Raw genomic sequence first — 115343 nt, 5'->3', positions numbered from 1 at the left:
GCCACGCACCAGACCATTGGCCACCTGCGCCAGCAGCACGCCGGCCAGCAGCACCAGGGCCGCGCCGAACACTTTGGGCAAGTACAGGGCGAGCATGTCGAGGGTTGCCGAAACCCGCTCCAGGCCCAGCGATTCGGCGGCCGAGACCAGGAAGATGAGCAGCACGAACCAATAGACGATCTTGCCGATCAGGGTCGAGATTGGCACCTGGATGCCGCCCCGACCGAGCATTTTGGTGAGGCCGGTACCGGCCATCAGGCGGTCCAGGCCAAATTTGGCCAACAGCTTGGACAGCAGCGTGTCGAGCAGCTTGGCCACCACGAAACCGAGCAGCACCACGACCAGCGCGCCGAACAGGTTGGGGATGAAGTTCGCTACCTTGGTCCAAAGGGCTGTCATCGCGGTGACCAGGCTCTGGGTCCAGAGATCGAGTTCCATATTCAATCGGCCTTATCTGCTTTGCTGCCGGGGGCAGCGTTGCGGGAAGAGTGTCGACGCACCGGCGCAACATGCGCCGAGCCATTGTTCACGGCAATCAGCAGCGCCTGGCTCCAACGGCCAAGCAGGCTGAACAGATCACCCGCGCCAACCTGGCGGTTGGCGGTTTTCAGCACGCGACCCAGGCATGCGGCGTCGTCCCGGTCGTCCCGGTCATTGCCGGAGGGTGACGCCTTGAGCAGGTCGCGCAGGGATTCTTCAAACGGATCGTGCATGGGCACCTCGCGCAGTGTCAGCAAGAGACGAGACGGCCGGGCGACGGGTCACACATCCTGTTGGCACGACGGTTTCAAATTGCACCGCTATACCCATCGCAACCGCCGGAACAGCCACCACTGCCCCACGGCCAACCCCAGCACGACGATGCAGGCGAACAGGAAGCCCAAAGGGTTTTCCGCCCCGGGGATGCCGCCGACATTGATGCCCAGCAGCCCGGTGACAAAGCTCATGGGCAGGAAGATGCAGGTGATGATGCCAAAGCGGTACATGGTGCGGTTCATCCGCTCGCTGCGCCGCCGGTCCTCGCTTTCCAGCACCAGCGCAGCGCGTTCGCGGGCCAGTTCCAGCTCTTCGAGGTAGCGGATCAGGCTGTTGTTGAGTTCATTCCAGTAATCGGCGTCGGCATTGGCGAACCAGCTCCATTTGCTGCGCGACAACTGCGCGTAGATTTCCCGTTGCGGGGCGAGAAAGCGGCGCAAGCCAGCGGCACGGCGGCGAATCTGCTGCAGGCTGCCCTGCTCCGGGGCATACCGCTCGTCGGATTCGACCTTTTCTTCCTCCAGGTCGACGAGCTCGGCCAGATCGCTGACCAGGCCCTGGACCTTTTCGGTGAGCAACTCACCCATCAACAACAACAGTTCCGAGGCCGATTTCGGCCCCCTGCCCTGTTCCAGCAACTGGAGAATTTCATCGCTGGCGCGCAACGGCCGCAGGCGCAGCGAGATAACCCGCTGCGCCTCGGCGAAGATGCGCACCGAAACCATGTCTTCGGGCTCGGCACCCGGGTTGAGGTTGACCCCCCGCAGGAACAGCAACAGCTGTTCGTCCGCCATGGGCAGCAGGCGCGGCCGGGTGTTTTCTTCCAGCAGCAGCTCGCAGGCGAACTCGCTCAGGCCGCTGTCGTGCAGCAGCCAGGAGCGGGTTTGCGGATGGCTGCGATCCCAGTGGAGCCACAGGCTCTGCTCCGGTTGCAACTGCAGGTCGTCCAGTTCGGTACGGGCAATAGAACGCGCGCCGCCTTTGCCATCGAGCACCAGGGCATGCACCAGCCCCCACTGCGCGTTGTCTTCCTCGAACATCAAAGCTCCATCAGCGCGTGCTGCGCATTACTCCGGCATTTTCAGCGGGCTCGGCGAGACCAGCACGCCATTGTTGTCGGCATACACATATTCGCCCGGGCGGAAGGTGACCCCGGCGAAGGTCACCACCACGTTGAGATCGCCGATACCGCGCTTGTCAGTCTTCATTGGGTGGCTGGCCAGGGCCTGCACGCCAACGTCGGTCTGGATCAGCACGTCGACATCACGCACACAGCCGTAGATCACCAAGCCTTCCCAACCGTTTTTTGCGGCTTTTTCGGCGAGCATGTCGCCCAGCAGCGCACGGCGCAGCGACCCCCCGCCATCGACCACCAGCACTTTGCCCTTGCCGTCGAGTTCGACCTGCTCCTTGACCAGCGAATTGTCCTCGAAACACTTGATGGTAACGATCTGGCCACCGAACGAATCGCGGCCACCGAAATTGCTGAACATCGGTTCCAGCACTTGTACCAGGTCCGGGTAGGCGTCACACAGGTCGGGCGTTACGTAATGCTGCATGGGAAGCTCCTGTCAGTCACAACGAAAGCGGGTATCGGCCAAGGCTACACCTTGGAGGCTGTCGCAGTCATCCGGGACCGGGCAGTCATTTGTATTCATCCTGCACCGGGCCTTCCACGCGTGACCCGTTCCTGCGCAGGAACGCGCCGTTATCCAGGTGTAGGAGCGGGTTTACCCGCGAAGAGACCATGACAGGTACAGCAAACTCAGCTGGCAGGCACAGGTTCCGCAACGACAGTGGACGCATGCACCGGCAGCAGCGGGTTGCGCAGCCAGCGCTCCACCAGCGGCCACACCTGCACCTGCGCGGCCTTGCTCACCAGCATGTCGACATGCCCAAAGGCCTCGAAACCTTCTTCACGACCCAGCCGCAGGAACTGCTTGCGCTCGCCGCCCAACTGCTCGAACAGCTTGCGACAGGCCCACACCGGGTCCTGGAAGTCCCCTGCACCGGCCACCGCCAGCAGCGGTACATCCACTTCAGCCAGCCCTGCCCACCAATCGTTCTGCTTGTCGCCAAAGCGCCCGAACAGGCCGTGCCAGCGCATGCTCTCCAAGGCGAGGCCTATCGGCTCGTCTTCAGGCCCACGCTTGAAACGTGGCCCGGATATCTGCCCCCAACGCTTGAGCACCAGCTTCGCGCCCCAAGCCAGCGGCGGCACTTTCAATGGCCAATAGACACGGCTGATCTGGGTACCGAACAACGCCACACTGGCGACTTGCCCAGGTTCCAGGAAGCCGCCACCCAGTGCTGCCGCCAATGTCGTCCCCCCCAGCGAATGGCCCACCCAGTGCGGCGCCTGGCCCGATTGCTCGCGCACGAAGGCGTTGATCAGCGGCAGGTCATCACGGGCGTAGGCAGCAACACTGTTGTGCTTCCAGGCAAGGTTGCGCGGCGACAAGCCATGGCCTCGCATTTCCGGGATCCAGACATCGAAACCGGCGCGCGCAAGGTAGGCGCCCAGGCCAACCCCTTTGGGCGAATACCAGAAGCGCCGATTGGAAAAACTGCCGTGCAGGAGAATGACCGGCACGCCTTGGGCCTGAACCTGGTCGGCCAGCCCCAGACGGGTGATGGCGAGCTCGACGCTGGGGTCCGGGCCGTTACCGGCCTTGATCCGATACACGTCTTCGCTGAGATCGCCGCGGCGCTCGGCACTGAGCAGGGCCACGGGGAATAGAGTGCTGCTGCTTTGCATAAGGTTGCTTGGTGCACAAAAAAGGGCGGGGTCCATTGCTGGAGCTCGCCCTGGAAAAAACCAGGCAGGAGGACGCCAGACGTCCCCCCGCGTTTTACTGCATCAGGCCGCGCCTTGGCCTTCGGCCAGGAAGAACCAGGTTTCGAGTACCGAGTCCGGGTTCAGCGACACGCTTTCGATGCCCTGTTCCATCAGCCACTTGGCCAGGTCCGGGTGATCCGATGGGCCTTGGCCGCAGATGCCGATGTACTTGCCAGCCTTGTTGCACGCGGCAATGGCGTTGGCCAGCAGCTTCTTCACCGCAGGGTTACGCTCGTCGAACAGGTGAGCAATGATGCCCGAGTCACGGTCCAGGCCCAGGGTCAACTGGGTCAGGTCGTTGGAGCCGATCGAGAAGCCGTCGAAGTATTCCAGGAACTCTTCGGCGAGGATGGCGTTGGACGGCAGTTCGCACATCATGATCACGCGCAGGCCGTTGTCGCCACGGGCCAGGCCGTTTTCGGCGAGCAGGTCGACGACCTGGCTGGCTTCGCCCAAGGTGCGCACGAACGGCACCATGATCTCGACGTTGGTCAGGCCCATCTCGTTGCGCACGCGCTTCAGCGCACGGCATTCCAGCTCGAAGCAGTCACGGAACGACTCGCTGATGTAGCGCGAGGCACCGCGGAAGCCCAGCATCGGGTTTTCTTCTTCCGGCTCGTACAGCTTGCCGCCGATCAGGTTGGCGTACTCGTTGGACTTGAAGTCCGACAGGCGCACGATGACCTTTTTCGGGTAGAAGGCCGCCGCCAGGGTGCTGATACCCTCGACCAGCTTCTCGACATAGAAGCCGACCGGGTCGTTGTAGCCGGCAATGCGCTTGTCGACGCTGTCTTTCAGGTCGGCAGGCAGGCCCGCATAGTTCAGCAGTGCCTTGGGGTGCACGCCGATCATGCGGTTGATGATGAACTCCAGGCGTGCCAGACCGACACCGGCGTTGGGCAGCTGGGCGAAGTCGAAGGCGCGGTCCGGGTTGCCGACGTTCATCATGATCTTGAACGGCAGTTCCGGCATGGCATCGACCGAGTTCTGCTTGATGTCGAAGCCCAGTTCACCTTCGAAGATGAAGCCGGTGTCGCCTTCGGCACAGGAAACGGTCACGCCCTGGCCGTCTTTCAGCACCTGGGTAGCGTTGCCGCAACCGACAACCGCCGGGATACCCAGCTCACGGGCGATGATCGCCGCGTGGCAGGTACGGCCACCGCGGTTGGTGACGATGGCGCTGGCGCGCTTCATCACCGGTTCCCAGTCAGGGTCGGTCATGTCGGAGACCAGCACGTCACCCGGCTGGACCTTGTCCATTTCCGAGACGTCGTTGATGACGCGAACCTTGCCGGCACCGATACGCTGGCCAATGGCACGGCCTTCGACCAGCACGGTGCCTTTCTCTTTGAGCAGGTAGCGTTCCATGACGTTGGCGCTGGAACGGCTCTTCACCGTTTCCGGGCGGGCCTGGACGATGTACAGCTTGCCGTCGTCACCGTCCTTGGCCCACTCGATGTCCATCGGGCGCTGGTAGTGCTGCTCGATGATCATGGCCTGCTTGGCCAGCTCGCTGACCTCGGCATCGGTCAGGCAGAAGCGTGCGCGCTCGGCGCGGTCGACTTCGACGGTCTTGACCGAACGACCGGCCTTAGCCTCGTCGCCGTAGATCATCTTGATCGCCTTGCTGCCCAGGTTACGGCGCAGGATGGCCGGGCGGCCGGCCTGCAGGGTGTTCTTGTGCACGTAGAATTCGTCAGGGTTGACTGCACCCTGCACCACGGTTTCGCCCAGGCCGTAGGCGCCGGTGATGAACACCACGTCGCGGAAGCCCGACTCGGTGTCGAGGGTGAACATCACCCCGGCAGTGCCGGTTTCCGAGCGGACCATGCGCTGCACGCCGGCAGACAGGGCCACCAGCTTGTGGTCGAAGCCCTGGTGCACGCGGTAGGCGATGGCGCGGTCGTTGAACAGCGAAGCGAACACTTCCTTGGCCGCGCGGATCACGTTATCGACGCCACGGATGTTGAGGAAGGTTTCCTGCTGGCCGGCGAACGAGGCGTCCGGCAGGTCTTCAGCGGTAGCCGAGGAACGCACGGCAACGGCCATGTTGTCGTTGCCGGCGGCCATTTCGGCGAAGGCCGTACGGATTTCCGAATCCAGACGCGCAGGGAATTCGGCTTCCATGACCCACTGGCGAATCTGCGCGCCGGTCTTGGTCAGGGCATTGATGTCGTCAACGTCCAGCGCGTCGAGCGCGGCGTGAATGCGGTCGTTCAGCCCACTCTGCTCGAGAAAGTCACGGTACGCCTGAGCCGTAGTGGCAAAGCCGCCCGGCACCGACACGCCGGCACCGGCGAGGTTACTGATCATCTCGCCCAGGGATGCGTTCTTGCCCCCCACATGCTCCACATCATGGACGCCGAGCTTATCGAGGGAAACTACGTACTCTACCAAGGTGATCTCTCCACTAACTGTGTTGGAAAAGCTCAAAAGGCGCCCGCCTGTCTTCTATGACTTGGCCGGGCGTTTGTGGCCTGTACCTGGAAAATAGGCGCTGCAAATGTGGCAGAATGTCGACAGCCGCATTCGGCAAACCGAACTTATCATATCCAAGAATCGTCATCAGCTTAAGGCCCAGATCGCAAATGAAACGAACCGCGTTCTTCATCTCCGACGGCACCGGTATCACTGCCGAAACCCTGGGCCAGAGTTTGCTCGCGCAATTTGAGAGCATTCCCTTCAACAAATTCACCCGTCCTTACATCGATTCGCCGGACAAAGCGCGGGCCATGGTCCAGCAAATAAACGCTGCGGCCGAGCGGGATGGGGTCCGCCCGATCATCTTCGACACCATTGTCAACCAGGACATCCGCGAGATCCTGGCGACGTCGAATGGCTTCATGATCGACATCTTTTCTTCGTTTTTATCCCCACTTGAGCAGGAATTGATCGCCCATTCGTCGTATTCCGTGGGCAAATCCCACTCGATTGGTGGCAATTCAAACTACATGGAACGCATCGAGGCGGTGAATTTCGCCCTGGATAACGACGATGGTGCACGCACCCACTACTACGACAAAGCCGACCTGATTCTGGTTGGCGTGTCGCGTTGCGGCAAAACCCCAACCTGCCTGTACATGGCCATGCAGTTCGGTATCCGTGCCGCCAATTACCCGCTGACCGAGGACGACATGGAGCGCCTGCAGCTGCCGGCGGTGCTGAAAAAGCACCACAGCAAGCTGTTCGGCCTGACCATCGACCCCGACCGCCTCACCGCCATCCGCCACGAACGCAAGCCCAACAGCCGTTATTCCAGCTTTGCCCAGTGCGAATTCGAAGTGCGTGAAGTGGAAAGCCTGTTCCGCAGGGAGAACATTCCCAATATCAATTCCACGCATTTTTCGGTGGAAGAGATTTCCGCCAAGATCCTGGTCGAAAAAGGCGTGGAGAGACGGTTCAAGTAACAGCCCCGCCCCCCTGTAGGAGCGGGTTTACCCGCGAATACGGTAGCGGCGGCAACGGTGAACGGCCGGTGGAAATTGGCCAGCAGGGCCGGCCTCTTCGCGGGTGAACCCGCTCCTACACGACGGGCTGTGTCCAACCCCCGATGTGTGTCCACCACCCATCTGTGTAGGAGCGGGTTCACCCGCGAAAGGGCCAGCCCAGGCATACAAAAAAAGCCCCGGCATCACTGCCGGGGCTTTGTTTTACCTCACCAGAAGGCTCAGGACGGCACCACCGTTGCCTGCCCGCTCATGGCCAGGTCGACCAGCTCGCGGTTGGCCACCGCGTACATCGCATAGTCAGTGCCCGTGGCATTGCGCAGGTCGTCGAGCATGGCGCGCCAGCGCTCCACCATTCCCCGATGCTGCTCTGACCACAGCGCCACGCGGGCATCCATGTCTTGCGGTGCATCGGCCATCTGCAGGACCGAAATGGTGATCGCCCGCTGCTGCAAGTCGATATCGTCGCGGAATGCCTCGCGCGCCAGCGCCTGCCAGTTGTTTTCCACCGGCAGGTTGCTGATTTCCTGCAGGTACCAGGTCAGGTCCAGCGCGCTGCCCACGGCGAAGAATGCCTTGGCCACCTGCGCAGGCTCATGGCCGGTAACGTCGGCCGCTTCAATGATCGGCAGCAGGGTGTACAGGTGGCTGGTACCCGCCACCATACGCGCCAGCAACTCCGGCACACCGGCGTCGACAAAGCCTTGGTAGCGCACCATCCAGCGTTCGCGGGTGGGGCCTTCTAGCAGCTCATCAAGCTTCAGACCCAGCTGCGCAATCTTCGGCCCGAAGTGCGCGGTATCGCGCCCGGCGTCCTGTTCGTTGCGGCGGCTACGCAGGAACCAGCGGGTGGCACGACGACCCAGTCGCATCAGCTCGTCCATCAGGGTGAGCTGGATTTCTGCCGGCACCTGATAGTCCAGCGCCTCGATCTGGCGGAACCAGTGCGGCAGGTGGAAGATATCGCGCACGATCACGTAAGCACCGGCCACGTTGGCCGGGCTCATGCCGGTCGACTCCTTCAGGCGCTGGACGAAGGTGATACCCATGTTGTTGACCAGGTCGTTGGCGATCTGGGTGCTGACAATTTCGCGCTTCAGGCGGTGGCGGCGCATGGCCTCGGCGAACTTGCTGACCAGGGACGGCGGGAAAGCGGTTTCCATGTCACGGGTCAGGTAGTCGTCGTCCGGCACCAGCGATTTGAGCAGTTGCTCCTTGAGGTCGATCTTGCTGTACGAGATCAGCACCGACAGCTCGGCGCGGGTCAGGCCGTGGCCGGCAGCCAGGCGTTCGGCCAACTGCTCTTCGGACGGCAGGAATTCGATGGCACGGTCCAGCTTGCCCCGCGCCTCGAGGTCGGCCATCAGGCGCTTGTACTCGGCAATCCGCTCGCGGGCGCGGCGGGCAGCCAGCGACAATGCCTGGGTCTGCTTGTAGTTGTTGCCCAGTACCAGCCCGGCAACTTCGTCAGTCATGCTGCCCAGCAGCTGGTTGCGCTGCTTCTCGGTCATGTCGCCACCCTGCACCACTTCGTTGAGCAGGATCTTGATGTTGACCTCGTGGTCGGAGCAGTCCACGCCGCCGGCGTTGTCGATGAAGTCGGTGTTGGTGGCGCCGCCGTTCAGGCCGAACTCGACGCGGCCGAGCTGGGTCATGCCCAGGTTGCCGCCCTCGCCCACTACCTTGCAGCGCAGTTCGTTACCGTTGACCCGCAGCGCATCGTTGGCCTTGTCGCCGACATCGGCGTGGCTCTCCGTACTGGCCTTGACATAGGTCCCGATGCCACCGTTCCACAGCAGGTCTACCGGGGCCTTGAGCAGCGCATTGAGCAACTCGGTCGGGGTCAGGCGGTCGGCTTCGATGGCGAAGCGCTCTTTCATCTGCGGGCTGATGGCGATGCTCTTGGCACTGCGCGGGAAGATCCCGCCGCCTTCGGACATGATGCTGGTGTCGTAGTCGCTCCAGGCCGAGCGCGGCAGGTCGAACAGGCGCTTGCGTTCAGCGAAGCTGGAAGCGGGCTCCGGGTTGGGGTCGATGAAGATATGCAGGTGGTTGAACGCGGCCACCAGTTGCAGCTTGTCGGACATCAGCAGGCCATTGCCGAACACGTCGCCGGCCATATCGCCCACACCAATGACGGTGATCGGGTCTTCCTGCACGTTGATGCCGCGCTCGCGGAAGTGGCGCTGCACGCCCACCCAGGCACCGCGCGCGGTAATGCCCATCTTCTTGTGGTCGTAACCGGCCGAGCCGCCGGAAGCAAAAGCATCGCCCAGCCAGAAACCGTAGTCGATAGCGATGCCGTTGGCGATGTCGGAGAAGGTCGCAGTACCTTTGTCCGCCGCTACCACCAGGTACGGGTCGTCATCGTCATGGCGCACCACGTTGGCCGGCGGCACCACGCCACCGTCCTTGAGGTTGTCGGTGATGTCGAGCAGGCCGGAAATGAAGATGCGGTAGCACGCCACGCCTTCGGCGGCAATCTCGTCACGGCTGCCGCCCAGCGGCAGGCGACGCGGCAGGAAACCACCCTTGGCGCCGACCGGCACGATGACCGAGTTCTTCACCTGCTGGGCTTTCACCAGCCCCAGCACTTCGGTACGGAAGTCCTCTTCGCGGTCGGACCAGCGCAGGCCACCACGGGCAACGTTGCCAAAGCGCAGGTGCACGCCCTCGACGCGTGGCGAATAGACGAATATCTCGAACTTTGGCACCGGTTTGGGCAGTTCGGGGATCAGCTTGGGGTTGAACTTGAAGCTGAAGTACGACTTGTTCTGGCCGTTTGCGTCGGGCTGGTAGAAGTTGGTACGCAGGGTGGCCTTGATCAAGTCCAGGTAGCGCCGCAGGATGCGGTCTTCGTTGAGCACCTGCACGTCATCCAGGGCGCTCAGGATGGCCTGTTCCAGGCGCTGCTGCTTGTCGTCAAGGTCGTCCTGGGTAAGCTTGCGCGCCAGGTAGAAGCGGGTCTTGAACAACCGGGTCAGCTCACGGGCGATGTCGGTGTGGTTGTTCAGGGTGCTGGCGATATAGCCCAGATCGAAGCCCAGACGGATCTGTTTCAGGTAACGGGCGTAGGCACGCAGCAAGGCCACGTCGCGCCACGGCAAGCCGGCGGTGAGCACCAGGCGGTTGAAAGCGTCGTTCTCGGCATCACCACGGACGATGTGGATGAAGGCGTCCTGCAGGGTGTCGTTGAGCTGCTGGATGTCCAGGCTCAGGCCTTCGCTGTAGGTGAAGGCGAAGTCGTGGATCCAGTATTCGCGGCCATTGGCATGGCGCAGGCGATACGGGAACTCGCCGAGCACGCGCAGGCCGAGGTTTTCCAGGATCGGCAGCACGTCGGACAGCGCCAGCGGGGTGTCGGCGTGGTACAGCTTGCAGTGCAGGATGCGCTCGCCCACCTGGGTCAACGGCTGGTAGAAGCTCATTGCCAGCGGCTTGCTTTCCGACAGGTTCAGCACATGCTGCAGGTCGACCACCGCCGAGTGCGCGGCGAAGCGCTCGCGGTATCCGGCCGGGAAGCCTTTGGGGAAATCGGCGAGGATGTTGGTGCCCTGGGCTTCGCCGAAGTTCTCCACCACCAGTGCCGAGTAGTCGTCATGCCACGAGCGGCAGGCCTGGATGACTTCGCGTTCCAGCTGCTGCGGGTCGATGTCGATACGGTTCTTGGGGTCGACCCGCAGAATCAGTTGCACACGGGCCAGTACCGATTCGGAGAAGAAGGTCCAGAACTCGCAGTCGCTGGCCTTCAGGCGCTCCATCAGCACCTGCTGGATCTTCTGCCGCACTTCGGTGGAGTAGATTTCCCGCGGGACGTAGGCCAGGCAGTAGCAGAAGCGGCCATACGGGTCTTTGCGCAGGAACACGCGGATCTTGTTGCGCTCCTGGATCTGCACGATTGCCATGACCGTGCTGAACAGCTCGTCGATCGGCGTCTGGAACAGGTCGTCGCGCGGCAGCACTTCCAGCACCTGGGCCAGTTCCTTGCCCAGGTGGGCCTTGGGATCGAAGCCCGAACGGCGCTCGACTTCGGCCACCTTCACGCGGATGTACGGAATGGCATGCACGCTTTCGCCATACACCGACGAGGTGTACAGCCCCATGAAGCGGTGCTCCTTGATGACCTTGCCGTCGGCGTCCAGCTGGCGGATCGACACATAGTCCGGGTAGGCCGGGCGATGCACGCGGCTGGGCAGCGCAGCCTTGGCGAACGACAGCAGCAGCGGCTCGTTGAGGTAGGCCACAGCGTAGTCTTCGATGCGCAGCTCTTCTGCGGTCAGGCCCACGCGCAGACGGCGCGGCAAGCCGAGGAACGACTGCTCGTCGTAGACCATCTGGCCGCCATCGGCGTCGCCCTTGACGGTGAATTCTTCATAGCCCAGGAAGGTGAAGTGGTTATCCAGCAGCCACTCGAGGAAGGCCTTGACTTCGCCCTTCTCGTTTTGGGCAGGACCAAAGCCGGTCTGTTCCACCTGCGCCACCACTTCACGCAGCTTGGCCTTCATCGGCTCGAAGTCGGCCACCACCACCCGTACCTCGGCCAGCACCTGCTCGATCTCGCGGGTCAGCACTGTCAGCTCGGCGGCATTGGCGCAGCGGTCGATCTCCAGGTACATCAGTGACTCGTAGCGCACGCCCTCGCCCTGGGTGCCCTTGGGCAGCAGTTCCAACAGCTCGCCCTTGGCGCCACGGCGCACGCTGAGCACGGTGGTTTGCAGGGTGTGGATGCTGTAGCCACGGCGGTTGAGCTCGGTACGCACCGAGTCGACCAGGAACGGCAAGTCATGGTGCAACACTTCGACCACGGTATGGGTCGACTGCCAGCCATTACGTTCGTAATCAGGGTTGTACACCCGCACTTGCGGGTATTCGGGGTCGAAACGCTCGATGATGCGCCAGGCTGACAGGGTGCAGCCGGCCAGGTCGGAAAGCCTGCGCTGGGTGAGTTCGTCCAGAGAGATGATGCCGAAGAACTGCTCGGCGAACAGCGCCACTTGTGGCAGGGACTGCTCGCTGATGTGCTGCGCCAGGGCCGCTTGCAGTTGATGCTGGAAGTCGGCTTTGCTGGCTGCGGTGAAGAACGCCATCTGTGGTACTCCGCTTGGGCTTTGTAATAATTGAAGCGTCGCTGCGTGCGCCGTGTACGGATCAACGATAGCCAACCCGTGGCATGACGGACGGTAAAAACCAGACGTTGAACGTGCGCAGGCACGCCCAGGGCTCGCCGAAGCTTAACGACTGATCGGTCATCTACGCTTGCAGCGCTGCGACAATTTCGGTCAAGGGGCGGTAACTTTACGTTTATGCCTGTACGCAAGACTGTCAGAATTCCCTTCCGTTTCCTTTGACCCGAGCCTGCTCATGCAAATCAACACCGCCCTGCTGTTCGCCACCCCTTGCGATGACGAGGAAGACAACATGGCGACCCTGTGCTGCCACAGCGACAAGGGTCAGATGTTCCTGCTTACCCGTTACCCGGACGAGGACACCGTCGACCTGACGCTGGATGACGAGCCGTCGACGCTGGATGGCCTTAAAGTGACCCTGAGCGCCAAGCGCCTGCTGATCGAAGTGGCGGCCGGCGACCGGGACGCGCTGAAGGGGGATGAAGCACTGGAAATCAACCTGACCAGCGAGCTGAGTGACATGGATGAAGTGAAGGAAACCCTGGAGAACATCCTGGCCGGTACTGGAACCTTGGTCTGCGAGCTTTGAACCCTGCCCCTGCCTAGTGGGAGCGCGATCCCTGTGGGAGCGGCCTAGCGTCGCGATAGGGCCGCGCAGCGGCCCCAGGATCTCGACATCATGCATAGATTGCTGGGGCCGCTTTGCGGCCCTATCGCGACGCTAGGCCGCCCCCACAATGATCAGGCCAGCGCCTGCTGCATCTCTTCGGCCTGCACCCGCAACGCCTCGCAAAACGGCTCCACCGCTGCCGATGCCGGCCGATGGTCCGGGCGTATGAGCATCACCTGATAGGGCACCGATACCCGTAACCTGCGGATCGGCAACCCGCCTTGCGCCGCCTCCAGCCCGCTCAGTGGGTTGATGATCGCCACCCCCAGGCCTTGCCTGACCATGGCGCACACCGAAGCGGCACTGGTGGTTTCGATGACCGTGCGGCGGTTAACCCCGGCCGCACGAAAGTGCTGATCCAGACGCTGGCGGTAGGTATCCAGGCTGGCCAGGTTGATGAAATCGACCTCATGGAAATCACTCAGCTCCAGTTCAGCCTTCACCTGCAGCGGGTGATGCTCGGGCAATACGCACACCATGTTGGCACTGAACAGCAATTCACCATACGCGCCGCGCGGTATCTGTTCGACTTCAGTCAGGCCAAGGTCATGCTGCTGGGCAACCAGTGACTCCTCCAGCAAAGGCGACTCCTGCGCCAGAATGCTCACACTCACGCCGCTGTGCTGCTGGTGAAAGCGCTGGCAGGCCTTGGGCAACAAGGTTTGCGAGAACAGCGGCAGGCAAGTGATGGCCAGCCGGCCCTGCTCGAAGTTGCGGATGGCCTGGGCAAAGCGATCGATCCGCTCCAGCCCGACGTAGGCGCGCTCGACCTCTTCGATCAACAGCAGCGCCTGGGCCGTCGCCACCAGGCGCCCGCCCTCGCGCTCGAACAGGTTCAGGCCAGTCACCTGCTCCAGCCGCGCCAGTTCGCGGCTGACGGTCGGCTGCGAGGTGAACAGCAGGCGCGCCGCACCGGTGACACTACCAGCGGCCATGATGGCGCGGAACACTTCGATGTGGCGGACGGACAGTTTCACGGCAGCACCCGGTGAGTCGACAATGGGTATATCAGATATGAATGACCGGCAGAAAAATAGCTATTTTTCTGAATCCCCGCTTTGATTCATCCTCGTGGCCTTCCTTATCCGAGTAGCGCCACCATGACCGCACCCTTCACCCTTCTGGCCGAGGCGGTTCGCCAGCACGGCTCGCCGCTTTGGGCGTACGACGCCAGCACCATCGCCGAGCGTGTCGAGCAGTTGAACGTATTCGACACCGTGCGCTTCGCCCAGAAAGCCAACCCCAACCTGCATGTGCTACGCCTGATGCGCGCCCATGGCCTGGTGCTGGACGCCGTGTCGCTGGGTGAGATGGAACGGGCCTTCGCCGCGGGTGCGAGCGTGGACGGTGACCCTGCCGGCGTGGTGCTGACCTGCGACGCGCTGGACCGCCCCACCCTGGAGCGCGTGGTGGCGTCAAAGATCGAAGTCAATGCCGGCTCCATTGACATGCTGCGCCAACTGGGTGAACGCTCGCCCGGCCACCGCGTGTGGATCCGCATCAACCCGGGCTTCGGCCATGGTCACAGCCGCAAGACCAATACCGGCGGCGAAAACAGCAAGCATGGCATCTGGCACGAAGAGCTGGACGAGGCGCTGGCGTGCATCAAGGCCCATGGCCTGCACCTCGTGGGCGTGCACATGCACATTGGTTCCGGGGTGGACTACCAGCACCTGGAACAGGTGGCCCGCTCGATGATCGAGCTGATCGGCCGCCTGGGCGTGGACATCGAGGCGTTCTCCATCGGCGGCGGGCTTTCCACGCCTTACCGCAGCACCGACAAACCGGTCGACCTGCAGCGTTATGCGCAGACCTGGGCGGTGGCGCGCAAGGAGATCGAAGCGATGCTCGGCCACCCGGTGCGCATGGAGATCGAACCCGGGCGCTTCCTGGTGGCGGAGTCGGGCTACCTGGTGGCCGAAGTCCGTGCCGTGAAACAGGTGGGGCGCAATACCTTCGTCATGATCGACGCTGGCTTCAACGACCTGATGCGCCCGGCGATGTACGGCGCCTACCACGGCATGACTCTGCTCGATGCCGATGGCCAGGCAGTAGATCGCCCGCGCCAGCCGACCGTGGTGGCCGGGCCGTTGTGTGAATCGGGTGACGTGTTCACTCAGGATGACCAGGCGCTGACCCCGCAGGACCTGCCTCAGGCACAGGTGGGCGACCTGCTGGTGATCCACGATGCCGGGGCCTATGGCGCGTCGATGTCGTCGAACTACAACAGCCGGCCACTGCTGCCGGAGTTCCTGATCGAGAACGGTGCCCTGCGGATGATCCGCCGGCGCCAGACGGTGCAGGACCTGCTGAGCCTGGAGGCGGATTTCTAAAGATCGCCCCCGGGCGTGCACACTCTTTTGCGGGCACGCCCGCTTCCAACTGACCTTCACCTCCAGCTTCATCCCCCCGGCACGCTCAAGCTGGGTGCGATCGGGCCGCTTTGCGGCCCTGTTTCGATGCGGGACGGTATTTAAAAAAGCGACCAGGGTGGCTCTGCACCCGATAGCCATGGCGCAACGAGAGGCAGATGGGTTGACGTGAAAGGCGACGAAAAGCCTGCCAACGTCAACGATACCGCTTAATCAGAAATTTCCTACGCACCTATCGGAAGCGCAATGCTCCTTTGAGAAGTGATTCCTCGCTAGTGTCCAGCCTCGGGTCGAATGCAACGCTTGCATGCATTTGATGATCATCCCTGCTCGCTGGAGCTATACATGGACTCGTTGAAAGAAACCCTCGAACTGTGCAGGCGCATCACCTCCGGCTACCGCCCGGCCCTGCGCAACAGCCCCGTCGCCGACTGCACCCGCCGCTTCGAACTGCTGCCCCTGCGCTACGCCGCCGTCGGCGGCAACCCGGCACAACGTGCCCGCCTGCCCAAATTGCCGGGCTATCTCAGCCCGTTCCAGGAGGTCGGCGAGCTGACCCACTCCAGCTACGCCATCCGCCCTTTGCGCGAGGGCTTTCTCTACCTGCTGATCAAGCGCCATAGCGCGCCGGCCTACGAATGGCACAGCCAGTACCGCGTGGCGCCCAATGGCTCGCTGCTGTACATCAGCAGCGACGCCCCCTGGGCGCCTGCCCCCAGCGCCGGCAATCTGGATGAGATCCTTCGCGGTTTCGGCTGGACCATCACCCTCTACGACCTGGATGACATCCAGGAGCTGCGCCCATTGTTCAGCCCTTCCCCGCTGACCCCGCGCATGCTCGACAACTACCGCCTGCTCGACGAGGAATACCGCAGCAGCCTGCCCACGATTGATATCGCCCGCTTCATCCAGCCTTCCGACGCCCCGCCACAGCCCCACGTCCTCAAGCATGACCAACTGAACTGGGTGGCCGACTTCAAGGCCCAAAACGATGCAGACCTGCAGGCACTGCTGGACCTGCAGCCGTTCAACAACGACCAGATCGTCTCGCCGCACGCATCACGCCAAGCGCTGGCACCGCTGGTGAACCACAGCAAACCCCGTGGCGCCGCCATCGTCATCGAAGACGCCATCGGGATCACCCAGGAGCTCAACGCCTGGCGCAACGCCGCTGTGGAGGATGTGAAGACCCAGTGGCTGGCGCGCACCGTGGAACCCGGGGTGGACAACGAACGCAAGCTGCTGGTCGCGCAGTCGTTCCTGGAAATCGAAAAACTCTACCCGCAGATGGTGGCCGAGCAGATCGTCAAGCGCGAAGTCATGGCCGAAAAAGTCCGCAACCAGCCCCACCTGCATCCCGAGATCTACTTGTTCTCCGAACGGGCCAATCAACAGGCCGATGCCCATGATGAACGCATGAAGCCCCACCTGGCGCAGTTCGAGCGCGAGGTCCGCAGCAAAGTCCAGGCCCGCCAGGATGCCGGCGAGTTCCGCAAGCGGTTCGACCAGAAATACGGCCACCTGGTCGACCGCCAGGCCATGCACGATCAGCTCGACGGTTTCGAGCAGGCCATGCAACACGCCCAGCAAGCCGCCGAGGACCGCGCCAAGGACCATACCCGCTGGGTGGCCAGCGAACGGTTGTTGCAGGCACTGGACCGCTACGACAACGCCGACCTCATCAACGGCCTGGCCTTTTCCGAACAGACCGGCCAGTGCGTGATCGGCATGGAGTTGAGTGAAGGGGGCACGAAGGTGCTGGACCACTGGTGGCGAAGTGACGTGGCGGACCGGCGTAATCTGGCGATGCGCGGCATCAGCTACAACCAGGACGACATCCGGGAAGAGCTGGCGGCACTGATTGAGGCCGCCAAGGCCGAACCGCCCTCGGAATTCAACTACACGCTGGCCGAAGGCCTTGCCAAGCGAGCACATGCGGCAGCGAATGCCTTCGGGCGTATGAACGCGCTGTACGAGGAACTGCAGAAGCGGAACAACAGCGCCAGCATCGGCTTGTATGGATGGTTCGTCGCGCTTGGGCGACAGGTGCTGCGTAGCGGAGCCCCAAACAGTGCAGACCGAGCATTGCACCATGGACTGCGCCTGGCGTTGTTTGCTTCGGTACATGAAACAGCTGTCGACGTACGCCTGAGTGAAGCTGCACGTAGCGGGCAACCGGTTAATTCAATACGCAGTGGTGGCCAGATTGCGCGCTATCTGGATCAGGCGTGGGCTGAAGGCTTGATGCAGGCGGACAGTCAGAAGAGTGACTTCTATAAAGTGCGTGCCGCCGGTCTGGTCTGCCTGCTGGAAGGCATGCTGATGGCGTTCAAGGCGCGGGAGCTGCCCGACAGTGATGCGCGAGTGAAGACCGAACTCCTGGCAGCCGCGATGACCACGGCAGCGGCGGGCTTTGAAGTTGGCGCCAGCTATGTGGATCAGGTGGCAATCCGATATGGCGCGAAAAGTGTGACCGGCAGAGGGGCTGCGGCAACCTTGGGTAGGTTGAAGCTGTGGGGAGCTGCGTTAGCTGGTACGGGAGGATTCGTCTTGGCGTGGTGGGACTTCGCTGACGGAGCGGAAAACTTCAAAGCAGCAAGCGCTTCAACAAAATCATGGACATTGGCCGGAGCCTACCACACGCGCGCGATGGCAACATTGACGTTATCTATAGGCGAACTGGGAACTGCCATTGCCATAGCGAAGCCTTTTTTTGATTATCTATCCCATAACGCCAAGACTAAATTTGCAAGAATGTTGGCATCCTCTATGGGTGAGCTTGCAAAAAAATTAGGAACCCAAGCTGCGCGCCTTCTGCTCGCACGATTGGTAGTCGGAGCTTTCTGGATAGGGCTCATCCTGACGATCGCAATTTACCTCCTTGAAGATGATGCATTGGAAAAGTGGTGTAGGCGCTGCTGTTTCCGAATCAGAAAAACAGCTAAGCCTTATGAAGAACATGAAGAATTAAAGGAGCTTCATTCCGCTTTCAGCGAGGTCTTATAGTGTATCTAATCGAATGGGGTTTCTGGCGGATGGCAATCGAGTCCGAAGCTGCGCGCAAGGCGTACGTAGCCGAAATGACGCCAGCAGAAAATCGCGCAATGCGTGACTTTTACGAAGGTGACCTAGAAGAGGAAGTCCATTTTCGGAAGGTAAGCGAAAACCCTCGTGCACGCGGCCCTGTTTATTCCTTCAATGAAAATTTCCTAGAGATGCGATGCGGTGGCTCGGAAGAGAAGCGCGGCATCATCACCTTAATGACCTTGGGCAGCTTGGGACCAATGACCTACTCATGGCTAAACATAACCCTTGGCTCAATCTATATAAATGCAACCCAGCCTGAGTTCCTTTCCGTATTTTCAGTTTTATTTAGCACTTACATGATCTTGCTAGGGGGTGCCGCCTATTATATATATGCAAAATATGGATTCAGACTTTCAAGGCTGGAAATGCTAACCAGCCGCCATCTGCTCATTCGATTCAATCGAAAAACTCAACAGGTCCACCTCCACCGCCCCGGCTACTGCGGCGGCATCGTAACCTTCCCATGGAAAACAACAGGAAGTACAGCCATCGACCCAGAAGATGACCCACTCAGCGTGGGCATGCGACTCGGCCTGGTCTGGCACCCCAGCCGCACCGGCCTGCCCCACATGGAGATGGCCCTGCTGGGCAAACAAGGCCAAGGCGGCAGCGAACTGCGTGATGAGTGGGAATTCATCCGCCGTTACATGGAAGAAGGCCCACACGCCGTCCCCCGCCCCCGCCTGAGCACCCAGCTACCCTCACCCCTCCAGGCATTCAGCGCCCAGTTCGAAGGCCTTGGGCGTTTCTTCCGCAAAAGCAGCTGGCTGTTCAAAGTTGCGCTGCTGTTTGTCTGGCCCGCGTTCGTCCTCATCGGCGCCGGCCACTGGCTCAGCCTGCTGCTGTGCTGGCGACCGCGCTGGCCGAAGGTCATCCGCGAGGCCGGCCTGCCCGGCAAGCCAGTCCCACCCGTGACAACCCTGAGCGACTACCCACCCGCAATCCAGGCACGCCTGCTCGCCAACGCCGACCGCTGGCAGCTCAAGCCCGGCAAGCGGCCGGAGAAAAAGCCACGCAAACCGCGCACGCCCAGAAGGCCCAAGGAGATCAATTGATGCCATACATCATCCTTGCAGATGGAGCGTACCCATGGACTCTTTGAACCATCACTTCCTGCTACCGCCGAGGACCGCGCCAAGGACCATACCCGCTGGGTGGCCAGCGAACGGTTGTTGCAGGCACTGGACCGCTACGACAACGCCGACCTCATCAACGGCCTGGCCTTTGCCGAACAGACCGGCCAGTGCGTGATCGGCATGGAGTTGAGTGAAGGGGGCACGAAGGTGCTGGACCACTGGTGGCGCAGCGACGTGGCAGACCGGGGCAACCTGGCAATACGCGGCATCACCTACAACCAGGAGGACCTGCGGGAAGCACTGGCGGCGCTGCTGGAAGCCGCCAAGGCCGAACCGTCGTCAGCGTCATCCTTCGCCCTGCCGGAAGCACTTGCCCGGCAAGCCCATGCCGCTGCCAATGCCTTTGGGCGCATCAACACCCTGTACGAACAGATGCAGGCACAGAGCAGCACGGCCAGCATCGGCCTGTATGCCTGGTACGTCGCGCTGGGGCGGCAAGTGCTGCGCACCGCGACCCCCAACAGCATGGACCGCGCGTTGCACCAGGGTTTGCGGCTGACCTTGTTCGCTTCGGTGCATGAAACGGCTGTCGATATTCGCCTGAGTGAAGCTGCACGTAGCGGGCAGCCCATTAACCCACAACGCAGTGCAGGCCAGGTATCAAGGTACCTCGACCAGGCCTGGGCTGAAGGGTTGATGCAGGCCCGTAACAGTGACTTCTACAAAGTGCGTGTCTCCGGGCTGGTGTGCCTGCTGGAAGGGATGCTGATGGCCTTCAAAGCGCGCGAACTGCCTGACAGTGATGCGCGGGTGAAGACCGAACTCCTGGCGGCCGCGATGACCACGGCAGCGGCGGGCTTCGAAGTTGGAGCCAGCTATGTGGACCAGGTGGTCGCGCGGTACGGCGCGAACAGTGTGACCGGACGAGGAGCAGCGGCCGCTTTAGGGCGTTTGAAACTATGGGGCGCCAGTTTAGCTGGCACCGGGGGTTCACTGCTGGCGTGGTGGGATTTCACTGATTCGGTTGAGCATTTCAAAAGCAGCCAGAGTGGCGCTACCAAGCAGGTTCAAAAAAACTCCAGACTCTTGGCGGCTACTTATTTTGTAAGAGGGGTCGCTACAGTGACTCTCTCACTTGCTGAGTTAGGAACGGCCGTTGCGACTGCAAAACCTTTTTTCGACTACCTTTCTCAAAATGCCAAGACCAAGCTCGTCAGGATGCTATCCACCTCCTTGGGAGCACTTGCAAAGAAGCTCGGCACGCAGGCTGCTCGGTTATTACTTGCGCGCCTCGTTCTTGGGGCGTTCTGGATTGGCCTGATCTTCACATTGATTATTTACATACTTGAAGACGATGCTTTGGAAAAGTGGTGCAAACGCAGCAGCTTCCGCCTTGCAAAAAACTCAAAACCGTTTGAAGAACAAGAAGAGCTGAAGACCCTGCACTCCGCATTCAGCGAGGTATTGTGATGTATCTGATCGAATGGGGTTTTTGGCAAATGGCTACTGAATCCGAAGCCGCGCGAAAAGCATATGAAGCAGAACTGACACCGAACGAAAAGCGTCAAGATTTATATGAGGGTGACCTGACTGAAGAAATGCACTTCCAATCCGTTAGTAAACAACCCTATGCAAGAGGACCTGTTTTCGCGTTCAGCGACACTATTTTAGAAATGCGCTGCGGAGGTTCAGAAGAGAAGCGTGGGCTTATTACGCTCGCAACGCTCGGCGCTGTCGCCCCGGCCATTGCTGTGGGACTAATGATCACCACTGGATTTTTATGGATGGACATCACCGATCCGGATGGGCGTTCCGTAATCACTATTCTTTCAACACTTATAATGCTCTCAGTCAGCTCCATCTTAGTGTATCTTTATTCAAAGTATGGAATTCACTTAACCCGACTAGAAATGCTGACTAGCCGTCACTTGCTTATTCGCTTCAATCGAGTAACCCAACAAGTTCACCTACATCGACCGAAATACTGCGGTGGAATCGTAACTTTTCCATGGAATGCAACCGGAAGCACTGGCTTATATCCAGAAGATGACTCACTCAGCATGGGCATGCGACTCGGTCTAATCTGGCACCCCAGCCGCACCGGCCTGCCCCACATGGAAATGGCCCTGCTGGGCAAACAAGGCCAAGGCGGCAGCGAACTGCGTGATGAGTGGGAATTCATCCGTCGTTACATGGAAGAAGGCCCACACGCCGTCCCCCGCCCCCGCCTGAGCACCCAGCTACCCTCACCCATCCAGGCATTCAGCGCCCAGTTCGAAGGCCTTGGGCGTTTCTTCCGCAAAAGCAGCTGGCTGTTCAAAGTTGCGCTGCTGTTTGTCTGGCCCGCGTTCATCATCATCGGCACCGGCCACTGGCTCAGCCTGCTGCTGTGCTGGCGACCACGCTGGCCGAAGGTCATCCGCGAGGCCGGCCTGCCCGGCAAGCCAGTCCCACCCGTGACAACCCTGGGCGACTACCCACCCGCAATCCAGGCACGCTTGCTCGCCAACGCCGACCGCTGGCAGCTCAAGCCCGGCAAACGGCCGGCGAAAAAACCACGCAAGCGCTCTGCACCTCAACAGGCCAACGAAAGTGACTGATCAAACTGCACCCGGCGCGCGGGTACATTTGCGACACCTTCACTTCATCGGCAGCCAGTTGCAGCACGATGCAAAGCCATCATCCCATGACCGCTTCCCGTAGTCCGCCCATGTAGTGCTCCAGGCGACTACGCAGCCAACGCTCGGCCGGGTCGCTGTCGGTGGTGCTCAACCAGACCATGGCCAGCTCCAGTGCAGCAGTCTCGAACGGCAGCGTCTCGGCCTGCAGGTTGCCCCAGCGTTCCATACCCTGTGCGGCATAGTCCGGGCAACAGGCCAGCAGGTCGGTACCGGCCAGAATCGCCGGCAGCGAACTGAACTGCGGCACCGACAACACCACCTTGCGTTCACGGCCGATGTCTTTCAACCAGTCATCGACCACACCCTGGGTGTTGGCGGTTGGCGAAACCTGGACATGCGGGCGTTGGCAAAACTCATCCAGTGAAAGCGGCGTGCTGGACTTGTCGGCCCGCACTACCCTGGCTTGCAGGGTGCGTAGCACCTTGCGTTTGGCATTGGCGGGCAGGCCCTTGGTCTGGCTGATACCCACCGTCACATCGCCCGCCGCCAGCAGGTCCGGAATGCGCCAATAGTCCACATGCTGCACGACCACCACCACGTTCGGCGCCTCCACCCGCAGCGCCCGCAACAGCGGCGGCAGCAGGCCCGACTCGACATCATCGGACAAGCCGATGCGGAAGGTCATCTTGCTGGTCAGCGGGTCGAAATCATGGGTCATGCTGAGGGCGACAGACATCGCATCCAAGGCTGGCGTGAGGTACTTGATCACCTCTTCGGCCCTGGCCGAGGGCTCCATGCGGTTGCCCACTCGAACCAGCAACGGGTCGTTGAACATCACACGCAACCTGGCCAGCGCGGCGCTGACCGTGGGCTGGGCGACGAACAGCTTCTCCGCGGCACGGGTGAGGTTGCGTTCCTGCATCAGCGCTTCGAACACCACCATCAGGTTGATATCGGCTTTGCGCAGTTCGTTGCGGTTCATGGGTGCTCCCGGGCCGTGCTTGTTGTTCGGGTTCAATTCCGGCATCGACATGCATCCTAGCCGAGTCGAAACCTGCACTGCACCTATGCGATCGCCATTGCCCCCTACTGCGCGACCGGGGTAATCTTCCGCGCTCTTCCCTTCCGGCCTCCCCTGCCGTGCACCGCCCAGGCGTTGACTCGCGAAGCGGTCATTCATGATGCCGACACTTGCATGGCCGCCGCTCACTGGCGCGCCCATCCGCCATCAATACACTCAGGATGACACCATGATCATTCGCCAAGGCATCGCTGCAGACTACCCGCAGCTGCTCGACATCTGGCTGCGTGCTGTTCGCGCGACGCACCACTTCCTGCAACCCTCCGACATCGACGCACTGTTGCCACAGCTGCGCGACGTGTACTTCCCGGCCGTGGAGCTGTGGGTTGCGGTAGACACCGATGACCAGCCACTGGGCTTTATCGGCTTCAATGAAAACCATGTGGAAATGCTCTTCGTCGACCCAGCGCACCACCGCCAGGGCATTGGCCGTGCACTGCTGGATTTCGGCCGCCAGTCACGCAGTGCGATGAGTGTCGATGTCAACGAGCAGAACCCACAGGCAACAGCGTTCTACCAGCGCTATGGCTTCGTCCAGACCGGCCGTTCACCGCTGGATGGCGAAGGTCGCCCGTTCCCTTTGCTGCACATGAGCTTGCCCACCCGGGCGTGAGCAGGAGGCACTCACCGCGATGGCCCGTAAAGCGAAGCCCCTACCGCCGTCCGACTGGGTCATCCGTAGTGCCCAACCGGGCGGTATCGAGCGTATCGAAGCCTGGTTCGGTAGCCACGGCTACGACCCGCATCGCCACGATACCTATTCGATCGGCCGCACGCTGGCTGGCGTGCAAAGCTTCCACTACAAGGGTTCGCTGCGCCACGGCATACCGGGCAACACGCTGGTGTTGCACCCGGACGAACTGCATGACGGCATGGCCGGCACCGACGCAGGCTTTCGCTACCGCATGGCCTACGTCGACCCGGCACTGATCCAGAACGTGCTGGGTGGTCAGCCTTTGCCCTTCATCGCTGGCGGGCTGTCCAGCGACCCTCGCCTGTACCACGCCAGCGAAGCGTTCGTGCAGGCAGTGGACCACGCGCTGGAGCCATTGGAAGAACAGGACGCCCTGTATGACCTGGCGATCGCCTTGCGGGCCGTCGGCGGCAAGCCGCGCGGGCGCAAGCGCCTGGATTACCAGGCAGCCGAACGCGCCCGGGCCTTCATCATGGAACACCTGCATGTGGGCATAACACTGGACATGCTGGAACAGGCCAGCGGCCGCGAACGCTGGAGCCTGTCGCGTGACTTTCGCACGCTGTACGGCACCAGCCCCTATCGCTTTGTCACCCTGCGCCGCCTCGACAGCTTTCGCCGAATGATCCTGGACGGCTTCACCTTGGTCGAGGCAGCCCTTGCCGCAGGCTTTCATGACCAGAGCCACATGACCCGGCACTTCACCCGTTGCTACGGCGTACCGCCCTTACGCTGGCTGGAGCGTTTGCGAGCGTCGCGCTGAGAAACCGCAGTCGCCCGCGTATCCCGTGGGAGCAGGCGTGCAGGATCGTACAAGAACCGGACTCGCCCGGCGCGATAGGCTGACCACTCCACTTTCCGAGGAACTGTCATGCCTGAGTCCCGTCACCCACACCCCTCCCTGCCAGTGAACCTGGTCCACAAGGCCGCGCTTATCGAACAGCAATGGAGCCCCAGGGTCGTTGCCGAGATGAACGATTACCAGTTCAAGGTCGTGCGCATCGAAGGCGAATTCATCTGGCACGCGCACCCGGAGACCGACGAAGCATTCCTGGTGCTGGAAGGCACCCTGCGTATCGACCTGCCGGATGGCTGCGTGCATGTGAACCCTGGGGAACTCTATGTGGTGCCACGCGGCGTCGAGCACCGGACCGCCGCGCAAGGCGAAGCGAAACTGATGATGATCGAACCGCGGGGCATTCTGAATACCGGTCATGAAGGGGGGGATCGCACAGCACAGAGCGATGTCTGGATTTAACAACATTCACCACTTTCAAGCTGAGGTCTCTAACTTCACAGCAATAATTAACCATGAACAATCGCCTTATTGCGATTTGTAACCATGGCAATTCGCTCGCCGCCCACACTTCGCAACCCGGCACAGGTTCGCCTCGATATAATTGGATCCAATAACGAGGGTAACCTGCATGCAAGCACTGGAAATGGACTACGGACACGGCGATGAAGTGGCCAGCCACTGCCACGCCGAAGACCAGCTGATCTACGCCGCCAGCGGCGTGATGCGGGTCAGCAGCGAGGGCGGCAGCTGGGTGATCCCCGGCGGGCATGCCTTGTGGATGCCTGCGGGGGTCAGCCATGCCATCCGCATGGAGGGCGTGGTCTACCTGCGCACCTTGCTGCTCGATGCCCACATCGAACGCTGCCAGGTCATCGTCGTGTCCGGCCTGCTGCGCGAACTGATCCTGGCGGCGTCACGGGTGCTGAACCTGCGCGACGGCGCGCATGCTCGTGCGCTGATCCTGTACGAACTCGCCGCCGCCCGGCGCATCGATGCCTTCGTCCCTACGCCGCAGCACGGACGCCTGCGTGCCTGGTGCGAGCGCTTCCTGCAGGACCCGGCCCAGGACCTGACCCTGGAACAATGCGGCGCACAACTGAACATGAGTGCCCGCAGTGTGGCCAGGCTGTTCCAGCGCGAGGTGGGCATGTCGTATGGCCAATGGCGCGCCCGTGCCCGGGTGATGCTCAGCCAGCAGTGCCTGGCCGATGGCAAGCCGATCCTGAACGTTGCGCTGGAGCACGGCTACCAGAGCGCCAGTGCATTTACTGCCATGTTCAAGCGCATCCTCGGCCATGCACCGAGTGATTGGCAAAACGGTACCGCGCGCGAGCACTGAGCCTCAGGTTGTCCCGCTTGCGCGCAGGGTTGTCCCGCTTGCGACAGCGACGCCCATGCAACCCTCGTTAACCTCGCATCACGACCTTTGAGCGACAATCGTGATGCCCTTACTGCACTCATTTCCAGGCCCTGCCCGGCTTGCCACAGCCCTCGGCATGCTCGCTGCACTCGCGGCGTGCGGCCACCAACCCACGCCTGCCGAACCACCTCCAGCGCTGCAGGCAGACCCGCTGGCGAACATGCCGGCCAGCGTCAGCAAACAGCCCCTGCCCGAACGCTGGTGGGCACTGTATCAAGACCCCCAACTCAACCGCTGGGTACAGCAAGCCCTGGCGCACAACCAAGGCCTGGCACAGGCCGAGGCCAACGTGCAGGCCATTCTGGCCGGCATCGGCGAGTTCGACGCCAGGCGCTGGCCGTCTACCGCGATGGGCGTTGCCGCTACCTATGGAAGAAGCGCCGATGACCAGACGCTGGCCGAGGCGACCGACAGCAACGCGCCGTCACAATGGCAATTCAACCCGGGCATCGAGCTGGCCTATCAGGTGGATATCTGGGGCCAGGTACGCGCCGCCATCCAACGTGCCCGGGTGCAAGCCGAAGCCAGCGCTGCGGCACTAGACCTGGTACGCCTGCAGGTAGTCGCCCAGACCACCCGCGCCTACATCGACCAGTGCACCTACGCGGCCCGCCTGGAGGCAGCGAAGCAGGCCTTGCAAACCCTCGACCACAGCGTGCAACTCAGCCAGCGTCAGCGCCAGGCCGGTGTGGCCACTGCCCTCGACAGCGAGCGCCTGTTGGGCTTGCGGGAGCAGGTGCGTGCGCAACTGCCGATGCTCTCAGCCCGGCGGCAGATGGCGCTTTACGAACTGAGCATGCTCAGTGGCCAGGCCTCGGTGGCCGAAGCCACGACCTGCGTAGCCATCCCCACGCTGTCGGCGCCGCTGCCGGCTGGCGATGGCTGGCATTTGCTCGAACGCCGGCCAGATGTGCGCCAGGCCGAACGGGAACTGCAGGCGGCCACCCTGGAGACCGACATCGTGCGGGCTGACCTTTACCCAAAGGTCAGCTTCGGCGCTTCGTTGACGTCTTCAGACCATCACCTTGCCAACCTCGGCGCCAGCCGCGCGGTGATGTTCGGCATTGGCCCGCTGATCCGCTGGGAATTTCCCAACCTGCAGGCCAACCGCGCACGGGTGAGCAAAGCCGAGGCATTGCAGCGGGCGCAGTTCGCCCGTTACCACGGCGTGGCGCTGAGCGCGCTGAAAGACGTGCGCCAGGCACTGGCCCGCTACGACGGCGAGCGACAACGCTTGCAGGCGCTGGACGCAGCCCTGGTGCACAGCCAGCACAGCTTTGCCCTGGCCCAGGGTAACTACCGTGCCGGCACCGTGGACGGGCTGGCCCTGCTCGACAGCGAGCGCGAAATGATCAGCCTGCGGGCCAGCCACACAGAAGCCCGAGGGCGCCTGGCGCAAGCGCAGGTAAACCTGTTCCGCGCGCTGGGCGGGCGGTGGTAGCGAGAAGCAAGACCAACAGCGAGCACCGCCCACTGTAGGAGCGGGTTTACCCGCGAAGAATACACCGCGGTGGATGGCACGGGCTTCGCCCGTGTTCGCGGGCAAGCCCGCTCCCACACGGATCGCGCCAGCTTTTAGAAATTGAGCAAGACAGTGGCTCCCACAACGGACAGCCAGCAGGCCCAATTCGAGAATGGAAACCAACCATGAATGTTGCCGTAGACAAACCCTCACCCGCCGAAACTGAACAGAGGCCGAGCGCTAGAACCCGTCGCCGCCTGGCAGTCATCGCCAGCGGCAGCCTGGCCGCAATCACCCTGCTGGCCTTCACCTGCTACTGGTTCAGCACCGGCCGCTACCTGGAAACCACCGACGATGCCTACGTCCGCGCCGACTGGGTGGCCCTGAGCCCACGCGTGGCGGGCTACGTAGCCGAGGTCGAGGTGGCTGACGACCAGCCGGTGAAAGCCGGCGATGTGCTGGTGCGCCTGCAAAACCGCGACTACCGCGCCCGCCTCGACCAGGCCCGGGCTGGCGTGACCGAGGCACAGGCGGCACTGGCCGCCGCCCAGGCCAGCCAACAGGTGGCGACCGAGCGCATCGACCAGCAACAGCAAGCCATCCTGCAGGCCGAGGCCGTCGTGCGCAGCGCCAGCGCCGAACAGCGCCGCTGTGAACTGGATGTCCAACGCTACCGTGGCCTGGTGCGTGACGATGCAGCGACCATGCAGCGCCTGGAAACCGCCAGCGCCCATGCCAGCCAGGCACAAGCCGCACGGCAAGGTGCCCAGGCCGCGCTGCGCCAGCAACGCGCTCAACTGGCCATGGCCAAGGCCCGGTCAGCCCAGGCCGAGGCCGAGCTGCAACAACGGGCAGCGGCCCTGGCACGCGCCCTGGCCCACCAGCAGCTTGCCGAGCAAGACGAACAGGACACGGTGATCCGCGCGCCGATCACCGGCGTGGTCGGCCAACGCCGCGTGCGCACCGGCCAGTACGTGGTGCCGGGCCAGCCGCTGCTGGCTGTGGTGCCCCTGCAACAAGCCTATGTGGTGGCCAACTACAAGGAAACCCAACTGGCCCGCATGCGCCCCGGGCAACCGGTAGAAATACATGTAGACAGCTTCGCCAGCCAGCCACTGCATGGCCATGTGGCCAGTTTCTCGCCAGCCTCGGGCAATGTCTTCGCCTTGCTGCCGTCGGACAATGCCACCGGCAACTTCACCAAGATCGTCCAGCGTTTCCCGGTGCGCATTTTGCTCGACAAACCGTTGGATGGCCCGCAGGTACTGCCCGGCATGTCAGTGGTCAGTACAGTCGACACACGCCCCGCAGAGGTTGCCGATGCGCACTGAGCAAACGGTCTCGCTGCGTGCCTGGGTAGCGGTGCTTGGCGGCCTGTTCGGCTGCTTCATGGCGGGCATGAACGTGCATGTCACCAGCGCCGCCCTGCCGGAAATCCGCGGCTCGCTGGGTGCCAGCTTCGAGGAAGGCTCATGGATTTCCACCGCCTACCTGGTGGCGGAAATCGTGATGATTCCGCTGACGGCCTGGTTGGTGGACGTGTTCTCGCTGCGCCGGGTCATGTGGACCGGCTCGCTCATCTTTCTGATCGCCTCGGTGGCCTGCTCATGGGCGCCCAACCTGGAGGCGATGATTGTAATCCGGGTGATCCAGGGGGCTGCGGGCGCGGTGCTGATTCCCCTGTCGTTCCAGCTGATCATCACCGAACTGCCGGCCAGCAAGATGGCCATGGGCATGGCGCTGTTCAGCCTGGCCAACAGCGTGGCGCAGGCCGCCGGGCCGTCGATTGGCGGCTGGCTGACCGATGCCTATTCGTGGCGCTGGATCTTCTATCTGCAACTTTTCCCCGGCATTGCACTGCTGCTGGCCATCGCCTGGTCGATCGAAGCCAAGCCGATGAAGCTCGAACTGTTACGCAAAGGTGATTGGCTGGGTATCGCGGCCATGGTGATCGGCCTGGGCGGCTTGCAGATCGTGCTGGAAGAAGGCGGTCGGCTGGACTGGTTCGGCTCGCCGCTCATTGTCGGCATGAGCGTGGTCGCTGCCATTGCGTTGGTGGTGTTCGTGGTGACCCAGCTGTTCGGCCAGCGCGCGTTCATCAACCTGCGCTTGCTCGGGCACTACAACTTCGGCGTTGCCAGCGTGGCGATGTTCATCTTTGGCGCTGCCACGTTCGGCCTGGTGTTCCTGGTGCCCAACTACCTGTCGCAGTTGCAGGGGTTCAGCGCGCACGACGTGGGCGTGGCGCTGATCGCCTATGGCGTGGTGCAGTTGCTGCTGGCGCCGTTGATGCCCCGGCTGATGGGCTGGACCAGTGCCAAGTTCATGGTCGCCAGCGGCTTTTTGATCATGGCGCTGGGCTGCTGGCTGGGGGCTAGCCTGAGCGCCGACAGTGCCGACAACGTGATCATCCCGTCCACGGTGGTGCGCGGTATTGGCCAGCCTTTCATCATGGTTGCGTTATCGGTGCTGGCGGTGGCCGGGCTGGACAAGCGTGAAGCCGGCTCAGCCTCGGCGGTGTTCTCGATGTTGCGCAACCTGGGTGGCGCCATCGGTACGGCCGGGTTGACGCAACTGGTGGCGACCCGTGAACGCTTTCACAGTGAGCGCATTCACGAGCAGGTGACGCTGTTTGAGCCAAGCGTGCAGGCACGTATCAACCAGACGGTGCAAAGCTGGCTGCCGCCTCAGCAGCAAATGCTGGAAGCGTTGGCGGCAACCATTCGACGAGAGGCTTACCTGATGGCCTACAGTGATGCGTTCTACCTGGCGTGCCTGGCATTGGTCGGGTGTGCCCTTGCAGCGTTGCTGCTGCGGGCCAGACAGCAGCATTGAAGGCAGTATCGACCTCTGTAGGCGACCGAAGCGTTCGGTATTCGGCCGCTGTTACACTGTCAACCGATGAAATTGGCGAACCCGAGCAAAGGTATGAACCCGACGCGCTACTCCACCGTGGCAAAGGACTTGATGCAAGCGATTGCCAGCGGCCGCTACCCAGTAGGCAGCCTGCTGCCGACCGAGTTCGAACTGTGCGACCTTTACAATGTGAGCCGGCACACGGTGCGTGCCGCTATCGACCAGTTGCTCACCCAAGGGCTGGTGTCGCGCCGCAAGCGCGTGGGCACACGCGTGGAGGCCAGCAGCCCGCGCGGCGGCTATTCGCAGACGTTAGCCAGTGTGGCTGACCTGGCGCACCTGGCAGACACCCAGCAGCGGGAAATCCAGAACGTGCGCCACTTTGTCGCCGACCTGAGCGAGGCGGCGAGGCTGGGGCTGGTGCCGGGGGAGCATTACTTCTGCGTATCGAGCCTCCGCGTCGACAGGCAGCACCCTGCCGCGCCGCTGTGCTGGACCGACGTGTATGCGCCGCGCGACTACACCGCGGTCGTCGAACTGGCCCGCGAGCACCCCGACCAACTCATTGTCGGGTTGATCGAACAGCACTATGGCCGGGCAATCGCAGTGGTCGACCAGCGGGTGCGCGCGGTGTTGCTGACAGCGGAAATGGTCAGGGCGCTGAAGGCAGAGGCGGGCTCACCGGGGCTGAAGATCATCCGCCAATACCGCGAGGAAAATGGTGATTTGATGGCGGTCTCAGAGACCGTGCACCCGGATGACCGCTTTACCTTGGTCACCCAGATGCGCCGCGACCGCTCCCCCGCCTGAACCCGCTCGTACAGGGATGGTTCAACTTTCAGCTGATGAACAGGCCGTTGCGCCTAAAGCGCCCCCAGTTGCCTTTCAGCTTCGACCAACTGCCTCGCCCGCGCCGTGCTCACCCGGTGATCGCGTGCCAGCCAGGCGTAGATCGTCGGTAGCACGAACAAGGTGAACAAGGTCCCCACCAGCATCCCGCACACAATCACCACCCCCAACCCGAAACGGCTGTTGGCGCCGGCGCCGCTGGCGAACAGCAGTGGCAGCACGCCAAAAGTCATCGCCGCCGTGGTCATCAGCACTGGCCGCAAGCGTATTTGCGCCGCACGAACAATGGCGGCGGCACGATCGAGGTTGTCGCGCACCTGAATCTCGTTGGCGAACGCCACCATCAGGATGCCGTGCTTGCTGATCAGGCCGATCAGCGTCACCAGGCCAATCTGTGTGTAGATGTTCAGCGTGGCCCAGCCCAGCGCCAGCGGCAGCAGCGCACCGCAGATCGACAGCGGCACGGTCACCAGAATGATCAGGGGGTCGACCAGGCTTTCGTACTGCGCCGCCAGCACCAGATAGATCACCACCAGGGCGGCGAGAAATGCCCACATCAAGGCAAAGCCCTCCTGCACATACTGGCGCGATTCCGATTGCCAGTCGTGGCTGAAGCCCGGTGGCAGCTCGGCGGTGAGCTGTTCCAGAAATGCCACAGCGTTGCCCATCGATACACCCGGGGCCGGGATTGCCTGCAGGGTACTGGCGTTCTGCTGATCGAACTGCAACAGGCGGTTGGGTGCCACTTCGATATCCAGGCGCACCAACGTAGCCAGCGGCACCAGGCTGCCATCTTCGGCGCGCACATACTGGCGGCTCAGCGCCGCAGGCGTCAGGCGTTGGTCCTGGATACTCTGCGGGATCACGTCATAAGAGCGCCCGAACAGGGCGAAGCGGTTGAGGTACTGCTCGCCCACCAGCACCCCCAGCGACTCACCAATGGCCTGCATGCTGATGCCCAGGCTCGCCGCCTTGGCCCGGTCCACGCGTACCTTGACCACCGGGTTGTTGTAGTCGAGGTCGCTGTCCACCACGGCGAACAGGCCGCTGTCGCGGGCGCGTTGCTTGAGCACTTCCATGGTCTGGAACAGCTCGGGGTAATCCTGGGAGCTGCGCAGCACCATCTGCACCGGCAGGCCACCGCTGGAGCCCGGCAGCGACGCGACCTGGAAGGCGAAGATGCTGCTGCCCTCGATATCCGCAACGGCCTGCTGCAACTGCGCCTGCACCTGTGCGGCGGAACGCTCGCGCGCCTGCCAGGCGCTGAGGTTGATGCCACCGAAACTGGCGGCCGGGCCGTCGGTGCCGTTGATGATCCAGGTGTCGGTGGTTTCGGCAATGGACTTCATCACCTGGTCGAGCTTTAGCGCAAAGCGTTCTGCGTATTCGAGGCTGGCATGCTGCGGCGACTTGATGGCGGTCAGCACCGCCGCCTGGTCCTCGGGTGGCGCCAGCTCGCGCTGGGGCAGCAGGTACAGCCAGGGCAGGCTCAGGCACACCAGCAACGCCACGCCGCCACTGATCCAGCGGTGTGCCAGCGTGTAGGCCAGCACCCGTCCATAGGCCCCGCTCAGCGTGCCAAACAACCGATCGGCGAGAGTGGCCATGGCGCCATGCTGCTGACCGGGCTGCAGCAACAGCGAGCTCATCACCGGCGACAAGGTCAGCGCCACAATGCCGGACACGATCACCGCCCCCGCCAGGGTCAAGGCAAACTCACGGAACAGCGTGCCGGTCAGCCCGCCCATCAAGCCAATGGGCGCATACACCGCCGCCAGGGTCAGGGTCATGGCGATCACCGGCCCGGCGATTTCCCGCGCCCCGGCCAATGCTGCCGCGACCGGCGACTTGCCCTCCTCGATATGCCGATGCACGTTTTCCACCACCACAATGGCATCGTCCACCACCAGGCCGATGGCCAGCACCATCGCCAGCAAGGTCAGCAGGTTGAGGCTGAAACCGAACATCAACATCAGGCCCGCGGCCCCCAGCATCGACAGCGGAATAGCCACCACCGCGATCAGCACGCTGCGCAGCGAACCCAGGCACAGCCAGATCACCAACACCACGATCAGCATCGCCTCCACCAAGGTGCGCAGCACTTCATGGATCGACGCATCGATGAAGCGTGCGGTTTCATAGGCCAGCGCCACGTTCACGCCAGGCGGCAAGGTCTGCTGGATCTGTGGCAGCAGTTGGCGAATACCCTCGACGATCACCAGAGGGTTGCCGCTGGGCGTGGGGAACAGCCCCAGGTGCACGGCAGGTTTGCCGTCCATGGTGGCACTGGTCTGCGTGGCCGCCGCACTCAGCTCGACGGTGCCGATATCGCGCAGGCGCACCAGGTCGGTGCCATCGTTACGGATGATCAGCTCACGGAAGTCTTCGACCCGGGTCAGGTCGGTGTCCACCTGGATATCGGCCAGCACGTACTGCCCACGCACCTGGCCCGGCGTTGCCTGGTAGTTGTTGGCACGTACCGCCTGCGCCACGTCCGCCGCCGTCACCCCGCGCCCAGCCATCTGCTCACTGTCCAGCCACAGGCGCATGGCCAGGCGCTGCCCGCCGAACGACTGCACCTTGGCCACGCCGTCGATACTGGAGAACTGCGGTTCCACCACCCGCGACAGGTAATCGCTCAGTTCCGGTATCGACAGGCTGTCGCTGGCAAACCCCACATAGGCCACGGCAGTGGAGTCGCCTGCTGACAGTTCCACCACCGGGTCGTAGGCTTTTTCCGGCAGGCGATAGCGCACCTGGTTGACCTTGGCCATGGTTTCGGCCAGCGCCTGGGTCGAATCGCGGTTGAGCACCATGCGCAAGGTGATCAGGCTGCGCCCCTGCTGCGACGACGAGGACAGGTAGTCGATGCCTTCGACCGACGACACTGCCTGGGTGATCGGCTGCGTCACGAAACCCTGCATCAACTCGGCGGAGGCACCGGGGTACTCGGTGCTGATGGTAATGGTCGAGCTTTCCAGCAACGGATACTGGCGGATCGGCAACTTGCCCATGGCAAACAGCCCCATCAGGATGATCAGGCTGCTGACCACCAGCGCCAGCACCGGGCGGCGCACGAAGACGTCGGTAAACCTCACGACTGCCGCCCTCCCTGGCTGGCCTGCAGGCTGTCCTGCGCCACTGGCTCGACCGGCATGCCATCACTCAGTTTCAGCTGGCCGGAAACCACCACACGGTCACCGGGCGTCAGGCCGGAGGTGATTTCCACCCGCCCCTGCCAGCGCTCACCGGTGGTTACCTGCACCCGGCTCACCCGGGTGCCATGCTGCGGGTCCTGGGTCGCGACAAACACCGTCTGCCCATAGGCGGTGTAGGTGATTGCGGTTTCCGGCACGGCCAGCACGGTCGACGGCTGCGCAGCATCCAGCCGCACGCCGGCATACATACCCGGCTGCAACTGCCCTTGCGGGTTCGACAAGGCCGCCTGTACCTGCACAAGGCGTGCTGTGCTGACCACCGGGTCGACCGCCACCACCCGCGCCTGGAAGTCTTGCCCACGCACCGCATCCACCGTCAGTGCCAGCACTTGCCCGGCGTGCACTTCGGGGGCGGCCTGCTCGCCCAAGGCGAAGTTCACATGCAACTGGCTGATGTCGGCCAGGCTGACGATGGTCTCGCCAGCGCCCAGGTACTGGCCCTGATGCACACGGCGGATGCCGAGCTTGCCGGCGAACGGAGCACGAATGGCCTTCTGCGCGATCAGCGCCTCGACATGCTGCAGCTCACCACGGGCCACGTCCACGGCCGTGGCGGCGTTGTCCAGCAGCTCTTGCGACACGGCATTCATCGCGCGCAGTTTGCGGCTGCGCTGCAGCACCACGTCAGCGTTACGCAACCTGGCCTGCAACTGCACGCGCAGGGCCTGCTCGGGCGCGTCGTTGAGCTGCACCAGCAACTGCCCGGCCGCGACTGTCTGCCCCGACTCGAAGGCGATGCGGGTAATACGCCCTGGCATCTCGGCCGCCACCTGCACCTGGTTGACCGCCTCCAACTCCCCCGAAGCAAAGCGCTGCCGCGCCAGTTGCACCTGCTCGGCCGTGGCCAGCGCCACCTTGGTCGCCGGCCACACCGCCGCAGCGGGTGGCGCCGAGCCGCTTCCCACCAGCGCATAGGCAGCGGCCAGCGCACCGGCAATAGCGCCGGCCCAGGCCAGTAACGTCCGTTTGTTCATGCACAGCTCCGATCACAGGGAAAGCGGTTGCAGGGAAGATCGGGCAGGACTATAAAAGCTCAACTTTACTTGAGGTCAACAGGCATGGCAGCGGACAACACACGGATGCTCACAGTGGGTGAAGTGGCCAAGCGCAGCGGCGTGGCGGTATCTGCGCTGCACTTCTACGAAACCAAGGGGCTGATCGCCAGCGTCCGTACGGCAGGCAACCAGCGCCGCTATCCCTCGCTGGTGCTGCGTACCCTGGCGATCATCAAAGTGGCCCAGCGCACGGGTATTGCGCTGGAGGAAATCAAACAGGCCTTCAGCCGTTATGCCCCCAACAGCAAGCTCACGGCCGCGCAATGGGGCGAGATGTCCACGGCCTGGCGCGAAGACCTGAATGCCCGCATTCGCACACTGGAAGCACTGCGCGACAGCCTCGACAACTGTATTGGTTGCGGTTGCCTGTCGCTGGAAGACTGCCCGCTGCGCAACCCCGAGGATGTGCTGGGCAAGGAAGGGACCGGGGCACGAATCCTCGAAAAGAAGGCCCGCTAGCCTCGCGCGCTCATGCCAGGTGCGCCCCTTTGCCGGCGCGCATGACCTGCAGGTGACAAACAGTTGCTTTGAACCATTGCGGCGATTCACCGCCCTAACCCTGTGCTGTTAACCCAAAGCCGCTCACAGGAAGGACTAAGCCATCATGAAACGCGAACAGATCGAAGGTGTAGCAGAGGACCTGGCTGGCAAGGCGCAAAGCGCCGTAGGTCGCCTGGTCGAAGACCCGGCACTGGAAGCCGAAGGCGATGCGCGTCAGGCCGCAGGCCAGTTGACCAAGTCCTACGGCGACACCCTGGACACGGTGTCCTCGTTCGTCAAGGAAAAGCCCTTCGCCGCACTGGCCATCACCGCCGCCGTCACACTGGTGGTCTCTCGCCTGCTGCGCCGCTGAACCACGGCGCCTCAGGCGGTTCAGGGCCGGATATCTTGTCCGGCCTGCGCCATCACCAGATGGCGATATCGTAGGTCAGGTAAAGGCGATTGCTGTCTCGGCCGCGGGCGAAATCTGATCGATACACATAGTTTCGCAGCTTTACGCCCAGCCCTTTCAGCGGCCCACCCTGCACCACGTAGGCAATCTCGGCGTCACGCTCCCATTCTTTGATGCCCTCGCCACCTGAGCGGCCATTGTCGCCACTCAGGTAGCGCGTCATGAAGGTCAGCCCCGGCACCCCGGCGGCAGCGAAGTTGTAGGCGTAGCTGGCCATCCAGGTCTTCTCTTCCTCTTCGATGAACTTGCCGATGCCGACGTTGCTGAACGAATAGACCGTTGCCCCACTGATATACGGCAGGCCCGCTTCACCATCGAGCACCTGGTAACCTGCGCCGACGGTATGCCCGGAGTGGGCGTACGACAGTTGGCCGCTGAACATGTCGTTGTCGATGCCACCGCCATACGCCGTACCGCTGTCGCGGCTTTTGAAGTAACGCAGGTCGGTGGTCAGCACGCCGCCGCCCAGCGGCAGGTCGTGCACCAGCCCGGCGAAGTCCTGGCGGTAGAAATGCTCGAACTCGCCATGGAAATAACTCAGGCGCAGTTGCTTGCTGACGGCATAGTCAGCACCGGCGAAGCTGAAGTCACCAGACGCTGGGCCGCCATACCCGTCCAGGTACAACCCGGTACTATTGGATGAGTCGCGCTGTTTGAAGCGGTCCAGGTGGCCAGCGGTAAGGGTGAGGTTGTCGATGTCGGTGCTGGTCAGCTGGGTTCCCTGGTAAGTCTGCGGCAGCAGGCGTGCATCGTTGTACACCAGTACCGGTGTCTTGGGCAGCAAGGTGCCATGCTTGACCACGGTGCTGCCCAGGCGGGCTTTGGCCGTGATACCGGCGCTGGCGAATTCGTCGGCCGCGCGGCCATCGTCATGCACTGGCAGCAACCCGGTGCCGCTGCGCCCACGGCCGGAGTCGAGCTTGACGCCGACCAGGCCCAAGGCGTCGAGACCCAGGCCGAGGGTGCCTTGGGTGAAGCCGGACTGGTAATCGAGCAGAAAGCCTTGAGCCCACTCCACCCGTTCGCTTTTGGCTGTGGCGGCGGCGCGGGCGCTCATACCCTGCTCGTCACGGAAATTCTCGTTGAAATACACGTTGCGCAACTGCAGCTTGAGCTTGCTGTCATCGACAAAACCGGAAGCGCCGGCAACAGGCAGCCAGCCGCACAGCAGGCCACAGGTGGCCCCACGGAACACAGCTCGGGACATGATCGGTACTCTATTGTTGTTTTAGGGATGAGCAGGCGTTGCGCCTGGCAGCACCAGAAGCGTTCAGACGAAGAAGGACAAGGCGCCCGTCAGCAGTGCCAGCGCCGTGATCACCAGCGAGGTGAGCACCGCCCATTTCACAGTGGCTTTCTGGAAGTCGCCGATGTCGCGATCGACCATGCCCACCAGCAGCAGGGTCGAGGCTACCAATGGGCTCATCAGGTGCACCGGCTGCCCCAGCACCGAAGCGCGGGCGATCTCTACAGGGTCGATGCCGTACGCGGCCGCGGCATTGGCCAGGATCGGCACAACGCCAAAGTAGTACGCGTCGTTGGACAGCACGAAGGTCAGCGGCATGCTGGTCAGCGCCACCACCAGCGGGAACCAGTGGCTCCACGCATCCGGAATCCAGTCCACCAGCGTCTGGGCCAATGCATCGACCATCTTGGTACCCGAGAAAATACCGGCAAAGATGCCTGCGGCGAACACCAGCAGCACCACGGTCATGGCGTTGCCCGAATGGGCGAGGATGCGCTCTTTCTGCAGGTCCAGCTGCGGGTAGTTGATCATCAGTGCGGCGACGAAACCGATCATGAACAGGATGGCCGCGTGCATCAGCCCCAGCACCAGCGCGGTCATCACGGCGATCACCAGCACCAGGTTCACATAGGCAAGGCGCGGGCGCTTGTGCGGGTTGTCGCCAAGGATTTCCTTGATGTAGCAGTTGCCGCCACCGGACTCCAGGGCAATATTGCCGATACGCCGGCGCTCGGCACGGCCCAGCAGGTAGGCGGTGAACACGACCCACGCCGCCCCACCGATGACGGTGGGCAACATCGGAATGAAGTAGTCAGTCGCATCCAGACCGAGCGCGGCAATGGCACGGGTGGCGGGACCACCCCACGGGCTCATGCCGCTCATGATGCTCAATGACAGCATCGATACGGTCGCCAGGATCATCGGGTTCATGCCGATGCGCTTGTACAGCGGCAGCATGGCAGCGCAGGTAATCATGTAAGTCGTGGTGCCATCACCGTCCAGCGCCACCAGCAGCGACAGCAGAGCGGTGCCGATAGCGATCTTGATCGGGTCGCCATTCACCCGCTTGAGAATCTTGCGGATCAGCGGGTCGAACAGGCCGGCGTCGATCATCAGGCCGAAGAACAGGATGGCGAACAGCAGCAGCGCGGCAGACGGTGCGACCATTTTCAGCCCATCGAGCATCATCTTGCCCAGGTCTGGCGCAAAACCGCCAATAAGGGCGAAAACAATCGGCACGATGGTCAGTGCGACGATCGGGGACAGGCGTTTACTCATGATCAGGTAGGTGAAGGTCACCACCATGATCAGGCCCAGAAGTGCGAGCATGGTTTGTTCTCTTGTTTTTATTGTCTATGTGGCCACCTGCAGCGCAGACGGCCCCCTGACCCCCACCCGGCAACGCCTGGTGGGGGCCTGTGAAAAGCTTGAGGGTGTCGAGGCTCAGCCGTGGCGGCGTGGTTCGGCGACCCAGTCGGCCGTTTCAGCGACGGGGCTGACCACCGGCTCGCCGTTCAGGCGGCTGTGCAGCGTCTGGCGGTCACAGGCGTTTTCCGACAGCGAAACCACCACCGTCGCCACTGCGTTGCTGGCAAGACTCGTCAGCGCACGGGCTTCCGACATGAAGCGGTCGACCCCGATCAACAGGGCCAGGCCGGCCACGGGAATGTCATGGATCACGGTAAGGGTCGAGGCCAAGGCCACGAAACCGCTGCCGGTGACACCTGCCGCGCCCTTGGAGGACAGCAGCATGATCGCAAGCATGGTGACTACCTGGCCCAGGCTCAGGTCGATGTTGCAGGCCTGCGCGATGAACACGGCTGCCAACGACAGATAGATGGCAGTACCGTCCAGGTTGAACGAGTAGCCAGTGGGCAGCACCAGGCCAACCACGCCTTTCTTGCACCCAAGCTTCTCGAGTTTCTCGAGCATGCGCGGCAGCACCGGCTCGGTGGAGGAAGTACCCAGCACCACCAGGAACTCTTCGCGGAAATAGCGCAGCAACCTCCACAGGCTGAAGCCATGGGCGCGGCAGATGCCACCGAGCACCACCAGCACGAAGAACGCGCAGGCGATGTACAACGTCCCCACCAGCTTGGCCAGCGCGCCAAGGGACGTAATGCCGTACTGGCCCACGGTGAATGCCAGTGCGCCGAAAGCGCCGATCGGGGCAAAGCGCATCAGGTAGCCGAAGATGCGGAACACCATGGTCGAGGCCGACTCCAGAACGTCCAGTACCGGCTTGCCCTTTTCGCCCATCGACGAGAGGGCGAAACCGCTGAGTACGGCGATGAACAGGACCGGCAAGACCTCACCCTTGTTGAAGGCACCGATGAAGGTGTCCGGGATGATGTGCATGAAGAAGTCCACCACGCTCAGCTTGGCAGCCGACGCGGTGTACTGGCTCAGGCCCGCTGTGCTCAAGGTGGCAGGATCGATGTTCATGCCGGCACCTGGCTTGAACAGGTAAACCGCCGCCAGTCCGATCACCAGGCTGACCACCGTCAGCCCCAGGAACAGCAGCAGGGTCTTGCTCATCAAGCGCCCCAGGGAACGCTTGTCGGTCATGCCGGCGATGCCGGTGACGATGGTGCAGAACACCACCGGCGCGATCATCATCTTGATCAGCTTGATGAACGCATCACCCAGCGGCTTGAGGGCCACGGCCTGTTGCGCCCAGAAGTGTCCGACCACCACGCCCAGCAGGACGGCGCAGAGAATCTGGAAATACAGCGATTTGGCGAGTCTCATGGCATCACCCATTGTTGAAATTGTGCGGATGCGCTTGTTACGAATGTGCAGGTCTGAATCGGTGCCTGGAGCTACCCGGCCAACCTGCGGAATGTAGGGGCGTAGACGAACCCTGAGAAGAGCCGGCGGGCGGTTCGCACCACCGAAGCCTGGATCGTCTGGCCCTCGGTACCGCTGCGCGTCAGCGCAACATCGATGCCGCCACTTGGGTGCTCCAGGCGGACCTCGGCCAGTTGCTGCGCGCCTTCGCCCAACAGGTCGGCAATCACGGTGCCAGGGCTGACGCAGGCAGTCGCCAGCCCCACCGCTCCCGTGATCGCCAAGGCACGATGGCAATTGTGCGGCATGAAATAGCGAACCTGCAGCGTGCCGTCGTAGCGCGGCTTGGACACCAGCACTGGCTTGGGGATGACCATGCCACTGACATCGCCCAGGCCCATGGCCTTTCCGGCCTTCAGCCGCAACGCTTCCAGGCGTTCGAGCAGCGCGCTGTTGGCGTCCAGCTGAGCCGGGGTTTCCGAGCCGCTGACACCCAACTGGCTGGCCTCCACCACCATCATCGGCATGGCCATGTCGATGCAGGTCACCGGCACACCATCAATCACGTCCTGGGCCTTGCCCGTGGGGAACAGCTTGCCGGTCTTGCTGCCGACCGCGTCGAGGAAGGTCAGGTGCACCGGGGCGGCAGTGCCCGGCACCCCATCGATCGCCGTACGGCCTTCGTAGCGCACGATACCGCCGGGCGTTTCGACCAACGAATTGACGAAGGTGCCAGTGTTGAGGTTACGGATGCGCACCAAGGTCTTGCCTTCCTGGCCTTTTACCAACCCCTGTTCGATGGCGAATGGCCCAACCGCACACAGCATGTTGCCGCAGTTGGGGGCCGTATCGACCCGGCGCTGTGCGACCATCACCTGCACGAACAGGTAGTCGACGTCGGCGTCGGCGTGCAATGACGGGCTGATGATCGCCACCTTGCTGGTCTGCGGGCTGCCGCCACCGATGCCGTCGATTTCCAGCTCATGGCCAGAGCCCATGAGGTTGATCAGCAACTCGTCGCGCTCGACCACATTGGCAGGCAGGTCCCAGGCGTGGAAGAAAGGCCCTTTGGAGGTACCGCCGCGCATGAGTACGCAAGGAATTCGTTGCATGATTTCGCACTCTTGTTGATCAATGGACATCATTGATGCTGTGAGCAAAAGAGTGACAGGGATGGATAAATCAATCCAATGCAAATATCGTAGCTATTATTGCGATTAAAACATAAATAAAGCGCCAGGCCAGTCGAAGGGTTTCTTATGGAATATGAGCTGCAAGACATCAGATCTTTCGTGAAAATCGCCGAACTGGGCAGTTTTCATGAGGCCGCCGAAGCGCTTCACCTGTCCCAGCCGGCCCTGAGCCGGCGGATCAAGAAGCTGGAGGAAGGCCTGGGCACCTCGCTACTGGAACGCACCACTCGCCGGGTCAGCCTGACCAGCGTGGGCCGCGACTTCCTGCCCAAGGCCAGGCGCTTGCTGGATGATTTTGAAGACTCGATCCTCAGCATCCGCGAGCTGGCCGAGCGCCAGACCGGTCAGGTTACCCTCGCCTGCATTCCTACCGCGGCGTTCTACTTCCTGCCGTCGGTGATCCGCGATTACAACGAGCAATACCCGAAAATCCGCATTCGCCTGCTGGACCTTAGCGCCAACGACGGGCTCGAAGCCGTGCTGCGCGGCGAGGCCGACTTCGGCATCAACATGATGAGCGGCCAGCACCCGGACATCGAGTTTGTCTCGCTGGTGCAGGAGCACTTTGTACTGGCCTGCCGGCGTGACCACCCACTAGCGAACCGCGCCTCCGTTACCTGGACAGAGCTGGCTGATTACCGCCTGATCGGCGTCGGCCGCCTGAGTGGCAACCGCATGCTGCTGGACCATGCGTTGTCCGGGCTCAACCTGCGGCCCAAGTGGTTCTACGAAGTGCAACACCTGTCCACGTCGCTGGGCATGGTCGAGGCCGGGCTGGGCGTGTCCGCCATGCCCAGCCTGGCCATGCCCAATGCCGACCACCCCACGCTGGTGAGCGTGCCGTTGATCGAGCCGCAAGTCACCCGCACGCTAGGGCTGGTGTACCGGCGCGGCGCATCGCTGTCGCCGGCTGCGGAGAAATTCGTTTCGATCCTGCTGCAGAAATGGCCAAATCGCTGAGGGGAGCGGCGCGCCTGGCTTAGTCGTTCTTACCCAGCATGTACCGGTCAAAATGCTCGATATGCTCATCGAGGTTGTCCTCGAGCATCATCCGGTACTGATCACAGAAGTACTTCAGAATCTCTTCCCGTGCCGCCCCCAGCTCCGCGCCGCTCTTGAAGCTGCGGGCGCTCATCCAGGCGCTGACCTTGCCCAGGTCTTCGAACTTTTCGATCTGCTGGTTCGCCAGTTCGATGTGCGCATCGGCGCGATCGTAAAAGGCCTGGTCGGTAGCTTGGGTCATTGGGGTTCACCTTGTTGCGCAATGCGAGCGGGAGGCCAAGCCTTGCATGTCGCGGCGCATACGTGCAAGGCTGAAAAAGGATCACCCATGACGAAAAGGAAGCAAAGCACCTCATGCTTGGAATCACACGTATCCATCGCTATTTGCGCCCACTGCCTGCGAAACCGACTGCAGCCAGTGGGCGTGACCTCAAGGCCAAACGCGCCACCCACCTCGCCTCAACGGTTGCCAACCTCCTCTGCACGCCCCGCTCCGCCCCGCCTTACCTCTGCGTCACTCCTGAGCGTCCCCCCATCGAACGTGTGCCCCCGACCTGACTGCCTCCACTGCAGCTCACACACCGTTCTCGCCTGTTGCAGGCGGGATGCCTGACGCAACGACAAGGGGCAACAACCAATGCTTTTCTTTCACGGTAAACACATCTTCAGCGCCATCTTCGATATGGATGGCACCCTCTTCGACACCGAGCGCCTGCGCTTCAAGACACTCAAACAAGCGTCTCTGGAAATCTTCGGCAAAGCGCTGAGCGAGCACACCCTGATTGGCTCGCTGGGCCTGAGCGCAAAAAAGGCCGAAGCCCTTGCCAAGGCGCATAACGGCGACGACTTCCCGTACGCACAAATCCGCCAACGCGCCGATGAACTTGAGCTGGCGTACGTGCGCAATCACGGCGTACCGATCAAGGCCGGCCTGCTGGAGGTGCTGGAGCGCCTGCGCAAGTCGGGCCTGACCATGGCAGTGGCCACCTCCAGCCGCCGTGCCATCGCCGAGGAATACCTGATCAACGCCAACGTGCTGAAGTACTTCGACATCACCGTTTGTGGCGATGAAGTCAGCCAAGGCAAACCCCACCCCGAGATTTTCCTGAAAGCCGCCCGCGCGCTCAATTGCGAGCCAGGCCAGTGCTTCATGGTCGAAGACTCGGAAAACGGCATGCTGTCGGCGATGCGCGCCGAAGGGCAGGCGATCCTGATCGAGGACATCAAGCCGCCTGCGCCGGAAATCAAGGCGGGCGCGCTCAAAGCCTACCGCAGCATGCATGAATTTCTCGCCGACCTGAGCGCGTGCGTACCCGACCTGGGCATGCCTGCATTGAGTGAGCCGTTCCCGGCCTCGATGAACCAGTTCAGCGTGGGCATTCATGGTTTCGGCGCCATCGGCGGCGGTTACCTGACGCAGGTATTTTCCCATTGGGACGGCTACACCCGACCGCGTGAAATCATTGCCGCAACCCGCTCGCGCATGCTGCGCGAAAGCGTCAGCGCCTTCGGCCGCTACAGCGTGCGCTACGGTGCCACATCGTTCGACCAGACCATCGACAACGTGCGCATGATCGACATGGACGATGACGACGCGGTCATCAGCATGTACACCACTGCCGAAATCATCGGCCTGAGCCTGCCCGAGCAGGCCATCAGAAGCCAGGCCAGGGTGATCGCCCAAGGCCTGCTGCAACGCTTCGAGCGCCGTGGCCGCGAGCTGACCCTGCTGATCGTGCTGAACAAGGTTGGCGGTGCGGCGTTCGTGCGGCGTCATGTGCAAGCCGAGCTGGCGTTACTGTGCCCGCCTGCGATCAGCGAGCAGGTTTTGCAGAAGACCCATTTCGCCGAAACGGTGGTCAGCCGCATCGTGTCCAAACTGGGCAATGACGCACTGGTGCGGCAACTGCGCATCAAGTCGCAGATGTTCCAGAACAGCCTGGAAGACGAGCCCGCAAGCACCTGCAAACCTTCAGCGCCGCTACCGGAGTACGAACGGCTGATCGGCCACTTCAGGCCCTTTGCACAGCCCAGCAGCGCCATGAGCCAGCTGCATCTGGTGCTGTTCAACAGCGAAGCCGACATGCCGCTTTACGCGGAGCGCGGCAGCGATCTGCTCGAACGCCTGCGCCAAGTGAAGACAGTGCCAGACATTGCCCAGATCCAGATCATCAAGAACCGCCTGTGGAACGGCCCGCACGCCATCGTGGCCTGGTACGCCAGCCTGCTGGGCCATGCCTGGGTCGGCCAGGGCATGGGCGATGCGCGGGTGAGTGAGTTGGCCGAGCGCCTGATTCGCCAGGAGGTCGCGCCCGCACTGGTGGCCGAATACCCACAGATGGCCGAGGTGGTCAGCCGCTTTGCCGAGGCATTCCTCGAGCGCTGCAAAACCTCGTTCAAAGACCCCTGCGCCCGGGTAGGCCGCGACCCCTTGCGCAAGCTGCAACGCAACGAACGCATCCTCAGCAGCATCGACCTTGCCCGCAAGCACGGTATTGCAACCCCGGCCCTGGCGTTTGGCGCGGCCCTGGCCATTCACCATGCCCTGCAATGCGAGGACGACAAGGATCAGGAAGCCCGGGCGATCAGGCAGGTTTATCGGGATAACCACACCAGCGTCGAGGCCGTGCTTACGCATGACAGTGACTGTAATGGCAAGCGTTTTCCAGGGCTGGACCCGATCACGGATGCGCAGCTGATCACCGCCATTTCAGATGCTTTCCGGCAGTACCCGCAAAGGGATATGGCCACCCGACGGGATGACCTTTGCATAGGCGCATGAGGTACTGCATATGCCTGAAACCATCGCGGTGAATGGCACCGGCTCCGTCGATGTTCGCGGGGCAAGCCCGCGCCCAACTTGATCGCGCTAGCTTTCAGGTGTTGTGCAAGACCGTTGTCCCCACAGGTATTGCATCAGCCTCAAGCCTGCGCGATACCTGTAGGAACGGGCTTGCCCGCGAAGAATCCAGCGCGGTGAATGGCACCGGCTTCGCCGGTGTTCGCGGGGCAAGCCCGCGCCCAACTTGATCGCGCCAGGTTTCAGCATCTCGTGGTTTTGCTAACAGAACGTACCACGCATGCCTGCATGCCCGAATCCTGCATTCAACCTCTGCCGCAGCCGCTGCGGCATGGACAGCCTGAACACTCCATTCCCCATGACGCCTGCCGACCTTCACTTGATATGACACAAGGCTTGCTAATGACACAAGGTGTCATTAAGATCGCTGTGTGTCCTGGCAGCGCCATCACGACGATCAGCCAGCGCCCGCCCTTTTCCCTGCAGGTACCGCCCATGACGACCACCATGCACACCCCCAAGGACCAGCTTGTCAAACTCGCCCAGCAACAGATGCTGACGGCGCTGACCGACAACACCTACACCGTGCGACAAAAGCTCGCCCTCACCTGCCGCATCCTGTTCGACGGCGGCCACGACTCTGGCCTGGCCGGGCAGATCACTGCGCGCGCGCAGGAACCTGGCACCTACTACACCCAACAACTGGGGCTTGGCTTCGACGAAATCGCTGCCTCCAACCTGCTGGTGGTGGACGAAGACCTGACGGTGCTGCAAGGCCGTGGCATGGCCAACCCGGCCAACCGCTTCCACAGCTGGCTGTACCGCGCCCGCCCCGACGTCAACTGCATCATCCACACCCACCCGTTGCACAGCGCCGCCTTGTCGATGCTGGAAGTTCCGCTGGCCATCTCGCACATGGACCTGTGCCCCCTGTTCGACGACTGTGCATTCCTCAAGGAATGGCCCGGTGTGCCGGTGGGCAACGAAGAAGGCGAAATCATCGCGAACGCGATTGGCGACAAGCGCGCAATCCTGCTTTCCCATCATGGCCTGCTGATCGCTGGGCGTTCGATCGAGGAAGCCTGCGTGCTCGCCCTGCTGTTCGAGCGGGCAGCAAAGATGCAACTGCTGGCCATGGGCGCCGGTGACATCCGCCCCATCCCCGAAGCACTGGGCAAAGAGGCCCACGACTGGATTTCCACCCCCAAACGTCACGGTGCTGCCTTCAGCTACTACGCGCGCCGTGCCTTGCGTGCCCATGGCGACTGCCTGGGCTGATCGAAGCTGTACTCTTCCCTCAACAACGGCAAAGGTGCCTGGTCATGTCTACACCTGTAATTCGCGGCGTTATCGGCTACACCATCACTCCCTTCACGGCAGACGGCACACTCGACCTGGATGCGTTGGGCACGTCCATCGATAGCCTGATTGCAGACGGCGTGCACGCCATCGCGCCGCTGGGCAGCACCGGCGAAGGGGCTTACCTGTCCGACAGCGAATGGGAAACCGTGGTGCGTTTCAGCCAGGTACGCATTGCCGGGCGCGTACCCAGCGTGGTCAGCGTCTCCGACCTGACCACCGCCCGCACCGTGCAGCGTGCCCGCCTGGCACAGGCCTGCGGTGCTACGGCGGTGATGGTGCTGCCCATCTCTTACTGGAAGCTCACCGAAGCCGAAGTGGTCGCCCACTACAAGGCGGTCGGCGCCGCCATCGACATTCCGATCATGCTCTACAACAACCCGGGCACCAGCGGCACCGACCTGTCGGTGGAGCTGATCCTGCGTATCCTCGGCGAAGTGCCCACTGTGACCATGGTCAAGGAAAGCACCGGTGACATCCAGCGCATGCACCGCCTGTTCACGGCTACAGATGGTCAGGTGGCGTTCTACAACGGTTGCAACCCGCTGACCCTGGAAGCCTTGGTGGCCGGCGCCACGGGCTGGTGTACCGCCGCGCCCAACCTGATCCCGGCACTCAACCTGGCGCTGTGGGACGCCGTACAACAAGGCGATCTGGCTGAAGCCCGTGCGCTGTTCTACCGCCAGTATGAGCTGCTGGAGTACATCACCCACCGTGGCCTGCCGACCACCATCAAGGCCGGCCTGAAAATGCTCGGCCAGGAGGTCGGCGCCCCACGCCTGCCCCTGCAGCCGCTGGATGCGCAAGGCAGCAACCACCTGAAAAACCTGCTGGTGGCGCTGGCCAACTGACGCCCAAACCTGCCCGGCAGCCTGTCGCTGTCGGGCAGTCTTTTTCTTCAGGAGCAGCCTTGGGCTGCGAAAGGGCCAATGACGCTGCAGTCGGATTACCCCTTCGCCGCACAAAACTGCTCCTCATCTGACCATTACCAGAGGCAACCATGGACGCGCCTGCTCAAAGCTCTACCACCCCGCTCAGGCTGACAGACATCCTTCACCCGGTGATTGCCGGACTCGTTTCGGTGATCGTCAACTACGGCGGCACGTTCATCCTGGTGTTCCAGGCGGCCAAAGTGGCCGGGCTGAGCCCGGAGCTGACGTCATCGTGGGTCTGGGCGGTGTCGATCGGCGTCGGCCTCAGCGGCCTGGCACTGTCCTGGTACAGCCGGGAGCCGGTCATCACAGCCTGGTCCACGCCAGCCGCCGCGTTCCTGGTCACCGCCCTGGCCAGCGTGCCCTACAGCGAGGCCATAGGTGCCTACCTGCTGTCGGCCGCCGGCTTCGTGGTGCTGGGGCTGAGCGGGTGCTTCGAGCGCCTGGTGCGCGTCGTGCCCGGCGGCATTGCCGCCGGCCTGCTGGCCGGCATCCTGCTGCAGTTTGGCATCGGTGCCTTTGCCAGCCTGTCGGTCGACCCCACCCTCGCCGGGCTGCTGATTGCAGCCTATGTGGCCTTCAAACGCTTCACCGCCCGTTACGCCGTGGTCGCCATATTGCTGCTGGGCCTGGGCTACCTGTTGCTGCAGGGGCAAGTGGGCCTGACGACGTTGCGGCTGGAATTCGCCTCACCGGTTTTCACCGCGCCCACCTTCTCCCTCAACGCGGCCCTCAGCGTGGCCCTGCCATTGTTCCTGATCACCCTCACCGGCCAGTACATGCCCGGCATGCTGGTGCTGCGCAACGATGGTTTCAAGACCAGCGCCAACCCGATTGTCGCCGTCACCGGCATCGGCTCGTTGCTGATGGCGCCCTTCGGTTCACACGCGTTCAACATCGCTGCCATCACCGCGGCCATCTGCACCGGCAAGGAAGCCCATGAAAACCCGGACAAGCGCTGGGTGGCGGGCATCGCTGCCGGTGTCTGCTACATCCTCGTCGGGGTGTTCGGGGTCACGCTGGCGAGTGTCTTCATGGCCCTGCCGGGCACCTTTATCACCACCCTGGCGGGCCTTGCCCTGCTGGGCACCATCGGCGCCAGCCTGGCCAGCGCCCTGGCCGATGCCCGTTCACGCGAGTCAGCACTGATCACCTTCCTGGCGGCGGCGGCCAACATCAGCCTGCTGGGTATTGGCGGGGCCTTCTGGGGCCTGGTCATTGGTCTGCTGGCCCATGTTGTCCTGAACGGTCGCCTGCCCGGTTTGCGGGGCGCCTCCCGCTAAGCGGGCTTTCCACCACCTTGCCGTGCGCCAGGGGCGCACGCTGTTCAACAGGTATCGACATGCCCCACGCTGGCCCCAAGCTGCTGACCCAAATTGCTGCCGTGCACTTCGTCAGCCACGTGCACATCATGCTGATCCCGGCGCTACTGCCCGTGCTGCCCGGCCTGCTGGGCGTGGGCTTCGTAGAGCTGGGCGTAGCCCTGGCGGTGTTCAACATCGTCTCCGCGCTGGTACAGGCCCCGCTGGGTTACGCCGTCGACCACTATGGTGCACGTAAAGTGCTCAAGGCTGGGCTGTTGCTGGGCAGCCTCAGTTTCGTGCTACTGGCGGCCAGCCCCGGGTATGCGGTATTGCTGGTGGCGATGGCCATGGCGGGCCTGGCCAATGGTGTGTACCACCCGGCCGACTATGCGCTGCTGGCCAACGGCATCGAGCCCGCACGCCTGGGGCGGTCGTTCTCTATTCATACCTTTGCCGGTTTCCTCGGTTCGGCCGTTACCCCAGCCGTATTTCTCGGCATCGCCGCGGCGCTCGGCACGCGGGCAGCCCTGGCAGCGGGCGCGGTATTCGGGGTAGCCGCGCTACTGCTGATATCGATACCAGGCAGTGGCGTTTACCGGGTCGCCAGGCCTGCCAACAAACAAGACACAGGCCCGGCCGCAGCAACAGGCCGCGTACGTTTGTTCACCCCCATGATCGGCGTGCTGACGGTGCTGTTCATCCTGCTCAACCTGAGCACCAGTGCCATCGAGAAGTTCTCCGTGGCCGCCCTGGTCCAGGGCCAAGGCCTGACACTGGCCTGGGCCAACGCCGCGCTCACCGCTTTCCTGCTGAGCAGCGCAGCCGGCGTGCTGTGCGGGGGCGCTTTGGCCGACCGTACCCGGCGCCATGGCCTGGTGGCGGCACTGGCCTTCGCGCTGGCGGCTGCGCTGACTGCACTGGTGGCGCTGGGGCTGCTGCAGGGCTGGGCATTGGTGGTCGTACTGGGTGCCATCGGCTTGCTCACCGGGGTCATCGCCCCATCACGGGACATGCTGGTCAAGGCGGCGGCGCCACCCGGGGCCGAGGGCAAAACCTTCGGCCTGGTGTCGACCGGGTTCAACATCGGTGGCGCCATCGGGCCGGTAGCGTTCGGCTGGATGCTCGATCAGCGCCTGCCCAACGGGATTTTCATCGCATCGGTGGTGTTCATGTTGCTGACGGTGCTGCTGACCCTGGCACAGGAGATGTATTCAGCCAGAAGGCGCGCGACTGAACAGCTGGCGCGCGCCCTGTAAGCCCGGTGCAGCATTGCCAGGCCACGATCAATCATTCATTGCGCCGGGTTGGCATGCATCACTCGCCCGCCTGCCCCCGGCCGATTGACGAACAGCACATCCAGCACACTGTTGCGCAAGCCCTTCACTGCATTCCAGTTCGCTGACGCATGCACGTATCTGTCGCGCAACAGCCGCTGTTCTTCCTCGCTCAACCCCACCTGGCCAGTTTCCCCCAAGGCAAAGGCATGCAGTTTTCGGCTGATGCCCGACAACTCATCCGGCAGCCGATGCTCAGCCTGCGCCCCCAACGGCGCAAACGGCACACCCGCGCGCACCGCCAACGCCCGCATCACGCTCAGGTACACCCGGGACAAGTGCCCCGCCACTTGCCGCTCCCGGTACACCGCCGCATAGACCTGCTTTTGCGCCTCGTCCCGATGCCCACCGGCAATCGGCTCCTCCCAGGTCATCACGCGCGGCCTGGGTTCGCCCATGTCGGCAAACGCCGAAGCCAGCAAGGCGCTCACCTTGGCATGGACGCGGCACTGCTCGACACGCATGCCTGCGGGCACACGCTGGGACTGCGGCTTGCACAGCAGCACCTGCTCCAGAAGGGTCTCCGGGTAACCACCCCCAATATTCGAGTGCACGCCCGGCAGCACGATGTCGTGGCCACTGCGCACCAGCGGGAAGTTATGCCGCCGCTCATCCTCGGCCACCAGTTGCACCACGTGCCGGGCAATACCCGCACCCAGGCCCAGGCGCAGGCCACCGTGGCGGCCGTCTGCAGGGTCGAAGTCACCCTTTAAGGGCGCGATGATCGCCGCCACGGTGTCGAACAGGCCGATAAAGTTGATCGAGGTTTCGCACGCCACCGACAACAGCCCGCCCGCGCCCTCGTGCAGCAGGTTGGCCAGATGCCGCACCGCCGCCGCACCGCGGCTGAAACCGAAAAGATCGAACTCGACCCCTTCCAGCGTTGCCTGCGGATGCGCCCGGCGCCACGCCTGCAGTTGCTCGGCCATCGCCTGCAACGCCTCGGCAACCCGCGCCTCGGCCCCCGTGCGCCCATGCCCGGTGGCCGAGGCGTAGACATGGTCGGCTTCACCCGCCAGCGTGCCCACGCCTTCCACATAGTGCTTCAAGAACGCCTGCGGCCCCTCGGCACTGGCCGCCTCAGCCGGATACAACGCATGCAACAGGGCCACATTGCTCAAGGCGTTGCCATAGCTGCCGCCCTTGTCGCCCTGCTCACCCATCGTCATGGCATTGTGCTGGTTATTACCGGTGCCATCGAAGAAAACACCAAACCGCAAGGTGATCGGCGTAAGGTTTGGCGTGCTGGCGCTGCTCATTTTCATCATCGTGCCTCCTGCTTGTCCGAAAAGCACAAGCAGGCGCCAGCACGCCGTCACGGAACATCAGGCAATGGCCAGCCATACGTGGGACATTTCTTTGCCCGCATGCCCGGCTGCAACGATAAATTTACCCGCCGCCATTGGTGGTCGCCCCCCCGGATAGATTAAAGTATCCCCCCTTGCCAAGGCTGCTGCCTCACGCCGCCTCAGGCCCCTACCAGGAACCGTCGCCGATGGAACACCGTGAAGCGCTGATCGCGCTGCGCACTTTTCTTTCTACCCAGATCCTAGGCCAGGAGAAACTGGTCGAACGGCTGTTGATCGTGCTGCTGGCCGACGGCCACATGCTGGTCGAAGGGGCACCGGGCCTGGCCAAGACCAAAGCCATCAAAGAACTCGCAGAAGGCATCGAAGCGCAGTTCCATCGCATCCAGTTCACCCCCGACCTGCTCCCGGCCGACATCACCGGCACGGAGATTTACCGCCCGGAAACCGGCAGCTTCGTGTTCCAGCAGGGGCCTATCTTCCATAACCTGGTGCTGGCCGACGAAATCAACCGCGCACCGGCCAAGGTGCAGTCGGCGCTGCTCGAAGCCATGGCCGAGCGCCAGGTCAGCGTGGGCCGCAGCACCTATGACCTGTCGCCGCTGTTTCTGGTCATGGCCACGCAGAACCCGATCGAGCAGGAAGGCACCTACCCGCTGCCCGAAGCCCAGCTCGACCGCTTCCTGATGCATGTAAAAATCGGCTTCCCCGACGCCGCCGTAGAGCGGCGTATCCTGGCGCAGGCCCGGGGTGAAGCCCTAGGCGGCGAGACCAAGCCTGAGCGCCGGGTCAGCCAGCAGGCCATCTTCGCTGCGCGCAAGGAAATCCTTGGCCTGTACATGGCCGACGCAGTGGAGGAATACCTGGTGCAGCTGGTCATGGCCACCCGCACCCCGGCCAAGTTCGACACCGAGCTGGCCGACTGGATCGCCTACGGCGCCAGCCCGCGTGGCTCCATCTCGCTGGACCGCTGCGCGCGTGCCCACGCCTGGCTGGCCGGGCGCGACTTCGTCAGCCCCGAAGACATCCAGGCCGTGCTGTTCGACGTCCTGCGCCACCGCATCATCCTCTCGTTCGAGGCCGAGGCGGCAGGGATCGACCAGGACCGCGTAGTCCAGCGCATCCTCGACGTCGTCGCCGTTGCCTGACCCCATGCCCACTGCGCAGCTGGCCGAACACGGCATCCGCATTGGCCTTGCCGAGCTGATCGACATGCGCCACCGCGTGCGCGAAATCCAGCTGTTTTCCAAGCCCGGCCAGCGCAGCCCGCTGGTCGGCCTGCACCATTCCAGGCTGCGCGGGCGCGGCGTGGACTTCGACCAAGTGCGCGTTTACCAGGCCGGCGACGATGTGCGCAACATCGACTGGCGTGTCACTGCGCGTACCCAGGAGCCGCACACCAAGCTGTTCCACGAAGAACGCGAACGGCCGATCTTCATCCTCGTCGAACAAAGCCAACGGCTTTTCTTCGGTTCAGGGCTGATGTTCAAGTCCGTGCTGGCGGCCCAGGCGGCGGCGCTGTTCGGCTGGGCAGCGCTGGGCCACAACGACCGCATCGGCGGCTTGGTGTTCGGCGACAACGAACACCACGAGATCAAGCCCCGACGCAGCAAACAGAGCCTGCTGCAACTGCTCAACCGCTTGGCAAAGGTCAACCAGTCACTGCACACCGAAGCCATACCCGGGGCCGACAGCCTCGGCCTGGCCCTGCGCCGCGCCCGCGAAGTGCTGCGCCCCGGCAGCCTGGCCATCGTGATCTGCGATGAGCGCTCGCTCAGCGCCCAGGTGGAACAGCACCTGGCCATGCTCTCACGGCATTGCGACCTGCTGTTGCTGCCGGTATCCGACCCACTCGACCACGCGTTGCCCGCCGCCGGCCTGCTGCGCTTCGCCCAGCGCAGCGCCCAGCTGGAGCTCGACACCCTCGACGCCAACCTGCGCCAGGCCTACCGCCAGCAGGCCGAGGCCCGCATCGAGCGCTGGGAGCTGATGGCGCAAAAGCTGAGGGTGGTGCTGATGCCACTGAGCACGCAAAGCGAAATGATCGAGCAACTGCGCGAGTACCTGAACGCCCAGCGGCCACGGAGCGCGTCATGAACCCGCTCGACCAGTTGCACCCACTGATCGCCCCGGCACCGGTCAGCCTGTGGCCACCCGCACCAGGCTGGTGGCTGCTGCTGGCCGTCCTGCCACTCCTGGGCTGGGGCCTGTGGCGGCTGCGCCGCTGGCGCCCGGGCAAACGCCGCATCGTGCGCGCCGAACAACCCCTGGACCCGGTACGCCTGGAGGCCTTGGCCGAGCTGGCCCGCCTGCCACGCCCGTATGACGGCGCCCCGGCCGGCGCCTGGCTGCAACAGATCAACGCCTTGCTCAAACGCCTGTGCCGCAACCACTACCCAGGCGCCAACAGTCACACCCTCAACGGCCGCCAGTGGCTGGCCTTTCTCGACAACCGCTGCCCGGCCGCCGGCCTGACCCGCTGGATGGTACTGGTCGAAGGCGCCTATAAACCCGAGTGCAAGCTCGATGACAAGGCCATCGCCGGGCTCAGCCAAGCCGTCGAAACCTGGATCCGCAAGCATGTTTGAACTGGCCTGGCCGTGGGTCTTCGCCCTGTTGCCGCTGCCATGGCTGGTGCGCCTGCTGCTGCCCGCCGCCGACAGCGGTGAACCGGTGCTCAAGGTGGGCTTCCTCAACGAGCTGGAAGGCCTGGCCGGGCGCCGCGCACGGCTCAACCTGCCCACCTGGCGCCAGCAGGCACCGTTCGTCGTCATCTGGCTGTTGCTGCTGTGCGCCGCCGCTCGCCCGCAATGGCTGGGCGAACCAGTGCCGATCGCCGCCAGCGGCCGCGACCTGCTGGTGGCGGTGGACGTGTCCGGGTCGATGGACTTCCCCGACATGCAGTGGAAGAACGAGGACATCAGCCGCCTCGACCTGGTCAAGGCGCTGATGGGCGACTTCCTGCAAGACCGTGAAGGCGACCGTGTGGGCCTGATCCTGTTCGGCAGCCAGGCCTACCTGCAGGCGCCGCTCACCTTTGACCGGCGCACCGTGCGCACCTTCCTCATCGAGGCGCAGATCGGCATCGCAGGCAAGAACACCGCCATCGGCGACGCCATTGGCCTGGCGGTCAAACGCCTGCGCGAACGCCCGGCACAAAGCCGGGTGCTGGTGCTGATCACGGACGGTGCCAACAACGGCGGGCAGATTCACCCGCTGACAGCCGCTCGCCTGGCGGCCCAGGAAGGCGTGCGCATCTACACCATCGGTATCGGCGCCAACCCCGAAGCCAGTGGCACCCCAGGCCTGCTCGGCCTCAACCCGAGCCTGGACCTGGACGAAGCCGCGCTCAAGGAAATTGCCGACATCACCCACGGCGCCTACTTCCGCGCCCATGATGGCGCCGAACTGGACGCTATCGGCGATACCCTCGACCAACTGGAGCCAGTAGCCCAGCAACCGACCCAGGCGCGCACAGCCCAGGCCCTGTACGCCTGGCCCCTGGCGCTGGCGCTGCTGCTCAGCGTGTTGCTGGTGGTAGCCGTGCAGTGGCCCGACAACCTGTTGCAGCGCCTGCTGCGCAAACCGCGCTTCCTGCAGCCGCACCCGGAATGGCGCCAGCGCTTGAAGCGCCTGCGTTTAAGGAGGCGGCGATGATCGACTTGTGGCCCCAATGGCTGCGCCCGCTCTGGCTGCTGGCGGTTCCCGTGCTCGGCTGGCTGCTGTACAAACTGTGGCACCGGCGCAAGCGTGCCGGGCGCTGGCAGATGATTCTGCCGCCCGCCTTCCATGGTGTACTGCTGGGTGGCGGCAGCGGCAGCACCAGCAAACTGCCGTGGGTGGCGCTGGGCCTCGCCTGGTTACTGGTGATCCTGGCGCTGCTCGGGCCCAGCTGGCAGCGGCTGGAAGAAAGCCGTCAGCGCCCGGCCGACCCCCTGGTGATCCTGCTTGAACTGACCCCGCAAATGCTCGCCGAGGACAGCCCGCCCAACCGCCTGGAACAGGCCCGGCGCAAGATCCTCGACCTGCTTGAACACCGCCGCGACAGCCAGACGGCGCTGGTGGTGTATGCCGGCTCCGCGCACACCCTGGTGCCGCTGTCCGACGACCTGGCCACCACCCGCAATTTGCTTGAGGCCATCGACCCGTCGATCATGCCAAAACCCGGCCAGCGTGCCGACCTGGCCGTGCAAAAAGGCCTGGCGCTGCTGGCCCAGAGCGGCCTCGGCCAAGGCCGCCTGCTGCTGGTAGGCTCGGCGCTCAGCGCCGCCGAGCGCCAGGGCATCACCCAGGCCCTCGGCCGCCAGGGCCCAAGCCTGCTGATGCTGGGCATCGGCAGCCGCGAAGGCGCCCCGGTGCGCCAGGCCAATGGCGAATACCTTAAAGACGACCAGGGCGGCATCCTCTTGCCTCGCCTGGACAGCGCCAGCCTGAAGGGTTTTATCAGCGGCACGGGCGGGCGCTACCGGCACGCCCGCATCGACGACCTCGACCTGCGTGGCCTGGGCCTGTTCGACAACCCGCGGAGCGGGCGCAATGACGGCCAGACCCTGCAACTGGACAGCTGGGCCGACCAAGGTTACTGGCTGCTGATTCCGTTGTTGCTGCTGGCCGCCTGCGCTGGCCGGCGCGGCTGGCTGTTCTGCCTGCCGCTGCTGCTGGCCTTGCCGCAGCCTAGCCAGGCTTTCGAGTTCAACGACCTGTGGCTGCGCCCCGACCAGCAAGGCCAGAAGCTGCTGGAGCAAAACCGCCCGGCCAGCGCTGCGCGTCACTTCCAGAACCCGCAATGGCGCGGCATGGCCCTGTACCAGGCCGGCGACTATGCCGGTGCCGCCGAGGCATTTTCCCAAGGCGACACTGCAGCAGCCCACTACAATCGAGGCAATGCTCTGGCCCACAGTGGCGAGCTGGACGCCGCCCTGGATGCCTACGAGCAAGCCCTGGAGCGCCAGCCCGACCTGCAGGCCGCGCTGGACAACCAGGCGCTGGTGCAGCAACTGCTGCAGCAACGTGAAGCCAAGGCCGAGGAACAACCGCCCGGCAGCGATGCCCAAGACACGCCCGGCAGCGAAACCGAAGGCAACAGCAGCTCGGCCAGCAGCCCGGCCCAAGGCACACCCGGCGACGACCAACAGGCCAGCCCCGAACAACCCGGCGAAAGCAGCAGCAACAGCCAGGCCGCCCCCGGCAACCAGGCCGGCGACGACAGTGTCATCCAGCCGCCACAGCGCCCGGTGTCGACCAGCCTCGACGGCGAACAGCGCCAAGCCCTGGAGCAATGGCTGCGGGAAATTCCCGACAACCCGGCAGAGCTGCTGCGACGCAAATTCTGGTATGAACAGCAATTGCATCAGGAAAAATCACGATGAGTCGCTTCGGCGTCTTTCTCCTCACCCTGCTATGGGCCGTACTGGCCCACGCCGAACCGCTGCTGCAGGCCAGCGTCGACCGCACCCGCCTGGAAGCGGGCGAAAGCCTGGAACTGACCCTGGAAAGCCAGGACGTCACCCAGTTCGGCAAGCCTGACCTGCGCGCCCTGGAAGGTGACTTCGAAGTGCGCGGCACGCGCCAGTTGAACAGCCTGCACACCCTGGACGGCGAAACCCGCGCCAGCACCCGCTGGATCATCACCCTGCTGCCACGGCGCAGCGGTAGCCTGCGCATTCCCGAGCTGCAGCTGGGCCAGTCACACAGCCAAGCCATCGAATTGCAAGTGCTGCAGGCCGATGCCAGCCGCCAGGACAACGCTCAGGTCTTCATCGAAGCGACCCTCGACAGCCATGACGTCTATGTCCAGGCCCAAGCCGTGCTGACCCTACGCATCTACCACTCGGTAGCGCTGTACGACGACAGCAGCCTCAGCCCACTGCAACTGGAGAACGCCAAGGTCGAGCCGCTGGGCGAGTCGCGCACGTATGAAAAGGAAATCAATGGTGTGCGTCATGGCGTGATCGAAACCCGCTATGCGGTATATGCCCAGCAAAGCGGCACCCTCGACATCCCGCCACTGACGTTCACCGCCACGGCAGCCGCCAGCAGCGACGAAGCAGCACAGGCCAATGGCACGGCCCGCGCCGGCCACCAGGTGCAGGTCAGCTCGCTGCCCTTGCGCCTCACGGTACGGCCGATTCCGGCAGCCTGGCCGGCTGGCTTGCCGTGGTTGCCCGCCAGCAGCCTGACCCTGGAAGAGCACTGGAGCCCCGATCCGGGCAGCCAGCAGGTACAGATTGGCGACTCGCTGACGCGCAACATCACCTTGCGTGCCGAAGGCTTGTCCAGCACCCAACTGCCGCCGCTGCCGGCCACAGAAATCATCGGCCTGCGCCGCTACCCTGACCAGCCGCTGCTGCGCAACGAAATCAGCGAACGGGGCATGACCGCCAACCGCGAAGAGCGCGAGGCCCTGGTGCCCACCCACAGCGGCACGCTGGCCTTGCCGGCGCTGGAAGTGGCCTGGTGGAACACCCGCGAAGACCACCTGGAGCACAGCAGCCTGCCGGCGCGCACGCTGAACGTGCTGGACAACCCGGCACTGAGCGCCGACACCCCGGTGGGCGACAACAGCAGCGCCAGCACCCTGCTATGGCCCTGGCAGCTGTCCACACTGGTGTTCGCCCTGACCACCGTGCTGGGTCTTGCCCTGTGGTGGCGCGCCCGTTCGCGGCCAGCGGTACTGCGCACCGCGCAGAACGGGCCAAGCCCACGTACCTTGCTGGACGACCTCAAGCGCGCGTGCCAAGCCAACGACCCCCAGGCTACGCGCCAGGCGCTGGATGCCTGGGCCCGGCAGCAACCGGAAACCCTGGCCGAGATGGCGGCGCGCTTCGTGCCGTTGTCGGATGCGCTGGATGGTTTGAACGGTGCGTTGTACAGCGAGAGTGGCCAGTATTGGCAGGGGGAGGATTTGTGGCGGGCGATTGGTACCATTCCGCCAGCTGAGCAGGTGTTGCTGCCGGCGGGCGAGAGCGGCAGCTTGCCGCCGCTCTATCCCAAGTGATGCGCAGTGGCTGGTTGCGAATTTTCAGCTCATGGCCGCCCCTGACCATGCTTGCCGAATGTACCAGCCGAGTCAGATGAACCGCTGCCCCTCGAACGGGTTCCAGCTCTGCTGCCCTTTGGCCTGCTTCAGGTAATAGGCCCGGTTGGTCAGGAAACTGTACAGAAACGCAAACCCCATGCTGATACCGTTATCCAGAGGACGCGGGATTTCGCTGCCCGTCGCCACCTCATAGACGCTCAGCAGCAGCCCGATGCCGATGATGATGGCCAGCATGACCAGGTTCTTCTTCCACAGCCCCAGCACGAACCAATAGATCGGGCCGAAGAAAAAGGCTATGAAATTGTTGTTGATCAGCAACTTCTTCCCGAATGGCAAGGCGCGGAATGCGGCTTTGTAGGACTCGGAGGTGGGGGCGCCGTACTGATCGAAGAAGGCGAAACGCTCCCGCCATTTTGGCTTGAGGTTATCCGGGGATGATTGGGTCTGAGGGATGCCTTCCATTGGTGACTCCTGTGATTGTCGTCCGTGGGTTTCGAATAGCCGTGATCATGGCCGTTTTGGAGGGTAAATCAGCCTACTTTTGAGGGCAAGCTTGATCCCTGGTGCAAAGCGAGAGCCAGCTCACAGAACGTTCAAGGCGGAAATGGCCGAGCGTGTGCTCGACGCTTTGCCGCGACACGTCCGTGGGGCAAACCGAGATGAGCGACACCCTGCTATCAATGTCAGCTTTTCATGGAACCAACGTGGCAACCCGCGTCAACGCCTGGAGTCGCAGGACGCTACCGCGATAAGCCAATGCCATCCATGAACAAGGGGTTTAATGCGCGGGCTTGCCTGTAGGACAACCAGCACCGTGCGCCTATGAGATCAAGCGCTGAACTTTCGGGCCGCACAGCGGCCCCGTGCTTGGGTTACCATACCGCCCTTGCGCAACACCCATCACCCAAGCCAAGCCCTCGCTTGCTCGACTCGACACCAACAGGTCATCCATGCGTCTGTTTCATACCTCCGACTGGCACCTGGGCCAAAGCCTGCACGGCCAGGAACGCGACTTCGAACACGCCTGCTTCCTCGACTGGCTGCTCGGCCAGCTGCGCCTGCGCCAGCCGGATGCGCTGCTGATTGCGGGCGACATCTTCGACACCGTCAACCCACCCGTCAAAGCCCAGGAACGCCTCTACGACTTCATCGTCCAGGCCCATGAGCAACAGCCCAAGCTGGACATTGTGATGATCGCCGGCAACCACGACTCCGGTTCCCGCATCGAGCTGCCCGCCGCACTCATGCGCCGCCTGCGCACCCATGCGTTGGGCCGTGTGCACTGGCTGGACGAGGGTCAGCTGGATGCCGAGCGCCTGTTGATTCCGTTGACCAACGGCCGGGGCAAGGTCGCTGCCTGGTGCCTGGCCCTGCCCTTCCTGCGGCCGGCCGAAGTCACCGGCCCGCAGCTGGGTGACGATTACCTGCAAGGCATCACCCAGGTGCACCAGCAACTGATCGCCGCCGCCCTGAAGAAACGCAAGAAAGACCAGGCGCTGATCGCCATCAGCCACGCGCACATGGCCGGTGGCGCGGTGTCGGAAGACTCCGAACGCAGCCTGATCATCGGCAACGCCGAGGCACTGCCGGCCAAGCTGTTCGACAAAGCTATCAGCTACGTCGCCCTGGGCCATCTGCACAAGCCGCAGAAGGTCAACCGCGAAGAACGCATCCGCTACAGCGGCTCGCCAATCCCGCTGTCGTTCGCCGAAATCAACTACCCGCACCAGGTCCTGGAAGTGGAGCTGGACGGCAACGGCCTGGTCAGCGTCGAGCCACGCCCCGTACCACGCGCCGTGGCCCTGCAACGGGTGGGCCCGGCACCACTGGGCGAGCTGTTGCAGCAACTGGCCGACCTGCCCGTGGTCGACCTGCTTGAAGACCCCAACCGCCAGCCCTGGCTGGAGGTGCGGGTGATGCTCGACGAGCCGCAACCCGACCTGCGCCAGCAGATCGAAACCGCGCTTGAAGGCAAGGCGGTACGGCTGATCCGCATCAGCGCCGAGTACGCCGGCCGCAACAATGCCGAGGACGATGACCTGGCCTTTGTCGAACTGGCCCAGATGACCCCGCAAGACCTGTTCAGCCGCGCCTGGGAGCAAGCCTACGGCAACCCCGCCGACGAGCAGGCGCTGGCCGACTTCGCCCTGCTGTTGCAGGACGTGCAGCAGGAAGAGGAACAGCCATGAAGATTCTCGCCATCCGCCTGAAGAACCTGGCATCGCTGGCCGGCCCGATCGACATCGATTTCACCGCAGAACCGTTGGCCAGCGCTGGCCTGTTCGCCATCACCGGGCCTACCGGTGCGGGCAAGAGCACCTTGCTTGACGCCCTGTGCCTGGCGCTGTTCGGCACCGTGCCGCGCCTCAATGCCATCGGCCGTGAGGCCAAGGTGCCGGACGCCGACGGCGACATCCCCACCTCCGACCCGCGCAACCTGCTGCGCCGTGGCACCGGCAGCGGGTTTGCCGAGGTCGATTTCGTCGGCATCGACGGCCGCCGCTACCGCGCCCGCTGGGAAGCCAACCGCGCCCGCGACAAGGCCAATGGCAAACTGCAGCACAGCCGTCAAAGCTTCTACGACCTCGACAGCGAGCAAGTGCTCGGCAGTGGCAAGAACGAATACAAGCAACTGGTCGAAGCCCGTCTGGGCCTGAACTTCGAACAGTTCACCCGTGCGGTGATGCTGGCCCAGAGCGAGTTCGGCGCGTTCCTCAAGGCCGACGACAAAGACCGTAGCGAGTTGCTGGAAAAGCTCACCAACACCGCGATCTACACCCGCCTGGGCCAGCGTGCCTTCAGCAAGGCGCGCGAAGCCGGCGAGGCGCACAACGCCCTGAAAGAACGCGCCAGCCATCTACTGCCGATGGCTGCCGAGGCCCGTACCGAGCTCGACCAGCGCCTGGAGCAGGCGCAGCAGCAGTTCAAGGCCGACCAGGCCGGCGAGCGCCAACTGGAGCAGCAACGCAACTGGCTGAATGAACAACGCCAGCTACAGGCCCAACACACCGAAGCCAGCACCACGCTGCAGGCTGCCGAACTGGACTGGCAACAGCTGGCCGAACCACGCCTGGACCTGGCACGTCTGGAGCGCCTGGCCCCACAGCGTCACCAGTTCCACCGCCGACAGGCCCTGAGCGCACAGCTGGCGCCAGTGGCCGCGAAAATGGCCGAACAGCAACAGCAGCAAGCCGAACTGCAGGTGCGCACCCGCGAGCTCGAACAGGCGCTGGACACTGCGCGCCAAGCGCTTGCCGACCGCCAGGCCCAGCACAGCGAGAACGCGCCGCGCCTGCGCCAGGCCTTTGCCGCGCAGGACAGTCTGGCACGCCTGGACCAGGAGCTGGCCGCCCAGCGCAGCATCAGCCAACAGGCCCAACAACAGGTCGCTGACGGCCAGCAGCAACTGCAGCAGCTGGAAGACAACCAGCAGCGCAGCGTGCAGCAACTGGCGCAGATCGACACCGCGCTTGCCGACAGCCAGCACCTGGCGGGCCTGGCCAATGCCTGGCACGCCTACCTGCCGCAGCTGAAACAGGTGATGCTGATCGGTGGCCGCCTGACCAAGGGCCGAGAAGAGCTACCCGGCTTGCAGGCCCAGGCCAGCCAGGCCAATGCGCACCTGCAGGCCGAGCGCGACGCCTACGACCTGTTGTTCCGTGAAGCCAAGGCCGAACCCCAGGCCCTGGCCGAACAGATCGACCTGCTCGGCGGCATGCTGCAGGACAACCGCAAACAGCAGCGCGCCGTAGAAGAAATGTCACGCCTGCACGGCCGTGAACAGGAGCTGCGCCAGCAGCTGGATGCCCTGCGCGAACGGCAGCAGCAGGCCATGCTGCAACGCCAGCAACTGATTACCGAAGGCACCGCCGCCAAGGCCGAGCTGGAGGCCGCCGAGCAGGCGTTGATCCTCACCCGTCAACTGCTGGAACGGCAACGCCTGGCACGCAACACCAGCGTCGAAGAGCTGCGTGACCAACTGCGTGACGGCGAACCCTGCCCGGTCTGTGGCAGCGCCGAACACCCCTTCCATCAGCCAGAAGCGCTGCTGCAGAGCCTGGGTCGCCATGACCAGGCCGAAGAGCACGCCGCGCAGAAGCAGGTCGAAACGCTCAACAACAAGCTGGTGGAGCTGCGTACCCAGCTGGGTGTGGTCAATGCCCAGCTCAAGGACTTTCAGCAGCAACAGCAGCAACTGGGCGAACAGTTGCAACCGCTGGTGGCTCAGGTACAGGCACACAGCCTATGGCCAGCCCTCGCCCCGCAGGACGACAAAGCCCGTAGCACCTGGCTCGACAGCCAGCTGCGTCGCCTGGATGAAGAAATCAGCCAGGACGAGAAACGCCAGAGCGCCCTGCTGGCCCTGCAAAAAGACGCCGCCCGCCTGAACCAGCAATTGCAGGCGGCCCACGACGCCCAGCAACAGGCCCAACGCCATCTGGAGCAACAGCACCAGGCCTTGGCCAACGATGAGCAACTGTTGCAGCAAGGCCTGAACGACCTGGCCGGCGTACTGCCAGAGGAAGCGCTCAAGGCCCTCAACGACGACCCGGCCAATGCCTTCCTCGCCCTCGACCAGCAGATTGCCCAGCGCCTGCAGCAACTGGAACAGCGCAAGGACGAACAGGAAGAACAGCAAGCCCGGCAAGCCCAGCTGGACAAACTGCGCGATCAGCAACAGGCGCGCGTGCAAGGCCTGCAGCAGTTGCAACACACGCTCGCGGCCCTCGACGAACAGCGCCAGCAGGCCCAGGCGTCGCTCGGCGAGCTGCTAGGCGAACATGCCAGTGCCGAAGCCTGGCAGCAGCATATGGAAGCCACGCTGGAACAAGCCCGCGCCCTCGATGCCGACACCGCCCAGCGCCTGCAAGATCTGCGCACCCAAGGCGTGCAACTGGCCAGCGAGCTCAAGGCCAATACCCAGCAACAACAGGCACTGGATGCCGAATGCCAACAGTTGCAGGCCCAGATCGCCCAGTGGCGCAGCGAGCATCCGGAACTGGACGATGCCGGCCTCGATCGCCTGCTGGCCATGGATGACGCGCAAGTCAATGAATTGCGCCAGCGTTTGCAAGGCGCGGAAAAAGCCATCGAGCAGGGCCGCGTGCTGCTGCAGGAACGTGAGCAGCGCCTGCAACAACACGCCGCACAAATGACCGTGGACACCTCGGCCGAAGCCTTGGAACACGCCCTGACCGAGCTGCGCGGGCGGCTGGTCAACCATGAGCAGCAATGCGCCGAATTGCGTGCACAACAGGCCGACGATCAGCGCCGGCAGCAGGCCCACCAGGCGCTGGCGGCAGAAATCGAACAGGCCCACCAGCAGTGGCAACGCTGGGCCCGCCTCAATGCCCTGATCGGTTCGGCCTCCGGTGATGTGTTCCGCAAGATCGCCCAAGGCTACAACCTTGATCTGCTGCTGCACCACGCCAACGCCCAGCTACGTCAGCTGGCCCGTCGCTACCGCCTCAAGCGCGGCGGCAGCGCCCTTGGCCTGCTGGTGCTGGACACCGAGATGGGCGACGAACTGCGTTCGGTGCACTCGTTGTCGGGCGGGGAAACCTTCCTGGTGTCGCTGGCCCTGGCGCTGGGCCTGGCGTCGATGGCGTCCAGCACCTTGCGTATCGAGTCGCTGTTCATCGACGAAGGCTTCGGCAGCCTCGACCCCGAGTCGCTGCAACTGGCAATGGACGCCCTCGACGGCTTGCAAGCCCAGGGCCGCAAAGTGGCGGTGATTTCCCACGTACAGGAAATGCACGAGCGCATCCCGGTCCAGATCCAGGTGCGGCGCCAGGGTAATGGCCTCAGTGACGTGGAGGTGTGCGGGTGATCCTCTACTCGTTCCGCCGCTGCCCGTGGGCCATGCGTGCGCGCCTGGCCCTGCGCTATGCCGGCTGCGAGGTGGAAATCTGCGAGGTGGCGATGAAGAACAAGCCGGCAGAGCTGCTGGCCTTGTCGCCCAAGGGCACGGTACCGGTGCTGGATACCGGTGCCGAGGTACTGGAAGAGAGCCTGGACATCATGCGCTGGGCGCTGACGCAAAACGACCCGCAGGATTGGCGGCTACAGGCCAACCCTGCGGCTGCGCAGCAGGCTGAAACACTGATTGCACGCAATGACACCACGTTCAAGGCGCACGTGAACCTGTACAAGTATGCCGAACGTTACCCGGAGCATTCCCGCGAGCATTACCGCCAGCAGGCCGAGGCCTGGCTGGCGGAGCTCGAAGGCTTGCTGGTGGGGCGGGCTTACCTGCTGGCCGACCACCCGAGCATGGCCGATGCCGCGTTGCTGCCCCTGATGCGCCAGTTTGCCGGGGTCGAACCGCAGTGGTTCGCCGAGGCGGCTTATCCGCGTGTGCGGAGCTGGCTGGAGGGGTGGCTGGCTTCGGAGCTGTTCAGGTCAGTGATGGCCAAATAAGTTCACGCGATACCTTGCAGGAGCGGCCTTGTGTCGCGACAGGGGCCGCTCCTACAGGACACCGCACAAGGCTCAGTGGTGGTGCTTGCCACTCAGGGCCGCATGGAAATTGGCGCTCTGGCGCAGGTACTGCTCGGTGTAGCTGTGGGTGGCAGAAGCCTTGCTGCTGTCGGCATGGGCATGCGCTGGCAGTACGACCGATGCGGAAATGGCGGATGCGGCAATAACCGGGAAGAGATTGAAGTTCATCTGGGCTGACCTCGACGGCGGTGGTTTGACGGTGGCCCTTTTGGGCCTTGGGTCAAACTTACGCCGCCGAGGCCGCACGCAAAAATTCATTGCGGCAGTACCGATTATCACGCTGATCGATATCACTCGATGAACTTGAGGTCCGAGGGTGCATCCTGCTTCAGCGTCTGCACCGTCTCCAGCAGCTTGCCACTGCGCGGATCGCGACGTATCACCACGATCTGGTTGCTCTTCTGGTTGGCCACCAGCAGGAAGTTGTCACTCGGGTCCAGGGCAAACTCCCGAGGGTGATCACCTTCTACCGGGCGACGCTGCAGGAACGTCAACTGGCCGTCCTGCTTGCCCACGCTGAACGCCACAATTTCATTGGCTGTGCCACGGTTGCTCACGTACAGGAAGCGCCCGTCCGCCGACAGGTGCAAGCCACCTGCTGCCTTCGCTGCGGCCTCCTGGCGCTCGGTCAGGGGTAAGCGCTGGCGTTCAACCAGGTTGCCGTCCTGCACATCGAACATCACCACCTCGGCGTTCATTTCCAGGGTGAGGTAGGCGTGCCGGCCCTTGGCGTCGAACAGCAAGTGACGCGGACCGCTGCCCGGCGGCAAGGCCACGGACGCAGGTATCGCCGCTGTCAGCGGGTGGTCCGCACTGGCACCGTCGTAGCGGTAGATGAACACCTTGTCGGCACCCAGGTCGCTGGCATACAGGTGCTGGCCATCCGGCGACAGCACCAGCGAATGCACGTGGGCGCCGGCCTGGCGCTCAGGGTTGACCCCGCTCGCCTTATGCCGGGCCTGTTGCACCACGGGCTTGAGCGTGCCGTCCTTGGCCACCGGGATCACCACCAGGCTGCCACCGGGGTCGGGGTTGACCGCGTAGTTGGCCACAAACAGGTAGCGCTGGTCACGGCTGAGGCTGGCGTGGGTGGGCTCGTCGCCCTGGGTGACCACTTGGTTGAGCGGCTTGATTTCGCCGTTGCTGCTGATGCTGAAACTGCTGGCATGGCCCTGCGGGGTCTCATTCACCGCGAACAGCTGACGCTGGTCGGCCGACAGCACCAGCCACGAAGGGCTGACGCTTTTCACCACCTGCAGGGGCGTGGGGCCGATTTGGCCGGCCTTGTCGTCGAAATGGTAGCGGTAGATACCCTGGCTGGCGCCATCGGTGTAGCTGCCCACCAGCAAGGTGGCGGCGTGGGCAGAGATTGTCAGGCTCATCAGGCTAGCGGTCAGCAGGCTCGTCCAGGTCCGGTTCATCTTGGTCATCATCCGGGGCACGAAAGGCACTCATACAGACTAGCCGATGCTCGCCGTTGGCATCGTTGAGTTGCCATTCATCGCCGGTGGCGATAGCGGCGGCGACCTGTTCGGGGGTGAAGGACCAGCGGCGAAGCTGGCGGCCGTCCATGCATTCGACGGTGAGACCGGATGCGTCGGCGGTGAAATCGAAGGCATGCAGGCCGTCAATCAGGAGCATGTCGCAGGACTGCAGGGCGGTGGCGAGGGGGGACATGGGGGTACCTGTGGAAGATGTGGCGGCATTATAACCCTGGTGCTGCTTTGCAGCCCAATCGCGACACAAGGCTGCCTCCACACGGGAACGCGAACCTAGTGGAGGAGCGGCCTTGTGTCGCGATTGGGCCGCAATGCGGCCCCCTTGCGATTCAATGGGCGAAAATCGAGCCCCCCTCCTTGCCCACCATCTTCTCCGGCTTGATCAGGAACCGTGCCAGCGCCGGCAGCAGCCACAGTGCGCCAAACATGTTCCACAGCAGCATGAAGGTCAGCATCAGCCCCATATCAGCCTGGAACTTAATTGCCGAGAAGATCCAGGTGCACACGCCGATGGCCAGGCACAAGCCAGTGAACAACACGGCTTTACCCGTCGAGCGCAGGGTCTGGTAATAGGCCTCCTGCAACGGCAGCCCCGCACGCAGGAAGCTTTCCAGGCGGCTGTAGATATAGATGCCATAGTCCACGCCAATGCCCACCCCCAACGCCACCACCGGCAAGGTCGCCACCTTCACCCCGATGCCCATATAGGCCATCAGCGCGTTGCCCAGCACCGAGGTCAGCACCAGGGGCAGCACGATGCACAGCGTGGCGGCGAACGAGCGGAAGGTGATCAGGCACATCACTGCCACGCAGATGTACACCAGGATCAGGATGGTCAGCTCGGCCGACTTGATCACTTCGTTGGTCGCTGCCTCGATACCGGCGTTGCCCGCCGCCAGCAGGAACTGCAGGCCTTCCTTGTCATGGCTGTCGGCAAACGCCTTGGCCACGGCGGTGACGCGCTCCAGCGTTTCAGCCTTGTGGTCATTGAGGAACACCAGCACGGGTGCCAATGAGCAGTCGCCGTTGTAAAGGCCGTCAGCCCGGGCGATGGAGTTGTTGAGGATGTCCGGGTTACGCGACAGGGTTTCCCATTTCAGGCTGCCCTCGTTCATGCCCTTGATCACCTGTTTGGAAACGGTGACCAGGGAAATCGCCGACTGTACGCCAGGGGTGTTTTCCATGGTCCACATCAGCTCGTCGATCGGCGCCATGGTCGAGTGGACCGAGCACTTCTCCGACGGCGTCTTGACCATGATCACCAGCACATCGGAACTGGTCGAGTAGTTGCTGATGATGAAGTTGTTGTCCTGGTTGTAGCGTGAGTCGGGGCGCAGCTCCGGTGCGCCCTGGTCGAGGTCGCCGATCTTCAGGTTCTGGCTGTACCACAAGCCCCCGGCGAAGGCGAGCAGCGCCAGCACCACCGACACCGGCGCTACCTTGGCACTGGCGAAGTTCGACAACAGGCGCCAGAACGGGTGCTCGCGGGTCGCGTCTTTCTTGCTGCGTTCGATGGCCTTCTTGCTGATGCCCACGTAGGAGATGGCCACCGGCAACAGGATCAGGTTGGTGAACACGATCACCGCCACGCCGATGGAGGCGCCGATGGCCAATTCGCGAATCACCCCGATGTCGATGATCAGCAGGGTAATGAAGCCCACCGCGTCGGCAAGGATGGCGATCATTCCCGGCAGGAACAACTGACGGAAAGTGCGCCGGGCAGCGGTAAGGGCGTTGTCGGCGTCACTCGACTGCAGGGCGATGCCGTTGATCTTCTGCACCCCGTGGGAAATGCCGATGGCGAAGATCAGGAACGGCACCAGCATCGAGTACGGGTCCAGGCCAAAGCCCACCGCATGCATCAGCCCCAGCTGCCAGACCACCGCCACCAGCGTGGTGATGAGCACGGCGACAGTGCTGCGGATGCACCAGGTAAACCAGTACAACAGCACCCAGGTGATCACCAGGGCGACGCCGAAGAACATCGCCACCATCACCAGGCCATCGATCAGGTCACCGACCTTCTTGGCAAAGCCGACGATGTGGATTTTTACATTGGGGTTCTGCGCCTGGAACTTGTCACGGATCTTCTCTTCCAGCAGGTGAGAGAACTGCTGATAGTCCAGCTTCACCTGTTTGCCCGGGTCCTGCGGGTCGGGGTAGCTCTCCAGCAGCGGCACGTCGACGATGCTGGACTTGAAGTTGTTGCCTACCAGGCGCCCCACCTGGCCTGACTTGAGCACGTTGTCGCGCAGGGTATCGAGGCTGTCCTGCGACCCGTTGTAGGTGTTAGGGATGACCTCGCCACCGGAAAACCCCTCTTCGGTGACCTCGCTCCAGCGCACGCTGGGGCTCCACAGTGACTTCAGCCCGGCCCGATCGACACCCGGGATGTAGAACACTTCGTCATGGATCTGACGCAGGGTCTCCATGTAGTCCTTGTCGAAGATGTCACCGTTCACCGCCTCCACCGAGATGCGCACGGTGTTGCCGAGGTTGGCCAGGTCGTTGCGGTGCTCCATCATCTGCTCAATGAACGGATGCTGCAGTGGGATCATCTTCTCGAAGCTGGTGGAGGGGCGAATCTGCGTGGCCTGCCAGAACAGGAAAATGCTGACCAGCACGCACAGGGCGATGACCACTGGGCGGTTGTTGAAGATCAGACGTTCGAGCAGCGTGGCCTTGTCCTGGTGATGCGGATGCATGGCAATGCTCTCCCTGCTGGTCATGGGCGCACCTCCCGGGCAGCCTGATCAGCCCCTTCGGCGCTGGCCAGGTGCACACCCCCCTGCCCCACCAGCAGCAGGCCGCCGTTGGCCAGGCCACTGACGCCGGCCAGGGCCAGGCGGTCGGCACGGTTGTACACGCTGAAGGTCTGGCCGTCGTCCGTGCTGCGCAGCACGCTGCCACCATTGCCGACCAGCACCAGGCTGCCATCATCGACAAGCGTAGCGCCTGCCAGGCCGAACTCCAGGGTACCGCGCGCGGCCTTGAGTTCGATCGGCTGCCAGCTGTCACCGAAGTCGCTGGAGCGGAACAGGTTGCCGCGAAGGCCGTAGGCCAGCAGGGTCTGCGGCTTGGCGGTGCCGATCACGCCGAACAACGAGCCCTCGTAGGGGCCCTGGACCTTGGCCCAGGTCTGGCCGTTGTCGGTGGAGCGGAACATGCCGCCCTGCTCACCCACGATGAACAGGCCGGCATCGCGCACGTGGGCGATACCGTTCAGGTGCAGCTGGTCCGGGTTGTCCAGCCGCTCGGCCACATCCTGCCAGTGCTGCCCACCATCGGTGGTTTCCAGCAAGGCACCATAGGCCCCCACGGCAAAGCCGTGCTGGGCGTCAAGGAAGGTGACATCAAGCAAGGGCGCTTCACGGGCGAGGTCTTCGAACTGCTTGCTCCAGGTGGCGCCGCCGTCGCTGCTGGCGAGGATCTGCGCGTCATGGCCGACGGCCCAGCCACGCTTGTCGTCGAGGAAAAACACAGCAGTGAGCAATTGCCGGGTGGGTACCCGGGCCTGGGTCCAGGTACTGCCTTGGTCGTCGGAGAACAGAATGTGGCCGCGATCACCCACCACCACCAGGCGCTTGCCGGCATGGGTGGCGTCGATCAACAGGCTTTGGCTGGCCTTGGCCGATTCGGTGGAGTATTCGTCGGCGGCCGCGGCCTGGGCGCTGTCTGCCCACACCCCCAATGCCAATGCCAGCATCGCGCTGGCTGCCCATGGCCAGGCACCACGCCTGGCTGGCGTACGCAACTGTTCCCTCATGACTGCCCCCTTGTTGTGTTCTTTTTGGTGGGTCAATGCATTGCAGGCTTTGCAAAAAGCCTGATCTAGAGGCCTGCAATCGCTTGAGGGGATCGTAGCGGGGATGTTTGCGGGAAGACAACGGGCGGGGTGTTATGTTTTGTTGTCGGCCGGGGAAAACCGGGGCCGCTGGGCGGCCCTTCGCGGGTGAACCCGCTCCTACAAGGTTACGCCCCTCTGTAGGAGCGGGTTCACCCGCGAAGGGCTGCAAAGCAGCCCCAATTCACAACAATTACGCCAGACTCTTGCTCACAACCTCATACACATCACTGGACAGCTCACCCGAAGCCAGAATCCGCTCCAGCTCACCCTTCATCAGCGCCTGACGCGCATCGTCATACTTGCGCCAGCGGGTCAGCGGCGCCAGTTGCCGCGAGGCAATCTGCGGATTCAGCGCATTCAGCTCGATCACCAGGTCCGCCAGGAAGCGATACCCGGAGCCATCGGCAGCATGGAAGTTGACCAGGTTCTGCCCGGCAAAGGCACCGATCAGCGCACGCACCTTGTTCGGGTTCTTCAGGGTGAACGCCGGGTGCTGCATCAATGCCTTGACCCGCGCCAGCCCACCCGGCAGCGTGCTGGCCGCCTGCACGCTGAACCATTGGTCCATGACCAACGGGTTGTCCTTGAAGTGCTCGGCAAACGCCGCCAGCGCTTTGGCGCGCTCGGCCTCGAACGGCGAGTTGACCAGTACCGCCAGCGCGGTAAGGCGCTCGGTCATGTTGTCGCAGTGCTCGAACTGCTCCAGGGTCGCCTCCAGCACCTGTTGCTTACCACTCTGCATCAGGTACGACAGGGCAATGTTCTGCAGGCTGCGGCGGGCAAAGTGCTTGGCCTCGGCCACATAGGCAGTACTGCGCGACACTGCACGGTTGGCCTGGTAACGCGCCCACAGGGCGTCGAACAAGTGTTCGGCGATCTGCTGGCGTGCGAACTCGCGGGCGGCGTGGATGGCGTCGACGTCGGCCACCTGGCTGATCTCGGTAAGGTACGCCTCACCTGGCAGCGAGAGCATTTCGGCCACCATGGCAGGGTCCAGCGATTCGTTGCCCAGCACAGTGCCCAGGGCGGTGATCAGGCGCTGGTCGAGCTTCAGGGCTTCACCGCGTTGATGCTGGCCGATCAGTTCCTGCAGTACCTGCACCGACAGCTGCTGGCCCGCTTCCCAGCGGTTGAAGCCGTCGCTGTCGTGCTGCATCAGGAACATCAGCTGGTCGCGGTCATACGGGAAGCTCAGCTTCACCGGGGCGCTGAAGCCACGCAGCAGCGACGGCAGCGGCTTGGCCTGAATGCCCTGGAAGGTGAAGGTTTGCTCGGCCTCGGTCACCGACAGCACGCGGCTGGTCCCTTGAGCGGCGTCTTCGCCCGCCAACTGCAGCGGCAGGTCATTGCCGGCGGCATCCAGCAGGCCCAGCTCCACCGGGATCACGAACGGCAGTTTCTCGGCCTTGTCCGGGGTCTGCGGGCAGCTCTGGCGGAACGTCAGGCTGTAGGTCTGCGCGGCGGCGTCATACGCCTCGCTGACCTCCAGACGCGGGGTACCCGCCTGGCTGTACCAGCGCTTGAACTGGGTAAAGTCGACGCCGTTGGCGTCTTCCATGGCCTTGATGAAGTCGTCGGTGGTTACCGCCTGGCCATCGTGACGTTCAAAGTACAGGTCGCTGCCTTTACGGAAGCCTTCGGTACCCAGCAGGGTACGGACCATGCGCACCACTTCGGCGCCCTTCTCGTAGACGGTCAGGGTGTAGAAGTTGGAGATTTCAATGAAGCTGTCCGGGCGCACCGGGTGGGCCATGGGGCCGGCGTCTTCGGCGAACTGGTGGGTGCGCAGGTAGGCGACGTCTTCGATGCGCTTGACCGTGCGCGAGTTCATGTCGGCACTGAACTCGGCATCGCGGAACACCGTGAAGCCTTCCTTCAGCGACAGCTGGAACCAGTCACGGCAGGTGACACGGTTGCCCGACCAGTTGTGGAAGTACTCGTGGGCGACCACCCCTTCGACGCGCTGGTGCGCAGCATCGGTGGCGGTTTCGGCGCGGGCCAGCACACAGCTGGAGTTGAAGATGTTCAGGCCCTTGTTTTCCATGGCGCCCATGTTGAAGTCATTGACCGCAACAATCATGAAGATGTCCAGGTCGTACTCGCGGCCATAGACTTCTTCGTCCCAGCGCATGGACTTTTTCAGGCTGACCATGGCGTGGTCGCACTTGTCGATGTTCTCGGGCTCGACGTAGATGCGCAGGGTCACCTCACGGCCGGACTGGCGGGTGAAGCTGTCTTCAACGCACCACAGGTCACCGGCCACCAGGGCGAACAGGTAGGCCGGCTTCATGAACGGGTCTTCCCAGGTCGCCCAGTGACGGCCGTCTTCGGCCGGCCCGCTGCCGATCGGGTTGCCGTTCGACAGCAAGACCGGGTAGCGATGCTGCTCGGCGATGACCGTGGTGGTGAAGGTGCTCATCACGTCCGGGCGGTCGAGGTAGTAGGTGATCTTGCGGAAGCCCTCGGCCTCGCACTGGGTGCAGAACATCTTGCCCGACTTGTACAGGCCTTCCAGGGCGGTGTTGCTTTCCGGGTGGATCTTCACGCTGGTGTCGAGGGTGAAGCGCTCGGCCTTGGGCTGCACGGTCAGGCTGTCGGCGTCGAGCCGGTAGTCGCCTGGCTGCAGTTCCTGGTCATCCAGCGAGGCGCGCAGCAGTTCCAGCTGCTGGCCATCGAGTTCCAGTGGCGGCAGGCCAGCACCGCGTGCCGGGTTGCGGCGCATGACCAGTTGCGCGTGAACCAGCGTGTGGTCCTCGAACAGCTCGAAGGTCAGGTGCGTCTCGTCGATCAGGTACTCCGGCGCCTGGTAATCCTTGAGGTAGATCACTTGCGGTTGTTCGGTACGCATGTGCAGGTCCTTTTTACTGGAGCACGGCCAACTGGTAGGCCGTGTACTTGCGAATATTGATCACACCGGTGTCGAAGATCAGGTACTGGCCCTTGATGCCCAGCAGCGTGCCCTCGGCCACCGGGTCCTTGTCGAGGTTGAAGCTGACAATCTTCTTCGGGTACGCCTCGACCGGGTAGTTCATCTGCACCACTTCGGCGTCCGGCAGCGGCTGGATCGCCTGCAGGCCAAAGCGCCCCTGCAGCTCGCGCAGGCCGTCGGCGCAGGCTTCGAAGACCTGCTCCCGGATGGCCGGCAGGTCGAGCACCTCGGCATCGCCCTTGAGCAGCGCGCGCCAGTTGGTACGGTCCGGCACCTGGCTGCGCAGCACGTCTTCGACCAGGCCCGATTGCTGCCGGGTGGCCACGCGCATGATCGGCAACGCCTGGCTGGCGCCCTGGTCGAGCCAGCGGGTGGGCAGCTGGGTGGCACGGGTGATGCCGACCTTGATCCCCGACGAATTGGCCAGGTAGACGACGTGGTCGGTCATGCAGAACTGTTCGCCCCACGACGGCTCCCGGCAGGTGCCGGCGTCGTAGTGGCATTTTTCCGGGGCCATGATGCACACATCGCACTGGGCCAGCTTGGTCATGCACGGGTAGCAGTAACCCTGGCTGAAGCTGGTCTTGGTGCGCTTGCCGCAATGGCTGCAATGAATGGCGCCGAGGTATTCCAGGCGCAGGCGCTGGCCGATCATGGGGTTGACCGGCACCTGCGTGTCATCCAGGCGGAAGCTGTACTGCACCACCGGTGCCTGCAGGCTTACCGCCATCTTGCTCAACGAGCCACGTGCGAGTTCGATCAATGTACCGAGTCCGACTTGAACAGAATGTTGGCAATGGGCGCGGACTTCGACGCGCATTCCTGAGGGCCCATGTAGCCGGTGCGCTGGTCTTCAGGCAGGTTCTTCATCTCCCAGGCGATGACCGCCTGCAGCGACAGCTCTTTCTGCTCGGCGGTGAGCTTGCGGCCATCGGACCATTTGCCGATTTCCACGGCCAGTTTCAGGCTCTGGTAGATTTCCGGGGTAATGTTTTCAATCATTTGCGCGAAAGTGGACATAGTGTCTCCTGATTCAAGCCGACAGTTTACGCCGGGCCAGCGCCCCACCCAAGAGCCCGGTCAGGCATCCGATGAGCAGCCCGCCGACGTGGGCGGCATTGGCGATCTGGCCAAGGCCGAGCGTGCCGACCACGCCGGTCAGGCATACCACCAGCCAGATCAGCATCATCACCAGCACGCCCTTGGGCAGGTTGAAGTAACGGTCAGGCGCCAGCCACTGGTACAGCCAGATATGCCCGAGCAGGCCGTACAGCACGCCGGACAGACCGCCAAACAAGCTCGGCCCACTGGTGTAGTGCTGGGCCAGGTTGGACACGAGGCTGAACAGCAGGGTCAGGCCCAGCAACGCCCACGGGCCCTGGCGCAGTTCGATGCGTTTGCCCAGCTCCCAGTACCACAGGCTGTTCATGGCCAGGTGCAGCACGCCGAAATGCAGCAGCATGGGTGATACCAGGCGCCACCACTGGCCGTCATCCAGGGTTTGCGCCAGCGAGGTGAAGTACAGGTAGTCGCCCTGGACACGGAAGTCGAGGAAGGTGAACCAGCTGATGGTGGTGAAGTTGTCGCCAAGGCCCGTGAGGCCGGCGACGATGAAGCACAGCAGCAGGGTGAGGGTGGTGATTTTGCAGGCCTTGGCCTGGGCTGCCAGAGAAGGCTGTGTGGGGGCATTCGCCGGTGAACCCGCCCCTACAGGGTCGGCGCTGGCCGGCAGGTCGGCGTTGCCGTCGGGGTAGCGCTGGTAAAGCTGCAGCACATCTTCGGCCAGGGTGTCGGGAGCCCAGAGAACCTGGGCATCACCCTCCTCGCTGACCCGGTGCGGCACCTGCAGGCGTTGCAACAGGTGGACGAAGCCGCTGAGGTCGACCGACAGCGGCAGGCGCATCACTTCGATAATGTTCATTGGTTGGCCTGTGGGCGGTCGACGTCGACCCAGACGAACTTGTGTGGGTCGATACGGGTTTCATCATCCAGCCGGTAGGCGACCAGCTTGCCGTAGAGCACGGCGCTGTAGTCCAGGCAGGCCAGGTTGGCGCGGATCGGTGCCGGACGGCCGCTGCGCCAGTAATGCCCGACGAACAGCATCGGCTGGTCTTCGTCATAGCGCAGCAAGGCGTTCTTCTGGCTGTGGCTGAGCGGGGTGCTGGCCACTGCCTCGGGCAGGGCATCGGGCTGGAACACGATGTCACCGTAGGTTTTCGGGTCTTCTTCCCAGAACTTGGTGCGGAAGAACGCGCGGGTCAGGCCGTCGCCGCCGGTCAGCGTCAGCCCGTCCGGCAGGCGCATGTCGGTACCACGCAACAGGCGGTTGCACACCGTGTCGGCAAAACTGCCACTGACCGCCGAGGCCTGGATGAAGTGCTCATCGATGCGTCCGTCGGGGTATTGCCGGCGCAGCGGCTCGATCAGCCGCGGGTCCCAGCAGGCGTGCACCAGACGGAAGCGCCCTGCGTCGATGAACAGCGGCAGCTGGTAGAACCAGTTGACGAAATCGTGCCAATCGCCGGGGTGTTGGGCAAACTGGGTCAGGGTTTCGTCGATCAGCCGGGCATGCCGCGGCGTGTGTTCGCGGACATAGGCCTTGCCGCTGCCAGGCAGCGCAGGGGTGACCCAGCCCAGGGCATTGTATTCGTGGTTGCCCATGATGCAGAACGCCTGGCCGGCTTCGACCATGTCGTGGACGATGTGCAGCGCCTCACGAATGCGTGGCCCGCGGTCGACGATGTCGCCAAGGAACAGCGCCTGACGTCGCGGGTGGCGCCACACGCCAGCCACGCGCTTGTATCCGAGGGCGTCGAGCAGGCGTTCAAGGGTCAGTGCACAGCCGTGCACGTCGCCGATGATGTCAAAACTTCGCGCCGGATCGAGCATCAGTCGTCACTGCTCCCCAGGCGGCTGCCCCAACCCAGTTTGGTGCGGCAGACCTCGTAGTAATTGTGGTCCAGCGGGTGGATCAGGCGCAGCTTTTGCGGCTTTTTGCTGACCGTGATGGTGTCGCCTGGGGCGCACGTGAAGTGGTTCTGGCCGTCACAGGACACCTGCGGGTAGATCTGCAGGTCCTTGGACACCACGATCTTCAGCTCGCTGTTGCCGTCAACCACGATCGGCCGACCCGACAAGGTGTGCGGGTACATCGGCACGATGACGATGGCATCGAGCTTGGGGTGCATGATCGGGCCACCGGCCGACAGCGCATAGGCGGTGGAGCCGGTGGGGGTGGCGACGATCAGGCCGTCGGCCTTCTGGCTGCAGACGAACTGGCCGTCGATGTAGATCTCGAACTCGATCATGCGCGTGGACTTGCCTGGGTGCAGCACCACGTCGTTCAGCGCATCGCCCTGGCCGATGGCCTCATGGTGGCGACGCACCTCGGCCTGCAGCAGGAAACGGTTTTCTACCAGGTAGTGGCCGTCGAGCACTTCGGCGACCTTCTGTTCCAGCTCGTCGGGGCGGATGTCGGTGAGAAAACCCAGGTTGCCACGGTTGATACCCAGCACCGGAATGTTGTGCCGGGCCAGCGCGCGGGCAGCGCCCAGCAGGCTGCCGTCGCCGCCGACCACGATGACCAGGTCGCAGACCTCGCCCAGCAGCTTGCGGGTGGACGTCTGCAAGCCATGACCGGGCAGCACTTCGGCAATGGTGTCCTCGAGGATCACGTGCAGGTGGCGATCGAGGAGGAATTTTTTCAGTCGGCGAATGGTGTCGAGCACCTGCGAGCTGCCAAGGCGACCGATGATACCGATATTGCGAAATTGCTCCATGGGGCTCCTGCGAGGCTCTGCGGCGGGTGACGATGCGCCGATTATGGGCGAAACCACCGGGCAGCGGCAAACCGGCTATGCTCGCAGGATGACGCCATTCGCCCAGCTTCACGACCTGCCCCGACAACTGCAGCACTCTACCGTGCGTGACCTGGCATGGGCCCTGTTGTCGCCGCCCCTGCTCAGCGCCCCGCCCTGCCCCCAGCGACACCCGCTGGCGGGCAGCCTGTGGGCGCAGCAGCCGCAACGCCTTGAACAATGGTTGCGGGCCCTGGATGCCGATGAGCGACCGTTGCGCGAGTGGCTGGCGCAATTGGGCAGCCGGCGCCTGGGGCATTACTACGAACGCCTGTGGCAATTTGCCCTGGGCCAGGCGCCAGGCATCGAGCTGCTGGCCGCCAACCTGGCGATTCGCGACGGCGGGCGCACCTTGGGCGAGCTCGACGTGGTGCTGCGCGACCGCGACGGCGTGCACCACCTGGAACTGGCGATCAAGCTGTACCTGGGCCCGGAAGGCGCCGGGCACGATCCCCATGCCTGGCTGGGGCCAGGTTGCCATGACCGGCTGGGGACCAAGCTTGCGCACCTGGCGGGGCACCAATTGCCCATGTCCAAGGGGGCGCACAGCCGTCAGGCGCTGGCCCAGCTAGGGGTGGAGCAGGTGCAGGCGCAAATGTGGCTGGGTGGTTACCTGTTCTATCCACGGCCTGGGCATGCCGAGGCGCCGGAGGGCGCCAACCCGCAACATTTGCGCGGGCGCTGGCTTCGTCGGCGGGACTGGGTGATGGCCGAGGGCGAGCGTTGGCAGCCGCTGCAGCGGCATGCCTGGCTGGCACCGGCTAGGGTGGCGTCAGGTGAGTGCTGGCAGGCGGAGCAGTTTGCGGCGTGGCTGCATGTGCTGGAGCAGCAGGCACCGGCGCACTTGCTGGTACGACTGGTGCCTGATGCCGAGGGCGCCTGGCAGGAGGCAGAGCGGGTGTTTCTGGTGGCTGATGACTGGCCGTATCTGCCCGGTAACTGATGTCGCCTGTTCCTGCCCCTTCGCGGGCCCGCCCGCGAAGAGGCCGGTGGCTGGCAACACAATTTTCACAGACCCAGCGCAAAGATTCGTTTCTGGTAACCATTACAATGGTACCTGAGCGCCAGCAAGAGCGCCTTTCCGACCTGATGACGAGGACCGATCATGGTTTCATCCAACCCCGCGACCCATTACGCGCGCCTGTCCATCGCCCTGCATTGGCTGATGCTGGTGCTGCTGGCCGCTGTCTATGCACTCATCGAACTGCGTGGCCTGTTCCCCAAGGACAGCGTCGAACGCAACCTGATGAAGGACCTGCACTTCATGCTCGGGCTCAGCGTGTTCGTGCTGGTCTGGCTGCGCCTGGCCATGCGCCTGAGCCGCCCGACGCCGCCCATCGTGCCAAAACCACCGGCCTGGCAGACTGGCCTGGCGCACCTGATGCACCTGGCACTGTACCTGATGATGATCGGCCTGCCGCTGGCCGGCTGGCTGATCCTAAGCGCCGCCGACAAACCGGTGCCGTTCTTTGGCCTGGAGCTGCCCCATCTGATCGGCCCGAACCCGGACCAGGCCAAGTTCATCAAAGGCTGGCATGAGCGTATTGGCAGCTGGGGCTACTGGCTGATCGGCCTGCATGCACTGGCCGGGCTTTACCATCACTATGTGCAGCGCGACAACACGCTGTTGCGCATGCTGCCTTACAAGTAACCGCGTCGCCCCTGCAGGCCGCCTGTGTGCACGAAGATCAGGCGGCTGCCGGGCTTGAACAGCCCGGCAGCGACCTGATCACGCAAGGCCAGCAGAGCCTTGCCGGTATAGAGGGCTTCGAGCGGCACGTCAGTGTGCTGCTCGCAGTCGGCGATGAACGTCAGTAGCGCATCGTCGAATTTTCCGAAACCGCCACGGCAGGCGTCGTGTAGCTGGTAGCCGTGCGTGCCGGCCAGTGCTGCCACCGTCTCCGGCACCCCATGATCCCTGGGTACGGCCAAGGCGCCATGCACGGCATGCGCCCCTGCCTCCGCCATTACCAGCCCGGCCAAGGTAGTCCCCGTTCCGGCAGCCAACCACCAGGCGTCGTAGTCTGACCACCCCAAGGCCGAGATTTGCGCGCGCGCCTGCTGCATGATCAGCGCGCAGCCCTGCGCACCGGCCAGCCCGCCGCCCCCTTCGGGGATACAGTGCCAGCCTGGGTAGCGCGCCTGCCAGGAAACCCAAAAGCCTGGCTCGTTACGCGCACGGTAGCCGCCGTAGCCTAGCCAATGCAGTTCCATGCCCAGCGCCTGCAGGTCACGCACGGTTGGCGTGTCCTGGGCATGGCCGCGTAACAGGCCGACGGTGGCGAAGCCGAAACGCTTGCCGGCAGCGGCCAAGGCGTGCAGATGGTTGGAATGGTTGCCGCCAAGGCTGATCAGGCCTGGAGCATGGCTGGCGCCGGCCTGTTGCAGGTGGTGGCGTAGCTTGAACCACTTGTTGCCGCTGATCAGCGGGTCAATCAGGTCCAGGCGCAGAGTGGCGGCCTGGACCTGGGCTTGCCGCAGCCAGGGCAAGTCCAGAAACTGCAGGGGGGCTGGGGGGAGGTCGAATACATGCATGGATCGCAGTGTACAGGGTAATCCCGCAAGCGCTTGTAATCGATGAGTCACCCCCGCCGAGGCATCACAGTGCCAGGCTGGCTCGACACAGGCATCGATACCCCGGCACAGGCTGTCGTAGGAGCGGGTTCACCCGCGAACACCGGCAAAGCCGGTGCCATCCACCGCGTCACCTGTTTCGCGGGCATGCCCGCTCCCACACGTGCAGGTGTCGGGTTCACGCAGCCCCAACGACCTCAGAGCTCAGCCGCCAACCGCGAGCCTTGGTTGATCGCCCGCTTGGCATCCAGCTCGGCCGCCACATCCGCGCCACCAATCAGGTGCACCGACTGCCCCGCCGCCGCCAGCCCTTCCTGCAGCTCGCGCAGCGGATCTTGCCCGGCACAGATCACCACGTTATCCACCGCCAGCACCTGCGGCTCGCCGCCGTCCACACGAATGTGCAGGCCGGCATCGTCGATAGCCAGATACTCCACGCTGTTGAGCATCTGCACCCCCTTGTTCTTCAACCCGGTGCGGTGAATCCAGCCGGTCGTCTTGCCGAGCCCGTCACCCACCTTGGATTTCTTGCGCTGCAACAGGTACACCTGCCGCGCCGGAGCATGCGGCTCGGCCTTGATCCCGGCCACACCACCTCGCGCCTGAAGGTGGGTATCGATGCCCCACTCTTTCCAGAATGCCGCTCGGTCCTGGCTGGTGGCCACGCCCTCATGTACCAGGTACTCGGACACATCGAAGCCGATACCTCCCGCGCCAATCACGGCCACCGACTTGCCCACAGGCTTGCGCTCGAGCAGCACGTCCAGGTAGCTGAGCACCTTGGCGTGCTCCACGCCCGAAATGGCCGGGGTACGCGGGGCGATGCCGGTAGCCAGGATGATTTCATCAAAGCCGCCGCCCACCAGTGCCTGCACATCCACACGGGTATTCAGGCGCAGGTCGACGCCCGTGCTTTTGACCTTGTTGCGGAAGTAACGCAGCGTTTCGAAGAATTCTTCCTTGCCCGGCACCCGCTTGGCCACGTTGAACTGGCCACCGATTTCGCTGGCGGCGTCAAACAGGGTCACCGCGTGGCCCCGCTCGGCCGCCACGGTGGCCGCCGCCAGGCCAGCCGGGCCGGCGCCTACCACGGCAATGCGCTTCACCGTACGTACAGGCAGGTAGTTGAGTTCGGTCTCGTGGCAGGCACGCGGGTTGACCAGGCAACTGGTCAGTTTGCCGCCGAAGGTGTGGTCCAGGCAGGCCTGGTTGCAGCCGATGCAGGTGTTGATTTCATCCGCGCGACCGGCAGCGGCCTTGTTGACGAAGTCCGGGTCGGCGAGAAACGGTCGGGCCATCGAGACCATGTCCGCATCGCCCTCGGCCAGCACCGCCTCGGCCACCTCCGGGGTGTTGATGCGGTTGGTGGTGATCAGTGGAATGCTCACCACGCCCCGCAACTTGGCGGTGACTTTGCTGAAGGCCGCACGCGGCACTTTGGTGGCGATGGTCGGAATACGCGCCTCGTGCCAACCGATTCCGGTGTTGATCAAGGTAGCGCCGGCCTGCTCGATGGCCTTGGCCAGCAGCTCGATCTCGTCCCAGGTGCTGCCACCCTCGACCAGGTCGAGCATCGACAGGCGGAAGATGATGATGAAGTTCGGCCCTACCGCGCCACGCACCCGGCTGACGATTTCCACTGCCAGGCGCATGCGGTTTTCATAACTGCCGCCCCAGCGGTCGGTGCGGTGGTTGGTGTGGGCGGCGAGGAACTGGTTGATGAAGTAGCCTTCCGAACCCATGATCTCGACACCGTCGTAACCGGCACGCTGGGCCAGCACGGCACAATTGACGAAGTCGGCAATCTGCTTCTCGATACCCTCCTCGTCCAGCGCCTTGGGCTTGAACGGGTTGATCGGCGCCTGAATCGCGCTAGGTGCCACCTGGCGTGGGCTGTAGGCGTAGCGCCCGGCATGCAGGATCTGCAGGCAGATCTTGCCACCGGCAGCGTGCACCGCCTCGGTGACGATGCGGTGCTTGTCGGCCTCTTCCTCGGTGCTGAGCTTTGCCGCACCGGAATACACCCCGCCTTCATCATTGGGCGCAAGGCCGCCAGTGACCATCAGGCCAACGCCACCGCGGGCGCGCTCGGCAAAGTATGCAGCCATGCGCTCGAAGCCGCCGGGGCGCTCTTCGAGGCCAGTGTGCATCGAGCCCATCAGGGTGCGATTGCGCAAGGTGGTAAAGCCCAGGTCCAGCGGGGCAAGCAGGTGCGGGTAGCGGTCGGCGGCCATGGAAAGGTCCCCTGATGGCGTGATCACGGATTGCGGGCACCTCACTGGGTGGCGGGCCCCGTCGTTTGTCTGTCTGCGACATTAAACAGCCGTTTGAATTGCCTCAATGATCAAAACTGACAAGTTAATGATCGTGATGAACAGTAGAGGCAGCGACTGCCGGGAAGGCTCCAGAACTTCAGCGCTATAAGGTTCGCCTGGCTTGATCGCCAAACAGTCTCCTCGCGCATTTGCCAGACAACGCGGCTCTGCCAGACTCTTCAAGCACGTTTGATCATCCACCCATGGAACGTGGCGCCTACTCAGTGCGCCCGGAGGGTTCGCTCATGCTGACAAAAGGATGGGACACCATCAGCATCGTTCGCCAGGACAGCGTGAACAGTGACCTGGCAGCCAGCTGGAACAGCCTCGACCACGAATTTTCCTATACCTCGGATGAAGGCTACGCCTGCCACGGGGTGTTCGACTGCTGGTCGGTCATCAACGGTGGCGGCGGTCGCTTGCTGCGCCTGCGCATGCCTATACGCTCAGGTTTTTTCGAGGCCAGTGGCACCAGCCGCTCGCTGGCCGGCGCGACTGCCATCATCGAGGTCACCCTGTCGCTGTTGCCACAAGGCAACGGCCAGGTGCAGTTGAAGTCGGCCTTCCTGCACAAGGCCGGAGACACTCAACCCCTGCAGGGCGACGAAGGCGGCTGGCTGCGCGGCATCACCCTGCAAGACCCCGACGGTTCGCTAGGTCCTTTCGCCTCCGTGGTGTTGGACTGCATCTGCAACTACCTGGTCGAGCATCCCCGACAGTTCACCCATACCTTCGCGACCATCAACTTCAGCAAAGCCACTGCCCCGGAATGGGCCAGACCGCGAAAATGTACCTATGCGTACCTCGATTCAGGCTTCCTGGCGATCATGGCCGTATGTACCGAACGCGACATCAGTGGGCTGCCACTGGATATCGATGTGTCGGGCATCAGCCAGGGTGGACAGTCGAGCTACGTGCTGTCTCCACGCATGGTCCTGGAGCATCTGGTACTGCCCGGGCTGCTTCAGCTTTACCAGGGTGCCACGGCGCAGGACTACCGCTTCGACAATACGCAAATGGCCAACATACCGACCTTGCGCATGAAGGCCATCAAATCAGGGGCGATCTGGTACACCCCCGTTGTCTTCGCCGGTTGCAACCCTGCACGAATGCTCGGTGACTTCATCACCGTCGACTATCAGGGCAACTGTGACCTGCACGCAGGTATCGACATGAAGTGGAACGGCTGGCTGAGGATGAAGCTGGTGCTCGATGGCAACACCATCAACTTCGTCAAGCAATCGTCCGACTTCAGAAAGGAAGTGCATATTCCCTGGTACCTGGCCTGGCTCTCGCCCATCGTCAGCCTGATCACCCACATCGTCGCCGCTGTGATCTCCGATGACCTGATCAGCGCCATCGCCGCGCGCGGCGGCTCGGTCAAGGCCGACACCATCGATTGCGTGTCCTGGAGCAACGACACCCATACCGCTTCGTCGAGCTACCTCGCCGAGGCCCTTGTCATCAACTACGTGTGACCCCACCAACACAAGGAGCCGTATCATGAGCAATGAAAGCAAGGTCATGCTATCCGGGTTTGCCCAACCCATCTCGCTGCGCCTCGATCACCTCAATGAAACCGCGCGCCAGACCCTGCGCGAATCGCCCCTGTACCGCAACGCGGCGTTTGTACACAGTTCCGAAGACACCTTGCGCGCCGCGCAGCTACTGACCAATGCCGGAACACTGGCCAGTACGGTCACGACCAATGGCTGGGATACCGTGAGCATCTGCCGGGTCTCTGCGCTCAACCAGCGCATTGCCCTGGAAAAAACCTACCCCGCCAGCATAGACGCCGGGGTCGACAGCTTCTCGCTCAAGGCCGACTTCGACGCCTGGTCGATTACCACCGGCGGCGACGGACGCAACGTCAAGGTACGCATCCCCTTCGGCTCGGGGACATACAAAGGCCTGAATGGCAAAACCTACCAGGTCCAGGGAATGTCTGCGGATGTCTACGTCAAGCTCAGCTACTTCCCGGCGCCCAATCCAGTATCGGCTTCAGACGGCACGTATGAACTGCAAGTCAACACCCAGGCAACGGACCCGGATGACCCGATCGCTGCGGTGATTGCCCTGAGGGACCCGAACAACGTCTTGAGCGGCATTGACCAGAGCGTGATGCGCGGCGTACTCGAAGACTGGCTGAACCAGCCCGAGAACCTGAAGAAGTTCGACACCCTGTTCAGTACCGTACTGATCAACAACATGGGCAAGGAAAGCGAGGAATTCAAATGGCTGCGCGCCACCTCCATGAGCTATGCCTATACCGACAAGAACACTGAGGAAAGCAGCATCTTCGGGGTGCTGGCCATGACCAACGAGCGTGACTCCACGGGTTTGCCGAACCAGTTGCCTGCCGTGATGCTGGCTGCGGACAACAATGCCAACTTCCTCATCAGCCGGGAGATCTTCGTCAAGTACCAGTTGCTGGCGGCATTGCCGTTCATCTTCGAGGGTACCACCGCGGCCAACTTCACCCTGGATTCAGCGGGCACATCCATCACTGCCAACGACCTGAAGCTCGACAGCGTCAAGTTTGGGGCCATCACCTATCATCCCGTGGCCGAAAAGTTCGATATCAACTTCGACGAGTCCTATATCCGCACCGAATGCAAGGTACGCACCGATATCTCACCGGGTATCGTGGCCTATACCCGTATCGTCACCAAGCAGACGCTGCAACTGGGCGTCAACGACAAGGGCGAACAGGTGATGGTATATGCCATGGTCGGAGACCCGGATGTCCAAAACACGACAGACATCGCCACCTGGGTGGTCGTCACCGAAGCCATTCTAGGCGCGATTGCCGCCGTGGCCACCGCCGTGGCGGGTGGTGTGGGCGGCAAGGTGATGGCGTTGATCGTCGGCATCATCGCAGCGTTGGTGGTGGCCATTGTCAGTATCGTCATCCACGTGATCATCGAGCGCGTGGTGGCGGGTGGTGTAACCAACAACATTCCGTCCATAGCGCCCATGGTCAAGGTGGCGGCGAACCAGGTCAAATGGCCATTCAGTGAACCGGATGCCTTTGTCCTGACCGACATCACCTACTCCGGTGCGCTGATATTCGGTGGCTCGCTGAAGTTGCTCGAGAAATTCTGCATCCAGGACAAACGTCTCGCCCTGGCGACGCTGGCCGCCTGACCCTGCCAACACAACCCCGGGCCTCAACGCCCGGGGTTCCTTGCACGCCCATCGCCATTCCTTTGGTATGATCAAAAGTCGATTGTGCATGGATCCATGCAGTGCGCTACTCAAACCGATCACAAGGCGCGAGGTTGCGGCTTCATCGTTCCGTATGGCCACTCCACTTTTAGCGAATACCCACGCTTGATGCGAAAACTCCTGGCAAGCGCCCTGGCGCTGGTGATGATCGCCGCCCTCTGCGGCTATGGCTTCTGGACCCAACAGCGCCCGGAAGGCCACTACCTGTCCGACCTGCGCATCGAACTGGCGCTTAACCATGGCGTCCCGGGCGAGCACGGCAACCTGCTCGGTGTCGAACCACTGCTGTACCCGGGCGACTATCAGAACTTGCAACGCCTGCACCGCAAGCTCGCGGCCTATCTGGAGCAAGCCCGCGCCCAAGGCCTGGTGAACCCGCGCACGGTGGTCGTGCTGCCGGAACACATCGGTACCTGGCTGTGGGCGCGCGGAGAGAAGAGCGAGCTGTATCAAGTTACCCAGAGCCGCGAAGCCCAACAATGGCTGGAACTGAGCAACCCGCTGCGCTATGGCCTCGCGGTTCTTGGCGCTGACGGCGACGACTGGCGCGCCGATGCGCACTTGCGCATGAAGGCCGAGCAGATGGCCGCAGACTACCAGCAGCTGTTCGGCGGCCTGGCCAAGGAATTTGGCGTCACCTTGGTGGCCGGTTCGATCGTGCTGCCCGAACCTTATGTGAAACAAGGCGTACTGCATACCGGCCGTGGCCCGCTGTTCAACAGCAGTGTGGTGTTTGCCGGTGACGGCTCGCTACTGGGGCAGCCCCAGCGTCAGCAATATCCCGACAGTGAAATGCGCCGCTACGTCCACGACGGCCGCCAGCACCCGCTGCAGGTCGTGCAGACCCCGGCCGGGCGCCTGGGGATACTGGTGGGCAGTGACAGCTGGTACCCGGAAAACCACCAGCAACTGACTGAACAAGCCGTACAACTGATCGCCAACCCAGCGTTTCTCAGTGGCAAGGGCAGCTGGCAAGCACCCTGGCGGGGAAATCGCCACCAGGATGCCAGCGCCGGGCTGGCATTGCAGCGCGGCGAAGTCAGTGAACAGGCGGCTTGGCAACGCCTGACCGAAGTGGCCGGAACCGACATCAGCAGTATGAGCGTGTTCATGCGCGGGCAGTTCTGGGAACAGGGCAGCGATGGCCAGGGCTTTGCCCGCCAGTCGGGAGCGTTGCTTGCCGCCCCTCCCAGCCCAGGTGCCCGCCTGCTGAATGTGTGGCTGTAAGCCCATGGCCCGCCCCCGCGTGCGCCTGGGCGAACTGTCGGTGGGTTTTGTCCAGCCTTTGAGCGAAGCCCTGCGCGAGCTGGGCCACGACCCTGAACCATTGCTGCGCCGCTACGGCCTGGACGCGACGCGCCTGAGCGAAGCCGGCGCACGCCTGTCCATCCCCCGCTACATGCATCTGGGCCACGCAGCAATCGAAATGAGCGGCGAGGCTGCTCTAGGCCTGCGTATGGGGCGCCTGAGCCGTCTGGCGCATGCTGGCCTGGCCGGGGTCACCGCGGCCCAGGCCCCCACCTTGGGTGAGGCGGCGCGCACCCTGCTGCGCTTCGAGCCGCTTTACGCGGCCAACTACCGTGGCCATTCCCGCTTTGTGGAAGATGCCCAGGGCGCCTGGCTGCGCTTCTACTCCATCAGCCCGTATAACGACTACAACCGCTTTGTGGTCGACTCACTGCTGGCCGGCTGGCTGGCCCAGTTGACCGACCTTGCCGGCACCCCAGTGCAGGCCGAACGCCTGGACATCGAGTTTGCCGCGCCCTCCTATGCCGCGCGCTATCAACCGCTCTGCAGCACGCCTGTGCAGTTCGCCGCCGACGGCAATCAGCTGCGTCTGAACCGCGCCACCTTGCAACTGGCCAACCCCGGGCATTGCCCAAGTACCTGGCAGCACCTGCTGCAACTGTGCGAGGCAGAGCTGCTGCAGCGCACGCGGGTGCGCAGCCTGGGTGAGCGCATCACCCACCTGCTGGGCCCGCTGCTCAATGGCGGCCGTGAACCGGACCTGGAAGAAGTGGCGCTGCACCTGCAACTGCCAACCTGGACCTTGCGCCGCAAGCTCGCCGAGGAAGGCACGCGTTTTCGCGACCTGCTCAACGAAACACGGCGCGACTTGGCCGAGACCTACATCCGTGACACGGCGCTGGCCTTTGGCGAGATTGCCTATCTGTTGGGGTTTGCTTCGGCCGAGGCCTTCCAGCGCGCATTCAAGCGCTGGACGGGCCTCACGCCGGGGGAGTTCCGCCGCAGCCAGCGGCAGCCGGGCTAGAGTTCGGTGGCGTCGTCGGCCGGTTCCGGGGTGTCCAGTTCGTAAGCCTGGGTTTCGAGTAGTTCTTCCTGGTATTCATCCATTGCCCTGCGTCCTCTTTGCTCATTTTGCCTTTGTAGGTATCGCCTTCAGCCTAAGCAGGTGGGATGAAGGGATGATGACAAGCTTATGAGTGGTAAACGTAGCAGGTGTTCAGGAAGTTATCGCGGGGCGTCTGTAACAGAGGATGTTTACAGCCTGAACCGTCCCTTTCGCGGGCTGCCGGCGAAAAGGCCGGTTCAGGCGACCCATCAAAGGGAGGGGGCGGCGGCTTCGACCGGCTGGGCATCCTGCTGCACCTGAATGGGTGCAGCTTCCGCCGGCGGGGCCACAGGCTGCGAACCCTGGCTGTCATCCACCAACGGCGCCGCTGCCGCCTCGCTGGCCGGGGCTACTCCCGCAGGTGCAGGCGTCGCTTCAACCAACGGAGCAACTGCCGGGGCCGGCGCCACCGGGTTCGCCGCCGCCTGCTCCGGAAGCCCCAGGTCCACCGCCGGCTTTTCCACCTTGGGCGCCTCGACCTTGGCCTTTTCGACCTTCTTCGGCTTGGGCAGGTAACTCTCCACCAAGGCGAAATAGCGGTCATAGAACTGCGCCGCGGTCACCGTCTCACTGGCCACCTTGACCATCGAGTCGTCACTGGAGCCGATCGGCATCGACACCGAACCCAGCACCCCCACGCCCAGGCTGGCGGAGGTGTTGGACTTTTTCAGCGCATAGCGGTCCTGGAGGGCGTTGGCGAACATGGTCGAGCGCTGATCGTCGCTCACGTCCGGCGCACAGGTGACATTGAAGCTGATCTGCAGGTGGTTCTCGCTGTTTTGCTGAAAGCTCTTGTTACCCACCACCTGGTTGGCGCCGCTGCTGGTGATGATGTATCCCTGGCTAAGCAAAGCACGCCGGGCAGCCTCGCAAGAGCCGGCATCGCTCACCGGAAAGCTGCGCGAGAAGGTACCCGAGTCATCGAAGTTCTCGTGCTCGTAGACGGCCGCTTTTTTCGAGGAACAACCGGTCACGCCCGCCAGCACCAGGGCCAGCCCGAGCGCACCAAAGACGGAAGATCTGGTCATTGCGAATTCCGGGTATGTCGGGAAAGTGCCTATTGTGCAACACAGCAGGCAGGCACAGGAACCGCTGGTCGGTGAAGAATCTGTCAGGCTGGTGTAAATCTGGGTAAAGGCAGGCACTTGCCAGGCGCACCAACGAAAAAAGCGACCCGAAGGTCGCTTTAACGTTGCTTCAAGGCGTTCATGGGGCCTTAAAGCGAAGATGGCGCAGCGGACGGGACTCGAACCCGCGACCCCCGGCGTGACAGGCCGGTATTCTAACCGACTGAACTACCGCTGCGTATCATTCAGGCTTGCGCCCGATTGAAACCTGGGTCTACCCTTCCGGCGCGATGGCCTCAGGGCAGGCACAAAAAAAGCGATAACACGATCGCTTCTCTTGTGTTTGCTTCAAGGTGTTCTAGGGACCTTGAAGCGAAGATGGCGCAGCGGACGGGACTCGAACCCGCGACCCCCGGCGTGACAGGCCGGTATTCTAACCGACTGAACTACCGCTGCGTATCGTTCAGGCTTGCGCCTGATTGAAACTGGGATCAGCCCAAGGCGTGTGCCTTGTGGCTTCAGACCGGTGCCAGGCACCCATCTGTTACTGAAAAATGGCGCAGCGGACGGGACTCGAACCCGCGACCCCCGGCGTGACAGGCCGGTATTCTAACCGACTGAACTACCGCTGCGCAGTGCGTTCCTCTCTGGCTATCGGCTTCTTGCGAACCCGATGCTCCAGGAACATCTCAGGAAGTGGTGGGTGATGACGGGATCGAACCGCCGACCCTCTGCTTGTAAGGCAGATGCTCTCCCGGCTGAGCTAATCACCCTCGCGATGTTGCTTGTTGCGTTTGCTTCGCTGAGGCCGCGAAATTTACGCAGGTGGCGAAGCTAAGTCAATAGCCCCATTGAATTTTTTTCAAAAAGGCAACGTGAGGTTATTGCCTGTGCCGGCCTCTTCGCGGGTAAACCCGCTCCTACAGTCGGACATTAACCATTGTAGGAGCGGGTTTACCCGCGAAGAGGCCGGCGCAGTTTAAACAAGGTGCTCAGCTATAGATCATCTTGCGGGTCATGCCGCCATCGACCACAAATTCCTGGCCGGTGACAAATGCCGCCTGGCGTGACAGCAACCAGGCAACCATGGCCGCGACATCTTCCACGGTCCCTACCCTGCCCGTTGGATGCTGGGCATGGTCAGCTTCGCTTAACGGCTCGGCACGGCGCTGCGACGGATCACGGGCATCGATCCAGCCCGGGCTCACCGCATTGACGCGAATCTCCGGGCCCAGGCTCATGGCCAGGGCATGGGTCAAAGCCACCAGGCCGCCCTTGCTTGCCGCGTAAGCCTCGGTGTCGGGTTCGGACTGCCGAGCACGGGTAGAGGTCAGGTTGACGATCGCCCCATTGTGCGCACGCAGGTACGGCGCACAATGCTTGGCCAGCAGCATGGGCCCGCTGAGGTTGACCGCCAGCACCCGATTCCATTGGGCCAGGCTCAGGCTTTCCAGCGTCTGGTTGTGCGGGTTGGCAATGGCCGCATTGCACACCAGCGCGTCCAGCCGGCCGAACTGCCCGAGTACTTCGGACACGCCGGCACTGACCTGGGCCTCGTCGGCAACGTCCATGGTGATGAACCAGGCGTTGTCGCCCAACGCCTTGGCCACTTTGGTACCACGCTGGCGGTCCAGATCACTCAGCACCACTTGCCAGCCTTCGCAGATCAGCCATGCGGCAATGCCAAGACCGATGCCGCGGGCCGCGCCCGTGACCAAGGCTACCCGGCCATTGTGGCCCGGGGTGCTGCCGCTGATTTCGATCACAATGCCGCCAGCCCGCGCGCCAGGTCAGCCTGCAGGTCGGCCACGTCTTCCAGGCCCACGGCAACGCGGATCAGGCTGTCGCGGATACCCGCCGCTTCACGCTCCTGCGGCGACAGGCGACCGTGTGAGGTGGTCGCCGGATGAGCGATGGTGGTTTTGCTGTCACCCAGGTTGGTAGTGATGGAAATCACTCGGGTAGCGTCGATGAAACGCCACGCGCCCTCTTTGCCACCCTTGACCTCGAAGCTGACCACTGCACCAAAACCGCTCATCTGGCGCTTGGCCAGTTCGTGCTGCGGGTGGCTGGGCAGGCCGGCGTAATGCACCTTTTCCACGCCGTCCTGCTGCTCCAGCCATTCGGCCAGGGCCTGAGCGCTTTCGCAGTGTGCACGCATACGCAGGCGCAGCGTTTCCAGGCCCTTGGTGAAGATCCAGGCGTTGAACGGGCTGAGGGTTGGACCTGCGGTTCGCAGGAAACCCACCACTTCTTTCATTTGCTCGGCACGGCCGGCAACCACACCGCCCATGCAGCGGCCCTGGCCGTCGATGAACTTGGTGGCCGAGTGGAACACAATGTCGGCACCCAGCTTCAGCGGCTGCTGCAACGCCGGGGTACTGAAACAGTTGTCCACCACCAGCATGGCACCCTGAGCATGGGCGATTTCGCTGAGCGCAGTGATATCGACCAACTCGGCCAGCGGGTTGGAAGGCGATTCGACGATCAGCAGCTTGGTGTTGGCCTTGATGGCCTTTTCCCAACCGGTGAGGTCGACCAGTGGCACGTAGTCCACCTGTAGACCAAAGCGCTTGAAGTACTTCTCGAACAGGCTGATGGTGGAGCCGAATACGCTCTGCGACACCAGCACATGGTCACCGGCACTGCACAGCGACATGACCACGGCCAGGATCGCCGCCATGCCGGTGGACGTACCCACGGCCTGTTCGGCACCTTCCATGGCCGCCAGGCGCTCCTCGAAGGCACGCACCGATGGGTTGGTGTAGCGCGAATAGACGTTGCCCGGCGTTTCGCCGGCAAAGCGCGCAGCAGCATCGGCTGCCGTGCGGAACACATAGCTGGAGGTCAGGAACAGCGCTTCGCTGTGCTCGCCTTCCGGGGTACGGTTTTGACCAGCGCGAACCGCCAGGGTGTCGAAACCGACACCCTCGAGGTCACTGTCCAGTCGCCCGGCATCCCATTGATCCGTCATGCCGTCGCTCCCAAAATCAGTTGTTGTAAAGGTCGATGATCGCGCTGACGGCCTGGTTCTTGACCTTGGCCAGGTCATTACGGGCCTGCTCGATGCGGTCGAGGTAGGCTTCGTCGATATCGCCAGTGACGTATTCGCCGTTGAACACCGCGCAATCGAACTGCTCGATCTTGATCTTGCCGCCGCCGACCGAATCGATCAGGTCTGGCAGGTCCTGATAGACCAGCCAATCGGCGCCAATCAACTCACCCACCTGTTCGGTGGTGCGGTTGTGGGCGATCAGTTCGTGAACACTCGGCATGTCGATGCCGTAGACGTTGGGGTAGCGTACTGCAGGGGCCGCGGAGCAGAAGTAGACATTCTTGGCGCCAGCTTCGCGGGCCATCTGGATGATCTGCTTGCAGGTGGTGCCGCGCACGATCGAGTCGTCCACCAGCATCACATTCTTGCCGCGGAACTCCAGCTCGATGGCGTTGAGCTTCTGACGCACCGACTTCTTGCGCGCGGCCTGGCCGGGCATGATGAAGGTACGGCCGATGTAACGGTTCTTGACGAAACCTTCGCGGAACTTGACGCCCAGCCGGTTGGCCAGTTCCAGCGCGGCAGTGCGACTGGTATCCGGGATCGGGATGACCACGTCGATATCATGATCGGGGCGCTCGCGCATGATCTTGTCGGCCAGCTTTTCACCCATGCGCAGACGCGCCTTGTACACCGAGACCCCATCGATGATCGAGTCCGGGCGCGCCAGGTAGACGTGCTCGAAGATGCACGGCTGCAACTTTGGCGATTCGGCGCACTGCTTGGTGAACAACTGGCCTTCTTCGGTGATGTACACCGCTTCGCCCGGTGCCAGGTCGCGGATCAGGGTGAAGCCGAGCACGTCCAGGGCGACGCTTTCCGACGCGATCATGTATTCCACACCTTCGTCGGTGTGACGCTGACCGAACACCACCGGGCGAATGCCATGGGGGTCGCGGAAGCCTACGATGCCGTAGCCGGTGATCATGGCCACGACGGCGTAACCGCCAACGCAGCGGCTGTGCACATGGGAGACCGCAGCGAACACGTCTTCTTCGGTCGGCTGCAACTTGCCGCGCACCGCCAGCTCATGGGCGAACACGTTCAGCAGCACTTCCGAGTCGGAGTTGGTGTTGACGTGGCGCAGGTCGGACTCGTAGATCTCCTTGGCCAACTGCTCGACGTTGGTCAGGTTGCCGTTGTGAGCCAGGGTGATGCCGTAAGGCGAGTTGACGTAGAACGGCTGGGCCTCGGCCGAGGTCGAGCTGCCCGCAGTGGGGTAGCGCACGTGGCCGATGCCGATGTTGCCTACCAGGCGCTGCATGTGGCGCTGCTGGAACACGTCGCGCACCAGGCCATTATCCTTGCGCAGGAACAACCGGCCGTCATGGCTGGTCACGATACCGGCAGCGTCCTGGCCGCGGTGCTGGAGGACCGTAAGCGCGTCATACAGCGCCTGATTGACGTTCGACTTACCGACGATACCGACGATGCCACACATGCGACGCAACCCCTACTTTGATGAAACTTGAGTGAATAGCGCTCAGGGCTTGGACGGCCCGAGCAACTGTTCCTTGAACGGAAGATCAGCCGGAGTGCTGATCAGCCCACTGGGCGTCCATTGGCCGGTGAAACCCAGAATCAGGTTTTTCGACCAGTCGGCGACCAAGAGAAATTGTGGTATCAGGCGTGATTCCTGCCACCAGGTGTCTTGTTGAACCGGCCCCAGGCTGATCAGGCCTATGGCCACCACTACCAGCAAGGCCCCGCGCGCAGCACCAAAGGCCATGCCCAGGAAACGATCGGTGCCGGACAGCCCGGTCACGCGGATCAGCTCACCGACAAGGAAGTTGACCATGGCCCCCACCAGCAAGGTGGCGACGAAAAGAATGGCGCAGCCAGCGATGACGCGCATCGATGGCGTCTGGATATAGCTCTCAAGATACACCGAGAGCGAACCGCCGAACATCCAGGCAACCGCACCGGCAATGATCCAGATGAGCAAGGACAAGGCCTCCTTGACGAAGCCGCGCTTGAGACTGATCAGTGTGGAGACGGCGATGATCGCAATGATCGCCCAATCAACCAAGGTAAATGCCACGGTGCTGCCTGCAGACGTTTGAGGCGGCGCATTTTACCAGAGCGGCGGGCCGGGAGTAAGCGGAATGTCAGCTGGATTGGTGTTGGGCCATTGGCAGGCAAACCCGCCCCCAACTGGTTCTGGCTGAGCCTTGCAGCGGCGCAGTACCTGCAGGCGCGGGCTCACCCGCGAATGGGCGGCCTAGCCGCCCCGGGGAATCAGCTGCGCTCAGGCTGGAAGCGCACCACAAAGCCCTTGAGGCTGTTCTGACGGTTGATGGCGTCACGCACGCGCTCGGCTTCGGCGCGCTCGATCAACGGCCCCACGTACACGCGGTTCATGCCACCCGCCGTACGGATATAGGCGTTGTAACCCTGGCTACGCAGGGTTTGCTGCAGCTTTTCGGCACCGGCGCGGTTGGACAGGCTGGCCAGCTGGATCGACCAACTGACGGGCAGGCCATTGGCGTCGATCTTCGATGGCGCGGCAGGCGCTGGTGTTGCAGCAGCCTTGGCCTCCACCTTGGGCGCGGGCGCGGGCGCCTGCGGCTTGGGCGGCTGAACCTGCGCCTGGGTCTGCGGCGACGGGGTGATTGGCTGGCTGGGCGTACTCGCCGGCGCAGTGGCCTCGTCGATCACCACCGGCGCCGGCTGCGCCTCCTGCGCAATAACCTGTGGCTCCGGCACGGCAACCGGCTCCACCTTCACTTCCGGTAGGCTGGGCATGGCCGGTGCCTGCGGGGCTTCGACGTGCACCTGGCGCATCTCGTCCTCGCGGGTAAACAGCATCGGCAGGAAGATAACCGCCAGCGCCACCAGCACCAGCGCACCCACCATGCGCTGTTTCATCCCTTTATCCAGCACAGCCATCTATTCCACCCTCCTGGGCGTGCCGCTCCAGCCATTCCAGCGCCTGGGCGACACAGAAAAACGAACCGAACAGCAGGATCTGATCATCCGCCGTCGCCTGCGCACATTGCCCTTCAAGGGCGGCGTCGACGCTGGCATAAGACTTCACCGTGGCACCGAGGTTCGCCAAGGACGAGGCCAGTTCTGCGGCCGGGCGACTGCGCGGGGTATCCAGCGGCGCCACCGCCCAGTCGTCGATGAGGCCCTGCAGCGGCGCGATAACGCCCTCCAGATCCTTGTCGGCGAGCAGGCCAAACACCGCGAGGCGGCGCCCCTTGAGCGGCCGGGCCGCCAGGCGCCTGGCCAGGTACTGCGCCGCATGCGGGTTATGCCCGACATCCAGCAGCAACGCTACCGGCTTACCCTGCCAGTTCAACAGACGGAGGTCGAGACGCCCAGTGATACGGGTATCCAGCAACGCCTGGCGAACTTGCACCGCGTCCCACGGCAGCCCCATCAGCAGGTAAGCCTGCAAGGCCAGCGTGGCGTTTTCCATGGGCAGGTCTAGCAAAGGCAGGTCACGCAGCTCGACCTGCGCACCATCGGCGGCAGTACCACGCCAGCTCCAGCAGCCTTCGGCGCTGGTCAGGTCGAATTCCCGACCACGCAGGAACAGTGGCGCGGCCAGTTCGGCGGCCTTGTCCAGCAACGGCCCGGGCGGATCCAGATCACCGCACAGGGCCGGCTTGCCCGGGCGGAAGATGCCAGCCTTCTCGAAGGCCACCAGCTCGCGGGTATCACCCAGGTAATCAACATGGTCGACACCGATGCTGGTCACCAGGGCGAAGTCGGCATCCACTACGTTGACGGTATCCAGGCGGCCACCCAGGCCCACCTCCAGCACCACCGCATCCAGCTGCGACTGGTAGAACAACCAGAACGCGGCCAACGTCCCCATCTCGAAGTAGGTCAGGGAAATATCGCCCCGCGCCGCCTCGACGGCGGCGAAGGCTTCGCACAGGCGCTCATCGCTGGCCTCTTGGCCATCGATCACCACCCGCTCGTTGTAACGTAGCAGGTGCGGCGAACTGTACACACCGACCTTGAGCCCCTGGGCACGCAGCAACGACGCCACAAAGGCGCAGGTCGAACCCTTGCCGTTGGTGCCGGTTACTGTCACCACGCGCGGCGCCAGCTTGCCCAGCGCCAAGCGGGCAAGCACCTTCTGCGACCGCTCCAGGCCCATGTCGATGGCCGAGGGGTGCAACTGCTCGAGGTAGGCGAGCCATTCGCCCAGGGATCGTTGTTTCATCACGCGACGGCAGCCGCCTCACGCGCTTCTTCCGGCGTTTGCTGACCGGTCATCTGCGCCAGCAGGCGGGCCAGACGCGGGCGCAATTCGCCACGGGAGATGATCAGGTCGATGGCACCGTGCTCCAGCAGGAACTCACTGCGCTGGAAGCCTTCAGGCAGCTTCTCGCGTACGGTCTGCTCGATCACGCGTGGGCCGGCGAAACCGATCAGGGCCTTCGGCTCACCGACGATGACGTCGCCGAGCATGGCCAGGCTGGCGGAAACACCGCCATACACCGGGTCGGTCAGGACCGAGATGAACGGGATGCCTTCTTCGCGCAGGCGCGCCAGCACGGCAGAGGTCTTGGCCATCTGCATCAGCGAGATCAGCGCTTCCTGCATGCGCGCCCCCCCCGAAGCGGAGAAGCAAACCATTGGGCAGCGGTTTTCCAGGGCATAGTTGGCCGCGCGGACGAAGCGCTCGCCGACGATGGCACCCATGGAGCCGCCCATGAACGAGAACTCGAAGGCGCTAACCACGATCGGCATGCCCATCAGGGTGCCGCTCATGGAGATCAGCGCGTCTTTTTCGCCAGTCTGCTTCTGCGCAGCGGTCAGGCGGTCCTTGTACTTCTTGCCATCACGGAACTTCAGGCGGTCTACCGGTTCCAGGTCAGCGCCCAGTTCGGCCCGGCCTTCGGCGTCAAGGAAGATGTCGATGCGCGCACGTGCGCCGATGCGCATGTGGTGATTGCACTTGGGGCAGACATCCAGGGTCTTTTCCAGCTCCGGACGATACAGCACGGCCTCGCAGGACGGGCACTTGTGCCACAGGCCCTCAGGCACCGAGCTCTTTTTCACCTCGGAACGCATGATCGAAGGGATCAGTTTGTCGACTAACCAGTTGCTCATGCTTTCTTTCTCCAGTATTGGCAGGCGGGGGACGGCGTCACCGGCCCTACCCTGCCCTTGAGCTCAAAATCTTTTATGAAACGATGGTGGACCGGCCGCCGGGGTTTCCAGCGCGCCACTCCACCGCTAATGTGTTGTTTGCCACCACAGGTGCTGGCAGCGGCCCGCAGGGCTGCGAAAGCTATGGACGATGGCGCGCAGCCAGCCGTCACATCTGCCATCAAGCCTGTTTCACCGCACGCATGAAGGCCTCGATCTTCGCCGCGTCCTTGATGCCCTTGGCCTGTTCGACGCCACCACTGACATCCACCGCATAAGGCTTTACCCGGGCAATGGCCTGGCCAACGTTATCGGCCGACAGCCCACCCGCGAGAATGATCGGCTTGCCAAGACGCGCCGGTACCAATGACCAGTCGAACGCCTCGCCGGTTCCCCCTGGCACGCCTGGCACATAGGTGTCCAACAAAATGCCGCGGGCACCCGCGTAACGCTGACAGGCCGCCTCCAGGTCATCGCCAGGGCGCACACGCAGGGCCTTGATCCAGGGGCGGTGGTAGCCTTCACAGTCCTGCGGGGTTTCATCGCCGTGAAACTGTAGCAGGTCCAGCGGAACCACTTCGAGGATCTCGTTCAGCTCACAGCGCGAGGCATTGACGAACAGCCCGACCGTGGTCACGAACGGCGGCAGCTCGGCAATGATCGCCCGCGCCTGGCGCACGTCCACCGCCCGCGGGCTCTTGGCATAGAAGACGAAGCCGATGGCATCGGCCCCCGCTTCGGCAGCGGCCAGTGCGTCTTCGATGCGGGTAATCCCGCAGATCTTGCTGCGAACATTGCTCATGGAACAAGAACCCTGATTGTTGCGGCGAAAGGGCGGATGTTAGCAAATGGCTTTTCGCTCGTCAGTCTGCCAACGCCTCGTAACCACTCAAAAAGTGTGGACCGATGTAACGCTTGGGCAACGCAAACGCTTCGGGGTACTCCACCTGCACCAGGTAAAGCCCGTATGGGTGGGCCGTTACCCCACCTTCACGGCGGTTGCGCCCTTCCAGCACCTCGCGCGCCCAGGCAACCGGACGCTCGCCGGCGCCGATGGCCATCAGCACACCGGCAATGTTACGCACCATGTGGTGCAGGAAGGCGGTGGCACGCACGTCCAGCACGATCATCTGGCCATGGCGGGTAACACGCAGGTGGTAGATGTGCTTGATCGGTGATTTGGCCTGACACTGGCTGGCACGGAAGGCGCTGAAGTCGTGGGTACCCAGCAGGAACTGCGCCGCCTCGGCCATGCGATCGACGTCCAGCGGACGGTGGTTCCAGGTCACCTCTTCGGCCAGGTGCGCCGGGCGAATCGGGTCGTTGTAGATGACGTAGCGGTAGCGCCGGGCGCAAGCCTTGAAGCGGGCATGAAAGTCGGCCGGCATTGGCCGCGACCAGACCACACTGATGTCGTGCGGCAGGTTGAAGTTGGTGCCCATGGTCCAGGCGCGCTCGTCACGCACGGCACGGGTATCGAAGTGCACGACCTGCCCGCAGCCGTGAACGCCGGCGTCGGTACGCCCGGCGCAGACCACCGAAATCGGCTCGTTGGCGACCTTGGACAGCGCTTGCTCCAGGGCTTGCTGGACACTCGGCACGCCGCTGGCCTGACGTTGCCAGCCGCGGTAGCGCGCGCCTTTGTATTCCACGCCCAGGGCGATGCGGGAGTAGCCTTCGGCCGCGGATTCGGCGGTAGCGGTGTCGATGATGTCCAAGAGCATGAAACCTGTGGGGTGTACGGAATGGCGGGGATTATAACGACAACGGCAGCCTCGTAGGGCTGCCGGTGGTTGCGCACTGCATGTGCGGGCCTCTTCGCGGGCGCGGTCAGCCCGCCAAGAGGCCTGACCTGCTTGCATCAGACCAGCCGGGAGAGCATGTCCTCGGCTTCCTGACGCTGGCTGTCGTCGCCATCCTTGACCACTTCGTCGAGGATGTCACGCGCGCCCTGGCTGTCACCCATGTCGATATAGGCACGGGCCAGGTCGAGCTTGGTGGCGACTTCGTCACTGCCGGAGAAGAAGTCGAAGTCCAGGTCGTCCAAAGGCTCGGGCTCGGGCTGCGCCACCGCGTCTTCGCTGGTGAAGTGCGGCTCCAGCGATGGCGTTTCGAGGCTCTGCGACAGCTTGTCCAGCTCGGCGTTGACGTCATTGAGCTCCGAGGCAAAGCTCTTGGCGGCCGGCGAATCGTCTTCCAGCGACAGGGACAAGTCGAAGTCCGATGGCAGGTCGAACTCGGAGACCGGGTCAAACTCCGGCTCGCTGTCGAAGGCAGCCAGTTCGGACGCGACATCCAGCGGATCTTGCTCCAGCGCCTCCGGGGCAGCCGGGGCAACCGGCTCACTGACGTCGAGGTCGAAATCAGACAGGTCCACGGCAGGCTGAGGCTCGGCCTGAGCCAGCATGGCCTCGAAATCAGCGTCGGCGTCGGCTTGCAGCTCGGCATCCACGGCAAAGGGCTGTTCTTCTGGCGGAGCTTCTTCCTGTACGGGCTCATCCAGCACAGGCTCAGCGATTACCAGCTCGTCGGGTACGCCCCCCTGTGCGATCGGCTCGTCCAGCACGGACGCGGCCAGCGGGTCTTGATCGGCCAGGTCTTCACCCAGGCTCAGGTCGAAGGCGCTGTCCAGATCCTGCTCGGCCAGGTCCGTTGCATCGAGCGTTGGCACTTCATCGAAGGCGTCCAGCTCAGCGTCAGGCTCTGCTTGCGCGACAGCCTCTGGCTCAGCCTCCACGTGCGGCTCGAACCCAGACAACTCGTCAGGCACCACATCGGCAACCACCGGCGCTTCGGGCTCATCGTGCAGCAGCTCTTGCACGTACTGCTCATCCATTTCGGCAGCCAGCGCCGCCGCACCCAGGCCGGCAGCAGCCAGGCCGAGCATGGCGGGGTAACGCTCTTTCAGGCTGGCGACTTCAGCAACGTTCTGCTCGCTGGCCGGCAACTGACGCTCCTGTTCAGCGAACGCGCTCTGGTCACCCTGACGGGCGTACACGTCCATCAGCTTCAGGCGCAGGTCGTCACGCTCCGGCGCGGCGGCCACGGCGGGCTCCAGCAGCTCGGCAGCACGATTAAGGCGGCCTTCGGCCAGGCATTGGTCAACTTGCGCCAGCAGCGCGGCGTGCGGGTCTGCTTGCGGCTCAGGCTCGGGTTCTGCCTCAGCGACCGGTTCTGCCACTTTTTCCGCAGCGACGGCAGCAGCAGCCGAAGCGGCAACCACAGCCGGCGACAGGGTTACGCCAGGCTCCCGGGCTTCGACGCCGTCGAAGCTCTCGGTATCGCTGTCGAAACCTGCGCCCTGCTCTTCTTCCAGCGCCCGCGCCATGCGCAGGTGCTTCTCGGCTTCTTGCTGGGCTTTGCGCTTGCGCGCCAGCAGCCACAGCAGCAGTGCCAGCACCAGAATGCTGGAACCGGCAATCACCCCCAAAAGCCACGGGTTGCCCAGGACCGAATCGAGCGTACCCTTCGGCTGGCTGACGGATGCTGGCTGGGCGTCCGGCACAGGCTTGGGTGCGGTATCGGCAGCAGCAGGTGCCGGATTGACCACGGGCTGCTCCGGAGTAGCGGCAGCCGCTGCCGACGCGTCTGCGCCCTGGCCTTCCAGGCGTGCCAACTGGTTGTTCTTCAGCTCGATCAGGCGCTGCAGCTTGTCCAGCTGGCTCTGCAGGTCGGCCATGCGGCTTTTCAGTTCTTCGTTGTCGCGACGGCTGGTGTCCAGGCTTTCCTGGGCCATGGCCAGCTCGTCATTCAACGCCTTGGCCTGGCCTGCACCGGCCTGCTTGCCCGGGCTGACCAGGCGCAGGTTGTCGCCCTGGGCGATACGCGACGGCGCAGCTTCGGCGGCGCCACGGCGGGTGGCATCCAGCTGGCGGGCACGCGGCCCCAGGCGACGGCCTTCACGCCAGGCCGCATACTGCTCGGCCACCTCGCGGTTCGCTTCGCCCTGGGCGATGCTCTGGATCTGCTGCTGGTCGGGCAGGCGCAGTACCTGGCCAACCTTCAGCTGGTTGATGTTGTTGCCGATGAAGGCGTCCGGGTTCAATGCCTGGATCGCGATCATGGTCTGCTGGATCGACCCTCCCTGGGCGTTACGCGCGGCAATCTGCCACAAGGTGTCGCGACGCTGGGTGGTGTAGTTGCTGGCACCGGTCATGGCCGGTGTGACATTGCCTGCCGCCGGCTTGTCGCCCTGCGCCTTGGCCTGGTCGAGCAGCACACTATAGTCACGCAGCAGACGGCCCTGCGGCCACATCACCTGCACCAGGAACTTGACCACCGGACCTGGCAGCGGCTGACTGGACGTCACGCGCAGCACACTTTTGCCGTTGGGGTTGATTACCGGTGTGAAGGTCAGGTCTTCGAGGTAGGTCGGAAACGCCACCCCGGCCTTGCTGAACTCTTCCGGTGGCGCCAGGCTCGGCGCCACCTCGGCGGCTTTGAGGTCGCGCACGTCGAGCAATTCGATCTCGGCGTCCAGCGGCTGATTCTGTGCCGACTTCAGGGTCAGCTCCCCCAGGCCCAGCGCATTCGCCATGCCAGACGACAGCGCGGATGCTGCAGCCATGGCCAGAACCAGTTTGCGAATTCGAAGCATGACCTCTTCCCTTGTATGAATCGTCCCGAAACCTGCATGCGGAGCAGGACAAAAGTGCTCGCCAGTATCTTTTACGGCATGTGTTTAATCAACAATTGCGCCACTTGCACGGCATTGAGCGCGGCGCCTTTGCGCACGTTGTCAGTGGTTAGCCAGAGGTTGAGTTGCTGGTCTTCATCGACACCGTGACGTACACGTCCAACATAGACCACGTCTTGGCCCACTGCGTCACCTACCGGGGTCGGATAATCATCGTTTTCCACCCGCTCGATGCTGTCGGCTGCCTCCAGGGCCTGGTTGACCGCTGCCAGGTCTACCGGGCGACGGCTTTGCACGGCCACACTGAAGCTATCGCCGAAAAACACCGGGACTTGAACACAGCTCACGGAAATCTTCAGGTCAGGCAGGCCCAGCAGCACGCGCAGTTCGCTGACCAGGCGGCGCTCCAGGGCGGTATGGCCCTGCTCGTCGGCAGCACCGACCTGGGCCAGCAGGTTGAATGCCACCTGGCGGTCGAAGAAGCGCGGCTCCAGCGGGCGGGCATTGAGCAGTTCGGCGGTTTGCCGGGCCAGCTCGCTGACCGCTTCACGGCCTTGCGCCGACACCGCCAACGCGGCCATCACTTGTACCCGCTCGATGTCCAGCAGGCCTTTGAGCGGCGCCAGCGCGACGGCCAGGGCTACTGCGGCCGAGCATGGGCTGACAATGCGCGCTGGCAACGACAGGCTGGCCAGGCGTTCGGCGTTGGCTTCCGGCACCAGGGCCAGGGCGTCGTCCAGGCCGCCGGACAGGTCGATGACCGTGCAGCCCGCCTGCAGCGCCTTGCTGGCAAAGCTGCGGCTGACGGCGGCGCCGGTGGCGAAGAAGGCCAGCTTGACCTGGGCGAAGTCGAAGCTGTCGACTTCGCGCACCTTCAGTTTCTTGCCAGCGAACATCACGCTGCTGCCCGCCGATTCCATGCTGGCCAGCAGGTGCAGGGTGGCAACCGGGAATGCCAGTTCCTCGAGGATCTGCACCAAGGCTTCACCGACGCTGCCGGTGGCGCCGACGACGGCGATATCCAAAGGGTGTGTCATGGAAGGGATCCTTTTGCTGTAAACGGCGGGGGCGGCACTTTACTCGGATTGCAAGGTTTTGTCTGTGCCCACCCGGCGCTGCTGTTGCTGTTGCTCGATTGCGTCTTGCTTCTTGGATGTGCGCACTCACACCGAGTAGGTATTCATTCGCGCAGGTGGCGCATCGTCACCTTTCCGCCCTTCCGGCGGGTTACTTTGGTCGTGGCCAAAGTAACCAAAGCCGTCGGCTCCCATCATCCGGCCCCTACGCTACGCTCCGGGGTCCCCTCTCTCCGGGCCTGCTCCCGGGAGGACCGCGCTGCAGGCCCCATCCTGGGGCCCAGCGCTTGACGGGCATCCATGCCCGTCACCTCCCTTCGCAAGCCCTGCGCTCGGCCTCCTGAAGTCGCAATCTGCGTCGCCTGAACTAACGCGCACTTAGAAGCAAAAGCCAAAGCAAGAGCAACGGCGTTCTTCCAGGTACACCAGGCCGAGGGCAGCCATGCCGGCGATATCCTTATCCAGATGACCAGGCAGAACCTCACCGAATGCATCGGCGGTGCCGGCCGATCACCGAGTTCGCTTTTGATCTTGCTTCTAAACGCGCGGTAGTTCTGGCGACGCAGATTGCGACTTCAGGAGGCCGAGTGGAGGCATTGCGGAGGGAGATGACGGGCATGGATGCCCGTCAAGCGCTGAGGCCCCATGGATGGGGCCTGCAGCGCGTGCTCCCGGGAGCAAGGCCGGAGCGAGGGGACCCCGGAGCGCAGCGTAGGGGCCGGATGATGGGAGCCTGTACGGGTCACCCACATGGGTTACACAAAAGTTCACTCACATAGGTGACAACACCTGGAGTGTTACATAACCATCAGTGGCATCCCGCACATCGACTCTACCAAGGATGATGGGACCGAAAATAACATCCCAAATGCCATCTCCGACTTGCTCCAGCCCAATGGTCTGGTGCTTGAGCACGTAACCTACGTAGATCCTCAGGCCACGGCGGTTAATGATGCCGCAGCTATCCGCCGGTAAACTCTCGACATGGCTGGGGTAGGTCATCTCAGGAAGTTTTTCAGGGAATGGGCGTGGTGAGGGCTGGTAGCAAGACGCCGGTGTTTTCTGTTTCAGTGCTTCATGCAAGCGCTCGTAATTGTAGTGTTGTCGAAAGCGATCAAAATGCCGCTGTTGAGCTTCCCAGGCCACTGCCGGCGGTGATGGCAGCGTGCTTTTGAGTGTCCGATGCATGCGTTCGTGGCGGCCATTTTGCTCAGGCCTTCCAGGTGCAATGCGCTCAGGAATGATGCCTAGACGCAGCCACCAGATGGACAGCTGAGAAAGTCCTGCACGTCCTTTACTGGCAAACGGCACACCGTTATCGGTACGAATACGCTCAGGCAGGCCATTTTCCCGAAACACCTGGGTGAAAACGGCCTGCGTTTCCAGAAGGTTGGTATTAGGCATGCTGTGGCAGGCGAGCAGGAAGCGGCTGGCGTGATCCATGATCGTTAGTGGATAGCACCAGACGCCTGCGCCTGTCAGAAATTGGCCCTTGTAGTCAGCACTGAACAGCTGGTTAGGCGACTCTGCCTTCTCCAGTGGCTTGGGGTAGACCGCTACACGCTGACGTAAACGGCGTGGGTTGACCAACTCGGCCTTCTTGAGGATGTTGTAAATCGCTGTCTTAGAAGGCGGCGCCTGATCAGGGAAGCGCTCCTGCAGCGCAGCCTGGATCTTTTTCGGACCAGGTTCCGTTTCGCCTCGACTGCGCAGTTCGATGATGGCTTCGCGAACTGCAGCGGGGACGACCCAGTTCTGCGTCAACCGGCGGCGGCTGCGTTCTTCCAGCCCCGAAGGCCCCTCTTTCTCATATCGCTCGACCCATTTGTAGCCGGTCTTACGGCTGATCTCGTAGGCCTGGCACAGGGCGCTGAAGCTGGGCGGCCCTTGCAGGTAATCCGCGATGAAAAGCATTTTCAGGTCCATAGGTTTCAGCTCTCGCCAAGGCATGGTCAGATCCTCGAAAACCGACCTTGCCAGTTAAAGACTGTTACCTATGTGCGTGAACTGATTTGTAACCTATGTGGGTGAGTCATACCAGCCGACGGTTTTTGGTCCCTTTTTGCCACGACAAAAAGGGACCCGCCGTAAGGGCGGAAAGGTGAGTCGGCGTCGCCATCGCAAACGGACTGTACGCCCGATCAAAACCGGCGCTTAAGCTTTTGAGCTTTTGGGTTGTACGCTTACACATCAAGCAGACATTCATTCACGATGTTGGCGCCTATTCACCTTTCCGCCCTTCCGGCGGGTTACTTTGGTCGTGGCCAAAGTAACCAAAGCCGTCGGCTCCCATCATCCGGCCCCTGCGCTGCGCTCCGGGGTCCCCTCGCTCCGGGCTTGCTCCCGGGAGGACCGCGCTGCAGGCCCCATCCTGGGGCCCAGCGCTTGACGGGCATCCATGCCCGTCACCTCCCTCCGCAAGCCCTGCGCTCGGCCTCCTGAAGTCGCAATCTGCGTCGCCTGAACTACCGCGCACTTAGAAGCAAAAACAACGGCAACGGCAACGGCAAGAGCAAGGGGTCTGTCAGAGCAGACATTTCGCCATCAAACAGCGGCATGAATTATCCGGCGATTAGGCCCGCGAGCCAAAAGCATACTTTCAGGCATAAAAAAATACCGCACTGTCACCAGTGCGGTATTTTTCAGGTAAAGCCTGAACGATCAACGCTCCAGCAGAATCCGCAACATGCGGCGCAGCGGTTCGGCGGCGCCCCACAGCAGCTGGTCACCTACAGTGAACGCGCCCAGGTACTGCGAACCCATGTTCAGCTTGCGCAGGCGACCAACCGGGATGTTCAGGGTGCCGGTGACCTTGGTCGGGGTCAGCTCCTGCATGCTGATTTCACGCTGGTTCGGCACCAGCTTCACCCAAGGGTTGTGCTGGCTGATCATGCCTTCGATGTCGGCGATCGGCACGTCCTTGTTCAGCTTGATGGTCAGCGCCTGGCTGTGGCAGCGCATGGCGCCAATGCGCACGCAGATGCCGTCGACCGGGATCGGGCTCTTGAAGCGACCGAGGATCTTGTTGGTTTCGGCCTGGGCCTTCCACTCTTCGCGGCTCTGACCGTTCGGCAGTTCCTTGTCGATCCACGGGATCAGGCTGCCCGCCAGCGGCACGCCGAAGTTCTCGGTCGGGAACGCCTCGCTGCGCATGGTCTCGGCAACCTTGCGGTCGATATCGAGGATGGCGCTGGCCGGGTTGGCCAGGTCATCGGCCACTGCCGCGTGGGTAGCGCCCATCTGCTTGATCAGCTCGCGCATGTTCTGCGCGCCGGCACCCGAAGCCGCCTGGTAGGTCATGGCGCTCATCCACTCGACCAGACCGGCCTCGAACAGGCCACCCAGGCCCATCAGCATCAGGCTGACAGTGCAGTTGCCACCGATGTAGTTCTTGGTACCGGCGTCCAGCTGCTGGTCGATGACCTTGCGGTTGACCGGGTCAAGGATGATCACCGCGTCATCCTGCATGCGCAGGGACGAAGCGGCGTCGATCCAGTAACCCTGCCAGCCGGCTTCACGCAGCTTGGGGAAGACCTCGTTGGTGTAGTCGCCGCCCTGGCAGGTCAGGATCACGTCGAGGGTCTTGAGTTCTTCAATCGAATAAGCGTCCTTGAGGGGCGCTGTATCCTTGCCCACGTTCGGACCCTGGCCACCAACATTGGAGGTAGTGAAGAACACCGGCTCGATAAGGTCGAAATCCTGCTCCTCCAGCATCCGCTGCATGAGCACGGAACCGACCATACCGCGCCAACCGATCAGACCTACACGTTTCATCGCAACTACACCTTTGCTAAAAGTGGGCCGCCACCGGGAATTTTGGGGGGCGGGCCAGAGAGATTACAGATTCCGCAGCGCTGCGACTACTGCGTCGCCCATTTCCTGCGTACCAACTTTGCGGCAGCCTTCCGAGAAGATGTCGCCGGTACGCAGCCCCTGGTCCAGAACCAGGCTCACGGCCTTCTCGATCGCCTCGGCGGCAGCCGACTGATTGAAGCTGTAACGCAACATCATCGACACCGACAGAATGGTCGCCAGTGGGTTGGCGATACCAAGGCCGGCGATGTCCGGTGCCGAGCCGTGGCAAGGCTCGTACATGCCTTTGTTGTCGGCATCCAGAGACGCCGAAGGCAGCATGCCGATGGAACCGGTCAACATGGAAGCTTCATCCGACAGAATGTCACCGAACATGTTGTCGGTCACCATCACGTCGAACTGTTTGGGGGCACGCACCAGCTGCATGGCAGCGTTGTCGACGTACATGTGGCTCAGTTCCACGTCCGGGTAGTCCTTGGCCACGTCTTCGACCACTTCACGCCACAGCTGGCTGGAGGCCAGAACGTTGGCCTTGTCCACCGAGCACAGCTTCTTGCCGCGCACACGGGCCATGTCGAAACCGACACGGGCAATGCGGCGCACTTCGCTTTCGCTGTACGGCAGAGTGTCGTAGGCCTGGCGTTCGCCACCTTCCAGCTCGCGCTGACCACGCGGGGCACCGAAGTAGATGCCGCCGGTCAGCTCACGGACGATGAGGATGTCCAGGCCCGATACGATTTCCGGCTTCAGCGACGAGGCATCGGCCAGTTGCGGGTAAAGGATGGCTGGGCGCAGGTTGGCGAACAGGCCCAGTTGCGAACGGATCTTCAGCAGGCCGCGCTCAGGGCGAATGTCTCGCTCGATCTTGTCCCACTTCGGCCCGCCCACAGCCCCCAGCAGCACCGCATCGGCCTTGCGCGCACGCTCCAGGGTTTCGTCGGCCAGCGGCACACCGTGCTTGTCGATGGCGGCACCGCCAATCACGTCGTGCGCCAGGCTGAAGCCGAGCTGGAACTTGTCGTTGGCCAGCTCCAGTACCTTGACTGCCTCGGCCATGATTTCCGGGCCGATACCGTCACCTGGGAGAATCAGAATCTGCTTGCTCATGCTTTCCTCTATCCATTCACGCGGCGTGGCCAAGCGGGCCCCACCGAAAAGTGCTTAACGCTCGGCCCACAACACCAGCACATCGGTGCTGAATGAGCCGTCGGCCTCGATCTGGTAATACTGCCGTACTTCTTCGCCCATGGCTTGCTGCAACTGGCGGATGGCCACGCGCATCGGCTCGGGGGTGCGCATGCGTTCAACCCAGGTGCTCCACTCCAGGCGCAACGGTTGGCGGGTGTGGCTGCGCACGTGCAGGCCGGCTTCGCTGACCTGGCGTTGCCACTCGGCGGCGGAGTAGTCGCGCACATGGCTGGTGTCGCGCAGCACTTCGACCGTTTGCAGGTAAGTGTCGAGCAGCGGGCTGCCCGGCGACATCACGTCGATGAACGCCGCCACACCACCGGGCTTGAGCACCCGGCGCACCTCGCGCAGGGCCAGGCCCAGGTCGCTCCAGTGGTGGGCCGAATAACGGCTGAAGACGAACTCGAACGACGCATCGGCGAACGGCAGGCGTTCGGCAGCGCCGCGTTCGGTCGTGATATTGGCCAGGCCGCGTTCGGCGGCGGCGCTGGCGACCACGTCGAGCATGGACTGCGAGAGGTCGTAGGCGACCACTTCGGCAACCAGCGGGGCGACGTGGAAGCTGACATGACCGGCACCGCAGCCCAGGTCCAGCACGCGGGCATGGGCCTGCCCTGCCAGCTCAGCCTGCAGCAGGGCGAATTCACTGCCTTGGGCGTGCACGGCGCTGCTGAGGTAGGCGCTGGCCTGCTCGCCGAACTGGCGTTGGACCACATCGATGTGCTGGGTGCTGGTCATGTCTCGTTCCTTTAGATTTTTGTTGCCTGTGCCGGCCTCTTCGCGGGTAAACCCGCGCCTACAACGACCGCGTAACCCTCTGCCCGCGAAGAGGCCCGCCCTGTCACCTACGAACTTCAGGCATCACGGAACAGCCAAGGCTGGCTGGCGCGGTGCTTGGCCTCGAAGGCCTTGATCGCGTCGCTGTCCTGCAGGGTCAGGCCGATATCGTCCAGACCGTTGAGCAGGCAGTGCTTGCGGAACGCATCGATTTCGAAGTGCAGCACCTTGCCATCTGGGCGGGTCACCGCCTGCGCCTGCAGGTCGATGGTCAGCTGGTAGCCCGGGTTGGCTTCGACCTGCTTGAACAGCTCGTCGACTTCCTCATCGCTGAGAATGATCGGCAGCAAGCCGTTCTTGAAGCTGTTGTTGAAGAAAATGTCGGCAAAGCTTGGCGCAATGATGCTGCGGAAGCCGTACTCGTCCAGCGCCCAAGGGGCATGCTCACGGCTGGAGCCGCAACCAAAGTTTTCCCGCGCCAGCAACACGCTGGCGCCCTGGTAGCGCGCGTGGTTGAGCACGAACTCTTGGTTGAGCGGGCGCTTGCTGTTGTCCTGGTAGGGCTGCCCCACGTCCAGGTAACGCCACTCGTCAAACAGGTTCGGGCCAAAGCCGGTGCGCTTGATCGACTTCAAGAACTGCTTGGGGATGATCTGGTCGGTGTCGACGTTGGCACGGTCCAATGGTGCGACGAGGCCAGTGTGCTGGGTAAAGGCTTTCATGCTGCGCTCCCTTGGATCAACTCGCGGACATCGATGAAGTGGCCGGCTACCGCGGCAGCGGCGGCCATGGCCGGACTGACCAGGTGGGTACGGCCACCGGCGCCCTGACGGCCTTCGAAGTTGCGGTTGGAGGTGGACGCGCAATGCTCGCCGCTTTCCAGGCGGTCCGGGTTCATCGCCAGGCACATCGAGCAGCCTGGTTCACGCCATTCGAAACCGGCTTCGAGGAAGATCTTGTCCAGGCCTTCACGCTCGGCCTGGGCCTTGACCAGGCCCGAACCTGGCACGACGATGGCTTGCTTGACGCTGGCGGCCACCTTGCGACCCTTGGCGATTTCCGCCGCAGCGCGCAGGTCCTCGATTCGCGAGTTGGTGCACGAGCCGATGAACACACGGTCCAACTTGATGTCGGTGATCGCCTGGTTGGCGGTCAGCCCCATGTACTTCAAGGCACGCTCGATCGAACCACGCTTGACCAGGTCGGCTTCGGCCGCCGGATCCGGTACGCGCTGGTCGACGGCCAGAACCATCTCGGGCGAAGTGCCCCAGCTGACCTGTGGCTTGATCTGGCTGGCATCCAGCTCGACCACGGTGTCGAATACGGCATCGTCATCCGACACCAGGTCTTTCCACGATTCGACCGCTTGCTTCCACTGCTCGCCCTTCGGCGCGTACGGGCGCCCTTCAACGTAGGCAACGGTAGTGGCATCGGTCGCCACCAGGCCAACGCGGGCACCGGCTTCGATGGACATGTTGCAGATGGTCATGCGGCCTTCCATCGACAATTCGCGAATGGCACTGCCTGCGAATTCCATGGCGTGACCGTTGCCACCGGCGGTGCCGATCTTGCCGATCACGGCCAGCACGATATCCTTGGCGGTGACGCCGGCCGGCAATTGGCCTTCCACGCGCACCAGCATGTTCTTCATCTTCTTGGCGACCAGGCACTGGGTGGCGAGCACGTGCTCGACCTCGGAAGTGCCGATGCCATGGGCCAAGGCACCGAAGGCGCCGTGGGTGGAGGTGTGCGAGTCACCGCAGACCACGGTCATGCCCGGCAAGGTGGCGCCCTGCTCCGGGCTGATGACGTGGACGATGCCCTGGCGCTCGTCATTCATCTTGAATTCGACGATGCCGTATTCGTCACAGTTCTCGTCGAGGGTCTGTACTTGCAGGCGCGAAACCTGGTCGACGATCGCCTCGATACCGCCCTTGCGCTCTGGCGTGGTCGGTACGTTGTGGTCCGGCGTGGCGATGTTGGCGTCGATACGCCACGGTTTGCGATTGGCCAGGCGCAGGCCTTCGAAGGCCTGGGGCGACGTCACTTCGTGGATGATGTGGCGGTCGATGTAGATCAAGGACGAGCCGTCATCACGGCGCTTGACCTCATGGGCTTCCCAGAGTTTGTCGTAGAGCGTTTTGCCAGCCATCAGACTGTTCCTCATCAGCGTCTTTCTATGCCAAAGACCCCTTGGCTTGTACGGACGATGCTAGGGGGTTAGATTGAATAACTCAAATTCATAATTTTTATGCTTTGGATAACCCAAAGGAATACGACACCATGGACCTGGCCAACCTCAGCGCCTTCATCGCCATTGCCGAAACCGGCAGCTTTTCCGGCGCAGCCGAACGCCTGTTCCTGACCCAGCCGGCCATCAGCAAACGCATCGCCGGCCTGGAGCAGCAACTGGACGTGCGCCTGTTCGACCGCCTGGGCCGCGAAGTAACCCTGACTGAAGCCGGGCGCGCACTGCTGCCGCGGGCCTACCAGATTCTCAACGTCCTGGATGATACCCGACGGGCGCTGACCAATCTGACCGGGGCCGTGAGCGGTCGCCTGACCCTGGCCACCAGCCACCACATCGGCCTGCACCGCCTGCCCCCGCTACTACGGGTTTTCACCCGCCAGTACCCGGCAGTGGCACTGGATATTCAGTTCATGGATTCGGAACAGGCCTACGACGAGATTCTGCATGGCCGCGCCGAAATCGCCGTGATCACCCTGGCGCCCGAGCCACATCACTTGGTCAAGGCCGTGCCGGTGTGGGATGACGCCCTGGACTTTGTCGCCGCCCCCGAGCACCCGTTGGCCAACAACCAGGCGGTCAGCCTGGCTGACGTCGCCCGCCACCCAGCGGTATTTCCCGGCGGCAATACCTTTACCCACCATATTGTCCAGCGCCTGTTCGAAAGCCAGGGCCTGACGCCGAACATCGCCATGAGCACCAACTACCTGGAAACCATCAAGATGATGGTGTCGATCGGCCTGGCCTGGAGCGTGCTGCCACGCACCATGCTCGACGAACAGGTTTCACCCATCGCTTTGCCCGGCATACAGCTGTCGCGCCAGCTAGGCTACATTCTGCACACGGAGCGTACGCTATCGAATGCGGCCAGGGCATTCATGGCCCTGCTCGACAGCCACTCAGGGCCCACCTGACTGGCTGTCAGCTATTCCGATTCCAAGGACACGTCATACGCCAAAGGTCTGGTACCGATGCCCAAATCAGCAAACCGCTTTTTGCGCCTGCCGCGAATACCTGCCGCTGATCCCCAGGAGTCCGAGCAGGCCTGGCAGAACGCCCCGCAACTGCTGGCAGCGCTCAACGGTGCGCGCCTGGGTGCCTGGCTATGGGATATCGAAAGCGGCAGGGTCAGTTGGTCGCGGGGCACCCAGGCCCTGTTCGGTTTCGATCCACAGCGGCCACTGCCCGCCGATATCGATTACCTCGACCTGCTGCCCGAGGAGGACCGCGCCCGCACGCGTCAGGTGTTCCAGGCGGTGGTCAATGGCGAGCCGGTGGAGCAAGCCATGCGCCACCGTATCCGCTGGCCGGACGGCAGCCTGCACTGGCTGGAGATCAACGGCAGCCTGACCCACGACCCGCACGGCCGACCGCAGATGATCGGCGTGATCCGCGAGATCACCCGCCAGCGCGAACGGGAAACAGCACTGATCAATTCGGAAAAGCGCTTCGCCACGCTGTTCCACCTGAGCCCCAACGCCATTTTGCTGACCCGTCGCCACGATGGCATGATCTTCGAGGTCAACCAGCACTTCGAAAACATGTTCGGCTGGCCCGGCAGCCAGGTGATCGGCAAGACCAGCCTGGAACTGGGCCTGTGGGTCAACCCCGAACAGCGCCACCAGATCATGGAGTCGACCCGCGCCAACGGCGGCCCGTTGATCATGGAGGTGCAATTTCGCGCGACCAGCGGCAAGGTGCATGACGGCATCCTGTGCACCCAGGGCATCGAGCTGGAAGGCGTGACCTTCCTGATCAGTACATTCGTCGACACCACCGAACGCAAGCGTGCCGAGCAGGCCCTGAAGGACAGCCAGGAGCGGCTGGACCTGGCCCTGGACTCGGCGCAACTGGGCACCTGGGACTGGCACATCCCAAGCGGCATGCTCTACGGCTCAGCCCGCGCGGCGCAGCTGCATGGCTTGCCGCCCATCCCTTTTCATGAATCGTTCGATGCGTTCTTCGAAGGTGTGCCGGAGCAAGAGCGCAACTCGATGCGACAGGCCTACCGCAGCCTGCGCGAAGGGCCTGCCGGCAACTATCAGATCACCTACCGAGTGCAGTTGGAAAACGGCACTTCACGCTACATCGAAAGCCGCGCGCGGCTGTACCGCGACGACCAGGGCATCCCCCTGCGCATGGCGGGCACCTTGCTCGACATCACCGATCAGGTGGAGCGCGAACAGCGCCTGAGCGCCTCGGAAGAGAAGTTTGCCAGCCTGTTCCAGGTCAGCCCCGACCCGATCTGCGTCACCCGCCAGGACACTGGCCAGTTCATCGAGATCAATCCGGCGTTCACCCAGACCTTCGGCTGGAGCAGCGAGCAGGTGCTTGGGCGTACCGCAGAGGAAATCGGCCTGTGGGCCGAGTCCGTCGAGCGCGCCAAACGTATCGAGCAGGTGATCCGCGAACAGGCCTTGAGCAACGTCGCCGTGGTACTCAACCACCGCAATGGCGCCCCGATGACCTGTGTGATTTCCAGCCGCCTGATCACCGTCGACGACCAGCCCTGCAGCGTTACCACCCTGCGCGACATCACCCAGCAACAACGCGCCGAAGCCGCGCTTAAGTCCAGCGAAGAGAAGTTCGCCAAGGCCTTCCACTCCAGCCCCGACGCCATCACCATCACCGAACGCCACAGCGGCCGCTACCTGGAAATCAACGACGGCTTCTGCCGCCTGACCGGCTACAGTACTGCCGAAGTGATCGGCCACACGGTTTATGAGATCGGCATCTGGGCCGACGACAAGCAGCGCAGCGCGCTGCTGGCCGAATTGCACGAGCGCGGCCGGGTACACCACCGCGAGATGCTCGGGCGCAACAAGCGTGGCGATATCCTCACGGTCGAGGTTTCGGTGGAACCGATCACCCTCAACGAAGTGGATTGCCTGCTGCTGACCGCCCGCGACGTCAGCCAGCTGAAGAACGCCCAGGCGCAGATACGCCACCTGGCCTATCACGACCCGCTGACCAACCTGCCCAACCGCGCCTTGCTGATGGACCGCCTGAGCCAGCAGATCGCCCTGCTCAAGCGTCATAACCTGCGTGGCGCCCTGCTGTTCCTTGACCTCGACCACTTCAAGCACATCAACGACTCGCTGGGCCACCCGGTGGGCGACACCGTGCTGAAGATCATCACTGCCCGCCTTGAGGCCAGCGTGCGCCTGGAGGACACCGTGGCGCGCCTGGGGGGCGACGAATTCGTGGTGCTGCTCAGCGGCCTGGAAGGGAGCCGCGAACACGTGGAAGAGAAAGTGCGCGAGCTGGCCGACACCCTGCGCGAACTGCTGGCCGAGCCAATGTCACTGGATGGCCAGCGCCTGCAGGTAACGCCCAGCATCGGCGTGGCGCTGATCCCCGACCACGGCACCACACCGGCCGACCTGCTCAAGCGTGCCGATATCGCCCTGTACCGGGCCAAGGACTCCGGTCGCAACACCACACAGCTGTTCCACACCACCATGCAGAAGGCCGCCAGCGAGCGCCTGCGCATGGAAAACGACCTGCGCCTGGCCCTGGCCCGTGGCGAACTGGCGCTGCACTTCCAGCCGCAGGTGGATGCCCGCGACAACCGCATCGTCGGTGCTGAAGTATTGCTGCGCTGGCACCACCCGCTACTGGGCCAGCAACCGCCCTCGCAGTTCATTCAGGTACTGGAAGAAAGCGGCCTGATCCTTGAAGTTGGCAGCTGGATTCTTGACGAAGCCTGCGACGCCTGCGCCCGCATGCTCACCGACGGGTTGATCGATGCTGATGATTTCAGCCTGTGCGTGAACATAAGCCCGCGACAGTTCCGCCAGAACGACTTTGTCGGGCGGGTGCTGCGCAGCCTGGACGATTACCGCCTGCCGCGACAGATGCTGACGCTGGAAATCACGGAAGGCATCGTCATCCAGAACCTGGAAGACACCATCAGCAAGATGCGCGAGCTGAAGCGCTATGGGGTGAGTTTTGCCATGGATGACTTCGGCACCGGCTATTCCTCGCTGACTTACCTGAAGCGCCTGCCGGTCGATGCGCTGAAGATCGACCAGAGCTTCGTGCGCGATGCACCGGTCGACCCCAACGACGCAGAAATTGTCCGCGCCATTGTCGCCATGGCGCGCAGTCTGGACCTGGCGGTGATAGCCGAAGGGGTAGAGCTGACCGAACAGCTGGCGTTTCTCGAGCGGCTGGGGTGCCATCTGTACCAGGGTTATCTGCACAGCCGGCCATTACCGTTGCTGGAGTTTCGGCAGATGTTGCTGGAGGCGCCGGCAGATTACTGATCGCATGACGGCCGCGCACCTACCTGGGACCGCGTGAGAAGCACGAAAAAGGGCACCTCTGGAGGTGCCCTTTTTTCAGTGCCGCGCGGTCAGTTCAGCGCTGGTTTTTCGCTATTGATCGGAATGCGCTTGGCCTTGGCTTCTTCAGGCACGATGCGCAGCAGGTCGATGCTGAGCAGGCCATTGGCCAGGCCGGCAGCCTTCACTTCGATGTGATCTGCCAGGCGGAACGACAGCTTGAAGGCGCGTTGTGCGATACCCTGGTGCAGGTAGGTCACTTCAGCGGCGCTATTGTCGCGCTTGCCACCGGTCACG

89 protein-coding genes, 4 tRNA genes and 2 pseudogenes (2 of these 95 running past the window's edge) are annotated in these 115343 nt (G+C 63.2%); 41 read left to right on the top strand and 54 right to left on the bottom strand.

The window, feature by feature from the left end:
• The 6 genes from AA098_RS08905 to ppsA form a co-directional block, all read right to left on the bottom strand.
• Window positions 1-438, bottom strand: the 5' portion of a protein-coding gene (locus tag AA098_RS08905) for a mechanosensitive ion channel domain-containing protein (protein ID WP_003248659.1). The gene continues 387 nt to the left of window position 1, outside the view; 438 of the gene's 825 nt are visible here — the first part of the coding sequence; its start codon is at window positions 436-438; its stop codon lies beyond the left edge, outside the window.
• A 2-nt stretch (window positions 439-440) separates the two neighbouring features.
• Window positions 441-713 carry a hypothetical protein gene (locus AA098_RS08900; protein WP_003248657.1) on the bottom strand — a complete coding sequence of 91 codons (273 nt, stop codon included), beginning with the start codon at window positions 711-713 and terminating at the stop codon, window positions 441-443.
• Window positions 714-800: 87 nt separating this feature from the next.
• Window positions 801-1796 (bottom strand): zinc transporter ZntB, encoded by a 996-nt coding sequence (locus AA098_RS08895; protein ID WP_003248655.1) that lies wholly within the window; start codon window positions 1794-1796, stop codon window positions 801-803.
• A gap of 27 nt (window positions 1797-1823) precedes the next feature.
• Window positions 1824-2315 carry a ribonuclease E activity regulator RraA gene (gene rraA / locus AA098_RS08890; RefSeq protein WP_003248652.1) on the bottom strand — a complete coding sequence of 164 codons (492 nt, stop codon included), beginning with the start codon at window positions 2313-2315 and terminating at the stop codon, window positions 1824-1826.
• A 206-nt stretch (window positions 2316-2521) separates the two neighbouring features.
• Window positions 2522-3514, bottom strand: a complete 993-nt coding sequence (locus AA098_RS08885) for an alpha/beta fold hydrolase (protein ID WP_014753965.1) — start codon at window positions 3512-3514, stop codon at window positions 2522-2524.
• A gap of 102 nt (window positions 3515-3616) precedes the next feature.
• The gene (gene ppsA, locus AA098_RS08880) at window positions 3617-5992 is read right to left on the bottom strand and encodes a phosphoenolpyruvate synthase (protein WP_064614086.1); all 2376 of its coding nucleotides are present in this window, start codon (window positions 5990-5992) and stop codon (window positions 3617-3619) included.
• Between the two features lie 191 nt (window positions 5993-6183).
• On the opposite strand from ppsA, the gene AA098_RS08875 reads away from it, so the two are divergent.
• Entirely contained in the window at window positions 6184-7002 is an 819-nt protein-coding gene (locus AA098_RS08875) for a pyruvate, water dikinase regulatory protein (RefSeq protein WP_003248634.1), read from the top strand.
• Between the two features lie 260 nt (window positions 7003-7262).
• On the opposite strand, the gene AA098_RS08870 is transcribed toward AA098_RS08875, so the two are convergent.
• The gene (locus tag AA098_RS08870; protein ID WP_064614084.1) at window positions 7263-12128 is read right to left on the bottom strand and encodes an NAD-glutamate dehydrogenase; all 4866 of its coding nucleotides are present in this window, start codon (window positions 12126-12128) and stop codon (window positions 7263-7265) included.
• Window positions 12129-12402: 274 nt separating this feature from the next.
• Here AA098_RS08870 and AA098_RS08865 point away from each other — a divergent pair, with 274 nt between their 5' ends.
• Window positions 12403-12756 carry a hypothetical protein gene (locus AA098_RS08865; protein ID WP_003248629.1) on the top strand — a complete coding sequence of 118 codons (354 nt, stop codon included), beginning with the start codon at window positions 12403-12405 and terminating at the stop codon, window positions 12754-12756.
• A gap of 152 nt (window positions 12757-12908) precedes the next feature.
• On the opposite strand, the gene AA098_RS08860 is transcribed toward AA098_RS08865, so the two are convergent.
• A complete protein-coding gene (locus tag AA098_RS08860) occupies window positions 12909-13814 on the bottom strand; it encodes a LysR family transcriptional regulator (RefSeq protein WP_003248628.1) in 906 nt (301 codons plus the stop codon).
• 123 nt (window positions 13815-13937) lie between these two features.
• On the opposite strand from AA098_RS08860, the gene lysA reads away from it, so the two are divergent.
• The 5 genes and pseudogenes from lysA (at window position 13938) to AA098_RS28235 (ending at window position 21972) form a co-directional block, all read left to right on the top strand.
• Complete coding sequence (lysA, locus tag AA098_RS08855) at window positions 13938-15170, top strand: diaminopimelate decarboxylase (protein ID WP_064614082.1); 1233 nt, start codon at window positions 13938-13940, stop codon at window positions 15168-15170.
• Between the two features lie 384 nt (window positions 15171-15554).
• Window positions 15555-18215, top strand: coding sequence for a T6SS effector BTH_I2691 family protein (locus tag AA098_RS08850; protein WP_064614080.1), 2661 nt, complete (start codon window positions 15555-15557; stop codon window positions 18213-18215).
• The gene (locus tag AA098_RS28240) at window positions 18215-19351 is read left to right on the top strand and encodes a DUF6708 domain-containing protein (RefSeq protein ID WP_080637221.1); all 1137 of its coding nucleotides are present in this window, start codon (window positions 18215-18217) and stop codon (window positions 19349-19351) included. Before AA098_RS08850 ends, AA098_RS28240 begins: the two co-directional genes overlap by 1 nt.
• 66 nt (window positions 19352-19417) lie before the next feature.
• Window positions 19418-20842 (top strand): annotated as a pseudogene (locus AA098_RS08840) (T6SS effector BTH_I2691 family protein); the annotation flags it as partial.
• The gene (locus AA098_RS28235) at window positions 20842-21972 is read left to right on the top strand and encodes a DUF6708 domain-containing protein (RefSeq protein ID WP_082916877.1); all 1131 of its coding nucleotides are present in this window, start codon (window positions 20842-20844) and stop codon (window positions 21970-21972) included. The pseudogene AA098_RS08840 and the gene AA098_RS28235, both read left to right, overlap by 1 nt.
• 79 nt (window positions 21973-22051) lie before the next feature.
• On the opposite strand, the gene AA098_RS08830 is transcribed toward AA098_RS28235, so the two are convergent.
• Entirely contained in the window at window positions 22052-23020 is a 969-nt protein-coding gene (locus tag AA098_RS08830) for a LysR family transcriptional regulator (protein WP_003247288.1), read from the bottom strand.
• 223 nt (window positions 23021-23243) lie between these two features.
• On the opposite strand from AA098_RS08830, the gene AA098_RS08825 reads away from it, so the two are divergent.
• The 8 genes from AA098_RS08825 (at window position 23244) to AA098_RS08790 (ending at window position 31115) form a co-directional block, all read left to right on the top strand.
• Window positions 23244-23687, top strand: a complete 444-nt coding sequence (locus AA098_RS08825) for an acetyltransferase (protein ID WP_003247287.1) — start codon at window positions 23244-23246, stop codon at window positions 23685-23687.
• 19 nt (window positions 23688-23706) lie between these two features.
• Window positions 23707-24531, top strand: coding sequence for an AraC family transcriptional regulator (locus AA098_RS08820; protein WP_004577449.1), 825 nt, complete (start codon window positions 23707-23709; stop codon window positions 24529-24531).
• A 108-nt stretch (window positions 24532-24639) separates the two neighbouring features.
• A complete protein-coding gene (locus AA098_RS08815) occupies window positions 24640-25026 on the top strand; it encodes a cupin domain-containing protein (RefSeq protein ID WP_003247285.1) in 387 nt (128 codons plus the stop codon).
• Window positions 25027-25195: 169 nt separating this feature from the next.
• Window positions 25196-25906 carry a helix-turn-helix transcriptional regulator gene (locus AA098_RS08810; protein WP_060545404.1) on the top strand — a complete coding sequence of 237 codons (711 nt, stop codon included), beginning with the start codon at window positions 25196-25198 and terminating at the stop codon, window positions 25904-25906.
• Window positions 25907-26009: 103 nt separating this feature from the next.
• Entirely contained in the window at window positions 26010-27428 is a 1419-nt protein-coding gene (locus AA098_RS08805) for an efflux transporter outer membrane subunit (protein ID WP_082916876.1), read from the top strand.
• Window positions 27429-27634: 206 nt separating this feature from the next.
• Window positions 27635-28780 (top strand): HlyD family secretion protein, encoded by a 1146-nt coding sequence (locus AA098_RS08800; RefSeq protein ID WP_064614074.1) that lies wholly within the window; start codon window positions 27635-27637, stop codon window positions 28778-28780.
• Window positions 28770-30284, top strand: coding sequence for a DHA2 family efflux MFS transporter permease subunit (locus AA098_RS08795; protein WP_004577446.1), 1515 nt, complete (start codon window positions 28770-28772; stop codon window positions 30282-30284). The genes AA098_RS08800 and AA098_RS08795 overlap by 11 nt, the downstream gene beginning before the upstream one ends.
• Window positions 30285-30377: 93 nt before the next feature.
• Window positions 30378-31115: a GntR family transcriptional regulator gene (locus tag AA098_RS08790; RefSeq protein ID WP_064614072.1), complete on the top strand. Its 738-nt coding sequence runs from the start codon at window positions 30378-30380 to the stop codon at window positions 31113-31115.
• A gap of 53 nt (window positions 31116-31168) precedes the next feature.
• On the opposite strand, the gene AA098_RS08785 is transcribed toward AA098_RS08790, so the two are convergent.
• Together AA098_RS08785 and AA098_RS08780 are read right to left on the bottom strand one after the other, a co-directional pair.
• Window positions 31169-34252 carry a MexW/MexI family multidrug efflux RND transporter permease subunit gene (locus AA098_RS08785; protein WP_064614070.1) on the bottom strand — a complete coding sequence of 1028 codons (3084 nt, stop codon included), beginning with the start codon at window positions 34250-34252 and terminating at the stop codon, window positions 31169-31171.
• Complete coding sequence (locus AA098_RS08780; RefSeq protein ID WP_064614068.1) at window positions 34249-35346, bottom strand: efflux RND transporter periplasmic adaptor subunit; 1098 nt, start codon at window positions 35344-35346, stop codon at window positions 34249-34251. Before AA098_RS08780 ends, AA098_RS08785 begins: the two co-directional genes overlap by 4 nt.
• Before the next feature lie 84 nt (window positions 35347-35430).
• On the opposite strand from AA098_RS08780, the gene soxR reads away from it, so the two are divergent.
• Window positions 35431-35886: a redox-sensitive transcriptional activator SoxR gene (gene soxR, locus AA098_RS08775; RefSeq protein WP_004577443.1), complete on the top strand. Its 456-nt coding sequence runs from the start codon at window positions 35431-35433 to the stop codon at window positions 35884-35886.
• Window positions 35887-36031: 145 nt separating this feature from the next.
• Window positions 36032-36280 carry a CsbD family protein gene (locus tag AA098_RS08770; RefSeq protein ID WP_004577442.1) on the top strand — a complete coding sequence of 83 codons (249 nt, stop codon included), beginning with the start codon at window positions 36032-36034 and terminating at the stop codon, window positions 36278-36280.
• Between the two features lie 52 nt (window positions 36281-36332).
• Here AA098_RS08770 and AA098_RS08765 read toward each other — a convergent pair whose 3' ends face one another.
• The 4 genes from AA098_RS08765 to AA098_RS08750 form a co-directional block, all read right to left on the bottom strand.
• Window positions 36333-37586, bottom strand: coding sequence for an OprD family porin (locus AA098_RS08765; protein WP_064614066.1), 1254 nt, complete (start codon window positions 37584-37586; stop codon window positions 36333-36335).
• 63 nt (window positions 37587-37649) lie between these two features.
• Window positions 37650-38954 carry a CitMHS family transporter gene (locus AA098_RS08760; protein WP_064614064.1) on the bottom strand — a complete coding sequence of 435 codons (1305 nt, stop codon included), beginning with the start codon at window positions 38952-38954 and terminating at the stop codon, window positions 37650-37652.
• Between the two features lie 114 nt (window positions 38955-39068).
• On the bottom strand, window positions 39069-40376 hold the full coding sequence (locus tag AA098_RS08755) for a dicarboxylate/amino acid:cation symporter (protein WP_064615175.1): 1308 nt from the start codon (window positions 40374-40376) through the stop codon (window positions 39069-39071).
• A 71-nt stretch (window positions 40377-40447) separates the two neighbouring features.
• Entirely contained in the window at window positions 40448-41527 is a 1080-nt protein-coding gene (locus AA098_RS08750; RefSeq protein WP_082916875.1) for a 4-oxalomesaconate tautomerase, read from the bottom strand.
• Between the two features lie 147 nt (window positions 41528-41674).
• On the opposite strand from AA098_RS08750, the gene AA098_RS08745 reads away from it, so the two are divergent.
• The gene (locus AA098_RS08745) at window positions 41675-42568 is read left to right on the top strand and encodes a LysR family transcriptional regulator (RefSeq protein WP_003247268.1); all 894 of its coding nucleotides are present in this window, start codon (window positions 41675-41677) and stop codon (window positions 42566-42568) included.
• A 19-nt stretch (window positions 42569-42587) separates the two neighbouring features.
• On the opposite strand, the gene AA098_RS08740 is transcribed toward AA098_RS08745, so the two are convergent.
• The gene (locus tag AA098_RS08740; protein ID WP_064614062.1) at window positions 42588-42851 is read right to left on the bottom strand and encodes a DUF3144 domain-containing protein; all 264 of its coding nucleotides are present in this window, start codon (window positions 42849-42851) and stop codon (window positions 42588-42590) included.
• A gap of 396 nt (window positions 42852-43247) precedes the next feature.
• Here AA098_RS08740 and mtlD point away from each other — a divergent pair, with 396 nt between their 5' ends.
• The 5 genes from mtlD (at window position 43248) to AA098_RS08715 (ending at window position 50261) form a co-directional block, all read left to right on the top strand.
• Complete coding sequence (gene mtlD / locus AA098_RS08735) at window positions 43248-45392, top strand: bifunctional mannitol-1-phosphate dehydrogenase/phosphatase (RefSeq protein WP_064614061.1); 2145 nt, start codon at window positions 43248-43250, stop codon at window positions 45390-45392.
• Between the two features lie 513 nt (window positions 45393-45905).
• The gene (locus AA098_RS08730; RefSeq protein WP_004577435.1) at window positions 45906-46688 is read left to right on the top strand and encodes an aldolase; all 783 of its coding nucleotides are present in this window, start codon (window positions 45906-45908) and stop codon (window positions 46686-46688) included.
• Between the two features lie 44 nt (window positions 46689-46732).
• Window positions 46733-47620 (top strand): dihydrodipicolinate synthase family protein, encoded by an 888-nt coding sequence (locus tag AA098_RS08725; protein WP_064614060.1) that lies wholly within the window; start codon window positions 46733-46735, stop codon window positions 47618-47620.
• Between the two features lie 149 nt (window positions 47621-47769).
• Window positions 47770-48984 carry a benzoate/H(+) symporter BenE family transporter gene (locus tag AA098_RS08720; protein ID WP_060538804.1) on the top strand — a complete coding sequence of 405 codons (1215 nt, stop codon included), beginning with the start codon at window positions 47770-47772 and terminating at the stop codon, window positions 48982-48984.
• Window positions 48985-49043: 59 nt separating this feature from the next.
• Window positions 49044-50261, top strand: coding sequence for an MFS transporter (locus AA098_RS08715; RefSeq protein WP_060538803.1), 1218 nt, complete (start codon window positions 49044-49046; stop codon window positions 50259-50261).
• Window positions 50262-50296: 35 nt separating this feature from the next.
• Here the strand turns inward: AA098_RS08715 and AA098_RS08710 are convergent, their stop codons facing one another.
• Window positions 50297-51607 (bottom strand): DUF2235 domain-containing protein, encoded by a 1311-nt coding sequence (locus AA098_RS08710; protein ID WP_064614059.1) that lies wholly within the window; start codon window positions 51605-51607, stop codon window positions 50297-50299.
• A 227-nt stretch (window positions 51608-51834) separates the two neighbouring features.
• On the opposite strand from AA098_RS08710, the gene AA098_RS08705 reads away from it, so the two are divergent.
• Genes AA098_RS08705 through AA098_RS08680 form a run of 6 tightly spaced genes read left to right on the top strand, consistent with a single transcriptional unit; the run spans window position 51835 to window position 58643 of the window.
• The gene (locus AA098_RS08705; RefSeq protein ID WP_003247242.1) at window positions 51835-52794 is read left to right on the top strand and encodes a MoxR family ATPase; all 960 of its coding nucleotides are present in this window, start codon (window positions 51835-51837) and stop codon (window positions 52792-52794) included.
• Between the two features lie 4 nt (window positions 52795-52798).
• Window positions 52799-53743 (top strand): DUF58 domain-containing protein, encoded by a 945-nt coding sequence (locus AA098_RS08700; protein WP_004577431.1) that lies wholly within the window; start codon window positions 52799-52801, stop codon window positions 53741-53743.
• Window positions 53740-54234 carry a DUF4381 domain-containing protein gene (locus AA098_RS08695; RefSeq protein ID WP_003247240.1) on the top strand — a complete coding sequence of 165 codons (495 nt, stop codon included), beginning with the start codon at window positions 53740-53742 and terminating at the stop codon, window positions 54232-54234. The genes AA098_RS08700 and AA098_RS08695 overlap by 4 nt, the downstream gene beginning before the upstream one ends.
• Window positions 54227-55303 (top strand): VWA domain-containing protein, encoded by a 1077-nt coding sequence (locus tag AA098_RS08690; protein ID WP_014860951.1) that lies wholly within the window; start codon window positions 54227-54229, stop codon window positions 55301-55303. Before AA098_RS08695 ends, AA098_RS08690 begins: the two co-directional genes overlap by 8 nt.
• On the top strand, window positions 55300-57015 hold the full coding sequence (locus AA098_RS08685; RefSeq protein ID WP_014860950.1) for a tetratricopeptide repeat protein: 1716 nt from the start codon (window positions 55300-55302) through the stop codon (window positions 57013-57015). Before AA098_RS08690 ends, AA098_RS08685 begins: the two co-directional genes overlap by 4 nt.
• Window positions 57012-58643: a BatD family protein gene (locus AA098_RS08680; RefSeq protein WP_003247237.1), complete on the top strand. Its 1632-nt coding sequence runs from the start codon at window positions 57012-57014 to the stop codon at window positions 58641-58643. The genes AA098_RS08685 and AA098_RS08680 overlap by 4 nt, the downstream gene beginning before the upstream one ends.
• 72 nt (window positions 58644-58715) lie before the next feature.
• Here the strand turns inward: AA098_RS08680 and AA098_RS08675 are convergent, their stop codons facing one another.
• Window positions 58716-59147, bottom strand: a complete 432-nt coding sequence (locus AA098_RS08675; RefSeq protein WP_003247236.1) for a DUF2628 domain-containing protein — start codon at window positions 59145-59147, stop codon at window positions 58716-58718.
• A gap of 488 nt (window positions 59148-59635) precedes the next feature.
• On the opposite strand from AA098_RS08675, the gene AA098_RS08670 reads away from it, so the two are divergent.
• The 3 genes from AA098_RS08670 to AA098_RS08660 are packed head-to-tail and all read left to right on the top strand — an operon-like array spanning window position 59636 to window position 65105.
• On the top strand, window positions 59636-60874 hold the full coding sequence (locus AA098_RS08670) for an exonuclease SbcCD subunit D C-terminal domain-containing protein (RefSeq protein WP_003247235.1): 1239 nt from the start codon (window positions 59636-59638) through the stop codon (window positions 60872-60874).
• Window positions 60871-64515: an AAA family ATPase gene (locus tag AA098_RS08665; protein WP_003247234.1), complete on the top strand. Its 3645-nt coding sequence runs from the start codon at window positions 60871-60873 to the stop codon at window positions 64513-64515. The genes AA098_RS08670 and AA098_RS08665 overlap by 4 nt, the downstream gene beginning before the upstream one ends.
• Window positions 64512-65105, top strand: a complete 594-nt coding sequence (locus tag AA098_RS08660; protein ID WP_003247233.1) for a glutathione S-transferase — start codon at window positions 64512-64514, stop codon at window positions 65103-65105. The genes AA098_RS08665 and AA098_RS08660 overlap by 4 nt, the downstream gene beginning before the upstream one ends.
• A 72-nt stretch (window positions 65106-65177) precedes the next feature.
• On the opposite strand, the gene AA098_RS29455 is transcribed toward AA098_RS08660, so the two are convergent.
• The 11 genes from AA098_RS29455 to AA098_RS08610 all read right to left on the bottom strand — a co-directional run bounded on the left by AA098_RS29455 (window position 65178) and on the right by AA098_RS08610 (window position 77240).
• Window positions 65178-65354 carry a hypothetical protein gene (locus AA098_RS29455; protein WP_003247232.1) on the bottom strand — a complete coding sequence of 59 codons (177 nt, stop codon included), beginning with the start codon at window positions 65352-65354 and terminating at the stop codon, window positions 65178-65180.
• A 122-nt stretch (window positions 65355-65476) separates the two neighbouring features.
• Window positions 65477-66607, bottom strand: coding sequence for a lactonase family protein (locus tag AA098_RS08655; protein ID WP_004577428.1), 1131 nt, complete (start codon window positions 66605-66607; stop codon window positions 65477-65479).
• The gene (locus AA098_RS08650) at window positions 66573-66863 is read right to left on the bottom strand and encodes a DUF5629 family protein (RefSeq protein ID WP_004577427.1); all 291 of its coding nucleotides are present in this window, start codon (window positions 66861-66863) and stop codon (window positions 66573-66575) included. The genes AA098_RS08655 and AA098_RS08650 overlap by 35 nt, the downstream gene beginning before the upstream one ends.
• A 151-nt stretch (window positions 66864-67014) precedes the next feature.
• Window positions 67015-69414, bottom strand: coding sequence for an RND family transporter (locus tag AA098_RS08645; protein WP_003247228.1), 2400 nt, complete (start codon window positions 69412-69414; stop codon window positions 67015-67017).
• Window positions 69411-70451 (bottom strand): YCF48-related protein, encoded by a 1041-nt coding sequence (locus AA098_RS08640; RefSeq protein ID WP_054889381.1) that lies wholly within the window; start codon window positions 70449-70451, stop codon window positions 69411-69413. The genes AA098_RS08645 and AA098_RS08640 overlap by 4 nt, the downstream gene beginning before the upstream one ends.
• A 271-nt stretch (window positions 70452-70722) precedes the next feature.
• Entirely contained in the window at window positions 70723-73380 is a 2658-nt protein-coding gene (pepN, locus tag AA098_RS08635) for an aminopeptidase N (RefSeq protein WP_004577425.1), read from the bottom strand.
• 13 nt (window positions 73381-73393) lie between these two features.
• The gene (locus tag AA098_RS08630) at window positions 73394-74224 is read right to left on the bottom strand and encodes a DUF2797 domain-containing protein (protein ID WP_003247225.1); all 831 of its coding nucleotides are present in this window, start codon (window positions 74222-74224) and stop codon (window positions 73394-73396) included.
• Window positions 74221-74481, bottom strand: a complete 261-nt coding sequence (locus tag AA098_RS08625; protein ID WP_003247224.1) for a YeaC family protein — start codon at window positions 74479-74481, stop codon at window positions 74221-74223. Before AA098_RS08625 ends, AA098_RS08630 begins: the two co-directional genes overlap by 4 nt.
• Window positions 74482-74494: 13 nt before the next feature.
• On the bottom strand, window positions 74495-75382 hold the full coding sequence (locus AA098_RS08620; protein WP_060538796.1) for a rhomboid family intramembrane serine protease: 888 nt from the start codon (window positions 75380-75382) through the stop codon (window positions 74495-74497).
• The gene (locus AA098_RS08615; protein WP_176393466.1) at window positions 75379-76353 is read right to left on the bottom strand and encodes a metallophosphoesterase; all 975 of its coding nucleotides are present in this window, start codon (window positions 76351-76353) and stop codon (window positions 75379-75381) included. Before AA098_RS08615 ends, AA098_RS08620 begins: the two co-directional genes overlap by 4 nt.
• Entirely contained in the window at window positions 76350-77240 is an 891-nt protein-coding gene (locus AA098_RS08610) for an NAD(+) kinase (RefSeq protein ID WP_003247220.1), read from the bottom strand. Before AA098_RS08610 ends, AA098_RS08615 begins: the two co-directional genes overlap by 4 nt.
• On the opposite strand from AA098_RS08610, the gene AA098_RS08605 reads away from it, so the two are divergent.
• Both AA098_RS08605 and AA098_RS08600 read left to right on the top strand, forming a co-directional pair.
• On the top strand, window positions 77239-78261 hold the full coding sequence (locus AA098_RS08605) for a DUF1853 family protein (protein ID WP_054889379.1): 1023 nt from the start codon (window positions 77239-77241) through the stop codon (window positions 78259-78261). The two genes, AA098_RS08610 and AA098_RS08605, sit on opposite strands and share 2 nt — an antisense overlap.
• A gap of 162 nt (window positions 78262-78423) precedes the next feature.
• Window positions 78424-78969 (top strand): cytochrome b, encoded by a 546-nt coding sequence (locus AA098_RS08600; RefSeq protein ID WP_003247218.1) that lies wholly within the window; start codon window positions 78424-78426, stop codon window positions 78967-78969.
• On the opposite strand, the gene AA098_RS08595 is transcribed toward AA098_RS08600, so the two are convergent.
• Window positions 78960-79853 (bottom strand): 1-aminocyclopropane-1-carboxylate deaminase/D-cysteine desulfhydrase, encoded by an 894-nt coding sequence (locus AA098_RS08595; protein WP_019752186.1) that lies wholly within the window; start codon window positions 79851-79853, stop codon window positions 78960-78962. The genes AA098_RS08600 and AA098_RS08595 overlap by 10 nt on opposite strands.
• A gap of 236 nt (window positions 79854-80089) precedes the next feature.
• Window positions 80090-82126 carry an NADPH-dependent 2,4-dienoyl-CoA reductase gene (locus AA098_RS08590; RefSeq protein WP_064614058.1) on the bottom strand — a complete coding sequence of 679 codons (2037 nt, stop codon included), beginning with the start codon at window positions 82124-82126 and terminating at the stop codon, window positions 80090-80092.
• A 326-nt stretch (window positions 82127-82452) separates the two neighbouring features.
• Between AA098_RS08590 and AA098_RS08585 the strand changes: the two genes are divergently transcribed.
• The 4 genes from AA098_RS08585 to AA098_RS08570 all read left to right on the top strand — a co-directional run bounded on the left by AA098_RS08585 (window position 82453) and on the right by AA098_RS08570 (window position 87707).
• Window positions 82453-83685 (top strand): TULIP family P47-like protein, encoded by a 1233-nt coding sequence (locus tag AA098_RS08585; RefSeq protein ID WP_256545300.1) that lies wholly within the window; start codon window positions 82453-82455, stop codon window positions 83683-83685.
• Window positions 83686-83710: 25 nt separating this feature from the next.
• Window positions 83711-85354, top strand: coding sequence for a TULIP family P47-like protein (locus tag AA098_RS08580; protein WP_003247214.1), 1644 nt, complete (start codon window positions 83711-83713; stop codon window positions 85352-85354).
• Between the two features lie 189 nt (window positions 85355-85543).
• A complete protein-coding gene (locus AA098_RS08575; protein ID WP_003247213.1) occupies window positions 85544-86662 on the top strand; it encodes a nitrilase-related carbon-nitrogen hydrolase in 1119 nt (372 codons plus the stop codon).
• Between the two features lie 4 nt (window positions 86663-86666).
• On the top strand, window positions 86667-87707 hold the full coding sequence (locus AA098_RS08570; protein ID WP_064614056.1) for an AraC family transcriptional regulator: 1041 nt from the start codon (window positions 86667-86669) through the stop codon (window positions 87705-87707).
• 290 nt (window positions 87708-87997) lie between these two features.
• Here the strand turns inward: AA098_RS08570 and AA098_RS08565 are convergent, their stop codons facing one another.
• The 16 genes from AA098_RS08565 to AA098_RS08490 form a co-directional block, all read right to left on the bottom strand.
• Window positions 87998-88816, bottom strand: a complete 819-nt coding sequence (locus tag AA098_RS08565) for a DUF2242 domain-containing protein (protein WP_064614055.1) — start codon at window positions 88814-88816, stop codon at window positions 87998-88000.
• A gap of 200 nt (window positions 88817-89016) precedes the next feature.
• Window positions 89017-89093: transfer RNA gene (locus AA098_RS08560), tRNA-Asp, on the bottom strand.
• 141 nt (window positions 89094-89234) lie between these two features.
• Window positions 89235-89311, bottom strand: a tRNA-Asp gene (locus AA098_RS08555).
• A gap of 99 nt (window positions 89312-89410) precedes the next feature.
• Window positions 89411-89487: transfer RNA gene (locus tag AA098_RS08550), tRNA-Asp, on the bottom strand.
• A 65-nt stretch (window positions 89488-89552) separates the two neighbouring features.
• Window positions 89553-89628, bottom strand: a tRNA-Val gene (locus tag AA098_RS08545).
• 219 nt (window positions 89629-89847) lie between these two features.
• On the bottom strand, window positions 89848-90621 hold the full coding sequence (locus AA098_RS08540) for an SDR family oxidoreductase (protein ID WP_012053269.1): 774 nt from the start codon (window positions 90619-90621) through the stop codon (window positions 89848-89850).
• Window positions 90618-91829 (bottom strand): O-succinylhomoserine sulfhydrylase, encoded by a 1212-nt coding sequence (locus AA098_RS08535; RefSeq protein WP_004574899.1) that lies wholly within the window; start codon window positions 91827-91829, stop codon window positions 90618-90620. The genes AA098_RS08540 and AA098_RS08535 overlap by 4 nt, the downstream gene beginning before the upstream one ends.
• Window positions 91830-91845: 16 nt before the next feature.
• On the bottom strand, window positions 91846-93351 hold the full coding sequence (gene purF / locus AA098_RS08530; protein WP_003247207.1) for an amidophosphoribosyltransferase: 1506 nt from the start codon (window positions 93349-93351) through the stop codon (window positions 91846-91848).
• A gap of 42 nt (window positions 93352-93393) precedes the next feature.
• Complete coding sequence (locus tag AA098_RS08525) at window positions 93394-93951, bottom strand: CvpA family protein (protein WP_003247206.1); 558 nt, start codon at window positions 93949-93951, stop codon at window positions 93394-93396.
• 197 nt (window positions 93952-94148) lie between these two features.
• Complete coding sequence (locus tag AA098_RS08520) at window positions 94149-94799, bottom strand: SPOR domain-containing protein (RefSeq protein ID WP_054889705.1); 651 nt, start codon at window positions 94797-94799, stop codon at window positions 94149-94151.
• Window positions 94783-96090, bottom strand: a complete 1308-nt coding sequence (gene folC / locus AA098_RS08515; protein WP_003247203.1) for a bifunctional tetrahydrofolate synthase/dihydrofolate synthase — start codon at window positions 96088-96090, stop codon at window positions 94783-94785. Before folC ends, AA098_RS08520 begins: the two co-directional genes overlap by 17 nt.
• Entirely contained in the window at window positions 96090-96983 is an 894-nt protein-coding gene (gene accD / locus AA098_RS08510) for an acetyl-CoA carboxylase, carboxyltransferase subunit beta (protein ID WP_004574892.1), read from the bottom strand. The genes folC and accD overlap by 1 nt, the downstream gene beginning before the upstream one ends.
• 220 nt (window positions 96984-97203) lie before the next feature.
• A complete protein-coding gene (locus tag AA098_RS08505) occupies window positions 97204-97824 on the bottom strand; it encodes a phosphoribosylanthranilate isomerase (RefSeq protein ID WP_003247201.1) in 621 nt (206 codons plus the stop codon).
• A 61-nt stretch (window positions 97825-97885) separates the two neighbouring features.
• A complete protein-coding gene (gene truA / locus AA098_RS08500) occupies window positions 97886-98746 on the bottom strand; it encodes a tRNA pseudouridine(38-40) synthase TruA (RefSeq protein ID WP_033726402.1) in 861 nt (286 codons plus the stop codon).
• Window positions 98747-98883: 137 nt separating this feature from the next.
• Window positions 98884-101619, bottom strand: coding sequence for a FimV/HubP family polar landmark protein (locus AA098_RS08495; RefSeq protein ID WP_004574883.1), 2736 nt, complete (start codon window positions 101617-101619; stop codon window positions 98884-98886).
• A 71-nt stretch (window positions 101620-101690) separates the two neighbouring features.
• On the bottom strand, window positions 101691-102695 hold the full coding sequence (locus AA098_RS08490; RefSeq protein WP_004574881.1) for an aspartate-semialdehyde dehydrogenase: 1005 nt from the start codon (window positions 102693-102695) through the stop codon (window positions 101691-101693).
• 450 nt (window positions 102696-103145) lie between these two features.
• Here AA098_RS08490 and AA098_RS30135 point away from each other — a divergent pair.
• Window positions 103146-103252: pseudogene (locus AA098_RS30135) on the top strand (3-deoxy-7-phosphoheptulonate synthase); the annotation flags it as partial.
• A gap of 253 nt (window positions 103253-103505) precedes the next feature.
• Here the strand turns inward: AA098_RS30135 and AA098_RS08485 are convergent.
• The 6 genes from AA098_RS08485 to leuC all read right to left on the bottom strand — a co-directional run bounded on the left by AA098_RS08485 (window position 103506) and on the right by leuC (window position 110664).
• A complete protein-coding gene (locus tag AA098_RS08485; RefSeq protein WP_064614054.1) occupies window positions 103506-104684 on the bottom strand; it encodes an integrase core domain-containing protein in 1179 nt (392 codons plus the stop codon).
• Between the two features lie 711 nt (window positions 104685-105395).
• Entirely contained in the window at window positions 105396-106508 is a 1113-nt protein-coding gene (asd, locus tag AA098_RS08480) for an aspartate-semialdehyde dehydrogenase (protein WP_003247195.1), read from the bottom strand.
• Window positions 106509-106571: 63 nt separating this feature from the next.
• Window positions 106572-107654: a 3-isopropylmalate dehydrogenase gene (gene leuB / locus AA098_RS08475; RefSeq protein WP_003247194.1), complete on the bottom strand. Its 1083-nt coding sequence runs from the start codon at window positions 107652-107654 to the stop codon at window positions 106572-106574.
• Window positions 107655-107708: 54 nt separating this feature from the next.
• Window positions 107709-108473 carry a class I SAM-dependent methyltransferase gene (locus AA098_RS08470; protein WP_003247193.1) on the bottom strand — a complete coding sequence of 255 codons (765 nt, stop codon included), beginning with the start codon at window positions 108471-108473 and terminating at the stop codon, window positions 107709-107711.
• Window positions 108474-108589: 116 nt separating this feature from the next.
• On the bottom strand, window positions 108590-109234 hold the full coding sequence (leuD, locus tag AA098_RS08465) for a 3-isopropylmalate dehydratase small subunit (RefSeq protein ID WP_064614053.1): 645 nt from the start codon (window positions 109232-109234) through the stop codon (window positions 108590-108592).
• A complete protein-coding gene (leuC, locus tag AA098_RS08460) occupies window positions 109231-110664 on the bottom strand; it encodes a 3-isopropylmalate dehydratase large subunit (protein ID WP_003247191.1) in 1434 nt (477 codons plus the stop codon). Before leuC ends, leuD begins: the two co-directional genes overlap by 4 nt.
• 131 nt (window positions 110665-110795) lie before the next feature.
• Here leuC and AA098_RS08455 point away from each other — a divergent pair, with 131 nt between their 5' ends.
• Together AA098_RS08455 and AA098_RS08450 are read left to right on the top strand one after the other, a co-directional pair.
• Window positions 110796-111674, top strand: coding sequence for a LysR family transcriptional regulator (locus AA098_RS08455; RefSeq protein ID WP_003247190.1), 879 nt, complete (start codon window positions 110796-110798; stop codon window positions 111672-111674).
• A 57-nt stretch (window positions 111675-111731) separates the two neighbouring features.
• A complete protein-coding gene (locus AA098_RS08450) occupies window positions 111732-115028 on the top strand; it encodes a bifunctional diguanylate cyclase/phosphodiesterase (protein WP_054889718.1) in 3297 nt (1098 codons plus the stop codon).
• An 89-nt stretch (window positions 115029-115117) separates the two neighbouring features.
• Here AA098_RS08450 and AA098_RS08445 read toward each other — a convergent pair whose 3' ends face one another.
• A protein-coding gene (locus tag AA098_RS08445) for an Hsp20 family protein (RefSeq protein ID WP_003247188.1) crosses the window boundary here: on the bottom strand, window positions 115118-115343 show its 3' portion. Its footprint extends 218 nt past the window's final position; only the last 226 of its 444 coding nucleotides appear in the window; its start codon lies off the right edge, out of view; its stop codon occupies window positions 115118-115120.

The sequence above is a fragment of the Pseudomonas sp. JY-Q genome (assembly GCF_001655295.1).
GTDB lineage: Bacteria > Pseudomonadota > Gammaproteobacteria > Pseudomonadales > Pseudomonadaceae > Aquipseudomonas > Aquipseudomonas alloputida.
Note: the sequence above shows the minus strand (reverse complement) of the source record. Positions and strands in the feature narration are given on the sequence as shown.

Excerpts from the sequence above, each read along its gene's own strand:
- AA098_RS08900 (WP_003248657.1), bottom strand. The coding sequence starts at position 713 with ATGCACGATCCGTTTGAAGAATCCCTGCGCGACCTGCTCAAGGCGTCA.
- AA098_RS08895 (WP_003248655.1), bottom strand. The coding sequence starts at position 1,796 with ATGTTCGAGGAAGACAACGCGCAGTGGGGGCTGGTGCATGCCCTGGTG.
- rraA (WP_003248652.1), bottom strand. The coding sequence starts at position 2,315 with ATGCAGCATTACGTAACGCCCGACCTGTGTGACGCCTACCCGGACCTG.
- AA098_RS08885 (WP_014753965.1), bottom strand. The coding sequence starts at position 3,514 with ATGCAAAGCAGCAGCACTCTATTCCCCGTGGCCCTGCTCAGTGCCGAG.
- AA098_RS08875 (WP_003248634.1), top strand. The coding sequence starts at position 6,184 with ATGAAACGAACCGCGTTCTTCATCTCCGACGGCACCGGTATCACTGCC.
- AA098_RS08870 (WP_064614084.1), bottom strand. The coding sequence starts at position 12,128 with ATGGCGTTCTTCACCGCAGCCAGCAAAGCCGACTTCCAGCATCAACTG.
- AA098_RS08865 (WP_003248629.1), top strand. The coding sequence starts at position 12,403 with ATGCAAATCAACACCGCCCTGCTGTTCGCCACCCCTTGCGATGACGAG.
- lysA (WP_064614082.1), top strand. The coding sequence starts at position 13,938 with ATGACCGCACCCTTCACCCTTCTGGCCGAGGCGGTTCGCCAGCACGGC.
- AA098_RS08850 (WP_064614080.1), top strand. The coding sequence starts at position 15,555 with ATGGACTCGTTGAAAGAAACCCTCGAACTGTGCAGGCGCATCACCTCC.
- AA098_RS28235 (WP_082916877.1), top strand. The coding sequence starts at position 20,842 with ATGTATCTGATCGAATGGGGTTTTTGGCAAATGGCTACTGAATCCGAA.
- AA098_RS08830 (WP_003247288.1), bottom strand. The coding sequence starts at position 23,020 with ATGCCGGAATTGAACCCGAACAACAAGCACGGCCCGGGAGCACCCATG.
- AA098_RS08825 (WP_003247287.1), top strand. The coding sequence starts at position 23,244 with ATGATCATTCGCCAAGGCATCGCTGCAGACTACCCGCAGCTGCTCGAC.
- AA098_RS08820 (WP_004577449.1), top strand. The coding sequence starts at position 23,707 with ATGGCCCGTAAAGCGAAGCCCCTACCGCCGTCCGACTGGGTCATCCGT.
- AA098_RS08815 (WP_003247285.1), top strand. The coding sequence starts at position 24,640 with ATGCCTGAGTCCCGTCACCCACACCCCTCCCTGCCAGTGAACCTGGTC.
- AA098_RS08810 (WP_060545404.1), top strand. The coding sequence starts at position 25,196 with ATGCAAGCACTGGAAATGGACTACGGACACGGCGATGAAGTGGCCAGC.
- AA098_RS08805 (WP_082916876.1), top strand. The coding sequence starts at position 26,010 with ATGCCCTTACTGCACTCATTTCCAGGCCCTGCCCGGCTTGCCACAGCC.
- AA098_RS08800 (WP_064614074.1), top strand. The coding sequence starts at position 27,635 with ATGAATGTTGCCGTAGACAAACCCTCACCCGCCGAAACTGAACAGAGG.
- AA098_RS08795 (WP_004577446.1), top strand. The coding sequence starts at position 28,770 with ATGCGCACTGAGCAAACGGTCTCGCTGCGTGCCTGGGTAGCGGTGCTT.
- AA098_RS08790 (WP_064614072.1), top strand. The coding sequence starts at position 30,378 with ATGAACCCGACGCGCTACTCCACCGTGGCAAAGGACTTGATGCAAGCG.
- AA098_RS08780 (WP_064614068.1), bottom strand. The coding sequence starts at position 35,346 with ATGAACAAACGGACGTTACTGGCCTGGGCCGGCGCTATTGCCGGTGCG.
- soxR (WP_004577443.1), top strand. The coding sequence starts at position 35,431 with ATGGCAGCGGACAACACACGGATGCTCACAGTGGGTGAAGTGGCCAAG.
- AA098_RS08770 (WP_004577442.1), top strand. The coding sequence starts at position 36,032 with ATGAAACGCGAACAGATCGAAGGTGTAGCAGAGGACCTGGCTGGCAAG.
- AA098_RS08765 (WP_064614066.1), bottom strand. The coding sequence starts at position 37,586 with ATGTCCCGAGCTGTGTTCCGTGGGGCCACCTGTGGCCTGCTGTGCGGC.
- AA098_RS08760 (WP_064614064.1), bottom strand. The coding sequence starts at position 38,954 with ATGCTCGCACTTCTGGGCCTGATCATGGTGGTGACCTTCACCTACCTG.
- AA098_RS08755 (WP_064615175.1), bottom strand. The coding sequence starts at position 40,376 with ATGAGACTCGCCAAATCGCTGTATTTCCAGATTCTCTGCGCCGTCCTG.
- AA098_RS08750 (WP_082916875.1), bottom strand. The coding sequence starts at position 41,527 with ATGCAACGAATTCCTTGCGTACTCATGCGCGGCGGTACCTCCAAAGGG.
- AA098_RS08745 (WP_003247268.1), top strand. The coding sequence starts at position 41,675 with ATGGAATATGAGCTGCAAGACATCAGATCTTTCGTGAAAATCGCCGAA.
- AA098_RS08740 (WP_064614062.1), bottom strand. The coding sequence starts at position 42,851 with ATGACCCAAGCTACCGACCAGGCCTTTTACGATCGCGCCGATGCGCAC.
- mtlD (WP_064614061.1), top strand. The coding sequence starts at position 43,248 with ATGCTTTTCTTTCACGGTAAACACATCTTCAGCGCCATCTTCGATATG.
- AA098_RS08730 (WP_004577435.1), top strand. The coding sequence starts at position 45,906 with ATGACGACCACCATGCACACCCCCAAGGACCAGCTTGTCAAACTCGCC.
- AA098_RS08725 (WP_064614060.1), top strand. The coding sequence starts at position 46,733 with ATGTCTACACCTGTAATTCGCGGCGTTATCGGCTACACCATCACTCCC.
- AA098_RS08720 (WP_060538804.1), top strand. The coding sequence starts at position 47,770 with ATGGACGCGCCTGCTCAAAGCTCTACCACCCCGCTCAGGCTGACAGAC.
- AA098_RS08715 (WP_060538803.1), top strand. The coding sequence starts at position 49,044 with ATGCCCCACGCTGGCCCCAAGCTGCTGACCCAAATTGCTGCCGTGCAC.
- AA098_RS08710 (WP_064614059.1), bottom strand. The coding sequence starts at position 51,607 with ATGATGAAAATGAGCAGCGCCAGCACGCCAAACCTTACGCCGATCACC.
- AA098_RS08705 (WP_003247242.1), top strand. The coding sequence starts at position 51,835 with ATGGAACACCGTGAAGCGCTGATCGCGCTGCGCACTTTTCTTTCTACC.
- AA098_RS08700 (WP_004577431.1), top strand. The coding sequence starts at position 52,799 with ATGCCCACTGCGCAGCTGGCCGAACACGGCATCCGCATTGGCCTTGCC.
- AA098_RS08695 (WP_003247240.1), top strand. The coding sequence starts at position 53,740 with ATGAACCCGCTCGACCAGTTGCACCCACTGATCGCCCCGGCACCGGTC.
- AA098_RS08690 (WP_014860951.1), top strand. The coding sequence starts at position 54,227 with ATGTTTGAACTGGCCTGGCCGTGGGTCTTCGCCCTGTTGCCGCTGCCA.
- AA098_RS08685 (WP_014860950.1), top strand. The coding sequence starts at position 55,300 with ATGATCGACTTGTGGCCCCAATGGCTGCGCCCGCTCTGGCTGCTGGCG.
- AA098_RS08680 (WP_003247237.1), top strand. The coding sequence starts at position 57,012 with ATGAGTCGCTTCGGCGTCTTTCTCCTCACCCTGCTATGGGCCGTACTG.
- AA098_RS08675 (WP_003247236.1), bottom strand. The coding sequence starts at position 59,147 with ATGGAAGGCATCCCTCAGACCCAATCATCCCCGGATAACCTCAAGCCA.
- AA098_RS08670 (WP_003247235.1), top strand. The coding sequence starts at position 59,636 with ATGCGTCTGTTTCATACCTCCGACTGGCACCTGGGCCAAAGCCTGCAC.
- AA098_RS08665 (WP_003247234.1), top strand. The coding sequence starts at position 60,871 with ATGAAGATTCTCGCCATCCGCCTGAAGAACCTGGCATCGCTGGCCGGC.
- AA098_RS29455 (WP_003247232.1), bottom strand. The coding sequence starts at position 65,354 with ATGAACTTCAATCTCTTCCCGGTTATTGCCGCATCCGCCATTTCCGCA.
- AA098_RS08655 (WP_004577428.1), bottom strand. The coding sequence starts at position 66,607 with ATGAACCGGACCTGGACGAGCCTGCTGACCGCTAGCCTGATGAGCCTG.
- AA098_RS08650 (WP_004577427.1), bottom strand. The coding sequence starts at position 66,863 with ATGTCCCCCCTCGCCACCGCCCTGCAGTCCTGCGACATGCTCCTGATT.
- AA098_RS08645 (WP_003247228.1), bottom strand. The coding sequence starts at position 69,414 with ATGACCAGCAGGGAGAGCATTGCCATGCATCCGCATCACCAGGACAAG.
- AA098_RS08640 (WP_054889381.1), bottom strand. The coding sequence starts at position 70,451 with ATGAGGGAACAGTTGCGTACGCCAGCCAGGCGTGGTGCCTGGCCATGG.
- pepN (WP_004577425.1), bottom strand. The coding sequence starts at position 73,380 with ATGCGTACCGAACAACCGCAAGTGATCTACCTCAAGGATTACCAGGCG.
- AA098_RS08625 (WP_003247224.1), bottom strand. The coding sequence starts at position 74,481 with ATGTCCACTTTCGCGCAAATGATTGAAAACATTACCCCGGAAATCTAC.
- AA098_RS08620 (WP_060538796.1), bottom strand. The coding sequence starts at position 75,382 with ATGAACATTATCGAAGTGATGCGCCTGCCGCTGTCGGTCGACCTCAGC.
- AA098_RS08605 (WP_054889379.1), top strand. The coding sequence starts at position 77,239 with ATGGGGCTCCTGCGAGGCTCTGCGGCGGGTGACGATGCGCCGATTATG.
- AA098_RS08610 (WP_003247220.1), bottom strand. The coding sequence starts at position 77,240 with ATGGAGCAATTTCGCAATATCGGTATCATCGGTCGCCTTGGCAGCTCG.
- AA098_RS08600 (WP_003247218.1), top strand. The coding sequence starts at position 78,424 with ATGGTTTCATCCAACCCCGCGACCCATTACGCGCGCCTGTCCATCGCC.
- AA098_RS08595 (WP_019752186.1), bottom strand. The coding sequence starts at position 79,853 with ATGCATGTATTCGACCTCCCCCCAGCCCCCCTGCAGTTTCTGGACTTG.
- AA098_RS08590 (WP_064614058.1), bottom strand. The coding sequence starts at position 82,126 with ATGGCCGCCGACCGCTACCCGCACCTGCTTGCCCCGCTGGACCTGGGC.
- AA098_RS08585 (WP_256545300.1), top strand. The coding sequence starts at position 82,453 with ATGCTGACAAAAGGATGGGACACCATCAGCATCGTTCGCCAGGACAGC.
- AA098_RS08580 (WP_003247214.1), top strand. The coding sequence starts at position 83,711 with ATGAGCAATGAAAGCAAGGTCATGCTATCCGGGTTTGCCCAACCCATC.
- AA098_RS08575 (WP_003247213.1), top strand. The coding sequence starts at position 85,544 with ATGCGAAAACTCCTGGCAAGCGCCCTGGCGCTGGTGATGATCGCCGCC.
- AA098_RS08570 (WP_064614056.1), top strand. The coding sequence starts at position 86,667 with ATGGCCCGCCCCCGCGTGCGCCTGGGCGAACTGTCGGTGGGTTTTGTC.
- AA098_RS08565 (WP_064614055.1), bottom strand. The coding sequence starts at position 88,816 with ATGACCAGATCTTCCGTCTTTGGTGCGCTCGGGCTGGCCCTGGTGCTG.
- AA098_RS08535 (WP_004574899.1), bottom strand. The coding sequence starts at position 91,829 with ATGACGGATCAATGGGATGCCGGGCGACTGGACAGTGACCTCGAGGGT.
- purF (WP_003247207.1), bottom strand. The coding sequence starts at position 93,351 with ATGTGTGGCATCGTCGGTATCGTCGGTAAGTCGAACGTCAATCAGGCG.
- AA098_RS08520 (WP_054889705.1), bottom strand. The coding sequence starts at position 94,799 with ATGGCTGTGCTGGATAAAGGGATGAAACAGCGCATGGTGGGTGCGCTG.
- folC (WP_003247203.1), bottom strand. The coding sequence starts at position 96,090 with ATGAAACAACGATCCCTGGGCGAATGGCTCGCCTACCTCGAGCAGTTG.
- accD (WP_004574892.1), bottom strand. The coding sequence starts at position 96,983 with ATGAGCAACTGGTTAGTCGACAAACTGATCCCTTCGATCATGCGTTCC.
- AA098_RS08505 (WP_003247201.1), bottom strand. The coding sequence starts at position 97,824 with ATGAGCAATGTTCGCAGCAAGATCTGCGGGATTACCCGCATCGAAGAC.
- truA (WP_033726402.1), bottom strand. The coding sequence starts at position 98,746 with ATGCTCTTGGACATCATCGACACCGCTACCGCCGAATCCGCGGCCGAA.
- AA098_RS08495 (WP_004574883.1), bottom strand. The coding sequence starts at position 101,619 with ATGCTTCGAATTCGCAAACTGGTTCTGGCCATGGCTGCAGCATCCGCG.
- AA098_RS08490 (WP_004574881.1), bottom strand. The coding sequence starts at position 102,695 with ATGACACACCCTTTGGATATCGCCGTCGTCGGCGCCACCGGCAGCGTC.
- AA098_RS08485 (WP_064614054.1), bottom strand. The coding sequence starts at position 104,684 with ATGCCTTGGCGAGAGCTGAAACCTATGGACCTGAAAATGCTTTTCATC.
- asd (WP_003247195.1), bottom strand. The coding sequence starts at position 106,508 with ATGAAACGTGTAGGTCTGATCGGTTGGCGCGGTATGGTCGGTTCCGTG.
- leuB (WP_003247194.1), bottom strand. The coding sequence starts at position 107,654 with ATGAGCAAGCAGATTCTGATTCTCCCAGGTGACGGTATCGGCCCGGAA.
- AA098_RS08470 (WP_003247193.1), bottom strand. The coding sequence starts at position 108,473 with ATGACCAGCACCCAGCACATCGATGTGGTCCAACGCCAGTTCGGCGAG.
- leuD (WP_064614053.1), bottom strand. The coding sequence starts at position 109,234 with ATGAAAGCCTTTACCCAGCACACTGGCCTCGTCGCACCATTGGACCGT.
- leuC (WP_003247191.1), bottom strand. The coding sequence starts at position 110,664 with ATGGCTGGCAAAACGCTCTACGACAAACTCTGGGAAGCCCATGAGGTC.
- AA098_RS08455 (WP_003247190.1), top strand. The coding sequence starts at position 110,796 with ATGGACCTGGCCAACCTCAGCGCCTTCATCGCCATTGCCGAAACCGGC.
- AA098_RS08450 (WP_054889718.1), top strand. The coding sequence starts at position 111,732 with ATGCCCAAATCAGCAAACCGCTTTTTGCGCCTGCCGCGAATACCTGCC.